This window comes from Sphingobacterium sp. JUb20 (assembly GCF_004342035.1).
Classification (GTDB): domain Bacteria; phylum Bacteroidota; class Bacteroidia; order Sphingobacteriales; family Sphingobacteriaceae; genus Sphingobacterium; species Sphingobacterium anhuiense.
The window spans coordinates 586806-686118 of record NZ_SLYV01000002.1; the positions used below are offsets into that span (position 1 = coordinate 586806).

Below are 99313 nucleotides of genomic sequence, written 5' to 3' on the forward strand. Positions count from 1 at the left end.
AAAAATGAATATAAAAAGAAGAAGTATCGTCAAAATTTCGAATTGGTCAAGCAAAAATTAAAAGATGTTGAAGAACGCGATCAGATTCGAAATTGGCAGCCTCCAATTTCTGGAGAAGATATTATGGAAGTTTTTGGAATTGGGCCAGGTCGTGAAGTTGGGAAAATAAAAAATGCAATCCGAGAAGCGATCTTAGAAGGTGAGATTCCTAATGCTAAGATGGATGCATATCATTTTATGGTCAACAAAGCCCAAGATTTAGGCTTGACTATTAGAAAGGCATGGGATTTGAATACAACAGTTAAATAAAAAAAGTAACTTTAATCGCTTCAATTCTTATTGAAGCTCATCTTGTTAACAAACAAAACGAATATTAGAAATGGCTATTTATAGATTCAGAATCACTTTTGAAGATTATGAGGATGTGTATAGAGAAATCGATATGCTTTCGAAACAAACTTTCTTAGAATTACATGAGGCTATTCATAAGACAACTGCTTATGAAGCTGACCGTTCATCTTCCTTTTATGTTAGTAACGATCAATGGAAAAAAGGAACTGAAATTGCTCTTTTACCAATTGCTCGTAAAATTTCAGATGGTGTTTTACTAATGGAAAATATTCGTTTAAGTAAGTTTATTGACGATCCTCACCAAAAGTTTTATTACATCTATAATTTTGATAGACCTTATGAATTTCATGTGGAATTGATCAAAATTTTAAAAGAAGAGGAAGGCAAAACTTATCCTACTGTTTTTAAAACGGTGGGTCAAGCTCCAAAATCTTTAGCAGCAGCGAATTTTCCTGTTGCAGATCCTTTGGATGACGATGACGAAGATGAAGTTTTGGTAGATGAAACGCAATATGGCGTTGATGATGACGAAGAATTTGATTTGTTTGACGGGGATGATGAAGAAGAAGGTGGAGAAAAGTCTGAAGAGGAAAGTAGTGGTTCGTTTGACGAATATTAATGTTAGGCTCCGCAGATCAACATAATAAAATTTTAATTGCTATAGTAGGGCCTACTGCAGTAGGGAAAACTGCTATGGCAATTGAGCTTGCTCAATATTTTGATACGGAGATTATTTCAGCCGATTCAAGACAGTTTTACCGTGAAATGAGTATTGGTACGGCCAAACCTACTGCATCTGAATTAGGTCAGGCGCCTCATCATTTTATTGATTCACATTCTATAGAAGAGGATTATTCTGCAGGTGATTTTGAAAAAGAGGCATTAGAAACAATAAGCTCGCTGTTCAAAAAAAAGGATATAGTCATTATGGTAGGCGGATCTGGTTTATTTGTGAGAGCAGTATGTGAAGGTTTGGATAATTTACCAAAGGCCCTTCCGGAAACAAGAGAACGGTTAAATAACAGGTTTGATAACGAGGGAATTGTGCCACTTCAAGCTTATTTAAAACAAGTCGATCCTGTTTATTATGATCAGGTAGATATTTCAAATGTTCAACGGGTAATTCGAGCCTTGGAAGTATTTGAAACTACTGGATTACCATTTTCTAACTTTCTTCAAAAGACAAAAGCAGTGAGACCCTTTAAGATCATGACAGTTGGACTTACAATGGACCGAACAACTTTATACGAACGTATTAATATGCGTGTCGATTTGATGGTGAAAGATGGTTTATTGGATGAAGTAAAGTCATTAATATCTTTTAAACATAAGCCTGCTTTAATGACTGTCGGTTATTCTGAGCTTTTCGATTTCTTAGATGAGAAAATATCTTGGGAAGAAGCAATAGATAAAATTAAGCAAAACTCGCGACGGTATGCTAAAAGGCAACTCACTTGGTTTAAGAAAGATATAAGTACAGTTTGGTTTGATCCTAAGGACAAAAACCAGATTATAGATTATATTCAATCATAATTTTAAACGATATCAACAGAGTTATCCACATTATGTTAATAACTCTGTTGATAACATAAAAAGGGCTTGATTACAATGGTAATCAAGCCCTTTTTTCTACGAAATGAAATATAATTATTCCACGATCAAATTCCATCCAAATTCGTCAGCAATTCTGCCATATCGAAGATCATCTAAATAGGTTAATACTTTTTTAGAGAAATCGCGACCTTCTACAGGAGGTAATTGAAACAATTCACCTTCATAACCAATAGTGGCAATTGGTGTTAATGTTGCAGCTGTACCAGCAGCAAATGCATCTTTGACAATTCCTGCTTTGATTCCATCAATAAGTTCTTTGACAGATACCCTGCGTTGCTCTGTTTTATATCCCCAGCTTGCCGCCAGTTCCATAATTGTACGTCTTGTTACACCATGTAAGATCGTGTCGCCGTGAGGAGTAATAATACTGTCACCGATACGGAATATTAGGTTGGCTGTTCCAGCTTCTTCAATATATTTATGTTCCGAAGCATCAGTCCACATCAATTGATCAAAACCTTCATCATTTGCCAAACGAGTAGGGTACAATGACAATGCATAGTTACCTGCATTTTTTGAGAAACCTACTCCGCCTTCTGCTGCACGGGTATAATGTGTTTCTACCTTTAATTTTAAAGGATTGCTATAGTAAGCACCTACAGGGCTAGTGATAATTATAAATTTGTAGGAATTAGAAGGGTGTACTCCTAAAGCCGCTTCAGTACCGAACATAAATGGACGGATATATAAAGATGTGCCTGGAGCATTTGGAATCCATTTATTATCGGTGGCTAATAGTTTTTTTAATCCACCTAAAAAGATTTCTTCAGGAACTTCTGGCATCTCCAGACGGGCTGCAGAAGTATTGAATCTTTCCCAGTTCTTGTCAGGACGGAAAATACTAATAGTTCCATCTTGAAATTTGTATGCTTTAATACCTTCAAAGATTGCTTGGCCATAATGTAAAGCCGACATAGAAGGGCTTACATTAATATCACCATAAGGCACAATACTGACATCAGTCCATGCTCCATCTTCATAGGTAGCGACCAACATATGGTCGGATAATATTTTTCCAAATTTTAGATTGTTAAAATCTACTTGCGAGAGTCTCGATTGTTGTGTGGGCTCTACGCGAATTGAATAATTTTCTGTCGCGCTCATTGTATTTTAATTACAAATGCTAAAGTATGAAAAAAACCACGAATTTGAATGATAAACCTCTTGTTTATCAAATATTATTCTGAGTGAGAAAATTTTATTATTACACAGTAAATTTGTCTATTTTTTAGGATTTTACGTTTTATTTTATGGACAGATTATCATTTGAATTACTAGAGATTATCATTTTTTAGGCTTTTTTAGCTGTTTTGTTACCTTTTCCTTTATTCTGTGTTAATTTTAGATGAATTAACACAGTAATTGTAAAGTGGCATGTTATTTGGATTAACGGAAACACTAATCTATCATCAAAAATGGTAGGTTTTAAAAAGGGCTAACACTTCTAAACAGATATTCACTAATAAAAAACAAACTAAACGATTAAAAACCATGCACCGATTAAACAGTAAAAACAATGCATTGGAAAATGATGAATTAGAGTTTGATCAAAAAACAGCTGTGGAGAAAAAAGGATTTTCACTAAATTTTATTTTAGGCTTTTTTGTTTTTCTTTATAAAACGGCTATCAAACCCTAGGGTATTTTATTATTTTTCAAATTTAGTAGGTACTAAAAATTGAAATGAGATTGCTCATAAACTGATCAATCTCATTTTTTATTAAAATCTTTCCCTATAAACTTTTAAGGTACATTACTTCTTTATTATGTCCAATATAGGCTCAAGGTAATCACGATTATTCGATAGTCGTGGTACTTTATTTTGTCCACCAAGCTTACCCTTTGATTTCATCCATTGAAAGAATGTGTATGCAGGGGCATTGTGAATAACCGGAAATTGTAATGCCATATTTTTATAACGTTTAGCATCATAATCCGAATTGATCTCTCTCAATGTTTGATCCAATATCTTACAAAACGTTTCAAAATTATCAGGTTGTTGTTCAAATTCAATAATCCATTCATGAGCTCCAGCTTCACCTTCTTTAAAGTAAATCGGTCCAGCAGTATAATCTTTCACAATTGCATGTGTACTTTCACTAGCCTTCTTTATAGCATCCTCTGCATTATCGACGATAAGTTCTTCACCAAAGGTATTGATGAATTGTTTTGTCCGTCCTGTTATTTGAATACGGTATGGGGATAGCGTGACAAATTTGATGGTATCACCGATCATGTACCGCCATAAACCAGCATTGGTCGAAATGATTAAAGCATAATTTTTATTTAATTCTACTTGGTGCAATCCTAATGTTTGCGGATTCTCATCATATAAATTTTCGATCGGTAAGAATTCGTAATAAATGCCGTAGTCAAGCATTAATAATAATTCTTCTGAGTCGGGTAGATCTTGAAGAGCAAAGTATCCTTCAGATGCATTATAATTTTCTAAATAATACATATTATCAGAAGGAATCAGTTTTTTAAACTGTTCGCGATAAGGTTTGAAACTTACGCCACCATGTGTATAAAATTCTAGATTAGGCCAGACTTCCAGCAAATTATTCTTACCAGTGATTTCCAATATCTTTTTTGCAAGAACAATATTCCATGTTGGAACACCAGCTAGATTGGTAACATTCTCATGGATGGTGATATTGGCCACCTTTTCTATTTTTTCCTCAAAATCAGGAAGTAAAGTTACTTCTAAATTTGGCGTACGCTTAAATTCAGCCCAAAAAGGGAGATTTCGCAACAGAATAGAAGATAAATCACCATAATAAGAGTCTGAACTAAAACTGTTAATCTGAGAACTCCCTCCTAATACGACCGATTTTCCACAGAAAATCTGGCTTTCGGGTTTATTGTTGAAGTAAATTGTCAACATATCTTTCCCACCCTGAAAGTGACATTCTGTTAAAGACTCTTCACTGACTGGGATAAATTTGCTACGGTCTGAGGTAGTTCCCGAAGATTTGGCGAACCACTTGATGTCAGATGGCCATAGTATATTTTGCTCGCCTTTGATCATCCGATCGATATAAGGCTTCAATGAATTGTAATCTTGAATTGGAACTCTGTTTTTAAATTCCTCAGGCGTTAAAATACTGTTGTAATCGTATTTTTTTCCCCATTCTGTTGCTTCGGCTGATGATATTAAACTTTGAAACCATTCTTCTTGTACATCATGTGGATATTTCATGAATAATTCAATCTGATGAATCCGTTTTTTCATGAACCAAGTAAGTAGGGAGTCTAATATTGCCATATAAAGGTAGAATTAACGTTAAATAATTATCTTTTTGCGACGGAGTTCAAAATGTTGGCCTAAATAGAATGTACGAGCCATTTCATTACTGGCAATTTCTTCTGGAGTTCCAGCAAGCATAATTTTACCTTCTGTCAATAAGTAAGCCCTATCTGTAATGGATAACGTTTCTTGTACGTTATGATCGGTAATTAAAATTCCGATATTACGTGTTTTTAGCTTTGCGACAATTGTTTGGATTTCCTCTACCGCGATTGGATCGACACCCGCAAAAGGTTCATCTAACAAGATAAAAGATGGGTTTGCCGCTAATGCCCGTGCGATCTCTGTACGACGTCTTTCTCCTCCGGAAAGAAGATCACCTCTATTTTTACGAACACGGTGCAAGCTAAATTCGGTTAAAAGTTCTTCCAGTTTTTCTAAGCGTTCCTTTTTATTTGGATAATGGATCTCCAGTACAGATAATATGTTGTGCTCAACCGATAGTTTTCTAAAGATGGAAGCTTCTTGGGCAAGATAACCGATTCCTTTTTGAGCGCGCTGGTACATGGCATCCTGTGTGATTTCTTGATCGTCCAAATAAACATGACCCTCATTAGGTTTTATTAATCCAACAATCATATAAAAAGAAGTCGTCTTTCCCGCTCCGTTAGGTCCTAGAAGACCAACAATTTCTCCTTGCTCTACCTGGAAAGAAACATCGTTTACAACAGTGCGTTGCTTATATTTTTTGATTAGATGTTCTGCTCTTAGTATCATTTGATTCGTGTTTTAACTCAAAAAAACAATCTGATAATTACAAATATATTTAATATCGGATTCCTTTTATATTTAATTGCAAATTCTTTTTGCCTCGCCATACATTTTCTTCTATGCTATAACAGATGTCAAATGGCTTACCACTATTAATAGCCTGTATATGTTCAGATAATCCAAAACCAATGCAATCAAAAGAAGGAGAGTTTTCTTGTTTGATGGTCATTTTTAAGTGATTCGATCCTACTAAATAGGCCGGTCCAATTAAACTAACTTTTTGACTAAGGAAAATAGGGCTTTCGTTTTGAGGCCCGAATGGTTCAAATTGACTTAGAATGCGGTGAAATTTGGCATCAATATCTTGCAGGTTCAGTTTAGTATCAATTAAGATCTCTTGTATTAACATCTGAGGAGTAATGAGTTTAGAAACAACCTCTTCGAAACGATCCTGAAATAATTTGATATTTCCGATCTGCATCGTCAAGCCTGCTGCATATTTATGCCCTCCAAATTGATCTAATAGATCGCTACATTCACTTAAGGCTTCATATAAATCAAACCCAATTACAGATCTACAGGAACCTGCGATATGACCATTGGTTTCGGTCAGAATAATCGTTGGTCTATAATATTTTTCAGTCAACCTTGATGCCACAATGCCGATAACACCTTTATGCCAATCTGATTTATAGAGCACAGTTGATTTTCGTGTTTTTAGCGAGTCATTTTGATCTATAATCGCTAGAGCTTCTTCGGTTATTCTAAGGTCAAAATCTTTACGAACATTATTTTGATCATCAATATTGATACTAAAATCTTTTGCTTCTTGCAGTGATTTTGATATTAATAATTTTACCGCATCTTTAGCATGATCAATACGACCAGAAGCATTGATCCGCGGACCTATTTGAAAAACAATATCATTTACTGTGAATGTCTTTGTTTTATTGGTGGATAAATCAACAAGTGCTTGAAGACCGCAGCAAGGATTGGTATTTAATTTAATGAGTCCGAAATGCGTCAGAATTCTATTTTCTCCAGTTATAGGTACAATATCCGATGCAATACTTACCGCAACAAGATCTAAAAATTGATAGCAAATATCCAAAGACATATCATTTTTCATGATAAAGGCTTGGATAAGTTTAAATCCTATACCGCAGCCCGATAATTCTTTGTATGGATAAGCACAGTCTTTTCTTTTTGGATCAAGTACAGCAAATGCTTTTGGAAGTTCATCTCCAGGTAAATGGTGATCACCAATAATGAAGTCGATATTCTTAGAATTGGCATAGTCAACTTTATCGTTTGCTTTTATACCACAGTCAAGTGCAATGATCAATGAGAAACCGTTTTCTGCAGCATAATCTATACCTTGTGTAGAGATACCATATCCTTCAGCATAACGATCAGGAATGTAGAATTCAATGCGCGAGTGAAACTCTCGAAAAAAACTATACACAACAGCTACAGCAGTAGTGCCATCTACATCATAATCTCCATAAATTAAGATCTTTTCATTCTGGCCGATTGCGGTCGTAATTCGCGCAATTGCTTTTTCCATATCTTGCATTAAGAATGGATTGTGCAGTTGGTCTAGAGAAGGTCTAAAAAACTGTTTTGAAGTATCAAAAGTCTCAATATTTCTACTGACTAACAATTCTGCTAATACTGGATTAATACCAAGTTCATTGCCTAATTGATTAACTTTTTTGACCTCACTTTTAGATTTTAGTACCCACCTTTTTTGCATATCTTTGCATCGTAATTATGTGTAAATATACGTTTTGTCTATTGACTAACCTAATTATACACTAGGGTAATCATAGCGTTGTGTCTAACACGCAAGTTTCCAATAAATTAAAGATGTTACAAGCATATTCCTTATTCGAAGGCTCATTTTCGGTCGATGTTTCTAAAAAATTTATTCCCTTTGACCCTGCTGTTGATAGTAAAAATGATCGTCCAGTTTCTATGTTTATTCAAGTGCATCCGTTTCTAATCGAGACCACAAATGGATTGGTTTTATGTGATACTGGACTTGGATTAACAAACAGTGAAGGGAAACTACTTCTCTATGAAAATATTGAAAAATTAGGTTATTCTCCCAAAGATGTGAAGTATGTATTGATGTCACACTTGCATAAAGATCATGCTGGTGGTATGGTGAGTTTCACTGATCAGGTCGGAAGGATTGCATTTCCCGAAGCAGAATATATAGTGCAGCGAGGTGAATGGGAAGATGCTTATTCCGGAATCAATAGCTCTTACCGTACTGAAATTTTTGATGTTGTGCAAAGGAGCGGTAATCTGAATCTTGTTGAAGGAGATGGTAAAGTTAATGAAGAAGTTGAATATTGTTTAAGTGGCGGGCATACCCAACATCATCAGACCTTCCACATTAATAATGGAAAAGATCATTATTTTTTTGGAGGAGACGTCCTGCCGGAACCAGAGATGATCTTTAAAAATCATAGCGCAAAATATGATTATGATGGACATTTGTCAAAAAAGTTACGTCAGGAGTACTGGGAAAACGGAGCTCCAAACGATTGGATTTATCTTTTTTATCATGCCACAAGTATAGCAATAGGAAAGCCTACCATGCAGTTTGATGGAAGTTTTACAGTGATTGAAGCAAAATAAAAATCAAGAAAAGATAAAAAATACCGCATCTTTTCTTAACTTAAGGAAGACCTGTGTACAAGGACTTCATTGTATCTGTATTTGAATTAATCCGATGGTCACGTCATATAAATTCTATTATGACTGGATTTTTGGTTAAGTTTGTATAAAGCTGTATAGTATGCCTTTTTACTTCAGCTATTGAAAAATTAAGTTTTATAATAAAGCAAAAAAATATGTCTATTGTAAGAGAGTCGGATCTTATTGGTATTGGAAAAAAGTATCAAATTGAAACTGAAGCTGGAGACAATATGGTCGTGGTTATTCATGACGATGGTCGAAGAGAATTATATCGTTATGATGAGGAAGAGAGTGAGTCTCGCTGTGTCATGACCTTAAGCGATGAGGAATCAAGACAGGTTGCCGGTATTATCGGAGGATTGTCCTATAAGCCTAAAGCTTTAGAAACAATTGAAGTCGCTTTAGATGATTTAAGAATTGAATGGTATAAAGTTGAAGGCAAATTTGAAGGAGCCAATAAAACGATTGGCGAATTGGAGGTTCGTCAACGTACAGGAGCATCTATTATAGCTGGAATACTAGGTGATAATACGGTTATTAATCCAGGACCTGATTATATGATTAGTCCAGGGACTACCTTAGTTATTGCCGGAAAAAAGAATAATATTAAATTATTGAAAGAGATATTATTGTAAACATTGTAAACTAAATAAATATATATGCCATCACACACACTTATTTTAGAAATTGGAATCGCAGTAGGCCTTGTCGCATTTGTTGGTTTAATCGCCAATAAGTTAAAGTTTTCAGTTATTCCATTTTTTATATTGATAGGTATGGTGTTGGGCCAGCATGCTCCCCAAATTGGTCATATAGACCTGACATTTACGGAAAGTAAACCGTTTATTGATTTTATGGGGCGCTTAGGCGTACTTTTTCTTTTGTTTTATCTCGGACTGGAATTCTCGGTTGGCCGATTAATTAAGTCCGGAAAATCAATCGTGACAGGTGGAACAGTGTATGTTTTACTCAATTTTGTGTCTGGGTTACTCATTGGATGGATGATGGATCTGCCATTTAAAGAGATGATGGTACTTTGTGGTATTATGACAAGTTCTTCCACAGCCATTGTTGCAAAGGTATTGACAGATTTGAAACGAACTGCAAATCCTGAAACAGAAGTGATTATGGGAATGATTATGTTTGATGATTTATTTATTGCCATGCATATTTCTTTCCTTTCGGGATTGATTCTAACGGGAAGTAGTTCCTTTTGGACTGTTGCCGGAACTTCATTGCTAGCATTGGGATTTATTTTAACATTTCTAATTCTGGGAAGAAAGCTAGTTCCTGCAATTGATAAGCTATTGCAGGTTAAATCTTCTGAGCTATTTGTCCTTGTTATCTTTGCACTACTATTTATAACAGCTGGATTTTCTGAAACTATTCACGTTGCGGAAGCCATTGGAGCATTAATGGCAGGATTAGTTTTGGCAGATTCGCAATATATTAAGAAGATTGAAGCGATGGTATTGCCTTATAAAGATTTTTTTGGAGCAATGTTCTTTTTTAGCTTTGGTTTATCAATAGATATACTATCCTTGGGTGGTGCGGTATTATGGGCCTCAATTGCTGCTCTGGTTACTATCCTCGGTAATTTGGCTTCAGGATACTTTGCGGCAAGGTTCTCAGGAATGAAGAATAAAACAGCTTTTGATATCGGATTTACATTATCTGCTCGAGGTGAGTTTTCCATTATCATGGCCAATATCGGTAAGGCAGGAGGGTTATTGCCTGTTATCCAGTCGTTTGTCGTTGTGTATGTGCTGATTCTGTCAATTGTATCACCACTGTTAACAAAAGAATCCCGTAATCTATGGACAAAATTATTCGGTAAGGATGAAATTAAACCAAAAACAGTTAAAAGACTAAGTGATCTGGAGTCTGGTCAAACATTATAAAAAAAGGGAATCTATTATAGATTCCCTTTTTTACCACTACAAGAAGCCTAATTCTAATTTTGCTTCTTCGCTCATCATATCCCTTGTCCACGGTGGATCGAATGTTAGCTCAACAAGAGCCTCTGTAACACCAGGTACAGCAGCAACCTTACTTTGTACCTCATCCATGATCTGACCAGCAACTGGACATCCTGGCGCAGTTAATGTCATCACTATCTTAGCGGTTCCATTTTCTTTGGTTATGATTTCATATACCAATCCTAAATCGACAATATTTGCCGGTTTTAATTCTGGATCATAAACAGTTTCTAATGCTTCCTGGATAGCTGGCGCAATATTTAACTTATCTAAAATTATAATACTCATTTTAAGATCGTTTTATGTTATCTTCAATTGCTTCATTATATATTTCAAGCAATTTCTTTTTATTCTCTTCTGGAGTAAAATTACTAAAATAGAACTCTTTTGTTGTTTGTCTAATGTTATATTTTTCTTTAATACTGTAATTTTTCCATTGCTGTACAGTTTTTAACATATTATCCACACTTTGTGGGTTAAATAGTAATCCTGTCTTATCTGGGATAATTAATTCACTTAAAGCCCCGATATCACTGCCGATCACTGGGGTTCCGACCGAGAAAGCCTCTAAGATCGTCATTGGCATCCCCTCAAACCATACTGAGGGCACGAGCAATGCTTCGGCTTTTTCAACTAATGGCAGTATTTCATCACGGGTTCTAAAACCCATATATTTTATATTGGCATGACGATTTGCAGTATCGACTACTGTTTGTTTTAAAGGTCCGTCACCTATAATGATGATCTTGCTATCTGTTTTTGAAAATACTTTCAATAGATTTACGATACCTTTTTCTTCTGTAAGTCTTCCGATATATATAAAATAGTCTTCCTGAGCATCGATTGTATCTTTAATAGGAAAGGTAAAGTTTGGTTTGATCGTAAATTTTTGTGCAGGAACATGTAAGGTTGAATCTATAAATAGTTTTTTCGCAAAACTTGATAAAGCTATATATCGATCTACCATATTCCATGTTCCAATTCGTCTATGAAACCAATAGTTCAATGCAAGCACAAAAGTCTTGACAGTAGATCCGTCTAGTACTTTCTTTTTAATGGCTGTCCATGGAAAATTTTCTTTTAAACTGGAAAGGAATAGCTGCTGATTATGATATAATATAGCAGAAGGGCAAAGAATACGAAAGTTGTGCAAGGTCATGATGAGTGGAACGCCCAATTTGTGAATTGTTCTTACAATGATAGGACCACTTGCATAATGTGTATTATGAATATGGACAACCTGAGGTTTAAAATTATTAATGCACTTTCGTACGCGATAAGCCGCTGCAATATTCCAAAAAGAAAAAAGTGTTTGCAAAGCACCTTTCCATCCTTTTTTATTTTGAAAGGTAAGCGTCTCCACATCATGATCTATAGCGAGTAATTCACTTTCTTGTTTGAAAACGGTGTCTTCACCTCCTGGCCCTTGATAAAAAGTATGGATGATTAGAATGCGCATATATGCTTGCTTTTTTACAAACTTAGATAAATTTGTTTTATGTGCAATTTTAATTCCAGTGCAGTAACAACAAATATAATCGATCCTAGGTAAGGTATCTATCTGCTCACGATTCATTAACTTTAAATATTTTATCTTTTTCTCACTAAGAAAGTAGGTGTAGGAGATATATACTATTTGAAATGAATTAAACTGTTTTCAACGGTACTTAGTAAAAGTTTGTTTTTATAATTGTTATCTTCGCGTATCATTAGGAGAAGATGACTAGATACTATGCAGCATTTACAAAAACTAATCTCTGACTCGATTCAAAACAGTCAATTTCCGAATCAACCGACTAATCTTTACGATCCAATTCGCTATTTTTTAAGTTTAGGTGGTAAACGTATTAGACCGGCCTTGACATTAGTTGCCGCTGAAATGTTTGATATTGGGGAAATCACAGATGCTTTACCCGCTGCAAAATCGATCGAATATTTTCATAACTTTTCTTTAGTTCATGATGACGTTATGGATAAAGCACCTCTACGAAGAGGGAAAGCAACCGTTCATGAGAAATGGGATTTAAATGTCGCTATCCTTTCAGGAGATGGATTATTAGTAAAAGCTTATGATGAATTGGCTAATAGCAATCCGCTTTATATAGCAGATCTCCTTAAAACTTTTAATAGAGTTGCTATGCAAGTCTGTGAAGGCCAACAACTGGATATGGATTATGAACATACTGATAAAATTAGTATGGATCAATATATTGAGATGATTAGGCTTAAAACTTCAGTACTGTTAGGAGGTGCACTACAGATGGGGGCAATATTGGCCGAAGCAAATCTTAGTGATCAAAAATTAATTTATGAATTTGGAGAATATATAGGAATAGCTTTCCAGCTTCAAGATGATGTCCTAGATGCTTATGGTAATCCTGAAACTTTTGGTAAACAGATTGGAGGAGATATTCTAATTAATAAAAAGACCTATCTGTTGGTCAAATTAATGGAAATTATAAAGGAAGAGGATCTTCCAAGGCTTCAGAATTTATTAAACGCAACAATCCAAGATAATCCAGACAAATTGCTTGATATGTTATCACTATACCAAAGCTATAACATTAAAGAATATGCAGACAAATTAAAAGATGCATATACACAACGTGCATTTGAAAGATTATCGGCGATTAATATACCAAATCACAAGAAAGAGACGTTAATAACATTATCGACTCAACTCCTCATCAGGGAACAATAGTAATAGCTATTAATTGTCTATTTAATCTTTATTTATTTAAAAAATTCTTAATTTGTAGACTTAGGTCATCATAATTTACGAAACAACTACAATGGAACCGTTAAAAGTAACAATCTTTCAAGCATATATCTTTTGGGAAAATGTCGATAAGAACTTGAGTAATCTCGCGCTTAAACTCTCGAATTTAAGAGAAAAAACGGATCTTATTATTTTGCCTGAAATGTTCAACACCGGATTTACAAATAATGTAGAGAAGTGTGCAGAACCAAGTGATGGTAAAACCATGCAGTGGCTGTTCCACATGTCCCAAAGTTTAAATTGTGTGATAGCAGGTTCATTGATTATAACAGAAGACGGGAAATACTTTAATCGTTTTGTCTGGATGTCTCCAGATGGAACTTACGTAAAATATGATAAAAGACATTTGTTTGCAATGGCAAAAGAAGACCTCTATTTTACAGCTGGACGAGAACGTATTATTGTAAACATCAGAGGTTGGAATATATGTCCTATGATTTGTTATGATATACGCTTTCCGGTATGGTCAAGAAATATTGGTGGCGCTTATGATTTATTGATATATACTGCAAACTGGCCAGATAAACGTTCTGCTCATTGGAGAACCTTAATTCCAGCCCGTGCTATAGAAAATCAAGCTTTTGTTATTGGTGTTAATCGTGTAGGTCACGATGGTAATGATATTTATTATTCAGGTGGTTCTATGTGTATTTCTCCCGTAGGAGATGTGGTTTATTATAAACCTGAAGATGAAGATCTGTATACATTTACTATTCATCCCAAAGATCTTCATGAAGCAAGAAAATCTTTTCCTTTTTTACAGGATGCAGATAGCTTCACAATAGATTAATGGCATTATTTGTAGGGTCTATCAAGAATGATAGACATTATGACTGCCTTTCTTAAATCAAAATCCTCTGTTACTGTAGGTTCTTTTTGTAAAGATTGAGTTAACTTATTTTTTTTATTCAAAGCTAAACGTTGCTCTTCTCTTTCTTTTTTAAATCGCTGAATTTCGTTTGTGTCTTTTATTTTTTCTGAGTAAAAAGGTGGTGGGGTAACCACATTCTTTTCTTTCTGAGAGGGTTGATATGCAGATGGTTCTGTTTTGCTTTTGCTAGGAATAGGGGCATTCGCCTTTCTTCTTTTTAACGCAGCCTCTTGCTCTTTCATATAGTTCTGATATGACTTAAAACCAAAGATTGCTAATGCAATTAATAGGGGTATCAACTTTTCCATAGCATGAAGATAACAAAAAAAAACAATTTAATTTTTGTTATACCATGTAAAGCATTATATTTATAATATAAACCTATTTGGCCAACGAGTTATAGTTAATTTTATCTTTTTTGAAAATAAATATCCGTTGGCTAAAAAGTACGATATAGTATAACCTAAAAAGACTTTGATTATTATGCTTAATGAAGATTTAATTGGAAAGATAGAGTTCTATGATTTTCTAACTGGAAAAGCGACTACAGCCATATCGCGTAGAATGCAGCGTAATTTAAAAGATGTGGGAATCAATATTACGGCTGAGCAATGGAGTATTTTGTACAATTTATGGCAAGAAGAGGGACTTACACAACAAGAGTTGGCCATTAGAACATTTAGAGATAAACCAAGTATTACGCGTTTAATTAATAATTTGGAGAAATTAAATTTAGTTATCCGAGTAAATGATAAAGATGATCGTAGATCAAATTTGATTTATTTAACTAAGTCTGCCCGTAAGTTAAAAGAGATGGGTATGCAACAAGCTAATAAGACTATTGCTGAAGCATTGGATGGGGTATCTCCAGATACAATTGATATGGCGCAAGTAACGCTTCAACAAGTTATCTGCAATTTGAGAAAATAATAAAGAAGGGCTTTTTTTTTATGAAAAGCCCTTCTTTATTATTAAAATATTTTTGCCTCAAAATCAGTATGACTTTCGATTAGACGACCTTCTCTTCCAAAATAGATGTCTTGAAAACTTAATGTGTTAACAGCATCAACTTTTCTGAAAAATTTATCGGCACTGACATCGGATAAAGTTTTAAATCCACAAGCTTCCATAATCTCTACAGTGGCACGTAAAGTGTTACGATGGAATTGTGCGACACGTACATATTTATCGTTAACATCTAATCCTTTATACAAGTGGGGCTGTTGTGTTGCAACTCCTACAGGACAAGTATCTTCGTTACATTTCAAAGCTTGAATGCAACCTAATGCAAACATCATTCCTCTGGCACTATAGCATGCATCTGCTCCGAGAGCAATTACTTTTAACAAATCAAAACCAGTGACGATTCTACTCGAAACTAAGAGCTTGATATGTCTTTTAAGACCAAAAGCAATTAGAGTTTTTGTAACAAAAGCTAAAGCATCATATAATGGCATTCCTAGATTATCTGTAAATTCGAGTGGCGCTGCACCTGTTCCACCCTCGGAACCATCAATAGCAATAAAATCCGGGAATATCTGTGTTGTTTGCATTGCACGACAGATTTCAATAAACTCTTGTTTATCACCGATACACATTTTGAATCCCACAGGTTTGAAGTCACTTAATTCTTTCAATCTATGAATGAATTCCATCATTTCAATTGGATTTGAGAATGCACTGTGTGCAGGAGGTGACATGACATCTGTACCTGGGATGACGTGGCGAATTGCAGCAACTTCGGGTGTGTTTTTGGCTGCAGGTAGTATACCTCCATGGCCAGGTTTAGCACCTTGTGATATTTTCAGTTCAATCATCTTGATATTAGGACGTGAAGTTTTTTCTCTAAAAAGTTCACCATCAAATTTACCGTCATGCGTACGACAACCAAAATAACCCGTACCTACCTGCCAGATCAAATCGCCACCACTGTTATGATAGTCACTGATACCACCTTCTCCAGTGTTGTGTGCAAAATTTTGTAATTGAGCACCTTTATTTAATGCTGTAATAGCTGTTTTACTCAATGCGCCATAACTCATTGCAGAAATGTTAAAAACACTTAAACTATAAGGATGTTTACAAGCTGCATTCCCTACAGTAGTACGTAAGTCATGATTATCAATGTGACAAGGAAAGACAGAGTGAGCTGCCCATTCATTACCGACTGTTTGTGGATCTGTCTGCATACCGAAAGCAACAGTTTCCCGTTGGTTTTTAGCGCGTTGATAAACGATAGAACGTTGTCTTCTATTAAAAGGACGTCCATCAGTATCAGACTCCCAAAAGTATTGACGTAATTCTGGACGAATGGATTCAAAGAAATAACGGAAATATCCAACTAAAGGATAGTTTCTTAAAATTGCATGTTTATGTTGGAAACTGTGATATATCGCCACAAATAAAAGAGGCATCGGTATGACTAACAACCAAAACCACTGTGGTGTAAAAATAAGCCCAAAAGAGATTATAATCAAATTGATTACAGTCATGGTGCCAAGAATTAATTTTCTAACGGTCATAATTTAAATAGTATTTAGACTCTTACTTTAATAAAAATTTGATCAAATATCAATCAAATGTAATCGATTGAACTGTTACAATTTTAATGTTTACTATGCTTTCAAATATTGAACCAATGTTCATTTTATACAAAGCAAAAGTACTAAGTTACTTGTTGTAAAAGAAAATTAATGGCCGTTATGAAGAAGTTTTAAAATCTTGGTAAAGAAATGATATTTAGCTTTTTCTTTTTACAATCTCTTGTGACAATAGTTGATAGATTTGTTTCCAATCATCATGTTCGCTGATAAAATTTAAATGCTTTTTTATCGTGATTTCGTCATTTCTAACAGCTGGTCCGGTCTGAACTTGACTAGGTAGCTTAGATTGTACCTTTTGTGCAGTTTCAAGAATAATTGGCCTGATTATATCAAACGGTAAATCGTGCTGCTGTAAGAGATCATAACTGATTTGAAAGAGCGCGTTTGTGAAATTATTCGCAAATACTGAGGCTATATGAATAGCTAATCTTTGACTTGAGCTACAAGCGATAGATTTTGGTGCTATAGTAGCCATAAGCTTCATCAGAATATTAAATGTTATGGAGTTATTTCCTTCGATACAAAATGGAATCAGACTGAAGTCGGATTGATCATTTTTAGAAATGGACTGCGGAGGATATATTACACCATAATGCTGAAATTTACTTAATACTTGTATATCTGTAGCTCCAGAACAGTGCACCACAACACCGGAGATAGCTGTAGGTATGGTTTCAATAAGTGATGGAATAGCATGATCAGCAATTGCGATCATATAGAGATCAGCTTCTTTATTTATTTCTGATACCTTAGAAATAGCCTCTGCATTTACAGCAAAGGCCAATGCTTGAGCATTGACCTTCTGTTGACTGAATATTTGCAAGATTTTGTGACCTTTGTTATGGAAGTTATTTGCAAAGTGTGTTGCAACATTTCCACTTCCCAAGATGACAATATTCATTAGCTTTGTTTTTTATCTAATCTTTTTGCCTCACTATTTCTTCTAAAAATAGACATGAAAAATCCGATTGTCATGACAATAGTACCACACCAGAAGAAATTAATATATGGAAATTTAATCGCTTTAAATACAATCCATTTTTTCTCTGGAAGTGGTTTTTGGTAAACCATAACTTCTAATTTATCTTTTTTAGGCAAGATATTTGAAAAACGGAAACGTAGTCCTTCTTCATTTACATCTTTATTAAAATCATATGAGGTACCATCTTTGATTAAGAACACCGGTTCAACGTTGTATTCTTTTTTATCAGAAGCGATAACTTTGATTTTTAATCCTACAATGACATCTTTCTCTCCCTTAGGGATGTTTTCTAAATGAGCATTTCTGTTAATACCTTCAATGACAAAGAAACCATTTCTATAACGAAGAGTGTCACCAACATTGACCTCATAAGTTGCCGGTTCTTCATAATCCTCAAAGCCTGTTTTCTGATCGGCAGGGATATTTGCATTTTTCGCCTGTAAGTCCGAAGCCGCCGCAGTTATTAGGGTGTAAATATCATGTGTGAAGTAGTGCTTTGTCGCAGGAGTACCGATCAAGCCTCCCATTTTCTCATTATTCTGAGCAAACGGCATAAGTACAAACGAATTTTTTACTTTTCCACTTTCCTCATCGATTGCTTCATATTTTATCTTATAAAACACATTGGGTTGTGCTACACTATCACCAATATAAGTGATGCGGTATTCACCCATCTGCACCGGTTCACCCTCTGTTAAGAACAGGTTGTCACCAGGTTTTTCAACCTTGTCAAATCCAGATACAGCAATATAACCCGTATTATTGATTGAAATCACTTCATTGGTAGATGCCGCTATCATGGCTCCGATTAATAATAATCCAAACCCAATATGCGCAATTGCTGACCCCGCTAATTTCCATTTTCCTTTTACGGCATCTGCTAATACGCGAATATTCGCGAGAATACAGAATAAAGAAGAGAAGGTAATTAAGATGAAAATTAAATTTGTGTATGTTTTCGTGATGTAAGAAACTGCAGCAGTTAATACAATAGCTACGATTAAAGAAGCGATGGTGGACGCGAAAAATTTTCTAGGATCTGTTTTTTTATACTTCAAGAACTGCGTGATTGAAGTTAAAATCATAATAATGACCGCAAATCCCGACTGCCATTTGTTATAATGTTGGATCGGATCTAAAGGTGGAGCAACCTTGGTTCCAAAAATAGCATTGAAGACTGGAATTGAAGTTGAAGAGATCATTTGAACGCAGGCAACAGTTAGAACCAAAGCGCCTATGAACAACCAAAATTCTCTTGAATAGATATCCTCTTCTTTTTGAGTCGTCGGCATTTGTTTTTTACGGACAGCCAACGCCACAACCATAATTATAAAGAAGGTCGCATTAAAGGCAATAAGTTGAACATTTAATCCCAAATCAGTAAATGAGTGCACAGATGTTTCTCCAAGAATCCCACTTCTTGTTAAATAGGAAGCATAGATAACAAGAATGAAACTGATTAATGCCAAGAATGTAGCTGTAAAGTAAGAATGCCCAGAGTTTTTATAAGCGATCATTACGTGAACCGCAGCAATTAAAGTAAACCAAGGAATAATAGATGCATTTTCTACAGGATCCCAAGCCCAAAAGCCACCAAAGTTAAGTGCCTCATATGCCCAAAATGATCCCATAATTATACCTACACCCAATATCATGACAGCAAAAAGTGCCCATGGTAATCCTGGTGTTATCCACTCTTTATAACGTTTGGTCCATAAAGCAGCCGCCGCATAAGCAAAGGGAACAACCATAGAAGCAAAACCTAAAAATAGCGTTGGGGGGTGAATAACCATCCAATAGTTTTGTAATAATGGGTTTAATCCACGACCATCAGGAATTAATGATAAATAATCACCTTGTTTTAGAATTGGCCAATCCATTGCCTCTCTTAATAAAATAAATGGAGAACTGCCGAGGTGAAACCCGAAGATTTGAACTCCAATAATCATAGAGGCTAGAAAAACTTGACATAGCATAATGAATGTCATAACTGGGCCTTCCCAATCTTTAGCTTTAAAAAGTAAAACTGATCCTAATACACTTTGCCAGAACATCCAGAGTAAAAAACTACCCTCTTGACCTTCCCAAAAACTGGAGATGATGTAATGTGTAGGCAATGATTTAGAACTATGCGCGTAAGCATAATGATATTCAAATAAATGAGTATGAATAATGAAAAAAAGCGTTGCAGCAATCGCAATGATTGAAGCGGCATTCGTCCAAAAAGCAATCCGGGCAATTTTTAACCAAGATTTCTCTTCTTTATTTGTAGTAGCAAAATAATAACTAATGAAAGATAGTAATGCTGCTCCGAATGAGAGAACAATAAAAAACTGACCTATTTTTCCAGGCAATAGATTCTCGCCTACGTAGTTTACGTCCATTTATTTGGTGATTATGAATTTTAGTTATTAAATGCTGTAGCGTTAGTTTCTGTAACCTCGAATTTATCTTGGTTATATTTCGAAGGACATTTCATCAATATTTTTGACGCATGAAATACATTGCCATCCATTTTACCTGTTAATACGATTTGTTCAGATCGTTCGATATCCTGAGGTTTAGAACCATTGAATACAATTTGACATTCTGTACTATCATTGTCATACATGTAAAATGAAAAGTGATTTGCATTAGTTTTTGGATCATAATGCAATGCTTTTTCCTTATTAAGTACGCCTACAACATAGAGTTCTGTTTTTTTCTCTTTCGCTTCAGTAAAAGTTGAATAGGTGCTTGAATCTGTGTAAATTACAAGAATCATCGCAATTGCAACAGCAATAAGGGCGATTAGAATAATGGAACTTTTTTTCATTAGAATAATTTGTTTAATAAATGAGCGTCAGCTTTCTATTTGTATTATTGAGCTCGCTAACACTCGGTTTTAAAGGCCATGAAGCTATCATGAGCAGTTATTCATTTTATTAATGAGCTGATTTAAGCTCATGATGGTTTCATTTTTAAAAAAAATTAACACTTTATCGAATACAAAATTACGAATAGATTGGCGAAGTAACTAAATTTGCAACCGGGATCGTTTATTTATAACCTTTCTAAATAAATTTATAATGCGTTGAAAATAGGTTTAAATCATTCTATGCAACATACATTTAATCTTATTAAATATCTTTAATTTAGTTTATATCTTAATTTTTACAATCATTTGGATCGAATGAAAATAATCGTATTGCGTATTGTGTGTTTGCTCGTAGGGATATTGCCTTTACAACTTGCTTTATCGCAAAGCAAAATTTTAAAAAGTGAAATTGCTCTCCAAAATGATAATGACGTTTATTTATTAACATCTCAGGACCGTTATTATACAAATGGAATCAATATAAACTATAGATTAGGTTTAAAATCAGATATTTCGAAAGTTAAAAATCGTGTGTTGGATATTGAGCTTGGACAAAAGATGTACAACGGGGTTAATTTGTATAATAATAGATCATCACAATGGGATAGACCGTTTGCAGCCTATCTATACCTATCGGGTGAATTGAATCAGTATTATAGACAGGAACAGGTATTAAGTTTAAAAGTTGAATTCGGGCAGGTTGGACCACTTGCAAAAGGAAAGGAGGTGCAAAAAATTATCCATCAGGTATTCAATATTTATGAAGTATCTGGTTGGGAAGGACAGATCCCAAATGCATTTGGTGTTGATCTAGGATTAAAGTATCAAAGGCTGTTCTATAGATCATCTGGCAGAAGTTTCGAAATTTCGGGTGTAGGTTCAGGAACATTAGGAATGAACCATGTAAATGCAAATATTGGTTTGCCTATCAGATGGGGGCGCTTACGGTCATTTTATCATTCTGCATTTACTAAGGGACATGTTCAAAGTACGGAGACCGATCGAGAATTATTTTTCTATTATATACCATCCTTATATTATCACGGCTATAATTCCACTATTCAAGGCGGGATTGGACATGATAAAACATTCAGAGATCAATATACGATTGAGAAATTCATGCCTAGCCATAAAGTTGGATTTATGCTGGCAAGTGGTCGATCAACCCTAGGATTATCCTATGTCTTTCAATCACGAGAAGCGAAAGAAATGCTTTATGGTACGCATCAATATGGATCCTTGTTTTATGGATTACGATTTTAAAACCTCCGCTGTAACAACCTGATATTTATTTCCGGTAAATTTTGTCACGAGCATACTTGCTACAGTGTCTCCGGTAGAATTTAATATGGTCGCTAATGGATCAACGAGCGTTCCGATAATCATTACGGCTGGAACGGCTTCGATTGGAAGGTCCAGCACAGAGATCATTAACATTTCTCCAATATATCCGCCATTAGGAATTCCTCCTGCTACCACACTAACTAGAACAGTAATTCCGAGGGACATAACGAGCGTCATCGGATCAAAAAAATCTTTTCCTATTAACAAAAATGCAACGTATATTTTAAAAATAGAAGATATACTGGATCCTTGTTTATGTAGCGTTGTTCCCAAAGGAATGACCACATTAGCGATAGTATCTGGAACTCCAATTTTTTTTGCAGCCAGTAAGTTAGCAGGCATTGTTGCCAAACTACTGCAAGAACCTAATGCAGTCAGCGTGGGAACAATATTATTTTTCCAATAAGAGGTAATTCCATATTTGCCATTCGCAATAAATGCAAAGACAGTGAAACCCACAAAAAAATAACAGGTTCCAAATAAATAATAAAGCCCTAAAGGTTTGGCATAGAAACCAAAAAGCTGTGGTCCTAAACTACTGACTTGATAAGCAAAATAAGCACCTAAACCGATCGGTGAAATTTTCATGATTAAGATCAATAAATTTTTCATCACTTCATTTCCAGCATTTAAGAAAGATAGGAATGGCTGTGCAACAGCAGTTGATTTTCGCGTAGCTATACCCACTAAAAATGAGAAAATCACAAGAGCAAGCATATTCTCTCGTGATAGTAGTTTACCAAACTCTGAAACGGTTAAAAAGCGAACCATCTTATCACTCCAGGTGTCATCAGGATTATTGTCTAGAAGTTCTGAACCATTTGGTACTATGGGAGCGTCAAGAGGAAAGAAATAAAGGACGGCAATCGTAGCACAGGCAGAGATGAGTACACCCATTAAAAAGACGCCGGTCATTGCCCCGATGATCTTGCCGAGTTGGTTTGTTCCTTCAATATTAGCTACAGATGATGAGATAGCAAAAAAAACTAGAGGAATGACAGCAACAAATAACAAGTTCAGGAAAATATCACCTATAGGCTTGATATATGGAACTATAGTAGGTAAATATATTCCTAAGATACTCCCTGCAAGGATACCTACAATAAGTAGGATGATGCTTCCATAATTTTGGAGAAATATGTTGGTTGTGTATGTCATTGTGGATACTAATTTAGTTTTTTTTATTTATATATCATTTAATATATAGTGAACGGATATCATTTAATATATAGTGAACGGAACTTAAAATTCAAAATTTTCAGTTTATACTAGTTTGATTTTGAATATGATTTGTCTAATTGTTGGTAGACCTCGAACAGCTTGCAATTTTATTATTGATTTAATGGTTAAAAGGTTTGTACATTTTATTGGTAGTATAATGCCTCTGCACGGTTAACGGTATGATGCCGGTATTTTAAATAATTATTAACAACTTGTTATTCTAAAAAGTCTTTTCTATTTTAGTCCAAAATAGTGACTCTAACCTATGTATCACTTTAAATAGATGCCTTTTCGTTTTTTTGAGAAAATAGTATTATTTCACACTGCCTTATGACAGATTCACAATTGATAGACAGTTTGAAAGGAGACGATCAAACGGGATTTGTTACCATCTATCATCGATTTTATAAGCAATTATTCTTTTTTATACTGAAGTATATTAAAGAAGCAGATATTGCGGAAGAGATCGTAGCTGATGTATTTGTTAAGGTGTGGGATCGTCGGATGGATTTCCCCACTATGGAAAACCTTCGGGCATTTGTTTATATTTCAGCTAAAAATGCAAGTCTTAACACGATTCGGGCAAAACGTTCCAAAGGTATTCATGAATCTTTATCAGACTATGAAGATCTTTTAGTTGATGACAAGGATGCCTTTTCGAATTTGATACATGCCGAACTTGTTCATGCTATTTTTACAGAAGTAGAAAAATTACCTGAAAAACAAAAAGAAGTTTTTAATTTAACCTTCCTAGAAGATAAGACCGTTGAGGAAATTGCAGAAGAACTGGCAATGAGTCCTTCCGCCGTATACACTAACCGTTCTCGGGCAATTAACACAATTAGACACCTGTTAAAGACAAAAAATACATTAGCACTTTTTGCTTTTTTATCTTTTGTTGGCCAAAAGTAAATATATATTTTATTTAACTCATTCTTAGATATTTAGGTGTTTTTCTCAAATATGCTGTAAGATTGTGAAGTTACTCGTGTTTCTATTATCAAAATGAATAATGGCAAACACGAAGCATCATATAGACAACACCTTAATCCTATTGCAAGAATATTTGAAAGGGAATATTCATCCAACTACAGATAGAGAGCTTCGGATGCTTTTTCAGCAATATCCAGATTTACGAATCATGGTGGAAAAGTTGGAAAATGCTGATCATTTGCGTCAAGAACTAGAATATTATAGTGTGCACGTCAAAGATATCGAAAAAAGAGAATCTCGAGTACTCTCTAATATCATGACAAAAATTGAGAAACCATCTTTAAAGAAAACGACAAGTTATAAAAAGTTACCACTATGGTATACAGTTGCTGCTTGTATCATTGGATTAGCAATATTTGGTATTTGGACCATCAAAAGTAAAGATCACAATAACAATATTGATGTTACAAAATTAGCAGAAAACCTGCACCCTGGTGGAAACAAAGCAACACTTCATTTTTCTGACGGGAGCAGTTTAGGATTAGATCAAAGCCATAATGGAATAGTTATAGGCAGTAGTATCACCTATAATGATGGTTCCGTAGCCTTAGGTAGCTCGACGGATAAAAGACAGATGATGACCTTATCAACTCCGCGGGGAGGGCAATATGAGATTCAGTTGTCGGATGGTACAAAAGTATGGCTAAATGCATCTACAAGTCTAAAATACCCCGATAAATTTACAGAACAGCAACGTTTAGTGGAATTAGATGGTGAAGCCTTCTTTGAAGTAGCGAAATCGCAAGGTAGACCATTTATTGTTATTACTGCAAAGGAAAAAATAGAAGTGTTAGGAACTCATTTCAATGTCTATTCTTATCCAAATGAGAAAGAATCCAAAGTTTCTTTAAAAGAAGGTAAAGTTAAAGTTTCTGTTCCCACTGGGGAAGAGAAAGTACTTGCACCAGGCGAACAGGCAGTGGTCAATGGAGAAAACCTTCGTGTGCAACAAGTCTCTATAGATGAAAGTATCTCTTGGACAAATGATGAGTTTATGTTTAATAATGAACCTCTAGGTACAGTGCTGACACAGGTCGCAAGATGGTATGATATAGATATCGATATAGACCCTAGTCTTTCAAAAATTACGCTATGGGGATCCGTTTCCCGACTTGATACTTTTGATAAAGTGTTAAAAATTATAAAAATGACTGACGATAAAATTAAAATTCAAATCGAAGGGAGGAGGGTAAAGCTTATGAAATAATGATTACACTCAGAATCTAATATTTCGTAATCTTAAGTAGCTGAGGAAGGTGGTACTTCCCCAGCAATTGGTTCGAAAATTAAAAAATACTTGCTAACTATTTATTAAACTAACAAAACCAACCAAATGTAATGAAAAAGTATAAATACCTCATTATTATGAAAATGATTATTATGCTTCTTTTGTTTACCGTGGGACAGCTTCATGCAGGAAGTTTTGCCCAAACGGTACGTATTAAGAAGAAGAATAGTGCTATTGTTGACGTATTCCGTGAAATAAAAAAGCAGACTGGATATACAGTTCTTTGTAAATCGGAAATTATCAACAATACGCCTTCTGTAAGTGTAGATTTTGATAATGTAACGTTAGACCGTGCCCTTTCCGAGTTGCTAACTCCACGTGGACTGACTTATATTAAAGATGGAAAGTCTATCGTCGTTAAATCGGGTAAACCTGATTTTGATAACCAACAAACTATTAAGAATTCCAAAATCACAATCTTAAGCGAACAAAAATCGGTACATGGACAAGTAACAGACCAAAGTGGACAGGTGCTTTCTGGTGTCAGTGTTTCGATTAAAGGAACAAAAAATACTGTAGGAACCGACCAAAATGGCAATTTTTCGATTGTGGCATCACGAGGATCTATCTTACAGTTTAACTTTTTAGGTTATGAAAGAAAAGAAGTAGAAGTTGTTTCTGAGACCGTAAATGTGAGCCTGCAGTTTAGTCAAGCAAATTTAGAAGAGGTTGTTGTAACGGGGTATGGTACGTTTAAGAAATCAGATTATACTGGATCTGCTTCAACAATCCGTACTGAGCGCATGTCCGACGTGCCTGCTGTCGATTTTTCGACAATGCTTCAGGGAAATGCGCCTGGGGTGCAAGTTAATTCACTTTCCGGTCAGCCAGGTGGTGCTACTGATATCCGTATTAGAGGAATGGGATCTATTAATGCTTCTAGCAAACCTTTATTTGTCATCGACGGTGTTCCGGTAATGTCTAATGATATTTCATCAAGTAGTTCAAATAATGCTGGATTGGATGTCATGTCTACTTTGAGTAATGCCGATATTGAGCAGATTACAGTAATTAAAGATGCCGCAGCAGCTTCACTTTATGGATCACGTGCTGCTGGTGGAGTAATTTTGATTACCACAAAGTCTGGAAAAGCTGGAAAGCCAGTATTCTCATTTAAGGGTGCTTATGGTCTTTCAAATCAAGCAACAGATTTCCGTGAGGTCATGGATGGTCCCCAACGACGCGAGATGCTTTTGGAAGGACTTCGAAACCGTGCTCGTTACATCGATAAGGTGGTCGATGATAACTTAATAGAAGAATATGCACAAGCGAACATCGATAAGTATGCACCTAAACCTTGGAGTGGTTGGACAGATTGGAAGAAAGAATTGTTTCGCCAAAATTCTCCTTTTAGAAATGCAGATCTTTCTGCTTCAGGAGGTGATGGTAAGCTCTCTTACTACACATCGATGGGGTATGTCAATCAAACAGGTTTGTCTTATCAATCTGGTTTTGAGCGTATAACTGGCCGTTTGAATGTTAAATATAAAATGAGCGATAAAATAGAACTTGGAGCTAATATTCTATACTCAAACATTGCTCAAGATGTGAATTCAGAGGGAGGAGCTTATACTTCACCGATCTATTCAACTCGTCATAAGATTACAGCTTCGGAGCCGGTGTACAATGAAGATGGTTCATTTTTCACAGATTTCTTTTCTAATGGACCGCGTAATCCTAAAGCAACTTCCTTGTATAATTACCGAAGAGAACAGGGTGATCGTTCTTTTAATACCGTATTTGCCAATTATAAGTTCTTTGATGGTTTAGTCTTTAATACAACTTTTAGTTTAGACCATACCAATACCAAATATAATTCTTGGTCAGATCCACGTACATCAGACGGTGAGAAAACAAATGGTTCTTTAACTACAAGTTTTACAGATTATAATCAGATCGTATGGCGGAATAGTTTAACTTATAATAAGACTTTTGCTAACAAACATCATTTGGATATATTGGGCGGATATGAGGTTAATAAATTTCGCAAAGATGGAATTGATGGTGCAAAAGATAATTTTCCTTCAGTAGATAAAGTTGTTCTTTCAAATGGTTCTGTAATTACAGATCTTTCTGGTTCCAATTCAGAATGGCGTTTGTTGTCTTACCTTTCCAGAGCAAACTATAATTATGATGATAAATATTTCTTTGGTGGTAGCGTTCGTATGGATGGTAGCTCTCGTATTCATCGTGATAGCCGTTGGGGGAAATTCTGGTCCTTATCAGGAGCATGGAAGTTTTCAAAAGAAAACTTTATGGAATCAGTAAATGACGTTGTAACTGACGGTAAGATTCGGGTGTCATATGGTACTAATGGTACTCTACCCAATACGTATTATACTTATATGGATTTGACCGGTTTTGGTTTTCCTTATCTTAATAATCCTGGTATAAGAGAAACTCAGATTGGAAACCCGGCTTTGCAATGGGAGAAACAAAATAATCTAAATATTGGATTAGATCTTCGTCTTTTTGATCGTTTAGGTGCTACCTTCGAATGGTACAGACGCCAGTCGTCAGATCTATTGAACGATATGCCTACGTCCTATACAACAGGTTTTTCTGCTTATCTAACCAATATTGGAGCACTTCGTAACTCAGGAATAGAAGTTGATTTGAATGCAGATATTTTAAGAGATTCTGAATTTAAATGGACTTCAAATCTAAATTTTGGAATGAATAGAAATAAGACCGTATCATTAGCAGATGGAAGTTCTGAGTTAAGGGACGGTACATTGATTCACCGTGTCGGCCAACCATGGTATAGCTATTATCTGATCGAATTTGCGGGGATAAGTAAGGAAACGGGTGTTCCACAATATTACATCAATGATCCAGCTAATCTAGATTCGAGAGATATCACAGAAGATTATACCAAAGCAAACAGAATTCTTTATAAAAGTGTTGATCCTAAGTTGATCGGTGGTTTTACTAATACCCTTCGTTATAAGATTTTTGATCTAAACTTTACATGGACATATTCTCTGGGTGGTTATTCATACGATAGCGGTGCGAGTAAAACAGAGCTTGCTGGAAAAACGGGTTATGATAATATTCCGCAATATTATGAACGCAGATGGCAAAAGCCAGGTGATGATACCGATATCGAGATGTTTATGGTTGGAAATACTTACGATATGAGCAGTGTAGCCAATACACGTCGTGTTCATTCAACAGATCATATCCGATTGAAAAACTTGACTTTCGGAGTATCTCTTCCGCAACACATTGCACGTCGTCTTAAAGTGAGTAATATCAGAGCATATTGTTCAGGAGTCAATCTTTTGACTTTTGCAGCTTATAATAATTATGATCCTGAGGTACCTGTAAATGGTACAGTATATTTTGAATCCCCAAAACTGAAGACGGTTACTTTTGGTTTGGATATTAAATTCTAAAAAAAGACTATGAAACTTATATTATCAACGGTTCTGATATCTTGTACTTTGTTAGTTGGATGTGGGGACCAATGGCTGGAGAAATCCCAGCCAAGTACTTCTACAGAAAGTTCTGAAGCAATTAAATCTGCCCGAGAAGCTCAATATGCTTTAAATGGCATTTACGATATTTTACGTGGTTCTGAATATTATGGAGCTCGTATGACTTATTATGGCGATGTAACTGGAGAAGATATGTTGTCGAACGGTGACACAAAACGTGCGGCAAAATATTATCTTTTTGATTTTAACAAGGACAATACTCCTTCATCACTGTGGTATCAGCCTTATCGTGTTTTAAGAAATGCGAATGGTGTTTTGGCCTTCGTTAATGGAGCTGAGAAAGAACAATTGACCGATGAACTCAATGACATAAAAGGACAGGCATTAACACTTCGCGCGTTGGCACATTTTGATTTAGTTAAAGTGTTTGGAGATCCTTATACAAAAAACAACGGGGCCTCACTAGGGGTACCGATTGAAATAGAAAAACATAATTCAACTAATAAACCTGCACGTAATTCAGTAAAAGAAGTCTATACACAGATTGTAGATGATTTGGAAAATGCTGTAACCTTATTGAGTACTGCGAAAAAAAATGGCAAATTTAATAAATTTGGTGCACAGCAATTATTAGCAAGAGCTTATCTTTATATGGGCGAAAATTCCAAAGCTTTAACTGCCGCGATGCAATTGATCAAGGAAGCGGAAACAACCCAGAGCTCGACTAAAGGTCAATATCTGTTATGGACAAATAGTGAATACGCTTCTGTTTGGTCAAAGGATTTTACAAATGAAGTTTTGTTTCAGCTATCTATTGTAAAGACTGAAAACGGTCCTGGAAAAGAAGGAATAGGGTACCTATTGTGGAGAAATGGATATAATGACATTATTTTATCGGACGATTACATGAAATTAATCAAAGATGACTCCAATGATGTCCGCCATAAGGTCATTACAAAATATACCAGTAAACAGGTTGACTATTATTATTTGAACAAATATCCAGGAAATACTGCTGATGGTGAAAATCCTGAATTTGCAGATGTTCCTGTTCTTCGTCTTTCGGAGGGATATTTAATTGCAGCTGAAGCAGCAGTTAAAATAAACGACAATGCAAATGCTTTGAAGTATCTTAATGCTATAGTTTCTCGTGCTAATCCTGCAAAATCTGTTTCTGGTGTCGTTACTCTAGAACGAGTTATGGAAGAGCGCCGTCGTGAACTTGTAGGTGAGGGGCATAGACTATTTGATGCATTACGCAACAATATGCGCATAGAACGTAAAGGTAGTGCTCATAATTCGCCATCACTAAGACTGGAAACCAAATCGTTTGATCGCACATTTTTCAAAACGTTAATGGCGATTCCACGAATTGAGATTGATGCGAATAAAAATATCGTTCAGAACGACGGTTATTAATATATATTATGATGTATAATAGCATTAAATTTTTTTTAAAAACGAGTTATACTGATCCTAGGAGGATCAGTATAACTTGTGCTTTGACAGCGGTATTTATTCTTTTTCAGATTGCCGATACACATAGTCAAACGACATTGGGAAATAACGATGGCCCCTATTTCTTTTATGAAAATGGAGGAACGAAGCTTGTGCGTGTCGAGAATGGTGATATTCGAAGTGAAGTGCCGGTCAATTCATCATTTAAAGTAATGACAGAAGATGGTGAACATCAATTTGAAATAAAGCTACACCCGCATAATACACCTAGCTGGAATTCTCCAAAAAGTAATAAGATGCTTGTTTTGTCAGACCCTCACGGCGATTTTCAATCTTTTTATGCTATTCTAAAAGCGCAGAAAGTAATAGGAAGTAATTATCAATGGACTTTTGGAAAAAATAACCTTGTCATTATCGGAGATGTATTTGATCGCGGTAAAGACGTATTACCCATCTTTTGGTTAATCTATAAATTGGAAAACGAGGCTGAAAAAGCTGGCGGTAAGGTGCACTTCCTTTTGGGCAATCATGAAGAAATGATCTTACGAGGTAATTATAAATACACCCAAGATAAGTATAAAATGCTTGCTGACGCTATTGGAAAAGATTATCGTGATTTCTGGTCATTAGATACTGAATTAGGAAAATGGCTACAAAGTAAAAATACGATGGAGAAGATAGGGGATCATCTTTTTGTACATGCAGGACTTAGTCATACCATGCTAGATCCACAATGGACAATACCTGCAGTAAATGATTCTGTTCGTTTTTATTTGTTTCAAACCAAAGAAGAGAGACATAAGTCGCGTGCAGGTACTTTTCTATTTGGTAGTGAAGGACCTTTGTGGTATCGCGGCATGGTTCGTCAAGAAGAAAAGTATCACCCTTTAAGCGAAGCAGATTTAGAAAAAATACTGCAGATTTACAGTGCAAAAAGAATATATCTTGGACATACAATTTTTCCAGAAGTTACCTCTTTTTATAAAGGTCGCGTTGTTGCTGTAAATGTGAATAATGAAGCAAATAGATTAGGAGGCAAAAGTCGTGGATTACTTATTGAAGGAAATAAGACCAGCATCATTTATGATGATGTAAAGAAGAATAAGATATTAGCACAATAAAGTACTATTGTTTTATAAATGAATGTTTAGGCTGGGACTTTCCCAGCCTATTTGTTAAAATTTATTTTTGACCTAATAACAGACGAACCTGAGAGCCCCATCCGCCGATCACCATATCAGCTATTCCATCAGCATTGACATCGCCAACTGCAATACCCCAGCTTCTACCACGTGTAATTTCAGGGATTGTTTTGTCAGTAACAAAAGAAAAGTGACCCTTTCCATCGTTTCTTAAAGCTTGCACTTGCATCTCTTCAAAAGGAGGAATCTTGATTGCACTCAGTATAATGTCTAAGTGTCCGTCATGATCAAAATCAATTGCAGTAGCCGCATACGTAGAAAATGTTTGTTCTGGCATTCTAGATTCTGTTTCATCTACAAAACGACGGTCGCCCTGATTTATAAACAATCGGGCTCTGGGATCTTTATCTTTTGCGCCCCCATTACTTGTTAGATTGGCGAAAAGTATATCGGGTTTCCCATCGCCATTTGCATCAAATACAATCACCTCGCGCGTGTGTAAGGGGACCATGAGCGGTAATCCTGCGGTATGTTCTATGAAATTTCCTTTCCCATCATTAAATAATAAGCGATTTGGCGGAGTTTCGTTACCAATAATCATATCCATGTGACCATCAGCATCCAAATCTGCAAATTTGATGGATTGAGTTTGATCTTCAACCTGTGGAAGTGAAATTGAAGTATGGTCTAAAAAATAACCAGGTCGTTTAGCATCATTTATCCATAAAAAATTTTGTGGTGATTTACCCGAATTGCCGATAACAATATCCATAAGGCCATCTCCGTTGACATCTGCTATGTCTAGGCCGTTAGCTTCGCTTTTGCCTAATATTCGATCGGATACATCGATAAATGTGCCATCACCTTTACCTAAATAATACTCATGGTTCTGATCATCCTCAGCCACAAAAATAAAGTCTATAAAACCATCTTTATTAAAATCTGCCGCCCTTACATGCTCGGTATCATGCGGTTTATTAGCAAAAACACCTTTCTTCCAAGAAAACTTACCACTTCCATCATTAAGGTATAATCTGTTGGGTTCAGATTCTAGAGCCAGTACAAGATCAAGATCTCCATCAGCATCAACATCGATAAGGATTACATCCAAAGCATGGGCTTTTGCATCTTGTGGAATATTTGTTAACGTCACATCATTAAAATATTTCTGTTGAGCCACACTGCATTGCGTAGACCCAAACAATAAGCATATGCTCATATAACTTAGTGACTGTTGGATGTAATTTTTCATAATCATTTTGTTTACAAGATGTTAATATATAAATAATTATTCATTTTTAATGAAAGGTTTTTAAATTTTCTTGATAAGAACAAACAATTTTATGAGGTATTGTTTTTTTACTTTAAATAACCTCAATGAAATATAAAGACTGATTATATGGATATCCATAGCAATTAAGTTCATTTTATTCTATTTTTGTTATATATGCGTGAAATGGAATTTGTAACAACAGGAGATGGTTCAAAAACATTGTTTAATGAACAAATAGGAGAGTGCTACCACTCCAAACATGGAGCTGTTCAAGAAAGTAAACATGTTTTTATTCAGACAGGACTTGATTATTACATTCAGAAACACTCCTTAAAGGATATCACTATTTTGGAAGTAGGTTTTGGAACAGGCTTAAACTTTACGCAAACGCTCGCTTATACATCTGGTAAAGAAATTTCGGTAGATTATGTAGGTATAGAAGGCTATCCATTGTCACTGGAGGTTATTCAGCAAATTGGTTATGATGCATTCGTTTCTGAAGAAAACTGGAATAATTATATATCAGGATATAAACAAGCTCTAAATGAAACTACGCAAATTGATTCAAATACGAATTTATATATCGATCATACCTTATTGATGGATTTTGGTTCAGATAAAACTTTTGATTTGGTATACTTTGATGCCTTTGCTGCTATTCATCAACCCGAAATGTGGTCAGATGAGGCTTTGGCCCATGTTGCAAAATTTGTAAAACCAGGAGGTGTTTTTGTTACCTATGCTATTACCGGCAATCTCAAAAGAAGCATGAAAGCACTAGGATTTACGATCGAAAAAGCACCGGGAGCACCAGGGAAGAGAGAGATGTTACGGGCGACAAAGGTTTAAGGCAATGATTCATAATAGTAGGTTGTGAATATGAAAGTTACAACAATATGATTATAAAGACAATTCTTAAAAAATAGGATTTAGCTAAAGTTTTTTAAGCTCAAAAGTTATAGGTTTGTGAGTTGGGCGATTCGGTGCAGTTAGGCCACAGATAGGAAGATGTTTTCCGTATTCTTCTTTCATTTTGTCCTTGGGGTCTCGATCATTTCAAGTCAAGAATATGGACCAAGTAACTGTCATGACCATTTTATGGTTTGGAGACAATTAAGAGTCAGACTACTTTGAAATGAATAAGAAGGATATGTAGTATTTGCGGTAGTTATACTAGAGAACACGCTATGGAGGCTATGAGTTACGCTTCATTTTAGAGTTATTGCAAAATAAGAGCGTGGTTTCGCATTATGGCGGAAGGCTTTCAACAAAGGAAAAAACGATTCCGCCACAGGGGTAAATGAAACAGACAGGTGGCGAAACGAGTTTGCCACGTAAGGAAATGGCAGGGATAGGCGACGACAGGATTTTGTCACTTGGGGAAATGATGCATGCAACCTACGACAAGATTCTATAACCTGTGAAATGATGCAGTCATAGGACAAAACGATTCTGCCACGTGGGGAAATGAAACATACAGTGGTCAATACGATTCCGCCACGTGCGGAAATGTCATATACTGGCGACGAAATGAGGCCGCCATAGTGCGAAATCGATGAAAAATTACCCTTTCTCTTCTCGCTGAAGTTATTAACCAACAGTCAGAACTGTTAGCTCCTTTCTGAAATTAGACAACACGTTATAATTACTACAAATAAAAACGGATGCTGGTTTGAACCAACATCCGTCTCTTATAAATATTTTGGTCAGAATTAGTGACCTTGAGTACCATCTACACCGTGAGAGTGACCATGAGATAACTCTTCTTCAGTTGCAGGACGTACATTTAAAATTTCGATTTCGAAATGTAATGATTTACCAGCCATTGGGTGGTTTAAGTCTGCAACTACAACTTCAGGAGTTACTTCTACAACTACTGCACGGAATTGGTTACCTTGGTTATCTTGTAAAGGGATAACTTCACCTACTGGAGGTAGACCAGTTTCTTTGAACATATCTGCTGGTAATTGGGCAACAGCACGCTCGTCTTTTTCGCCATAAGCATCTTCTGCAGATAATTCAAATGCAGTAGTGTCACCAACATTTAAGCCAGCGATGTTTTCTTCAAATTTAGGAAGCATCATGCCTACACCGTATAAGAAGTCTAAAGGATTTTCTGTTGTTGTTTCTTCTACGAATACTTTTTCGCCGTTTTCGATTGTGTGAAGTTTGTAAGTTAACGCTACTACGTCATTAGTTACTATTGCCATTTGTTTTGATTTTTGGGATATCCCCCGTTATTATTCTATTATTTTTATAAGTTCTGCAATTGTATTCTGTGGCAGACTGCATGTTTTATTTCGACAAAGGTATGCTTTTGAATTTAAACCCTGTCTATTTAATAACAATGGCAGACTGCTTTTTGTTCCACCCAATACAATTTTATTCGGAATGTAATAATGATCTAGCTCCTTACGAAATGCATGTGCATCTTCTCCAGTTAGCGCAATCTCATTGCAACCATACAATTCTTCTAACAATAATATTGCCCAATTTGAATATGCAGAACCATATGTCTTGATTTGTGGGAATACATTGGCAAATAACTGATCTGAAATTGCTGTATACTCCTCATTGTCAGTTAGTAGCCCTATTTTTTTTAATTGATGACAAATTGCTGATGTAGATGACGGAATGACATTATCCATGACTTCACTTTTTCGGGCAATTAATTTTTCTGCGCTCGATGCACTGTAGTAAAACGTTTTTTCGTTGCTATCATAAAATAATTCGATTGTTTTATCGAGTAAAGAGGTTGCTATTTGTAACCATTTTTCTTCAAAAGTAGCTTCGTAAAGTGCTGTAAATGCAGTGATCGTAAAAGCGTAATCATCTAAAAAACCGGGGATACTGCGATTTGAATCTTGTGGCTGATGTAACATACTGAAATCGCCGGCAATCAATTCACTCTTCAGAAATTCAGCATTCAGTAAAGCCAGCTCTAAGTATTCCTTTTTATCAAAGATGCGGTATGCATCAATCAGCCCCTTTAGTAGTAACGCGTTCCATGTTGCTAATTGTTTGTGGTCAAGTCCAGGATGAATACGATTTTTTCTGTAGTCAAATAGTTTCTTCTTTATTGACTGTAGATAAATTTCCCATTCTTCTGTGTTGTAGCCAGCTTCCTTAGCCATTTCATCAGCATCAATGTCACAAATCAATATATTAGTTTTTTCTTCTTCCCAGTTACCTTCAACAGTAATGTTGTAATAAGCTATAAATAAATCAGCATCTTCACCTAACACCGTTTTAATTTCGGCGATGTCAAATGTGTAGAATTTTCCCTCGACGCCTTCACTATCGGCATCTAAAGCTGCATAAAAGCCATTGTTCGGAGCTAACATTTCGCGTTGCGCCCAAGCAATTGTCTCTTCAACGACACGTTTATATAAAGGATGGGGTTGCTGTTGATAAGCTTCTGCATACAGGGAAATGAGTTGGCCATTGTCGTACAGCATTTTTTCAAAATGTGGGACATGCCATTCACTATCGACTGAATAGCGCGCAAAGCCACCTCCGATGTGGTCGTAAATACCTCCAGAAGCAATTTTTTGGAGCGTAAAATGAACATGGCTTAGTGTTTCAGTATCCTGCGCTAAAACAGCGTAACGCAATAAGAATAACCAGTTGTTAGGAAGCGAAAATTTTGGACTGCGATGGTAGCCACCGTCCCTTGGATCAAATAATTCTTTCCAGGGTTTTATAATATCTTCTAAATCTTCAAACTTATATTGCTCCGGTATTGCATTTATAGGTAATCGCTCACTCTGTTGAATGCCTTTTGTCAATTTGTCAGCATATTCCATTGCTACAGCAGGTTGTTCCTCCCACATGCGGGCAATCTGAATTAAAATATTCTGCCAATCATGAGCTTTGAAATAAGTACCACCGTATATGGGTCTACCGTCAGGTAAACAGATGCAGTTTAATGGCCATCCACCAGCATTTGTCATCAACTGTACCGCAGTCATATAGACCTGATCAATATCTGGACGCTCTTCTCTGTCTATTTTGATCGGAACATAAAACTTATTCATGGTCTGTGCGATCACATCATTTTCAAAGCTTTCGCGTTCCATCACATGACACCAGTGACAGGCAGAGTAGCCGATACTGATGATGATCAATTTATTTTCTTCCTGTGCTTTTTTTAATGCTTCTTCCCCCCATGGCATCCAGTGAACCGGATTATGCGCATGTTGTTTCAAATAAGGAGAATTTTCAAATTGCAATTGATTTGCCATAACCCGAAGGTACAAAAATGAATTATACTATGGTATTTAAAAGCGTAGCAGTATTGGATGTTAGGGTATTAAAATCAAAACCTTCATCAAGAATCAGATGTACAACTTGCGATGTTGATAAAGGGACAGATTCATTACTCACATATTCAATAAAATCTGATAAACCAGGGTTGTGGCCAAATATAAATAGTGTATGAATATGTGGTGGAACTTGGTTAATTAGTTTAAGAATATCCAAATAAGTAGCCTCATATAGCTGATCTTCTTTAATTAAAGCAATCTGAGGATATTTAATTGCTTTAATGAATATCTCTGCTGTTTCAGATGCTCTAATTGCAGAAGAGGAAATACAGAGCGTAGTAGAATCCGCTTGCATCTGTAGAGCAAGCTGATGGGAAACACGTTGTGCTCTTTCTATGCCTTTGTCTAATAATATACGGTCAAAATCTTTCTTAGAAAATGACTGTTCAGCCTTGGCATGACGGACGATATAGAGATTTTTAGACATATTCTGAAGTTATCCATATAAATATAAATAAAATCGATTTATTTATTTCAAAGATTAGGAAAGTTTAACATTAAATTAATGAAAACCACTGATTATCAGAAATAGCTTTAGGCTTTTAAAATATGATGATGTGTAAATTTTTTAGTTCTGTCCATATGAATAAATTAATGTACAATTTTACCGGTAAATCGTTCGAGATGTTGTAAAATTTAATATTAATAATATACTTTTGGACATTGAAAAAAATTGCGATAAGTAGGCTGTACTAAGTTGCTTATTATTGAATTTTTAATTAATCTTTTTGGTTTCAATTTTATGTTTAAAAGTATATTAACAGCTTTATGTCTGTTAAATTTATTGTTATCATGTAGCCGTTCTGATGAAAGTATATACGCAGAAGATGTTGATAGTATTGATTTAAAAGCTAAACCTTTAGATTCTGTCACATTTGATGATGAGAAAGGACTTATTAATATCCATACTACGGCAAATGCTAATTTTTTAGGTTTTAATGATACAAGATTTTTGCTAAATATTGCAAATGATAATCATAGTTATTGTCATCCCGATGTGCTGTATTTTCCTACCGGTTTGAATGGTTTTAAATATTGGATGGTATTTACTCCTTACTTTGGTGCGGTAGGAACAAATCAAAATTCTAAGCGTTTTGAAAACCCAAGTATTGTTGTATCTAACGACGGGATCAATTGGACAAATCCTCCCAATTTAATAAACCCTATTACTGCTGCTCCAAATCCGAATGAAAGCATCAAGGAAAATAATCAAGATCCAAAACAAGGATTTTGGTCAGATGTTGATTGGCTCTATGTAAATAATAAATTTTATTTATACTACCGAGCAAGTTTTATTTCTGCATCAGCACTAAGAAAGAAAGTCGAGAAAAATAATGAAAATTTTAAGAAGTTAGAAGCTAATGCCCAAAGAACAATAGTCCGACAAACTTCCGGAGATGGGGTGAACTGGTCTCCAATGAGCATAGCTTTTACAAGTAACCCTCCGTTTTCTCCCCGCAATAACCATGTTTTATCTCCATCTTTTATTTATGATGGAAGTAAATTTATGAGTTATGAAATTGAGTTAAATATGGGTAAAAGAAGTTTTAGAGGAAATAATCCTTCTTATGTAATCCGTAGAACCTCTAGTGACGGACTAAATTTTGATCAGTTTAAACAAAGTAAAATAGTAAATTTTCTAAATAAGCCTTGGTTAAAACTAAATGCTGCATATTCACCATGGCATATTCAGGCAACTTATGTTGATGGATATTATTTTCTATGTATAGCTATTGGAGATGTTAAAAAATACACATCCGAAGCACTCTATGTAGCCTATTCTAAAGATGGTATTAACTACCAGGTTTTTCCAAAAGCTATCCTTGAACAGAATGCCTACCGATCGGCAATTTTCCCAATGAAGACAGATGAGAAAATTATTCAGATGGGGGCCATGATCGCTACAAAATCAGGAGAATTTAGATATAGGGAATTTACACTTAGTAAAGAAAAGATTGATAACTGTTGGAAATAATTTTATCATTTGCCTATTTCTATTCGTTACCTTTACAAGCTATTTGCTAGTAAAGTAATAAAATGTTTTTATGCAGTCAGATAAATTATTGATATCCGTAATAATACCAATTTATAATCAAGAATTATTTCTTGAAGAATCAATTCAAAGTGTTTTAAAACAAAGTTATCCCTTTGTAGAATTAATATTGGTCAATGATGGTAGTACAGATAGGTCGTTAGATATCTGCATAAAGTATAGTAGTCAATATGGTAATGTACGCTATATAGAGCAGGTAAACTCAGGTGTATCTGTAGCACGGAATAGAGGACTACAAGAATCTACCGGAGCTTATGTGTTTTTTTTAGACGGAGATGATACCATTGCTACAGAATTTTTAGAAGAAGCACTTACAATAGCACTAAATAATGAAAGTGATTTTGTAGCGATAGGAGAAGATTACTGTTTTCGCTCGCGCCATATGATGGCTCTACCTACCTGTGCTATGTTTTTAAAAACAGATTTTCTAAAAAAACATCCTGATATTAACTTTCCTATTGGCATTCAACCCTGTGAAGATGGATTGTTTTCGCATCAATTATTAGCATTAACAGACAAAGTTAGTCTGTATCCAGAAGGAAAATATCATTACCGACAGCATGATTTTCAAAATCACATTATCATCAATCAAAATACATCAAAGGTATTAGCTCAGATTCCTCAATGGTTGAATCTATTAAAAGAATTTTATACAAGGAACAATTTCTATAAGTCACACGCGCTACATTTAGCATTATTTATTGAACATGAACCTTTTGAACTGCGTTATATAAGAATGCCGTTTGATGATGAGCAAAGAATGCAATTATTCGATTTAATAAAAGTTTTTATGCATGAAAAGGTTCTCCCAAACCTAAATACTGACGAGAAGGCAGAACTAAGTGTACCGTTTCTTTACTTCTTAGAATCTAAAGACTTAAAAAGCTTTGATACTTTTTATATTGACTATAAACGGAAGAAAACAAAAAAGTTTAAAACGCAGCTTTTTTTATTAAAATTTATACCATTATCTAAATTTAGAAGAAGTTTACGAAAGAAATTCAGTAGAAAGTTTCATCAGTTATGAAGATATTATTCGTTCAGCATTTATATTTTATTAACGGAACAGGTGGTACAGAAAAAATCTGTTCATTTCTTGCAAATAGTTTTGTTAAGAACGGTCATCAGGTTGAAATTGCTACGAATGAGCATGTTTCCGGAAAGGCCGTTTTTAAATTAGACGACCAAGTTACTGTAACAAATATTTATGATGCGTCTGTTCATCAAAAAGAGCTGATTCCGATTGTCAACTATATAGGAAGGAATCCATTTCTTTGGTTCGTCCATAAAATAAGGAAGAAGTATGCCAAAGCATATAATACGCTTTTAAAAAAGAGCATGAATGGTGAAGAGAATTTATTTATCTATAATCTAGCAAATCGGGCAAAAGCATGGAAGAATTATATTGATCAGGTACAACCTGATCTTATTATTACAATGTCAATAGGTTCATTGCTTGAGATCACTTATCGAAATAATTTAAATGTTCCAATTATTGATTCTGTAAATGGAAGACCAGATTATGATTTCACAAATATTTTTGGCGGAAGGAAACCATTTGAAGTAAAATTATTAGAAGAATCTTTTCAAAATTTATCAGGAATTCAAATACTTTTTGATAGCTATCGTAACTATTTACCGTCAAGCTTTAAGGGAGATGTGGTCGTAATTCCTAATCCAGTTTCAAAAAATCTATATCAAGTAGACCATTTTAAAAGTAAAGATCGTTATAAAATCATTCATATAGCAAGATTGGATACAGGTTGCAAGCAACAACATCTGGCAATAGATTGCTTCTCAAAACTATCAAATAAATATATGAATTGGGATTTTGAATTATGGGGTATAGGTCCAGATTGGAATAGACTGGAGAAGCAGATTTCAGACCTTAAGATGAAGGATAGAATTTTTTTGAAAGGTTTTACTGAAAGTCCTATTGTAAAAATGAGTGAAGCTGATGTATTTATATTTCCAAGTAAATATGAAGGTTTCGGATTAGCATTAGTTGAGGCTATGTCGGTAGGTCTTCCATGTCTAGGTTTTAAAAGTTGCTCTGGAGTAAATGAGTTGATAAAACATCAAGAAACAGGATTTCTTGCAGAAGACATGGACGAAATGACATCTCAATTAGATAAACTTATGGGAGATGCCCACCTACGAGATCACTTAGGTACAAATGCAAAAAAAGCTGTAGAAGTTTTTAGTGAAAGTAAAGTATTACATGATTGGAATGAATTTGTAACTAAAATAGAAAGCTTATTCAAGCAGAATTGAGGGTTGTTTTATGTCAAAAAAGAAAGTTTTATATTATATGCCGGATAATCCCTTAAAAGGAAAAGGAGGAAATTTAACCAGGTGCAATCAAATGTTATCCTATTTCCAAAAGAATAGTGATTTACTAGATGTGCACTTTATATCTTCTATTGATTGGGATAACGAAAGTAAAGAAGAATTTCATTTAAAATATCCTGACATACAATTGAAAATATTTCTTTTTAATCTGCCCAAATCAAATATTTTAAAATATTTAATAAAGGACAAAATTCCGAAGAAAATTTCCAGAGCTATAAGAAGAAACCCCCTGGATTCCAGCACTCCTTATTTTAGAAATAAATTTAAGAAAGACATTCAGGAGAATAACTATGATATTGTAGTGATAAGCTATTCTACTTGGGGAAATGTGATTGAAAATATTCATGGTCCTTATTTTATTATAGATACACATGATTTTATGGCACTGCAATATAAAATTAGATACGAAGGTCATAAAAAAATAAATATTGGGAAACTTTTTGGAAATGAAATGAGTATACTCAAAAAGTTCAATGAAATATGGACATATTCCATTGAAGAGCAGTATATTTTTGAACAATTTACAAATAGAAAAATTACACTGATGCCAGTTTCTTTTCCAACAGTTCATCTGAATGAAAAGAGAACGATCAAGTATGATGTTCTGTATGTTGCAAGTGCTAATCCTCATAATGTAAATAGTTTCAAGTGGTTTTTAGATAAAGTTTTCCCCCTATTAGAAAATGTAAATATTTATATCGTTGGAAAGATTTGCAATTTTATTGAAGACAGTCCTAATATCATTAAATTGGGCATTGTGGATGATCTGGATGCGATATATCAAAATACACGAATTTGTATCTGTCCTATGATTACGGGTACAGGAGTTAAAATAAAAGTACTAGAATCCTTGTCTTATGGGTTGCCTATAGTAACAACGCGGCGTGGAGTAGATGGCTTGATTAATAAATCTCAAAATGGCTGTATGGTTAGTGATGATCCACTAAGCTTTGCAAATAATATCAAACAATTATTAAACGACCAACAGCTTTATTCAAAAACGTGTGCAGAAGCATTGTCTTATTTTTCTCAAAATTATCATGAAGATAAAGAGGATAAGATACTTAATGATCTGTTTATTCCGAGTTAGTAATTTTTATTTCTTTATGTTAAGGAAAAAATAGTAGAAAAATTTTGTGATAGCACGATTGAAGTAGAAGGGTAAGCCTTTGATTATTAGTTGTTAAAAATTCTATGTAAAATAAAAGTTACTTTTATTTTACATAGAATTGACAGAATTGCTATCTTAGCTGAGAATTCTTTTGCCATAGAAGTAATGATGCGTTTTTAATAATTGATTAATATCATGAGTTTTATCTTAAGGGTGAGGCTCTATTCTAAATATAAAATAAGTATTATAAAGAGTGTTGTTAAATATGGTTTTATCACTTCATGAAAAAGATATGTAAATCTTTTAAGATATGTGTTACGTTTCGGTAACAATTACCGTTATTATGTAGTATAGTGTAATCATTTTGAGATAGAAAAAAATAAATATTCTTTTGCTCAGGGCTAGTTTTAAGTATCATAGGCTAAATGTGATAATATTTATGATTACTTATTCGTTTGTTTGCTAGAGAAAATACTATTAATTGAAAATCTGACATTTAGTCAATGAGTCATAGAATTATATTTGATACTGAAAGAATGAAACACAAGCATACAGGCTTGTATTTCTTTTGTAAACATTTGGGATCCGCATTATTGGAAAATCGTTCAACCGATGCTGATCTGTTATTTTACTCTCCAGACCCGCTTTCTCAAGAATTTGGTAGTGAGGTTACATATGTTCAGCAAAAATCCCTTCATAAATTTTGGATGCCAAATTTTGATGATATTTCTTTGTGGCATTCTACCTATCAATTAAGCTCTTATTTTCCAAGGAAAGGTAAAAAGACTAAGATCATCTCGACCATTCATGACCTTAATTTTCTTAAAGAAGGTAAAACTCCTGATAAAGAGAAGTTCTATTTAAAAAAACTGCAGGCTAATTTGGATAAAGCAGATTGCATTGTTGCTATTTCTAATTATGTTAAAAATGATTTAGAAGAATATTGTGATTTAAAAGGCAAGTCTGTACAGGTGGTATATAATGGAAATAATATTGATCATAAAATTGTTAGTAATTTTCAAGTAGAAAATCCTTTGAACAAAGGTGAAAGACAGTTTTTATTTACTATTGGTACTGTAAATAAAAAGAAAAATTTTCATGTTTTGCCATATTTGTTAGTTGGAAATGACCTACAGTTGGTGATCAGTGGTGTATTAGATGAAGTTGGATATGATCAGTATATATTAAGTATAGCCAAAGAATTAGGCGTATTGGACCGCGTTGTGATCACAGGACCTATTACAGAAGAAGTAAAATATCAATATCTAAGTAACTGTGCCATGTTTGTCTTCCCTTCAATTGCAGAAGGATTTGGTCTGCCAGTTATAGAAGCCATGTCATTTGGTAAAAAAGTCCTGTTGTCTAAATACACCTGCTTGCCTGAAATAGGAGGTTCAGAAGCTTTTTTCTTAGATTCAACGGAGAAGGATTATATGATGAATTTTGGAAAATCTCATATCATGAATTTGATTAACTCTCAAGATAGAAGTACTGAAATAAAAAATTGGTCCAGGAAATTTTCATGGGATATGGCAGCAAAAAGATATTGGAATCTTTATGAACAAGTTTTAAATAAGTAAACCAAGTTTCTTCCTGTGTTTTTTTGAAATATTTAGATCTTTAAGTAAAAGTAGACAAGGAACTAGCCTTTCAAAATATAATCTTCGAGGTTTTTGTAGATTATATTTTTATCAAAAGACTCTAGGATAAATTTCCGACCTGATATACCCATTTCTTTTCGAAGCTTAATGTCTTGAAGTTTTTTGATTTTCTCCACCATTTGTGGAATACTATTTACTTCCGTTAAAAAGCCAGAGATGTTATCCTTTACTAATTCAGGATTGCTACTACTGTTAAAAGCTATAATAGGCTTTTCTGCTAGAGAAGCCTCTGCTAGTACATATCCAAAACCTTCCCATAGTGAACTTAATATAAAAATATCAATATCAACTAAAAAGCTCCTCGGGGAATCTGTGAATCCTAGAAAATGAACATTCTTATCTGTCCCCTTTTCTATATTATAAGTTTTTAATTCGCTTTCCAGTTCACCTTTTCCTGTAATGTAAATCTGATGTTTAATCTGTAGTCGGGTTAATTCTAAAGAGAGATCGATTAAAAACTTCTGATTCTTTTGTGGAGCAAGTCTTGCTAGATTTCCTATAATTAATGCATCATCTTTGCGATCGGGAACTATTTTTTTATAAACTAATTGATCAAATTTTTGAAAATCGATAGGGTTATAAATTACTCTAATTTTTTCTTTTGGAAACAGTTGAGGATTATTTGCTAATATCGTTTCTCGAGTTGCATAGGAATTTGCTAGTACATCAGTGATATAGTTTCCAAAAATACGCTGATTTAGAAATGTATTTTTGATAGGAATAGCAGATCCCCTTCGGTATATAATACGAGGAACTCCTGCACTATGAGCAGCGTAAGCGGCAATTTTTAAATCTCTCGGATTATTGATTAATACGACTTCAATCTGTAACTTTTCAAATGTCGAAGTCAAATAGCACCTCTTTACCGGATTTAGAAAACTAAGATTAGTTAAATGGACTTCAATATATGTGATTGCAGGGAATGCAAGTAGCTTTGTTTTTAATTTACTGTTCTTTGATCCAAAAAAATAAACATCATGACCAAGCTTTGCAAAATGTACTGCAGACTCAAAATGCCATTTTTCACCTCCGCCCCACGTCTCTATCGAATTAAAAAAACCTATTCTCATTTACTAATTTTTTTGTAAAGCTTCATCCATTGAGCAGCCAAGATTTCATCATTAAACTGCTGCGCATATGCTAATCCTTCTTGACGCATTTCTTCCTGTTTTTCCTGAGAATTCAGGATGGCATCAATACTAATCGTTAATTGATCTATATCATTCGGATCAATATAGTGGGAAAATGGTCCTCCAGCTTCAGGAAAAACGCCAGAATTTGTTGTAATAACAGGGGTTCCACTATATAATGCCTCAATGATAGGTATTCCAAAACCTTCGAAAATTGAAGGGTAAACAAATATCTTAGCAATGCTATAGAGAACCGATAATTCATTCATTGTCAATCCTTGTAAAAAGATTACGCGATTTTCCATATTATGAGCCGCCACGAACGATTTTATTTCCTTTGTATAAGCTGTCTGTTTACCAACTATTACCAAAGGAATATCTTTATCTTTAATTGCTTGGACAATTGAAAATGCATTTTTTCGAGGCTCGATCGTGCCTACATTCAATATGAATTCCTGAGGAAGACCCAACTTCTTAATTAAGGTTTGCTTTTCCTGTTCCGATTTGACCGATTTAAATGAATCGTTGCATCCTTGATAAATGACTTTAACTTTCTCTTCAGGAATGTTAAAAAAATGAATAATATCTAATTTGGTCTGCTCACTAATCGCTACAATTTGATCTGCGTGTTCGCACGCATATTTAAATTTTTTATGATACAGAGTGCGATCTATTTTTTTATAAAGTTCAGGATAACGAATAAAAATCAGGTCATGTATTGTTACGACCGATGTAATTGATGTTTTGTCCAAACCGATTGGAATTTCTCCAGAAAGGCCATGATAAATATCAATTTTGTCTCTTTTCAAATCATTAACAATACGATTCGTGCGCCAATTACTCGTTAAGATTTTGTTAAGAATACCAGAAGGACGTCTAATGACACTATTGGGTACAAGATTACTATATTGGGGTATTCCGGTTTGCGGTGTATACAATAGGAATTCCTGTTCAGGATAATTCGAACGTAATATGCGGATCAAATCACGGCTATAGTTTCCTAAACCCGTATAGTTATTAAAAAAACGTTTTGCATCAAACCCTATTTTTGACATTACAATCTTTTTAATTTAAATTTTTCAATCACAGCAAGTAGTTTATCAATAATCACATCCCATTGATAATTTTCAGATACATATTTTATGCCAGCACGACCTTTTTCCTCCATTAAAGAAGGGTTTTCAATATGCTCTAATAAAATTTTGTGTAGGTTATTTTCTGATTTATAGCAAATTAAAGCGCCATTACTTTTAGCTTCATGTTCGATCATTACATTACATTTCTTGTTGGCAATGACCATTTTCCCTAAAGATAAAGCCTCAAGTGCAATTAAAGAAAGACTTTCATATATGGACGGATTGACAACAGCAAAAGAGTTCATGATTAAAGCTGTCTTTTCAGATTCAGTAACAAAACCCGTATAAATAATATCTGGATGTTCTACCTTAGGCATAAATAGATCACCCGTTAGAACTAACTTTAGATCTGTATTGTACTTATTTTTGAATGCTAGAAAATAATCAAGAAAATTATTCAATTTTCCTTCGACAATACGTCCACAGAAAAGTAGATATTGCTTAGGAAAATGATCTTTTACTTTTTCAATTTCTTCTTTGCTTGCTGAAGTAATGTCTACACCAACAGAGACAACATCGTTCGGCGCTAGTTTATGCTGAAAGATTTTCTGACACATTTTTCGTTCAGTATCGGTATTAAATGCGATATAACCCACTTTTGTGAATAAATGAGAGTTAATAGAACGAAAAAGCATGCTTTCTAAATGTGCTGTTGGTATCAGAATAGTCTTTTCTGGCGCAATAAAATCTCCCAATTGTGTAAGAGCATTTTCATAGGTGATGAATATTAGCGCATCATATTCATCTTTATGTTCTTTAAGATAGTTGAGTAAATTATCTGAATAAAAGCCATAATTTTTCATGAGCTTATATTCAACATCTTTTTGATAGTTCCAGATGGGAAAAATAGGAAATATAATATTGGATAAATTTAAACGATAAATCAATCGTCTAATTTTACTTGCCTTTTTCGATTTTTTTTGTAATTGTTCGTAGTACGTTCTGTTAAAAGGATTATTATCGAAACGTCTGATTTTGACTCCGTTCAATTCATAAGTCCCTTCTTTTACTTCAGGAATAAATGTTGTATAATCTTTTACCGTAGTTGTTAATACTTCCACATCGTATTGACCTGCAATTCTTTCAGCTAACATTCTACAATGAAATTCAGCACCACCAGTTACATCCAAGCCATAACGTACGGTAATGAAACCGATTTTTCCCATTTATATTAGCTGTTTTATTTTGTTAATAATCATTTCCGAAGAGACTAAATCAATTGCTTCCTTACCATCACAATCACAGGGCTTATTCCCATATATTGAATTTGGTCTATTCGGATGTTCTACCTGAACACAATCTTCTATGGATTGTCCATAACCAAGAAATCCCGCAAAAGGGTGGGTAGCACCCCACACGGACAAGCAACGAACACCCATCAAAGAAGCCATATGCATACCTGAAGAATCCATACTGATCATTAAGTCTAAATTAGAAATAATAGCAAGTTCTTCTTTAAGATTGAAACGACCAATTGTACTGTGGACACTGGGATATAGTGCTTGCCATTTTTCAGCTTGTGCTTGTTCCAATTTCCCTCCGCCAAATATGAATATGTCAAAGTTGTTCTGGGATAAGAAAGCAATTACTTCCTGCATTTTTGGAAGAGGAAAGACTTTATAGGAGTGTTGTGCAAATGGGGCGATTCCAATTTTTCTGCTTTCATCATCCGAAAATAAAGCATGTGCTAAGTTGGGTAATGCCAACTTAGTAGGCTCTAATTTATTCTGCAATATAAATTTAAAACCAAGATCACGAAATACATCGGCATAACGTTCAACAGTCGGTTTTAACGGTTTCAAAACCTTATTTTGAAATCGGGTAAGTGCTTTTTTTTCTTTTCGGCCTTTGTCCAATTGCTTGACCACAAGTCCCGATATCTTAAAAAGAACTGCTAAAATTCGAGATCTTAAATTAAAATGTAGATCAGCAACTGCATCGGCACCATAAGAAGTTAATTCTCTTTTTAGGTTCACAATACCTTTTAAACCCTTATGTTGTTCTTTGGGATTAAAAGGATGGAACTGTACATTCGGAATACCTTCAAAAAAAGCCTTAAAAGGTGGACGGGTTACCATAATAATCATTACAGCAGGGTACTGTTGCACAAATTCCTTCAAGACTGAAGCAACCATGGCAACATCTCCCATGGCAGAGAAGCGCGTAACAATTATTTTGGATGGTAAAGACATTATTTTGATGCTTGATACAATACAGGATTTAAACTCGGATCGTTATACATTTTCATCTGTTTATAGACTTTCATGTATTTTTTTCCAGCTTGGATATCAGAAAGCAATTCATCAATACTCTGAGAGAGATCAACACGTTGTTCTAAAAGAATATTCAATTTAATTTGACAAGCATCGATATGGCCCTGTGCTACATCATTACGTAAAGTCTCTTGCTCCATATGATAGATTTTTAAAGCTAGTATTGACAATCTGTCAATTGCCCAAGCAGGACTTTCCGTGTTGATTTTAGCATCTTCGTTTGGAGTAACATCTTGGAATTTCAATAGATAGTAGCTGTCTATATATTCCACAGTATCTGTACGATGCTGATTGGATTCATCGATCCTTCTTTTCCAGTATAAACCTACCTTAGGGTCGATTTCAGGATTTCTGACCACATCTTCCATATGCCATTGTACGGTATCAATCCAACATTTCATATACAGTAAATGTTCCAATGATGACGACTCAAAAGGATTTTGAACAACTTGATCAATTTCGTTTTCAACGTGATAATCTGCGATTGCACGTTGAAAAATAGTGTTAGCTAATGCACTTATCATAGTACAAACTTAGATAAATTTGTTTTATTTACAATCTTAATTGCGTCATATCTAAAACAAATTTATTTGCCAGAATCTGTTTTAGGAAATGCTGTTAGGGTATTAGCCGCTAGACCCGAAAAGAACTTCTTAATTGATGAAAGAATAATTAGGAAGCCTATTTTAATAAATCTAAAAGCAGACTTGGATATATTCCGAGGAGTACAACCAAAATACTGATCGAAACAGCTATAAGAACTAAAAATCTGTTGAACTTTGGTAACGCTATAGCCGTGTCATTATCTCTTAAAAATGCAAGTAGTGGAATTTTAAAATAAAAGAATAACGAGATCACAGAAGTTAAGGCTCCTACAATAAGTAGGAATAATAAAGGTATTTCATTTAACGTCTGATACTGTTCAAATACCTTAGAAAATACGAGAAGTTTTCCGATAAATCCCGCAGTAGGAGGGAGTCCGATTAGTGAGATCAACAGAATAGAGAAGCTCACAAATATCACCGGGTATTTTTTACCCAAACCTTTATAAGATTCAATAGTGGTACTTTCAAGACCTTGTTCCAGTTGATCAATAAATAAAAAGACTGCGATATTCATCAAAGCATAGATTGCCAGATAAAATAATAGAACATCAGGATCGTTGTCAATATAAACAAGAGCCACCATCAAGAGTATACCAGTATGACCAATAGAAGAATAGGCCATCATTCTTTTAATATCTTTTTGCTTTAATGCGGCTAGATTTCCAATAAGCATTGTAGCGATTGCAATGATTATGATAACGGAGATTAAGAACTCTGAGTAGAAGAAAGGGCTAGCAGTCCAGCTCGCCAGTAAACGCGATAACAGAACCAGTGCTCCAATTTTTGGTACTGTTGATAGATAGGCAGTTATCGGGGTCGGAGCACCTTGATAAACATCAGGACTCCACACATGAAAAGGGGCAAAGCTTAATTTAAAACCAATTCCGGTTAGTAAAAACAGAAATGCAATACAGGTCATGACTTTTGGAGCTTCAATAAGTCCCTGGATATGTTGCTGGCTATCAAAATTTAAGTTTCCCGTGAAACCGTAAATAAGTGATAGACCATACAGCATGACCGCCGCACAGATGGAACCAAATAAAACATATTTCATTGCCGCTTCAGCCTCAAATTTCGTTTTAGAGAAATATCCGACCATGACGTAAGAGCTGATCGATAAAGTTTCAATCGCTATAAAAATCAGCAACCAGTTGCTGCTTATCGTTAATAAGTGCAGTCCTAGTGTAGCTGTGAGCAATACTGCATAAAGATCACCAATAGGACGGATCTGATTTGAAAAACGTTGCTGGATGAATACAGCTATAAGTATAGTTGATAGCGATAAGATGATTCGGGATAAAATAGATAATTTATCAATTTTGATCATCTCAAAAAATCCAGATTCACCAGTAAGTAGGCTATTCTGATCAAAAAGGAAATATAAACTAAGTAATAAACCGATTATGGTAATAGCAAATGAACTCTGTTTCCAAATTCGGTCTATAAATAAACTGCAAAATATACTGCATACAAAAGCAATCATGAGTGCAAGTTCCGGCTTGAATAAAGGGATACTTACTATGATATGGTCTAAAATTGACGAAATTGATGAAGCAAATGCGGCCATGTTTTTAGTTATACTGTTGAATAAAGGAAACCAAATTGATGACAGAAGCATTCATTTGGTCGAATATAATAAAAGGACATATTCCTAAAAGTAAAGCAAGTGCTAAAGTGGGGAACAAGATTAGCTGTTCCCTAACGGAAAGATCGACTAGGGCCTGTTGCCAAGAATCTCCACCTTTTAATCTTGTTTCTCCAAAAAACATTCTTTGTAATGTCCATAATAGATAGGCCGCACTCATTAGAATTCCAACAGATCCAGCTATAGCCATCCATCTTGGGAGACCAGTACCTAAACTTGCCGAATTAAATGTTCCGATAATTACAAATGCCTCTGCAATAAATGCAGAGAAACCAGGTAAACCTAAAGAAGCAAAAAATGCAATAGCTATATATGCCGTATATTTAGGCATAATACTGGCCAATCCTCTAAAATGTGGAATGTAACGGTCATGTACACGGTCGTAGATAACACCGACCAAGAAAAATAAGGCTGCAGATAGAAAACCATGACTAATCATCTGAAACATTGCTCCAGAAATACCCTCTGCAGTAAAAGAAGCTAAGCCCAAGAGCACAAATCCCATATGGGATACAGAAGAATAAGCAATCATTCGTTTCAAATCTTTTTGTGCTAATGCATTAAAGGCACCATATAAGATCGAAATCACCCCGATAAGACCCAGCCACCAGTTACTAGTGGCTGCAGCATCAGGGAAGATGCTGAAACAAACGCGGATGATACCGTATCCCCCAATCTTTAATAAGATACCCGCTAGGATAATAGAAACTGGTGTCGGAGCTTCCACGTGCGCATCAGGCAGCCAGGTATGTAGCGGGACAATAGGAACTTTAATAGCAAAAGCAAAGAAAAGTACGATAAATCCAATCAGACGGGCTGATATACCAAAAATCTCCTGATAACCATCCAGTGCAAAAATAGAACCTTGTACATAATTGTCCGGATTCATCATATGGATCATACTAAAAGTATGAGCACCTGTAACAGGATTGATCACCGAGAAGTAAAGGCCTACTATGACCAAGAGCATGAAAACAGAACCGAATAATGTATAAATGAAAAACTTCATGGCAGCATATTCTCTTCGCTCGCCACCCCAGATTCCGATGAGGAAGTACAAAGGGAGTAACATCACCTCATAAAATAAATAGAATAAGAAGAAGTCTAAAGCACAGAATATACCGATGACTGCCATATTCAAAAGCATAAGTAAGGCAAAATAACCTTTCATACTTTTCTGGATATTCCAGGAAGCACCAATTGCCATCAACATCACAAATGCGCTTAAAACCAATAAAGGCATAGAAATCCCATCTACCCCGAGCAGGTAGTCAATCTCCAGTTTACCAATAGTTCCAAGATCTAAGCGGATCCACGGCAGTTGCTCTACCAATTGATATCCTTCAAGTGTATTGATACCTGTTGCCGTTGGATTAAACGAGAAGTAGGCCATTCCTGCCAGTAGAAACTGAATAGCAGTTATAGCAAGGGCAATATATTTATAAGCATCCTTGAATCGACTAGGAAGTGCTAGTATAATCGCTGTCGCTAGTAGAGGTAAAAAGATTAATAAGGATAGTGTAGGCATTTTCTAACGTAATAAAAGATAAATTAAACCAACTATAACAAGTAAGAATACAGAATATAAATAAGTCTGTAGTCTCCCATTTTGCGGTGAACGCACAAAAGTTCCTAACAGAAGAGCGAATTTTCCAATAGCATTAACTATACCGTCAACAATATGTTTGTCAAGCCAATGACTCAAATGCGCGAGCTGCTGGATCAATTTTGTTAAGCTGTGTATAAAACCATCAACAATATTTCGATCTAACCAATAGGAAAGAGCACTTAATTTCAAAATACTGTTGACAATAATTGTTTCATTAAATGAATTCATATATCCCTGATGCAAGGATAACCGGTTTGCAAGACTATTTTCATTCAGTGGATATTGACCTTTTGCATACCATTTCCATCCTAATATCCACACCGATAATGCACCGACTGTTAATAATACAGGAATAACCAGATGGGCAAGATGATTTGCTTCGTAAGGGTAATCGACCAGTAATCCATCCATTATCCACGAGTCATGATAAGAAATTGGATTGATCGAAAATAGAGGAAAGAAACAGCATATGCCCAGGAAATACATTGGCCAAAGCATAAGCTTAGGCGATTCACTCAAATGTATAGATGATCCCAATAGATTTTTGATACGCAGTTCCGAAAAGAAGGCCTTAAAAATTAGACGTCCAATATAAAATGAAGTCATAATACTGACGATAATCAATGTCACTGGCACGATCTGAAACAAAGCTCCTTTTGTTGATGCCCATTCGAATGCAGAAATAATGATACTATCTTTTGATAAATAGCCCGAAGTCAACGGAAAACCCGCAAGTGCCAAGGAAGCTACTGTCATCAGTACAAATGTTTGTGGCATATAGTGACGAAGTCCACCCATATTGCGCAGATCCTGTGGGTCGAAATCATGCTTGCTATGCGCTTTCAGATGTGCCATTTCATGGATAACAGCCCCAGCACATAAGAATAATAAACACTTAAAAAAAGCATGTGTCAATAAATGAAACATGGCCGCATCCCAGGTGCCGATACCTATTCCCACCATCATATAACCCAATTGGGAAATTGTCGAAAAAGCAAGTATTTTTTTGATGTCATATTGTCCCAAAGCAAAATATGCAGCAGTAGTAGCAGTGATGGTACCGATGATAGCAATAGTCAAAAGGACTGTTTCGTTAAATAAAGGAAATAAAGTACTCATTAAAAATACACCGGCAGCCACCATGGTCGCAGCATGTATTAAAGATGAAACAGATGTAGGCCCCTCCATAGCATCAGGCAACCAGACATGTAATGGAAATTGGGCTGATTTTGCCATCGCCCCTAAGAAAAATGCAAGGCCAGTAATCGTCAACCAGATCGCATCCATACTATTGTGTGGAGATATCCATAGGCCGTTTTCAATACTAGTATTAGCGATAAGTCCATCATTTCCAAATAGATTGACAAGATTGAGGGATCCAAATTGAGCGTAGACAATCGCTATGCCGATCAAGAAGCCCAGATCACCGATTCGGTTGACTAAAAAAGCCTTCTTATTTGCTTGCACGGCAGCATCCTTCGTATACCAGAATCCAATTAATAGATAAGATGCAAACCCGACAAGTTCCCAGAACACATACATAAGCAGTAAATTGTTCATGATGACAAGCCCGAGCATTGCGAAGCAAAATAGACTGAGATACATCCAATAACGATGTATGCCGGTATCATCGTGCATATATGATTTAGAATAAATATGCACCGGAACCGCTATTGTCGAAACTAACAGTAGCATCAAAGAGCTGAGGTTATTCAGCAATAGACCAACTGTAAAAGTGGTATTTCCTATTGTAAACCATCTGATCTCAGATGATAAAGGCATCGCGTTCCAGACATCCAGAAAGGTAATTAAACTAAAGATGAAGCTTAAAATAATCGCCGCTGTACCAACAAGGCCAGATTGATCTTTTTTACCAACAACAGCCTGATATAGAAAAGCCAGCAAAGGCATTGCCAAAGCAAACAATGCTGTATTAATGGGTGATATGTCAAATAAATAGTTCAATGCTAGTCTTTTAATTCACGAATTTGATCCGGATTAATGCTTCTGTATTGTCGGTATACATTTAAAATGATGGCCAATCCAACTGCAACAGCAGCTGCTGCAAGGACAATGGCAAACAGTGCAAATATTTGACCCCCATAATTAATTTTATCATACTTTCCGAAAGCTACAAAATTGAGAATAGCCGCATTGATCATCAATTCAATGCCAACTAAAATCATAATGGCGTTCTTTTTTGCGAGAACGGCATATAGACCAATACAAAAAATACAGGCCGAGACAACTAGAAAGTGTGTTAAGGTGATCATTTTTGTAAATCCTTTCGTGAAAGATGTGATGCTCCGATCAAAGCCATCATCAAAAAGATGGAAATAACTTCAAATGGAAGCACATACTGGGTCATAAACTTAATACCTAATTGATGAATATTATTGTCTGTACTTTTGATAACCGTATTATTTTGGATAGCTGTTGCCATCCAAGCTGGGAAAGATTTTTGCCATTCCAGAATGCCAAAAATCATGACTCCAAAAAAGGCGAGAGCAACAGGTAGCACCTTCCATGTCGGTAGGGAGAATAAAGAACCTGTTGTTTGCTGTAAATCTTGCAACAGCTCTTTGTTAGAAAGCATAAATGCAAAAAGCAGTAAGATTAATACACCGCCGACATATACCATGATTTGCGTAATAGCCACAAAGTCTGCTAAAGCAAATAAGTAAAGTCCGGCCATAGCAAATAAAACAACGAAAAATAAAAATAGCGCGCGTGCTATATTTTTTAAGCTTACTACTAATAGGGCAGAACCTACAGCTAAAAGTGCAAAAGCATAAAATAAAAAAAGCTCTAAAGTCATTATTTTGATTTTGCTGCCTCCTTTTCAGCTTGAAATTTGGTCCATTCAGATTTTCTTTGCGCAACTTGATCGTCGGTCATATCCGAAAATCCATAAATCAGATCCGTTAATTTCGTTGAACTGCGGTCATATTGATTTGTCATAGTGATACATTCTGTAGGACATACAACCGTACATAATCCACAGTACATACACTTTGCCATGTCAATATCAAACTGAGCTGGGTAAAGACGTTTAACACTACCATCTGAAGTTTTTCCGATTGCTTCCGGAGATTTGATCGCTTCAATAGCGATACAATCGACAGGACAAGCCTTAGCACATAAATCACAGACAATGCAGTCGTCGATCTCAACTTCAAGCTGGTATCGCGCAACCTCAGGAATGGGCATTTTGACTTTCGGATACTGTACTGTTGCAATACCATCCTGTTTATCAAAATAATTATCTTTTGTAATATCCAGTTCTTGACGTGCCTTTCGAGCACCAAACAGATGCTTTACTGTCAAAGATAGTCCCTTGAAAGCAGTTGTTAATGCATGAAAAGCCGTTTTGAATATCATATCGAATTAACCAAATTAAACAATTACTAAAATTCTCCAGATCGCTGATATAGCCATACATAAAAACGCGAGAGGTGTTAAAACCTTCCAGCATAAATTCATCAGTTGATCTGCACGTAAACGCGGTAAAGTCCATCTGATCCACATCTGAACCCCAACTAAAAAGAGGGATTTGGAAAAAGTCCAAAATATTCCCCAGCCAAAGGCTGTTGTCCAGTCAGCCAGTTTTAATGGGCCAATATTCGGAAGAGGTGTATTCCAAGCGCCTAAGAATAAAACTACACCCAACATGGATACCAGAAACATCATAGCATATTCAGCTAGAAATAAAAATGCAAACTGTATCCCTCCATATTCGGTATGAAAGCCTCCAACAAGTTCTGATTCTGCTTCCGGAATATCAAAAGGAGCACGGTTACACTCTGCTAAAGTCGCTATAAAAAATATAATATAGGTGACGATCATATGGGGTGCTTGAAAAATATTCCAAGCAAATATACCACCGACATTTTTAACAGACCAAATACCTAAAAACTTGATTTCTTCTGTTGATAATACACCTTGATTCGTCGCAATATCATTCAGATTTAGCGTCTGCGTAAGCATCACGGCTGCGATTAAGGATAATCCTACAGGAATTTCATAAGAAACCATTTGTGCAATTGCACGCATAGAACCAAGCAATGAAAATTTATTGTTAGAACCCCAACCGGCCATTAAGATACCAATAGCATCTATGGAGACTATAGCCATAATTAGGAATAAGCCAGTGTGTGTATTAACTGGAATAAAATCCTTAGACCATGGCATAACAGAAAACCCCGTGAAAACAGCTACGAAAATAACAATAGGAGCCATGCGGAATAAAATTTTATCCGCTAGTAGCGGAGTAATCAATTCCTTTTGTAGGAGCTTTAAAATATCTGCTATGGTCTGGAGAGATCCATATTTTCCCGTTTCCATAGGACCAAGTCTATCTTGAACAAAGCCTGCAATTTTACGTTCCGCATATACCGCAAACAACGTAAAAACTGCTATAAACATGAATATAGCAACAGGAACAAGGATATGGATGAATAAATCTAACAATTCTTATTTGTAATGATTATTAATAAGTGAAATTCTAGTAGGCAAATTTAATGAAAAGGTATGAATTAAGAGAAGGAAAAACAAATTATATACTGGTTTAATAGACATTTGTTTGTGGAAATAAAAAAAGCATCTCGAAAGATGCTTTTTTATTAAAATATTTTAAGAATTAACGTTGTGTTATTTCAACATAATCACGTTCCGTCGGACCAGTATATACTTGTCTTGGACGACCGATAGGTTCTTTGTTTTCACGCATTTCTTTCCATTGTGCAATCCATCCCGGAAGACGACCTAAAGCAAATAATACGGTAAACATTTCCGAGTTGAATCCTAATGCACGGTAAATAATACCTGAGTAGAAATCAACATTTGGATATAATTTTCTATCGATGAAGTATTGATCATTTAATGCCGCTTCTTCTAATTTTTTAGCGATATCTAAAACAGGATCATTAACACCTAATTTTTCTAAGATATCATCACATGCTTTTTTAATGATTTTAGCACGAGGATCGAAGTTTTTATAGACACGGTGACCGAATCCCATCAAACGGAAAGGATCATTTTTATCTTTTGCTTTCGCTAAATATTTTTCAGCATCTCCGCCATCATTTTTGATCGCTTCAAGCATTTCAATTACAGCTTGGTTTGCTCCACCATGTAACGGTCCCCAAAGGGCATTGATACCAGCAGAAATAGAAGCATATAAATTTGCGTTTGATGAACCTACAATACGTACTGTAGAAGTCGAACAGTTCTGTTCGTGGTCAGCATGCAAAATCAATAATTTATGCATTGCATCAATCACAACAGGATCAAAAGTTTTATCCTGATTGACTTCACCAAAGATCATATTTAAGAAGTTGTCGATATAACCTAAATTAGTTTTAGGATATACAACTGGATGACCTAAAGATTTCTTTTGAATCCAAGAAACAATCGTAGGCATTTTAGCCAATAAATTGATAATTGTTTTGTCTTCTTCTTCAGGTGTTGGATTTGGATCTAAAGATTCAGGGTAAAATGCTGATAAAGCTCCAACTAGACACGATAATTGTCCCATTGGATGGGATTTTGAAGGAAAGCCTGCAAAGAAGTTTTTCATGTCTTCATGAATCATCATCTGTGATTTGATGTCCGTTCTGAATTGTTCTAAAACTGCTTTTGTTGGAAGGTCTCCGTATATCAATAAATAAGCAACTTCCAAGAAAGTTGATTTTTCAGCTAATTGTTCGATAGGGTAGCCACGGTATCTTAAAATACCTGTCTCACCATCAAGGAAAGTGACAGCACTTTTTGCTGCACCAGTGTTTTTAAAACCTGGATCTAATGTAATATATCCAGATTGATCTCTCAATTTAGAGATGTCAACTGCTTTTTCGTTTTCTGTACCAGTAATAACTGGAAATTCGTATGACGAACCATTTAAAATAATAGATGCTGTTTCAGACATAAGCTTCTTATGTTATCATGTGTTTATGCAAATGTAATAAAATTGAGGGCTAATATACTAGGTTTTCGTAATAATAATGCCATAATCTAAGCATTTTTGACATTATTTTTAATTTAAAATGTGAGTTATTACTGATACGCGCCATTTGTTTATCCAAAAGTTTTTAATTGGCTCATAAGATAAAAATCTAATTTTTTAAGCATAATGTTGCTTATGCACATAATACAAAAAAAGCCCTTCCAATTTGACTCTTCAATGAGTATAAAAGGAAAGACTTTTTTGATTTTTCCACACAGAAACCTGAAACAAAATTTAGGCAATGCTAAAGCTTAATCTACCTGAAAACCATATTTTTTATAAATATTTTTTGCAGAATCTGATTGGAGGTAAGCCATAAAATCACTAGCAGCTTGTTTATTTTTAGATTTTTTCAATTTACCAGCCATATATTTCGCCGTAATGTTTTCATTATCCGGAATGGTAATACTTTCTACCGGATGATTGATCATTTTTTGAAAAAATGCCTCTGAGTACCATACTGGAGCAACATCGGCTTGACCTTCTAATATTCGAAGTGGACTCTCTCGATGATGTATTTTAGTGAGATAAGTAGATTTATCTGCAACCTTGTCTTCCATAATGGTATGTACGAGTTCTTCTCCACCAACTTTGCGATAAGCGGTTTTTATCTGCTCGCCAACACCTTCCCAAGCTGGATTCGGCATGCTGATACGAACATCCTTACGTTTTAAATCCTTCAAGGATTTGATGTTTTTCGGATTACCCTTTGGAACCATTAAGGTAAGTTTGTTGGTTGCATAAGCAATAGTCTGATCAAAATAGTCAGCCATCTCTGTGATCCGTCTTTGACCCGCAGTGTAAATATCTGGCGTGTGCGTAATCTTCAAATTGCCGATTGTTAGTGATCCACCTTGAATTTGTTTTGCCAGTATTCCCGGAGGTAATGTTTCGACAAATATGCGCTCGTACTGTGGATGTTCTTTCTTGAAAGTTTTGATCAGATCATCGATAACCATAAACTGGTTTCCGGCAAAGAAAATAACCAATTGTGGCTTTTCAATTTCACCATAAAGATCAGGGATGTTGTCAATCCCAGGGATCGTAAAATTAACAGCAGATTCAGGAGGGGTATTCCAAGGAGGATGAAATTGATGATCTTGTGCATAGGAACATGAAGTTCCAAGTAACAAAGCAAGTATAGTTTTAGTGAGTTTTTGCATGTCTTGTTTTCAAATTATGGTTTAACAATTGTCCAGCCTTGATGAGCTCTGATCACCAATTCACCATTACCGCTGGGAACATAACCGATGAAATCAAACAGTTGTTCCTTGGTCAGATTACGTTCTTTTAACGAGTTGGTACATTGTGCTACTTGGACCCCTCTTGCGATTAGTTTTTTGAACTGTTCTTCATATTTAGAAGTACTTTTTAAAAATGCCTCAGTACCACCAGAAAAAGCAATCAGCTCAAGCGTTAATTTTCCTTTTAATCGTGGATCGTCCAACACATTGTTGATGTTGCGAATTGCTTTCTCAATTGTTTTTGGATCATTGCTATCCAATTGGTAGATCGCATGATACGATTTTTTTTCAGCAACAGCTCCTTGAAATGACGCATTTTTCACCAATGCTTCCTCTTGCGTTTGTGCCGCTAATTTACCCATGCTACAGATAGCAAGGATCATAATCATAATTGTTTTATTCATTTTTTAAAAATTAAAAGGACCGAATTTATGTTGTATTGCACTTATCTCGTCGTTATAAGGTGGATAAGGTGAGTCTTTTGGTTTTTTTGCTAAGTTAGGATAGTCATTTTCCTTATTTGCTTTGATTGGTCTAGAAAAAGAATTGATATAAGCAGCCACATCAAATGCCTGTTCATCTGTTAAAATTGGACTGTCGTGAGTAGCACCTAAAGGCATATTTGCTTTGATAAATTTCATTGCAGTTAACATACGTGCCATTCCTGCACCATCATTGTAGGAATCATTTCCCCATAGAGGTGGATATTGATATCCTTTAGTTCCAGCAAGTTTTTGGCCTTCTCCATTTGTACCATGGCAACTTTGGCAATGCTGTTGAAAGACAGTAGCTCCATTCTTTTGATCGGCAGCTCTTTCCGGAATGGTCACTTTGACAAATCCCTGCCCAGTAATTCGCTTTCCAATTGGCGTATCTTTACTGATATGTTTAATATAGGTAACAATTGCCCTCATTTCGGTACTGTTCACATCAATAGCTTTTCCGTTCATGCTACGTTCAAAACAACCGTTGATACGCTCTTCTAGTGATTCCACTTTATCTTCTCTGCCAATGTAAATCGGGAAAACACCTGTAAGCCCTACATAGGGAGCCGCAAATGATTTTGTTCCGCCATTGAGGTGGCAATTGGTACAGGCTAGATGATTACCAATTTTACTTCCATCTTTTTCATAAAAATAGTTGTAAGTCTCCCTTATCAGTTTTTCACCATAGCTTGCCATTTTATCTTCGGCATTGTCAGCATAAGGTGTCAGTTTTAATTGATCAACATGGTTAATTATTTCGCTCTGTTCAGACTCTTTATCAGGAGATTTATGCGCTAAAGCATTTGTCATATAAGCAGATAAAACAATGAAGCATAATAATATGCTCGTCACGATAATAATGGTATTGCTACTCCTCCTAATTTTTTTAATATCCTCTTCCATTCATACTAGGTTTTAAGCAAATGTACCCTATTACAGAATGCTGTTATAATTCATAATTATTATCTGTTATAACGAAATGTTATGAGTAGATTTTACCCTTATGCTGTTGAATAAAGTTCATGAATTTTAATGGAAGGCCCGCAAGTCCTCCAACCAAATGGGTGATGTAGAAATAACGCTCTATGCTAAAATCTTCTAACTCAATGATTTTTAAATCACCGTTTTTAAGCTCTTCTTGTATCGCATGGATCGAAAGAAATGCCGCTGTATTGCTGTATTTAAGATACCTTTTAATACTTTCGGAGGATGATAAAATAATTTCTGTATGGAGATGCTGTAACGAAATTCCAGCTTCTTTCAATTTGCAATCGATGATATCACGAGTTCCAGATCCAGGTTCCCGGAATACGAATGCTAATTTATAGATGTCATTTAAGACAAATCTCTCTTCTTTACATAAAGGATTAGTATTGCGGGTGACCAAAACAATTTCATCTTTGATATAGGGTGTGAATTTTAATGATCTATTATCTGGCAATCCCTCTGTAATCCCCAGATGAATTTCGTTCTTGATGAGAAGTTGCTCAACCCGTTTTGAATTAGCCTGCGTGACTTTTATTTCATTTTGTGGAAAATGGAGATTAAACTCCACTAACATTTTAGGAATTACATATTGAGAAATCGTTGTGCTGATTCCCAGGAAGAGATTTCCATTTTGCTTTCCTGTTATTTCGTTGATTTCATAAGTCGCCTGATTGTATTGTTCCAAAATGACCTGCGCATGTTTATAAAGAATCTTTCCAGCAGGAGTAAGGGCAAGCCGGTTGCCTAATCGTTCAAATAACGGTGTACCAATGGAGTTTTCAATCTCCTGTATATTTTTACTTACAGCTGGCTGTGAGATAAAAAGCTCTGATGCCGCTTTTGTGAAGTTGAGCGTATTGGCTGCAACGTAAAAAACTTTTAACCTAAAATCGAAATCCATAAATGAAATACCCTTATCGTAATGAAATGTATAGAACCAAATCTAAAAAAAATTGAATGCGTTTTTAGCTATTAACAAAATTGTCACAATTATAAATGTAAGTTGTTTTCAAATTTATTGAAGATTTGAATAGCATGATAGAATATGGTTTGGATTTAGAATATTAATTCAGGCCCAGTCAAAGCATGTTTATCAGCCATAGATCTATTGACAGTTTACTTTTATCGGGAATTACTACACAAGGTGGATATCTTGAACTTGATCACAATATTGAATTCTGATAATAATGCTCTTAAACTATAAGCAAGGACAGCTTTGGCATTTCGTGTTTCATTTTTTTCAATGGAGAAATAGTATTTGAAAATCCAGAGAATAAAAAAAAAGAATTATTAATTTGAATTATTACGATTATTTCGTAGACTTGTGTATAATTAGTAGTTTAATAATCAGGTATGGAAAAGTTAACAGCACAAGAAGAACAGGCGATGCAGGCCATTTGGAATCTTAAGGCATGTTTTGTGAAAGAGATTTTGGACAATATCAAAGGCGAGAAGATGCCTTATACGACATTGGCCTCTACAGTTAAAAATCTAGAAAAAAAGGGATTCGTAAAGTCAGTTAAGTATGCAAATGCAAATCGATACGAACCGTTGATTTCTGAAGAAGATTATAAAGAGACATTTATGCACTCTTTCGTAGGAGACTATTTTAAGAATTCATATAAGGAGATGGTTACATTTTTTGTGAAAGAAGAAAAGCTATCTGCATCCGAATTGGAAGAAATCATGCAAATGATCAAGGAAAATAAAAGCTAGTAACCATGGAAAATATCCTAAATTATGCGATCCAGATTAATGTATTACTAAGTGTTGTATACTTAGGATATGTATTGTTATTAAAGAACCTGACATTTTACCTGCTTAACCGCATGTATTTTATTACAGGTATTTTATTTTCATTTACCTATCCGTTCTTAGATATTCAATCTTGGTTTAGAAAACCAATTCCATCCGTAGGGGAGATCGCGATGGATTGGTCAATGGATCTCGGACAAGAGGTGGACAAATCGGTCTTTACCTTAAATAATGTATTGATCCTTTTACTTTTCATAGGGGTAACGATTTTATCAATTCGCTTCTTAATTCAGATGATTAGCCTATTGCGAATTCATATTTATTCTGAACCTGCACAGTGGCAATCTTATCTTTTTAGAAATGTTTTTATACCCATTGTACCCTTTTCGTTTTTAAATAAAATATACGTTAACAGAGATCATCATCCAGAACCGGAGCTCATGGATATTTTTAAACATGAAGATATTCATGTAAAGGGTTTGCATTCTATTGATATCCTGATCAGTGAGTTTACTTTAATCAGCAGCTGGTTCAATCCTTTTGTATGGCTCATGCGAAAGGCAATCCGTGAAAATTTGGAATTTCTAACAGATCAGCAAGTACTCAATAATGGCGTAGATAGACAGACCTACCAGTATAGCTTGCTACGTGTCAATGCTAGCGGCGGGTCGGCGACATTAGGAAATCAGTTTAGTTTTAAGACACTAAAGCGAAGGATAATGATGATGAATAAAAAAAGATCTGCAAAAATACAGCTCGGAAAGTACGCATTTATGTTGCCTATTTTTGTATTGACAGCTGGGGCATTTACTCTAAATAAGGCCGAGGCTAAGATCACTGCAGCAGTAGACGCAGCTAAGGAGATGAATTTAGAAATTCAATTACCGAATGAAAAGGAACTAAAGGGACTGATCGATAACTCAATTAAAATTGATAGTTTGGCAATCGGCGAAATTTCATTGAAAGATATTGATTTTAAGAAAAATTATCTTTTTAAAATAGATGCTAGGACTGTACCTGCAAAAGAGGTTAAAGCATTGAAACAAGATGAAATTGTTAGTGTAAAATATTACAAGCAGGGAGATTTTAGCGTTTCACATGTTGATGACCTGGATAAAGATGGTTTAATCATCGTATACACGAAAAAGGCATTAGCCGAAAAGGAAAGATTAAAAGAAGAAGCAAGAAAAAGAGCCAAATTGTTTTTATTAGATGGTAAGGAGATAACTCTTGATGAATTAAAAAAAATCGATACGAAGACAATAGCATCTTTTATGATTTTAAAAAAAGAAGATGGATTTGCTAAATATGGAGAAAAGGGAAAAAATGGTGTTCTTGAAATGTCAACTAATTCGAATGATCTGTCTGAAACAAAAAATATTGATCTTACAGATGCATCCAATAAAAGAACTATGTCTTTAAGAGGCGAGGTGATCGGTTTAAATGTAAACGATAATTCTCTATCAATTACAGGTGTACCATCTGGCTCTTCATTTAAGACAAGTGATGGGATTGTTACAAAGTCTGTTGTGAGAATTGGAAATCCAATTGCAGGAAAAGAAGTCATATTAATTCTGGATGGAAAGGAAATTGATAATGATGATCTTAATAAGGTTAATCCTGATGATATAAAAGAAATACAGGTTCTTAAGGATAATGCTGCAATTGTAAAATATGGAGAAAAGGCAAAGAATGGCGTAGTTTTGATAACGACAAAATCTAAGGGCGGAGAACCTTCGGAAACAATAATTCCCGAATCCCGTATTAAGGACAATTCAAATAAAATTGAATCAACATATACCCCATTACTGACTAATGTCGTTACTGGTAAGCGAGACCCATTACAGTCCCAGCCATTGTATGTACTTGATGGTAAAATTTATGAAGGTAATATCAATAAGATTAATCAAAGTATGATAGCGAGTATTGAAGTTTTAAAAGGTCCTTCTGCTCATGCTCTTTATGGTAGTAAAGGTGAAAATGGGGTGATAATAGTCACAACTAAAACATCTGCAGAGAAAATTCCAGATACCTTGAAAACTGATATAAAAAAAATTATTAATCGTGAGATTTCAAAAGAAAGAATCCGTCAGGATTCTGTTAAGACGCTAAAGGGTGGTCAAGTTAATCAAATAAAGGTTACGGGATACAAAAAGTCAGCGGATGATTTTTATGCGACAACTTTGCAACAGGAAAAACTAAAAAAGTTTTTAAATGATAACAAAGGAAATATCAATCCAAAAGACGGTTATGTTTTAGTAATAAATGGTAAAGTTGCCCGAGAATCGGATCTTAAGGAAGTCGACGCCAAAACAGTTACGAAAGTAATGGCTACAGATTTAACAGCAAAAAATAGTGAGTTGTCGAAAAATATAATAGGACTATTGGCATTAGAATCATCCACTAATAAAAAAGCAGTTCGGGGTGCAAGTGCCTCTGTAATTAAGAATGGTAAGGAAATTAAGTTGCTGGTCAGTGAAGGTGATCAAAATCCGCGTATTGTGATCAAATGACCCTGATGTTAATGGTTTATGAAAAAGCCTCAAAATCCATAAATTTTGAGGCTTTTTTGTGAAAGAACTTTTATCTCGGTTCAGCTACCGTGAAGGGTTGATAAGGACTTAGGTTAAAAGTAAAGTTTCCATTAGAATCTGTACCACCAACACTTCTTACTTTAGCGCTGACGGTGTATTTCGCTTTGGGATTGTACTGTTTCACTTCAAAATTGAAGAAGAATGGTTTGATCTTATTTGTCCCTCTAAATTTATCTGCTAATGCGTGATGTTTGTCTGCACTGATCACCTGACCATTTTCCAAAAGTTCGACACCATCTATTTCCAAAAAGTTTTTACCTGCTGTAAAGAGGAAGCCCGCCTGCACGCGGCCAGTAGTATACACTTTCTTAGTCACGTCAATTGTCATTTCTTTAAACTCTTCAGTAACTGTTGCAGGACTCCACTTAGCTACTGTATAACCACCGTTTTTATAGTAGTCGACTTTCAGTTCGTCCAATCGATCATAATGTTTTTCCAATCGGGCTGTAAAATCTGCAAAATCTTTTTTATTCTTCACTGTCCATCCCGTCTCAGCTAGTGCCAGTAAGCGCGGGAAGTTATGGATATTCATATCCTTTAGCTCTTGTGTTAATGCAGTCCATTGATTAGCCTGTACACCTAACACCAGTTTTTCCTCATCTTTAGTTAATCCTTTACTCGGATCATACTCGTATACTTTTTCAAGCGTATTGATATTACCGTAGGCTAGATCACTCATAGTACCGTCATTTCGATCTGCTTGTGTAATATCAAAATACAAAGGATCAGTTGGCGTTGCTACACTTTCAAATCCATTTTCTACAGCCTTTTTGATCGCATCAGCTCCGAGCCAGCTCATAATAGCTGTTTCTTTAGGTAGATTTTTAACATCTGTCAAGATATCATTCCATCCCAATGGTTTTCTCCCTTTACTCGTGATAATTTTAGAAACGCGGGTCACAAAGTAACTCTGTAATTCAGTAACCGTTTTAATATTATTCTTTTTCATGAAGTCGATCACGTGTTGTTCCTTTTCCCATAGGTCGTGTCGTACCTCATCACCACCGAAATGTATGTATTGGCCTGGAAATAATGCGGTAACTTCCGTAAATACATCATCAAGAAATTTATAAACAGCTTCTTTTGTTGGGTCTAAAGTATTCGGTGTAAATTGATTTCCCCAGTATCCCCAAGAAGAGACAAAAGGAAATACATGATTGGGGTAGCTATTATTATTAACGCCGAGTTCCGGATATACCAAAATCGTTGGCCAGGAGTGTCCCGGAACATCAATCTCAGGAACAATCGTGATATGTCTTGCTTTGGCATAAGCCACAACATCCTTAATTTGCTCCTGCGTGTAGAAACCACTCCTTTCAGCAGGTTGGTGAGTTGTATGGTGGAAAATTGTTGCTTTTTCAGATGTTAGTTTAGGATATTTTTTGATCTCTATGCGCCAACCCTGATCGTCAGTTAGATGCCAGTGAAAAGTATTCAGTTTATAGAGTGCCATTACATCCAGATATTTTTTGATCACATCCACGCTATAAAATGTCCGGCTTACATCTTGCATATAGCCACGCCAGTTGTACCTTGGAGCATCACTTACCGACACGTTGCGAATAGACCACTGAATCGTATTTATAGTAGATTGACTTTCAATAGCACTTGGTAACAGCTGTCTGAGCGTTTGGGCACCATAATACAAACCTGTGGCAGTTCTAGCTTTCACAACAATATTATCCGATTTAACATCCAGCGTATAGCCCTCTGCTGAACTGTTTTTTAAGCCCTTGTCCAAAACAAAGTGTATCCCTTTTTTACCGGTATTTTCCTGTTCTATTTTAAGAGTAAAACCTGTAGCGATTTTTATTAAACCTGCAAGTTCCTGTATTTCAGATCGATTTTCCTTATTGATGAATATTGTGGTGCCGGAGTTTATAGAGAATGCTCCATTTTGAGCAGTTAGCTCACTTGGTTTCGGTATAATAGAATAACGCGAATCCTGGGCCTCTACGTGATGAGAAAGCAATAAAATGGCTAATATAGTAAGACATTTCTGCTTTGTTTTTTGGAAATAAAACATGCTTTAGTCGGTTTTATATTGATTTAAGTCTGCTTAAAGGTAGAAAATCATTTTAAATTAAAACCAGGCTTTTGAATATCAAACGTTTGCGCTTTTTTGAGCATCGCTTTATAAAAGAAACAAAGCCGTTAACAGGTTAACGGCTTTGTTTTATTTTGTATTCAGATTGGTCATGGTCAGTTCAATACCGATATTGACAAAGCTATTGATCATCTTTACAGCATGATCGATAAGCTGTGGCAGTTCTTTTTGCTCTTCAGGATCAAATGGCCCAAGCACATAATCCACCTGTCTGCCTTTGGGATAATTATCACCAATTCCAAAACGTAGACGCGGGTATGCCTGCCCGCCACATAGTGCTTCAATAGACTTTAAACCATTATGTCCTGCAGCAGAGCCCTTAGGCTTGATACGTAAGGATCCAAAAGGAATAGCAAGATCATCCACAATAACCAGCGTATTTTCGATAGGAACTTTCAGCAGTTGCATGTAATAATTCATTGCCTTACCGCTTAAGTTCATAAAAGTAGTAGGTTTGATTACATATACATTATGGCCCCGTTGCTTATACTCCGCATATGCCGCAAGTTTTAACGTTGAAAAAGAAGCATTAGCTTCCTTAACAAGTTGATCTGCGACCATAAAACCGATATTATGACGTGTGTCGGCATATTCCCTTCCGATATTGCCCAATCCTACGATAAGATAATTCATTGTTTAATACTTAGCCTGCAAAAGTAAGGAAACCTTTTCATATACAATAGTTCTTCCATGCTTTAACAAACAAAATAGCACACTCAGTTCTTATCCAAAGTGTCCGCTAATATAGTTTTTCGTAATTTCATGTTGCGGATTGTTAAAGATATCATAAGTAGCACCCTCTTCCTTCACTTCACCCAGATACATGAAGATCGTTTTATCAGCCACACGTTGTGCCTGCTGCATATTATGTGTCACAATAACAATTGTATACTGTTCTTTTAACTGATGGATCAGCTCCTCTATTTTTAGGGTACTCACCGGATCCAAAGCCGAACAAGGTTCGTCCATTAAAATAACATCAGGACGAAGTGCAACTGCACGGGCAATACACAGACGTTGTTGCTGTCCACCAGATAAACGGGTTGCCGGTTTTTTAAGATCATCTTTCACCTCATCCCACAGATACACCTCTTCAAGAGCTTTTTGAATAACAGCAGGATTTGCATCTAGATTGTTCAGCTTCAGACCGTAAGCGATATTTTCCTGGATACTTTTTGGAAATGGGTTCGCTTTTTGGAAAACCATGCCGATTCTCTTGCGTATATCCGTAACCGAGATACCTTTTTCATAAATATTTTGACCGTCGATACTGACAGTTCCTTCAATTCTAGCATCAGGAACGAGGTCATGCATGCGGTTAAAGGAGCGAAGTAAAGTACTTTTCCCACATCCGGAAGGACCGATCAATGCCGTTACTTTTTTCTCAGGAAACTCAATATCAATTCCCTTTAAAACATGTTTAGAGCCAAACCAGATATTCAGATCTTTGGTATATAAATTATTGGTCATTTTTTCTGTATTTATAACGAATGTAAAATGCGGTTAAATTCATTAAGAAAACCACGATAATAAGTACGAGTGCAGTTCCATAAGCCAATGGACGCACTTCTTCTATAGATTGATGCTGTGTCGACAGCATGTAAAGGTGATAAGGCAAAGCCATAAATTCCTGACTAGTGTTAACAGACACATCTGTAATGTAAAATGCAACACCGGTAAACAAAATTGGCGCTGTTTCACCTGCCGCCCGCGATAATGTCAAAACAACACCCGTGAGGATACCGGGCAATGAAGCCGGAAGCACAACATCTTTAATCGATTCAAATTTTGTAGCCCCAACAGCAAGTGCCGCTTCACGCATACTCGCAGGAATACGTAGTAACGCCTCTTCCGTTGTCGTTATGATATAGGGCAAGGATAAAAGCCCCAATGTCAAACCAGCAGATAAAAGTGAAGTTCCAAAATGTAGGCCCTGCACAAATAATGCTAATCCGAATAAACCATAGATGATCGATGGTACACCTGATAAGTTACGTATAGAAGCTCTGATGGTACGTGTCAGCCATGTGTTTTTGGCATATTCATTTAAGTAGATAGCACAGCAGACACCAAAAGGAATTGCAAATAGCGCCGTTATCAATGTCAAGATAACTGTTCCGATTATTGGCGAAAGCACGCCACCTTTAGTCATACCATCGGTTGGTAATTCAGTGATGAAAGACCACGAGATCGCAGACCAGCCTTTTGAAAAAATTTCGTAAAGGATGACAATAAGGAAAAAACAGACTAATCCAGTAGAAAGTAATAATGAACCCCATTCAATAATGGGAGTTATTTTTTTAAAATTAAGCCGCATGATATTTTCTAAAACGATTAATAAAATATTCACCAACCAGATTGGCTATTAAAGTCATGAAGAACAATACAATTGCGATGGCAAATAAAGCAAAGTAATGTGTTGTCTGAAAAGGCACTTCGCCCATTTCTATAGCAATTGTTGCTGTAATGGTTTTGACCGAGTCAAAAAAGTCCTTAGGAAAAAGTGCGGCATTACCAGTTGCCATCAATACCGTCATGGTCTCACCGATAGCTCTTCCAAGTCCGAGCATAACGGCTGCAATGATTCCCGGAGCTGCTGCTGGAATAGTAATTTTGATCAACGTCTGCCATTTACTTGCGCCAAGTGCATAGCTACCTTCACGATAAGTTTTTGGAATAGCATGGATGGCATCTTCAGAAATGGTGATGATGGTCGGTAATGCCATAATAGCAAGTAAAAGAGAACCGTTTAAAGCATTTAGTCCATTTGGAAGATCTGTAAGCGATGCTATTTTGGGTCCTACCAATACAATTCCTAAGAAACCGATGACAACAGAAGGAATAGCAGCAAGCATTTCGATTAAGGGTTTCAATATATTTTTAACTTTAGGACTTGCATATTCCGAAATGTAAGCTGCTGTACCAATTCCCAAAGGGATCGCAATTACCATAGCGCCAAATGCAACAATTGTTGTACTCACGATCAATGGTAAAATACCATAGGTAGGAGTTGCAGCTGTAGGGTTCCATTCACGTCCCGTTAGGAAATCCAATGGTTTTACTTCTAAAAAGAAAGAAATAGCATTGTAGAGTAACATTCCGAAGATACCACCTAAAAGTGCCAACACAAGATATCCTGTCAATTTGAAAGTGTGCTGGGCGACACGATCAATTAAAATTCTATTTTTATACTTCATAACCTTTATTAATGAATAACGTAATACCCCGACGATTCGATTAAAGCTTTTCCTTTCGCATTTTTTTCAAATGAAATGAACGGTTCTACTTTTTCCCATGATGATTCCGGAATAAATTGGAATAACGGACGCTGGAAGTAGTATCGATTTTGACGGATGGCCTCTTGGTCTAATGGCGATACAGCTGTATTCGTTTTATCAATGATTTTTAAAACTTTGATTCCTTGCTGAACATTGGTGTTTTGAGAGATATAACCTGCGCCAACATACCCAATACCAGATTTATCCAGTTTTACACTTTCTAAAATCTGCGAATTACCAGTCATCTCCTTCGCTGCTTGACTGAATTTGATTTTTAATTTTTTCTTGACAAAAGAATAAGTTCCAGAACTACTCTGTCTACCGTAAATGGTGATCGGTAAATTGCTGTTTGACAATTTAGACCAGAAATCCTGTTTCCCATCTAAAATTTCTGCTAGATCTTTTAGGTTGATGGAGTCAATAGGATTGTCTTTATTCACCACAAATGCCGTAGCATCTTCCGCAAACACAACCGTTCTTAAAGGAATATTTTTTTCTTTGAAGAGATCAATCTCGTCCTCTGTAAGTGGACGTGAAGAATTTGCAATATCAGCCTGCCCATTGAGGAGAGCAGTGATACCTAGACCTGAACCTCCGCCGGAGATAGCTATACTAAAATCAGCGTTTTCTTTAGAGAACTCTTCTGCAAGATTTACAGCTAAGTTCACTTCGGTGTCTGAACCTTTCATTTTGATCGCATGATCGGAATCAGCACAACTTTGAATCAAAATAAGGATGGAGAAAAGAAATATCTGAGGATATCCAAAAATGTGTTTTTTCATTACTTTTATAAAACAAGTCGAGACCTGAAGATGATCTCAAAAGTAATGATACACTGTTAATTCGTGATAAATTCAATGTTAAGATGGTGTTAAGAATTAATTCCCTAAACTTTTCTTAACAAAAAAAGGCATCGATAATTCGATGCCTTTTAATAAGCTGTTTAATAAATCCCGAAAGATTATTTTTTACCACCTTTAGTTGCTTTCGCAGCTTCTGTTTCTGCTTGACGTAAAGCACGTGACATGATAACAGATACGATCGTATCGTCAGAGTTGTTTAAAACTTTAGCGTTTTCTAAAACTACTTGAGCTACGCGGAATGATTTACCAACTTCTAAAGATTCCATAGGAACTGCAATTTCTTGAGGTAAGTTTCCAGGTAAAGCTTTAACACGTAATTTACGTAATTTTTGAACTAATTTACCTCCTAATTTAACACCTGGAGAAGTACCAGTTAATGTTACAGGGATATTTAACGTAACTTCTTTCTCATCATTCAACTCTAAAAAGTCAACGTGAGTAACTAAGTCAGTTAATGGGTGGAATTGAGCGTCTTGAACGATAGCCTTTACAGTTTTTCCATCAAGGTTTAATTCAATGAAGATAACCTCTGGAGTGTAAAGTACTGCTTTCAAATCAGCTGCGGATACAGAAAGGTGAGTTTGTGTAGAACCACCATAAAGAACTGCAGGAATATTACCTTCGTAACGCAATTCTTTCGCATCTCTTTTCCCTACGCTCTGTCTTACAGAACCGCTAATAGCAATTGATTTCATCTTTAATTTGATTAAAATTTAAGGTGCAAAGATATGTTTTTTTTGTTATAATGTTACTGTAATTGCTAATATTATAACAAAAAAAACCTTCCTCCATAAAGAGAAAGGTTTTTTATATGTTTTGAATTCTAAGTGGTTAACTTATTCAACTTCGAATAAATCAGAGATAGAACCGTGTTGGTTAACATTCTTAATTGCTTTTCCAAATAATTCTGCAGTAGATAACACTCTAATTTTAGTCGACTGTTTCATTTTTTCTGGATCCAATTGAATGGTATCGGTAACAATCATTTCAGATAATACAGAGTTTTCAATTGTTTCGTAAGCTTTACCTGATAATACAGCATGTGTACATACTGCTCTTACAGATTTAGCGCCACTTTCCATGATCAAAGCTGCTGCTTTTGATAAAGTACCTGCAGTATCACAGATATCGTCAATCAAAACAACGTCTTGACCAGTAACATCACCAATGATAGACATTGATTCAATTTCGTTGGCACGTTTACGACGTTTGTCACAGATGATTACTTCTGCATTGAAGAATTTTGCAAATGTACGTGCGCGGTAAGAACCACCCATGTCTGGAGATGCAATCGTTAAGTTAGGAAGGTTTAATGATTTGATGTAAGGAACAAAGATAATCGAACCGTCTAAGTGATCAACAGGAATATCGAAGAAACCTTGGATTTGCGCCGCATGTAGATCCATTGTCATGATGCGGTGTGCACCTGCTGCGGTAATTAAATTAGCAATCATTTTAGCACCAATGGCTACGCGTGGTTTGTCTTTACGATCCTGACGTGCAAAACCGAAATAAGGAACTACAGCAGTAATGTAATGGGCTGAAGCACGCTTTGCTGCATCAATCATCAACAATAATTCAAATAAATTGTCTGTTGGTTGATTTGTTGATTGAACAATAAATACATCGCTTCCACGAACTGATTCATTGTAAAAAGGTTGGATTTCTCCATCGCTAAAACGAGATAACGTTTTATCTCCAAGAGGTTTCCCGTAGGAGGTAGCGATTTTTTCTGCTAATTCTGTAGTGCCAGAACCGGCGAATAACTTAACCGTGTTGAATTGCAAAGGCATGGTTTTTTATTTTTGATATAGTGGATTAGAATAGAATTTTCTGTTTGTATGTTGCCAATTACTTTCTAATGACTTAAAAAAAAAGGATTGTTTTTATAACAATCCATTTTTTTCTTTTTAAAGTTGCTCGACCTGGATTCGAACCAAGACAAACAGTACCAAAAACTGTCGTACTACCCTTATACTATCGAGCAATCTATCTTATAGATTCGATTGACATGTCAACCTTTATCCTTTCGATGGTGCAAAGTTAGATAAATGTTTTTAATTTCAAAATTTCAATCGAAAAAAAAATGTAAAAATTTAAATAATGCCTCATTATGAGCAGGAAAAAGTAAAAGTCAAGCAGATTGCATAATTTTGTTATTATAATAGTTCGACTGTTACCCACGATATTTTTAGTGTTAAAAAAGTGTAGAATTTCAAAATCCTATCTCAAGCTGTATATTGTATGATAAACTCTTTTGAATAGTATCTACTAACAGGTGTCATATTTACTACTGGTGGAAATAATATTGAGAACTATCTTTTAGGGGTAGTATTCATTATGGACATACTCCCTTTAGACAGGATTGGATTAATACATCATGAAAGTATTTTTGAAAATGTATTAAAACAAAAAAGGCTTACCGAAGTAAGCCTTTTTTAATGTTGCCCGACCTGGATTCGAACCAAGACAAACAGTACCAAAAACTGTCGTACTACCCTTATACTATCGGGCAAACATTCTCAAAAGTGTAACACTATGGAAGCGTGTTGGTCACTTTTGATGATGCAAATATACGGCGCTTTTTCATTTCTGCAAATAAAAAATGAACGGTAAATGCCTTTTAATTGATTCTCAGGCTAATAATTTTTTAATTTATTCTGAAAGACCAGTTCTTTGCCTAGTATAGAGCCTATCTGGCAGTAACAAATTTGAGTTTAAGCGTATAAAAAAATATAATTTATTCGTTTCTTATTAAATATCCTTATTTTCGGAACGTATTATAATCTTTATACAGTATAATTATATGAACTATACTAAAATTAACAATGTTTTAGGGTGGGCCTGCGCAATTATTGCTACCGTCACTTATATGTTAACCGCAGAAAGGTCAACGAGTTGGTGGGACTGCGGTGAGTTTATCGCCTCAGCATATAAAATGCAGGTGGTTCACCAACCAGGTGCTCCGTTATTTTTGATGATTCAAAATATATTCTCGAACCTTGCAGGGGGAGATGTTACAAGAATTGCTTTTTGGATGAATGTGGGATCTGGAGTATGCAGTGGTATTACCATTTTGTTTTTATTCTGGACTATTACAGCATTAGCTCGAAAAGTGGTCACAAAATCTGTAGATGGAACATATTCAAGTGCAGATTTGATCAAGATCTTCGGATCAGGATTGGTAGGAGCTTTAGCATATGCATTCTCAGATACATTCTGGTTCTCAGCAGTAGAATCCGAAGTATATGCCATGTCTTCTTTATGTACAGCTGTCGTATTTTGGGGTATTCTAAAATGGGAAAACCATGCAGATGAACCTGGTGCTGACCGTTGGTTGATTTTTATCGCATACGTAATGGGACTTTCCATAGGCGTTCACTTATTAAACTTACTTGTTATCCCTGCTATTGCAGTTGTTATTTACTTTAAGAGAGCAAAGACAATTACAAGCAAAGGAGCTATTCAGTCATTCTTATTAGGAGTAGTGGTTTTAGCGGTGATCTTATGGGGTATCATTCAGTACTCGGTTAAATTCGCGGCTTATTTCGATTTATTCTTCGTCAATACATTAGGATTGGGATTTGGATCAGGATTCACATTTTTTGTTGTGTTATTGGTTGCATTATTAGCTTATGGTATTTGGTATTCGATCAAAAAAGTAAAACCGATCTTAAATATCGTAATGATCAGTGCTTCTTTTATTATTTTCGGATACAGCTCATTTGCCATGATTATGATCCGTGCAAAAGCAAATCCAACGTTAAATAATAGTGATCCAGAAAATGCCTTTACTTTCTTAAGTTATTTAGGACGTGAGCAATATGCAAGTGAGCCTTTATTTAAAGGTCCTAACTTTGATTCTAAAGTTACAGGAGTAGAACCTACCTATTCTTACAGAAAAGATAAAGATAAGTATACAAAAATCCAGACAGGATCTACTTACCAATACGATAAAGAAGTTTTATTCCCTCGTGTGTATAGTAATAGAGATGGTCATCCTGGCTATTATCAGGACTATTTAAGATTGGGTGAAGGACAGTCTCCAACATTTGGTGATAACTTAAAATTCTTCTTTAATTACCAGATCGGTCATATGTACGGTCGTTATTTCCTTTGGAATTTTGCAGGTCGTCAAAATGATCAGCAAGGACACGGTACTTTTACAGAAGGAAACTGGATCTCTGGAATTAAACCGATCGATCAAATGTTGGTCGGTGGACAGGATGCCCTTCCTGATTCTTTAAATACCGATCCATCAAATAATAAGTATTTCTTCTTACCGCTAATTATAGGATTGATAGGTGCTTTCTGGCACTTCGGTAAAAGACAAAAAGATGCTGGTGTTGTTGGATTGTTATTTTTCTTTACAGGCTTAGCTATTGTTCTTTATTTAAATCAAAGTCCTTTACAACCACGTGAACGTGATTATGCCTATGCTGGATCGTTCTATGCATTTGCCATATGGATTGGACTAGGAGTCTTTGCGATAGCAGATTTCTTAGGTAAGAAAATGAATCCTAAAACAGCGGCAGGACTTACGACAGTGGTTTGTTTACTTGCAGCACCCGTTTTATTAGCAAAAGAAAACTGGGATGATCACGATCGTTCACATAAATTAACGGCACGTGATCTAGCTAAAGATTACTTAGAATCCTGTGCTCCTAATGCTATTTTATTCACCTACGGGGATAACGACACTTATCCATTGTGGTATGCACAGGAAGTGGAAGGTATACGAACAGATGTACGTGTCGTAAACTTAAGTTTATTAAGTGCCGATTGGTATATGGCTCAAATGCAGAAAAAGGCAAATGATGCTGATGCGTTACCGATCAATATTGATAAAGAGAAATTTAAAAAAGGAGTGCGTGATGTGATGTACTTTCAAGATGTTCAAATTCCAGGACATGCTGATTTAAATTTAGTTTTACAGTTTATGCTTTCGGATGATGCTAAAAATAAGGCACAGTTGAACTCTGGTGAATTTGAGAACTTCTTACCAACTAAAAATCTTGCTTTAGCGGTAGATAGAAATGCGGTTATCCAAAATAAAACAGTACCAAAGGAATGGGAAAATACGATTCCAGATACTTTAGCATGGACTTATAATAAGAATTATGTAACCAGAGCCGAACTGTCGATCTTATCTATTTTAGCAGATAACAATTGGAAAAGACCTATTTACTTTGCAGCTACAGTTCCAAATGATAATTACTTAGGTCTAGACAAGTACCTAGTGCAGGAAGGTTTTGCATATCGTTTGATGCCTATTCAGGTTGCAAAAGAAAATGCAGGAGCGCTTGTAAATACTGAAGCCGCTTATACTGATATTACCAAGAAGTATGCTTGGGGAAATATGGCAACATCACCTTACTTGGATCCAGAATCATACCGTATGATTGGTTTAATTGTCAACTCAATAACCGGAAGTACTGCAACACAGCTCTTGGAACAAGGAAAAGAGAAAGAAGCGAAAGAAATAGCTTTGTTAGTGTACGACAAAATGCCGAAACGTGTTTTCTTGATGCGAGATGTTTTAAACTATACACCGATCATTAATGTTTTATACAGTGTCGGTGAAACTCAAAAAGCAAACGACATTGTTAAGCGTAATTTGCAGTTCTTAACTCAAAATATGTCTTATTATAATGCTATTGCGCAGACAAAACCAGAATTGGAATATTCAAATATTGAAACTGCCTTAAGAACACTGGGTGTTTATAAGAGTATTTTATCTCAGACAAAAGAGACGAAATTACTACAAGAAATACAACAGCTTGAAGAAAATTATAAAAAGCAGTTTGGAATATAATGGATTAGTAGAAAAAAAGAGGGGCTTGCAGTTTTGCAAGCCCCTCTTTTTTTCTCTATTATTTTTGTTAGCAGACAACTACTAGAACAAGTGATCGACCATGGAGGTATTTTTTTACAAGATTAAAAATATTTGAATGAACAAGCATTAATACTGACATTTTAAAAAGTCATTTTCTTAACTGCACCTTTATACTAACTTTATTTTAGTCTTGATATGGTTTATGGTCATAAAAAGGGGATGATGGGAGGGTAATTGTAAAGGCTTGTTTACAAAGCGCTAAAACGATAAAACGGTTTTGTGATTTTGAGTAATTTTACCTAATTTGTCCTTTCATCTATACAATTAATTATAACCAAACAGATTTGAAGTGCATGTTGTTTTATTTTTTTCAATCGTAAGATAAACGGCTTCTAAGAAAATTAAAAATTGATTATGGTAAATTATCAAATAAAGGAAAGTACAGAAGTCTATGATGCTATTGTCGTCGGTTCGGGAGCCGGTGGTGGTATGGCGGGTTATATACTTGCCAATGCAGGCCTTAAAGTGCTGATGTTGGAAGCCGGTCCTTTTTATGACCCAGCAAAAGATTCTCAACAGCTACGCTGGCCTTGGGAATCTCCCCGACGCGGTGCCTCGACGACCCGTCCTTTTGGCGACTTTGATGCCGCATACGGAGGATGGCAACTTGAAGGAGAGCCTTATAGTAAAGTAGCAGGTACTGAATTTGAATGGTTTCGTGCCCGTATGTTAGGCGGTCGTACCAACCACTGGGGCAGAATATCATTGCGCATGGGGCCTGATGATTTCAAACCTAAAGATGGTGTTACTGATGCATGGCCAATTACCTATGACGAAGTTAAACCTTTTTATGATCGTGTAGATCGTATGATCGGTGTATATGGTACAGTCGAAGGCATACATAACGAACCTGATGGTATCTTTATGAAACCACCAAAACCACGATTGAATGAGCTGTATATAGCCAAGGGCGCAAAGAAAGCAGGGGTACCTGTTATTCCGGGGCGTGGAGCAGTATTAACGGAAGTATCCAAAGAAATCAAAGGTAGAGGTACATGTTTTTATTGCGGGCAGTGTGGACGTGCCTGTAAAGTATATGGCGATTTTTCTTCATCTTCCTGTTTGGTGATACCAGCAATAAAGACCGGAAATCTAAAAGTAATCGATAATGCCATGGTTCGTGAAGTACTGACCAATGATGAAGGGATTGCTATCGGGGTTTCATATGTTGATACCAAAGATTTGCAGGAATATGCGGTGAAAGGAAAGACAGTCATATTAGGAGCTAGTGCATGTGAGAGTGCACGCATTATGCTTAACTCGAAATCTAAAGCACATCCAGGAGGTGTAGGGAACAGCAGTGGTGTTGTGGGAAAATATCTTCATGATTCAACGGGAGCAAGTCTCTCCGGTTTTTTACCACAATTGTTAGACCGTAAACGTTATAATGAAGATGGAGTTGGTAGCGTACATATCTACTCACCATGGTGGGAAGATAATAAGAAGCTTAATTTTCCTCGTGGCTATCATATTGAGTATGGAGGAGGTTTACACATGCCTTCTTATGGTTTTTTAAACTGGGTGCCCAATGTAAATAACAATGCAAAAGGTCCTGATGGTAAGCAAAAGCCATTAGGTGGATATGGAGAATCTTTAAAACAGGATTATAACAGTTTTTACGGTGCTAATGTAGGTATGGCAGGAAGAGGAACGGCATTAGCCAGAATAGATAATTATTGTGAAATAGACCCCAATAAAGTCGATAAATTTGGAATACCCGTCTTGCGCTTCCATTATAAATGGGCAAACGAGGAGATTGCACAGGCAAAGCATATGCAAGAAACATTTCAGTCTGTTATGCACGAAATGGGAGCTGTGATAACCTCAAAGATTCCGGGAGCAGATACATTGTATGGTTTAGAAGCACCAGGAAAAATTATCCACGAAGGTGGCACCACACGTATGGGAAATGATCCTAAAACTTCAGCTCTGAACAAATGGGGGCAAGCACATGATTGTAAAAATCTGTTTGTTGTAGATGCCGGGCCATTTGTACAACAGGGTGATAAAAATTTGACTTGGACTATCCTGGCCCTGTCAATGCGTACAGCAGAATATATTTTACAGGAAAAGAAAAATTTAAATAGCTAGAACTCATGAATAGAAGAGAATCACTAAAAGCATTAGGGCTGATCGCTGCTGGGACTGGTCTATTGGCAGGCTCCTGTAAAACCGATAATAGTAAAACTGCTGTTGCAGATGCAGCAGACAGAATCCCCGGAATTCAGGATTTTGAATACGAACGTACTAAAGCATTACAAGAAGAAAAATTCTTTAATGAACATGAGTTTGCAACAATAACTGTTTTAGCAGATATCATCATACCGAAGGATGCATCTTCTGGAAGTGCTACGGATGCCGGAGTACCAGATTTTATCGAGTTTATCGTTAAAGATTTACCGGATAATAAAATCCCGATGCGTGGCGGACTGAAATGGCTGGATGTACACAGTCAAAAAAGATATGGTCAAGCATTTGTAAACTGTAAGCAACAGGAGCAATTGGCAATTGTAGATGATATTGCATATCCCGAATTAGCAAGACCTGAAATGCAACAAGGAGTTGCTTTTTTCTCGCTGATGCGTAACCTAACGTCTTCTGGATTTTATACCAGTGAAATCGGTGTAAAGGCTATCGGTTTTAAAGGAAACACACCAGGAGTGTGGACAGGTGTGCCCGACGATGTTTTGAAAGAGCATGGTTTTGATCCATCTAAGTTTTTTGGATAGGACTAAAATTCACTTCAATAAAGCATTTAAATATACGCAAAACTGTTATGCCTTCATTTCTATTTTAGTTAGAAATGAAGGCATTTTTTATTTTTCGACAACCTGTTGTTTTTCAGGAATATTTGTAAGTTTGTTGTCAGGTAACCAACCTAAAATATATGAATCGACAACTCAAACTTTGGGATGCCATTATGATTGTAATGGGATCAATGATTGGAAGCGGTATTTTTATTGTTTCATCGGACATGATGCGGCAATTGGGTTCCGGATGGTGGGTGATTATTGTTTGGATTATTACTGCAATAATGACTGTATCGGCAGCAATCTGTTACGGTGAGTTATCGGCTTTATTTCCTAAAGCAGGAGGTCAATATACCTATTTAACAGAAGTTTTTGGAAAAATGACGGGCTTCCTATATGGTTGGAGTCTCTTTACCGTCATTCAGACAGGAACTATTGCAGCGGTTGCTGTGGCATTCGGTAAATTTACAGCCTATCTCATTCCTGAACTTAATAATGCCCCGCCCTTATATGAAAATGGATCATTTAAGATCACCTGGATTCAGATATTAGCCATGTTCATTATTTTAGCCCTCACCTTTATTAATACGAAGGGAGTGCGAAGTGGTAAAATGATTCAGTCTTTTTTTACATCATCAAAAATAATTGCATTAATTCTGTTGATCATAGGTGGTATATTTATGATTAAGGAGAATCATTTTTCAGAAAACCTGAGTTATGGTTTAAGTTCCTATCAAAATTTAAAGGGCCTCGGTTGGACAGATATCAGTGGTGGTATTCTGTTAGGAGGTATAGCTGCGGCAATGGTCGGATCGGTTTTTAGCAGTGTAGCCTGGGAAAATGTCACATTTATAGCTGGGGAAATTGAAAATCCAAAACGAAACGTCGTTCGTGCGATGGTTATTGGAACTTCTTTAGTTATGGTATTGTATCTGCTATGTAACTATGTTTATCTTGCCGCTTTAAGCAGAGATGAAATTGCATTTGCAGTCAATGATCGGGTAGCAGTAGCCACTGCACATAAAATTTTAGGTGAAACAGGTACGATCATTATGGCCATTTTAGTCATGATATCCACATTTGGTTGTGTCAACGGTATTGTGTTATCCGGCGCAAGAGTATTTCAGCGTATGGCAAAAGATGGGCTGTTCTTAAAACAAGCGATACCCAATAATAAATATCAAGTTCCCGAAAGATCTTTATGGTTGCAAGGTATATGGGCATCGTTACTTTGTTTAAGTGGTCAGTATGGCGATTTGCTCGATATGATATCCTTTGTTATTGTGCTTTTCTACATGATCACGGTGTTTGCCGTTATTTGGTTAAGATTTAAAGCACCAACATTGGATCGCCCTTATAAAACTGCGGGTTATCCCATTGTTCCGGTTATTTATCTTGTTATTGGCGCCACTTTCTGTATTTTGCTCATCCTGTATAAACCACAGTATACCTGGCCAGGATTTATTCTTATTATTTTAGGACTTCCTGTATATTGGTTGATCAATAAAAAGAAAGCATCTCCGATTGAATAAAGATTAGGGACGTTGGATATATTAAATTCATCTTTTATTCGGATTTTTTCAAAAAAAGTGGTACGTTTGCTTAAACATTCCCTTAATGAAACAGTCGATTTTATTAGATGGACCAAAATTTCAGATTACCATTCAAAGACTTTGTCGTCAATTGATTGAGAATCATGGAGATTTTTCAAATACAGTTATAATTGGTATACAGCCTCGCGGAACTTTCTTAGCCAAATGCATTGTCAAGGAATTAGAGAAGATGTTAGGTACTTCAATTTTAAGTGGTGATTTGGATATTACATTTTATCGTGATGATTTTCGTAGAAAAGGAAACGATGGTCCCATTTTAGCTAACAGCACAAACATTAATTTTATTGTAGAAGGTAAGAAAGTCATTTTAATGGATGACGTCCTTTGGACTGGTCGAACCATTCGTTCTGCAATGGATGCAATCCAAGCATTTGGTCGCGCTGAACGTATCGAACTATTGGTTCTGGTTGATCGCCGTTTTTCGAGACAGATTCCGATCCAGCCCGATTACATTGGAATCCAAGTGGATTCTATTGATTCTCAGAAAGTGATCGTGAACTGGCAAGAGTTGGATAATCAAGATAGTATTATCTTGGTAACAGAAAAGAAATAGAATAAAGAAAATCTGAATACATTAAAAATGTCATCAACAGCTGAACAATTAAGTACACGTCATTTGTTAGGAATAAAAGATTTGAATGAGTCTGATATTCAATTAATTCTAAATACAGCGAGCAACTTTAAAGAAGTTTTAAACAGGCCCATCAAAAAAGTTCCTTCACTTCGTGATATTACAATCGCAAATGTCTTCTTTGAAAATTCTACCCGTACACGTTTATCATTTGAGCTAGCTGAAAAAAGACTCTCTGCAGATATCGTTAATTTTGCAGCCTCCTCTTCTTCTGTAAGTAAAGGTGAGACATTGATCGATACCGTCAATAATATCTTAGCGATGAAGGTTGATATGATTGTTATGCGTCATCCTTATGCCGGAGCAGGTGTGTTTTTAAGTAAGCATGTTAACGCACAAATTGTTAATGCTGGCGACGGAGCACATGAACACCCGACTCAAGCTTTGTTAGATTCTTTCTCCATTCGTGAACGCTTTGGAGATGTCGCAGGACGTAAAGTTGCCATAATAGGTGATATCACCCATTCACGTGTAGCACTATCCAATATTCTATGTTTACAAAAACAGGGAGCTGAAGTGATGGTGTGCGGACCAACAACATTGATTCCTAAATACATTACTTCATTAGGAGTAAAAGTGGAGCATGACTTAATGAAAGCTTTGAACTGGTGTGACGTAGCCAATATGTTACGCATCCAGCTGGAAAGACAAGATATCGCTTACTTTCCATCCCTAAGAGAATATACCATGTTGTATGGATTGAATAAAACACTGTTGGATTCATTGGATAAAGAAATAACAATTATGCATCCAGGACCTATTAATAGAGGGGTAGAGATTACTTCGGACGTTGCAGATAGCGCGCACTCTATTATTTTAGATCAAGTAGAAAATGGCGTAGCAGTACGTATGGCTGTACTTTACCTATTGGCAGGACAGCGCGGATAGCATTAATTGTCAATATAGATCAATATGCCTGATTTTTTATTTTTAAATCAGGCATATTTTTTTTGTATTAAATACGTTATACTTTGGATAATGTTAACAATTGTGAATAACTTTTGAGGAAAACTCCTTATTTTAGGCTTAATTTAGTACTTTGAATATTACTATGAATTTTACTTCGCTTTTTTGAGCTAAGTACTTGCAATACAAAATAAAAACATATAAAATATTTCACATATTATGTATAAAAAGATTTACCAGGTAGGGTTTGCGCTAAGTTTGATGGCGACACCAGCTTTAGCACAGCAAACAGAATGGCAACAAATCAACAAAGCATACAAGTCCGGGATGGAGTTGTTTGAAAGAGGCAAATTTACATCTGCTTCAGAACAATTTAATCGTGTAGAAGCGTTACGGACAAAATCCTCGTTGCAATTGGATGAAACCGAAGAACTAACGCTATTGAAAGAAAATGTGCGCTACTATCAAGCAGTGTGTGCTTTAGAGTTGGGTGAAACAGATGCCGAAGCACAGTTTTTGAAATATATTAAAGACTATCCAAGTAGTGCTAACGCAAAAGCAGCATACTTTCAAATTGGAAAATCTTACTATGCTAAGAAAGATTATGTAAAAGCTATTGAGTGGTTTACCAAAATCGATAGTAAAAATCTTGCAGGTAATGAAAGTCTGGAATACCGTTTTAAATTAGGATATTCTTACTTTACAACAAAGAATTATACTACTGCCAAACCACTTTTTGAAACATTAAAAGATCAAAAGTCTGAGTATCAGGAAGCATCAATTTATTACTATGCTTATTTATGTTATTTAGATGCTGAGTATAAAACGGCATTAAATGAGTTTGAACGTTTGAATGGTTCAAAAACATTTGAAACAAGTTATCCTTATTACATTACAGCTTTGTATTTCTTGGATAAACGTTATGATGACGTTTTGGATTATGCATTGCCTATCATGCAACGCACGAAACAGGAGAATGAAACTGAATTATTCCGTATCCTAGCGGCGACATATTTTATTAAAGGAGATTTAAAATCATCCAAAAGTTACTACGATAAGTTCCAGGCGCAAGATCAAGGAAAAACACAGAATAATCAAGACAGCTACCAAATCGGTTATATCGCTTACAAATTAAAAGACTATGATAAAGCGATTACTGAATTGGAAAAAATGACAGAACCTGATGCATATTATCAAAGTGCGATGATTACATTGGGAGATTCATTCTTGAAAAAAGGAAATAAGCAAGCAGCACGTAACGCATTCTTCAAAGCCTCAAAATTAGATTTTGATAAAGATCTACAAGAAGAAGGATTATTTAACTATGCTAAGCTTTCTTACGAATTGGAATTCCATCAAGTAGCATTAGCTTCCACTCAGGAATATCTGAAAACTTATCCAAAATCAAAACGTCAGGAAGAAGCGAAAACTTTATTAGCTGAAGTTTTATTGAGTACAAAGAACTACCGCGAAGCTGTTGATATCTTAGAGACCATTCAGAAAAGAGGTAGAGAAGCAAATGTCGCTTATCAAAAAGTAACTTACTATAGAGGTTTAGAATATTATAACGAACGTGCATTTGAAAATGCAATTTCATTATTCATGCGTTCTGAAGCAAATCGTTATGATGAAGAAATCTATGCGTTAGCTACCTACTGGAAAGCAGAGGCAATGTATGAAGTTCGTAAATATGGAGAAGCCGTAACGAATTTTAATAAGTTTTTACGTTTACCAGCAGCTGCTAAAACTGATGTTTACAATTATGCCAATTATGCTTTAGCATATGCTGCATTTAGAAATGGAAACTACAATACATCTGCAAATTATTTTGAACGCTTTTTAGCGACAGGTGGTTCAAAAGGAATCGAGTTGAATACCCGTAACGATGCTATTGCTCGTTTAGGAGACTCCTATTTCTCAGCAAAGAACTACGGTAAAGCAATGGAACAGTATGATCGATTGATTAATGGGAAAGCAGCAAGTCAAGATTACGCATTATTCCAACGTGGTATCATTCAGGGACTACAGGGAAATAATGAAGGTAAAATTGCCACGCTGAAGTCTGTAATTGCTAAATATCCGACATCAAATTATGCCGATGACGTTTCTTTTGAGATCCCATACACTTATTTCTTAATGGGACAGTCCGACCAAGCTATTTCAGGTCTGCAAACGATGGTGGAGAAATATCCACGTAGCAGTTATGTACCTCGTGCTTTGGTAACAATCGGTTTAGTACAATATAATCAAGATAATAACGAAGCTGCTTTAAAGACTTTCCAACGCGTAGTGGATCAATATGCAACAACGGATGAAGCTAAACAAGCAATGCGTTCTATTGAAAATATCTATTTAGACAATAGTGATGCTACTGGTTATATCAAATATGCTACTGGTACCAATATTGGAAATTTAACAACATCTGAGCAGGATAGCCGTACATTTTCGACAGCAACAACGCTATTCTCAAGATCAAACTTCCAAGGTGCAGTTGAAGCCGTGAATGCTTATTTTGATAAATTCCCTAAGCCTATTCAAGAGAAATATGCACGTTTTATCCGCGCTGAAAGTAATGCTGCTTTAGGTCATACCGATGAGGCCTTACATGACTATAACATTATCTTGAATGACTGGACAAGCGCTTATACAGAACGTACTTTGGTGAGTGTATCACGCTTATATTTGAAACAGAAGAAATATAATGAAGCAACACAACTGTTGAAAAAATTAGAATTGACTTCTGAGTATAAATCTAATTACAGCTATGCGATCAACAATTTAATGGTCAGCTATTTCGAGATCGGTGACTATAAAGAAGCATTGAATTATTCCAATGCAGTAAGAAATTACGAAAAATCATCTGAGGAAGAGATCGCAAATGCATCACTTTATGCAGGTAAAGCATATTTGAAACAAAGTAAGCGTGCAGAAGCGCTGAAGGAATTTAATTTAGCGGCATTGAAGAGCCGTACAGTTATTGGTGCCGAAGCACGCTATAATGTTGCTTTGATGCAGTATGAAAATAAAGAATACGAAGCCGCTATTAAATCTGCTTTTGATGTTTCAGATTCGTTTTCATCTTATGATTACTGGGTTGCAAAAAGTTTTATACTAATGGCAGATGCTTACGTAGGAAAAGGAGATAACTTCCAGGCGAAATCTACTTTAGAAAGTGTGATTGAGAATTATGACGGTAAGGATGATATTTTGCCAACAGCAAAAGCTCGTCTAGAAAAATTGAACAAAAAGAAATAGGAAATAATGAAGAAGTTGCACAATACAACAGTGAAGAAATATACATTAGCAACCTTGTTATTGGGAGCTGGAATGCACTCCTTTGCACAAGAAACACCAAAAAAAGTTGATCCTGCTACACCAGTGACAATTGATTCTTTTGATGTCGTACGTGATTATAAACCTATTCTTGCAGATGCGGTAAAAATCCGTCGTAGTCCTGATATGACCAATAAAAGGGAGTATCAGCCTAAGTTGAGCTATAATAATATTTCAGATAAGAAACTCGATATCAATACTGGATTGCGTGAGTTAAATGTGAAAGAATTGCCTTTCTCACAACTTGCTGATCAAACAAGTAACTATGTTAAATTTGGTGTAGGAAACTACAATACCATCTTAGGAGAAGCATATTTGGCCGTCGATAAATTTGAAAATACACGATTCGGATTATTTGCCAAGCACTTAAACCAAAAAGGCAGTATTGAAGGTCAGAAGTTCGCTACACAGGATGTCGGTATTTTTGGCCGTCGTGTTTACGAACCTTTTACAGTAAATGGAACTTTAGGATATAATCGTTATTCGACAAACTTCTACGGACAGGTGTTTGATAACAGTTCTAATTTAATCAATACCACGCCAGAGGCACAAGCTTTTAATGATATCTATTTCAACGGTGAACTGACAAGTAATGCAGATGTGGATAAGGCCGGGGCGGTAAGCTATTCTGCGAAAGCAGATGCTTATCTTTTTAAAGATAAATATGATGCTAAAGAAAATTCATTCGCCATATCCGGTTATGTGAATAAAAAAGTCAATACATTTAATGTGGGGGCTAATCTAAGTGCTAGCTTTAACTCAGTTGAAGATGTTAAGGTGGCAACAAAAAATCATGTAGCATCGATCAATCCATACATTAAATTTAAAGGTGATAATTATAATGTTACTTTGGGTGCCAATCTCGTTTCTGAGTTTGGAGATACCAGCCGTTTTAATGTTTTTCCAACAGTGGAAGCTGATTTTGCAGTTGTACCGCAGTATGTATACTTATTTGCAGGTGCAAATGGAGGTGTTAAACAAGGATCATTACGTGGTTTTGCAAAAGAAAATCCTTACTTAAATAGCAATATTGATGTACGCAATACTCTTGAAAAACTAAATGTATATGCAGGATTAAAGGGTAATGCAGGAGCAAATTTTGGCTATAAAGTAAAAGCATTTTACAAGCAGATCGAAGGACTTCCTTTGTATGTGAATAGTAGAGAAGAATTAGGAGGCGGTTTTGTTCCCTACAAATTTGATGTCATTTATGATGGATATTCAAGTAAAGCAACTCATTTTGGTATAGAGGGTGAGATGAATGTCCGTGTTTCACAATTGGTTAATTTAAGCGGTAAACTTAATATCGATGATTACCAAGTGAAAGATAATGAAGAGGCATGGTCATTGCCGAAATTCCGTTTCTTAGCCAATGCAAGATTCAATATTTCGGATAAATTCTTTGTAGATGCTGAATTATCTACACAAGGGCAGACTTCCGCTTTAGCTTATACATATACAAGTGCAACAGTAAGATCTGAAAATCCAAGTAAAGTAACCATCCCTTCTTTTGCAGATTTTAATGCAGGAGCAGAGTACCGGATTAAAAAGCAATTGGGTGTTTTTGTAAAGGCTAATAATATCTTTGGAAAAGAGTACGAGCGCTATCAATACTACCCACGTTTAGGTTTTAATATAATTGGTGGTATAAACTTTTCTTTTTAATACAAGAAGATTATAACTTTGCGTTAGCAAATAAGGAACAAGAATGAATTTAGGTAAAAACATCAATAATCTATTAAAGCGTTACGCTGAAGTTTACGTTATGGGCTTGGGGGTGTTCAAAAGAAAGCATTCCGCAGCTCAGTTCGATAAGCAGCGCGACCTGTTTTTACCACCTATTTCTTATGTGGAATTTGATTCTACAGCTGAAAGTGGTTTTAATTTTATTCATTACATACAACAACAGCAAAACCTGAATCTTGATGCCGCAACTCAGGTGTTGCAGGATGCTGTTGCTGATTTAAAGGATCAATTGATCCAAAATGGACAGGCTAAACTTGAAGACTTAGGACACATTGTGAGCTATGGTTCAAGTTTAGTTTTTAAACCATTAGATCTCTCAGGTTTTAATTTTGAACCGATCAGACATGTTATTGCTCCAGAAATAGAGACTGTTATTCCCGATCGTGAATTGGAAGAAAATATTCCATTTTCTCCGACTGAACTAGAGGAACCCGTGGAAGATATTATCGAGGATGAACCGGCAGATACAGAGCAAGTAGAAGAGGAAATCGTACCTGAAACGGTAGTGGTAACACCTTCACCAGTTGAAATACCTGTAGCGCCGATAATACATGAACCTGTATCGGAAACGATTGACGAAAGAGTAGAAACTGATCCAGCGGTATTTTATCAGGAAAGAAGTACTAAATCAAATACAGTTTGGTATTATATTTCAGCAGCGATCATTATTGTGGTATCTGTTATTGTTGCTTTCTTGCTTAATCCTTCATTGAAAGATCAATTGTTTGGAAAGAAACAAGCAACAGCACCGGTCGTCGTTCCCGCACCAGTGGATACACTACCTAAAATCGATAGTATACAATTGAAGCAAGATTCAACTGCAATAGTTGATTCTTTAAAAGTGGATACAGCAGCACTTCAAACAACACTAAAGGAAACGGTAGTCGTAAAAGAATCAGTACCTGTAGCACAGCCAAATTATCAATTGGTTATTGCCACGCCAAAAACAATGGAATTGGCAGAAGAGGAAGTGCAGAGGTTGCGTAAAAAAGGTTATCAAACTGTGCGGGCAGTTGATAGCAAATTTAAAAGAAATAAAAAACGTGTGATTTGGGATACCTACATGACAAAAGAAGAAGCAGATCGGGACCAGGCAACTGTCGCGAAGACTTTTTCAGGAGCATGGGTAGAGAAAATAGCGAAATAGTCTAATATAAACAATTTTAAAATTATAAATTATTATGTCATTGATTCAAAGCGACAGCAATCTTTTGGACACCGTTAATCAAGCTGCACAGCAAGCAGTACCTGTAGTAAGAGACGAAAATTTGAGCTTAATTCAAATGATGATGAAGGGGGGATGGATTATGGTTCCCATTTTATTATTGTTGTTTATTGGTTTGATCATCTTTTTTGAGCGTTTTCTGACTATTCGTAAAGCTGCAAAGTATGATGTTTCACTAATGTCACAAGTAAAAGCAAGTGTGCTTTCTGGTAAATTGGACGCTGCTTTAGCAGTTTGCCGTTCAAGTCACTCAGCATTGGGACGTATGTTGCAAAAGGGATTACTACGTGTAGGACGTCCAATCAAAGATATTGAAGGTGCTATTGAGAATGTAGGTAAACTTGAGGTTGCTAAATTGGAAAAGAATATTAATATTCTAGGTATTATTGCAGGTATTGCGCCGATGCTTGGTTTCGTAGGAACAATTTTTGGAGTAATTACAATTTTCCATGAAGTAGAGATGGCTGGTGGTATTGATATTGGTTCAGTATCCGGAGGTCTTTATGTGAAGATGGTAGCTTCGGCATCTGGCTTAACAGTTGGTATCTTAGCATATATTGGTTACCATATCCTAAATATGATGGTTGAGCGTTTGATCTTACGTATGGAGACAGATGCAGTTGAATTTATTGATTTATTAGATGAACCTGGCGCATAATCGCAGGGTCGTATAGCTAATTAATCAATTAAAATTTAGAATAATGAATCTAAGAAGTAGAAAAAATAAACCAGCAGCTGAAGTACATACTTCAGCATTGAACGACATCATGTTCTTTCTGATGTTATTCTTTTTGTTGGCATCTGCTGTTTCCAATCCGCAGGTTGTGAAGTTATTACTTCCAAAATCCAGTGCTGGAGAGCAGTCTGTATCCAAAAAAACATTGACGGTTTCGATTACCTCGGATTTAGCTTACCATGTTGAAAAGGCAGTTGTACCTTATGATGCATTAGAAGCAGCAATCCAATCGCAAATGAGAACAGGAGAAGAATTGACGATCATGATGTATGTTGATAATTCAGTCCCTATTCAGAATGTGATTTCAGTAATGGATATTGCCAACCGCTTGAAAATAAAAGTTGTTTTGGCGACAGAACCAAAGAAAGATTAAAGAGTTTTAAACCTTTTTTAAGGTTTAAGTTCTAATTTTAAAGAATAGGAGATAAATACATGGCTTACCATCTTCAACATGAGGAAAATAACTTCCCCAAAGCATTAGGGATTTCTACTGCTATAATGGGGATTTTGGTATTGATAAGTTTCTTTGTCATTTTTGGAACTAAAATGCCCGATGAATACGGTATGGGCGGTATGGTTGTGAATTATGGTACAGCAGAAGAAGGCATGGGCGATGATTACATGAGTGTTGAAGAACCTTCTGTAGATCCCAATGCTAATAATGTAAAACCAGATCGCGTCGTTCCAGAAGAAATACCGACACCTACACCTGCACAGCAGGTCGCTGACAAAGCAGTCGTGACACAAGATGTTGAAGATGCTCCCGTTGTTACGAAGGCTTCAAAGCCCGTAAAAACAGTTGCACCTGAAACAACAAAAGAAGTGAAGGACAGTAAACCTGCAGTAAATTCGAATGCCCTTTATAAAGGCAAAAAGAATAACGGCACAGGTTCTGGTGATGGTACAGGAACGGTACCTGGCAATCAAGGTAGTAAATTAGGTGATCCTTTAGCCAGTAATTATGGTGAAGGTGGTTCTGGAAACGGTAATATGATGCTTTCAATTGAAAACAGAAGTTTTACGCAGAGACCTCAGATTGATGATAATGGACAGCAGGCTGGTAAAGTAGCTGTTGAGTTCCGCGTAAACCAATCGGGAGTGATCATTTATGCACGTGCCGGAGTGAAAGGTACAACCATCACGGATCCAAGCTTATTGGAAAAATGTGAAAGAGCTGTTCGTGGAGCTCGATTGAATCAATTGCCAAATGCGCCTGACTCTCAGACAGGCAGAATTGTATTCAATTTTAAACTAAGATAAAATTTATTGTCAATGCATAATTATAATGAGGTAATCGAGTATTTATATGCTCGATTACCTATGTTTACCCGTGACGGGGCATCCGCCTATAAAAAGGATTTAGATAATACCTTAGCATTACTTCATGCGTTAGGAAATCCACAAGATAAATTCAAATCTATTCATATTGCCGGTACGAATGGGAAAGGTTCATCCTCTCACATGTTGGCTTCTATCTTTGCACAGGCAGGATATAAAACAGCCCTGTATACTTCACCACATTTATTAGATTTTAGGGAACGTATTCGTATCAATGGACAGATGGTCGATGAGCAATTTGTTATTGATTTTGTGAATAATCTGCATGCACTGATTGAAGAGATTCAACCCTCATTTTTTGAGGTTACGGTGGCTATGGCATTTGATTACTTTGCAAAACAGCACGTTGATATTGCCATCATTGAAGTTGGTTTAGGTGGTCGTCTTGATTCTACAAATGTCATCATGCCACTGGCATCCTTAATCACTAACATCGGTTTTGACCATATGAATATGTTGGGTGATACGCTTCCAGCTATAGCATCTGAAAAAGCAGGTATTATAAAAAAAGATACTCCTGTTGTCGTATCGGAATATCATAAAGATACTGCGCCTGTATTTCTAGAAAAAGCTAAGGTTGAAAATGCAGCGCTTGAGTTTGCATCCGACAAATTGCAATCAGAAATTAAAGCCATTAATGAAGATCACTTACTTATTGAAGTGAGGGATAAGGAAGGTCATATCGAGCAATACGAATTAGATCTAAAAGGAACGTATCAATCAAAAAATATATTAGGTGTCTTGCGGATTGTTGATCATATGCGGACACGAGGTTATGATCTGTCACAGGACGATGTAAAAAATGGTTTGCGAAAAGTACAGTCTTTTACCGGCCTTCAAGGTCGATGGCAGACACTTTCCAAAAAACCTTTTATCATTTGCGATACTGGTCATAATGAGGATGGAATTAGGGAAGTTCTGAAAAATTTAGCCCATACAAACTATCGGCAATTGCATTTTGTAATAGGAGCAATGAAGGATAAAGATTTAGGACATATGCTCCCATTGTTACCTACAGACGCGATCTATTATTTTAGTAACCCTGATATGCCTAGAGCGATGCCGTCAGAAGAACTTGCAGCTGAAGCACATCTATTGGGACTAAAAGGAAATGCATATGGCCCTGTCGTAAAAGCTTTTGAAGCAGCAAAAAAACAGTATCAGGACGGAGATTTAATTTTTATAGGAGGAAGTAACTTTGTGGTATCAGAAGTGCTTGCCGCTATAAACTAATGTGCTGCCTGATAAGACAGCTATTGTAAAGTAAAGCAAAAAAAAAGAGCGAGCAGATCTTTAGATCTACTCGCTCTTTTTTATGCCACAAGATTGTAGTTAAGTAATTACCCAATTTTCGAATTTTCTTCAAGTGCTGGGAATTTTATTCTATGTAAAATTTATCCAAATTCAATTCAGTTTATGAAGAAATTAATCGTTGATAGTCAATTCACCTCTGATATCCTTTTCGATCCAATAGGCAACATCTTTTTGATCTTCGCATTCACCCTGTAGGTACATGAGCTTTGTTACAGCAGCTTCAAAAGTCATATCGTAACCATTGAGTACTCCAATCGCTTTTAGTCCAGTGCTCGTCTCATAACGCCCCAGTTCAACAGAACCAACCTTACATTGTGATATATTTAAAATATTCTTACCGTTATCAATGGCTTCTTTCAGCAAATCTAAAAACCATTGATCGGTAGTGGTATTTCCGGAGCCAAATGTTTCCATAACAATAGAACGGACATCCGAATTTAATACTGCTCTGATTGTACTAGGACTTATACCTGGAAACAATTTCAGAACACCCACGCGATCGTCAAGTTTGGTATGCAAAATAAACTCTTTACCACTGTTGTTTAATAAAGCATCTTGATTGTATTGGAGATGAATACCTGCCTCTACAAGAACCGGATAATTGGGGGAACGGAAAGCTTCAAATTTTGCCGAATTATATTTGAAAGATCGGTTACCTCTAAATAATTTATTGTCAAATAGAATACATACTTCTTGAATCATGGAGACCCCAAAATGCTTTGTAGACGCAATTTCTAAGGCAGTCATCATATTTTCTCTTGCATCGGTGCGAATTTCTCCGATCGGTAATTGAGAACCTGATAAAATGACGGGTTTTTGTAACCCTTCCAGCATAAAGCTTAAAACCGAAGCCGAAAATGACATGGTATCCGATCCATGTAAGATGACAAAACCATCATATTCATCGTAATTATCCTTAATGATCTGTGCCATTTCAATCCATATTTCAGGCTTCATATTGGAAGAATCAATAATGGGATTAAAGGAATGTACGGTTAATTTATAATTTAATCGACTTAGATCTGGAAGATTGCGCTTGATTAATTCAAAGTCAAAGGGAACGAAAGTTCCCGTTTCGTCTTTGACCATTCCTATGGTGCCACCTGTGTATATGATAAATATGTTATGCATGATGTGAGTTAGATTCCAAATATTCTTGTTGAGTTTTCAGTTGTTATTGCCGCTACTTGTTCTATTGGTAATTCTTTAATGTCAGCTATTTTCTGTGCTATATAATACAGATAACTACTTTCATTTTGTTTGCCTCGAAACGGCATAGGAGCTAGATAAGGCGCATCTGTTTCCAGTACAATATGTTGTAGGTCTATCTGTTTAACCACTTCGTCAAGCCCCGCTTTTTTAAAAGTGACAACTCCACCAATACCCAGTGCGAAACCCAGATCGATAGCATGTTGCGCTTGTTCAATGTTTCCTGTAAAGCAATGTAGTACCCCAAAAAGTTTTTCATCTTTTAGTTCTTCTAATAATTCAAATAATTCGTCAAAAGCCTCACGACAATGAATATCTATTGGTAAATTAAGATCTTTAGCCCATTGTACCTGCTGACGAAAAGCATCTTTTTGAATCTCCAAAGTAGATTTGTCCCAATACAGGTCTAGGCCAATTTCTCCGATAGCATACACTTTGTGTTGCTGCAGTGCCGCATAGATTTTTGTTAGTTCTTCTTGATAGTTTTCTTTTACATCACAGGGGTGTAAACCGAGCATCGGAAAACAGTTGTTTGGGTATGCATCAACAGTTTTCATGACTGCAGCTATAGATGCACTATTGACATTTGGAAGAAAAAGGCGATGAATATCTTTATCAAAGCAACGTTGCATTTGGTCTGCTAATGAATCGTTTTCGGTGTGGTAGTATATATGGGTATGGGTATCTGTTAGTAACATGGATTATAGTTATAGCGACGGTAAAAATAAATGTTTAGGATGAAACGACCTAATTTGATGAAACTTAGTCATTATCACGGTGATGGATATAGCACCAATGCTTTGAAAATTAGAAACTCATATAGCTGTTTTATTACGAATATAAAACTGTACAGCTTTTTTTTTGATTTTTTGTTAAAAATGAGAAATATTTGATCAAAATTTTAACTGTTTTAGTTATTTAGAACGGGGTAAAATTCCTGTATTTAAGAATTTTACAACTAAACCACTTAAATAATAAATATTTCCGCCCTTTTTATGAGATTTATAGCTCAGTGATTACCTTTAATAAGCATGTTGATGTACAGCGGATTAAATATATTTTTGTTACCTGGTTCACTCCATATTCGCTCTCTTTTTCGATATGGATTCAGAAAAATTTATTCCCAAAGCGTACTGATTGTCTATTGTTGGCCTACATAATCGGTATGCTTTTGCCGAAGCTGGAGTGAGACAGACTCGAATAAAGACTGAATAATACCTGAAGCGAAATTTAAACTGTATCGTCCTATTATAGCTATAGTATTAAAGATCGTTCAGGATTACAAAATAAAATGCTGTTAATTATTAAAAATTAACAGCATTTTATAATTATTAAATTAGCTATTATCTTTCTTTATCTTCACCCTCAAAGTATTTGTCGGCATAGATAGTTCTGCTATTCCTGCTGATTTATAGTTAATTTTTAATTGACCTTTTCGATTGAAAAGTCTTACTTAAGTATTATCAATGATAATATCCAAGTAGAATTATCTTTTATTGCTTTCGTCTTTAATAATATTAGTATCAATAAGACCTTTATCTAATAAAAGTTGAATGACTATTTTGTAAAAGCCATCATTACTATGATTATTATAAGTGGAAATAGGACCAGAATGGCTATTTGTACCACTATTTATGTTATGAACGTTATATTTATTAAAGAAGCTCGCTGGCACTTTAAAGAAGTTGCTTAAAAGCAAGGCATCATCCGGTGCAATTACTTCTTTTCCTTCTCGATAATTGTTATATTTTTCTGAACTTATTCCTGTTCCTTTTAAAATTTGTGCGATACTTACTTGTTGAATTTCCTCAAGGTCTAAAAGTTCTTTATTTGCCATAATTCATTTTTATATGTTTTTCAAATTTAATAAAAATAACTAAGTCAGGGGTGATTTAACGTTGGCTATTAAAATCTTCAATAGCTCTTCTTTTTCACGTTTTAAATTTTCAATTTCTTTCTTAAAATATTGAATTTAAATTTCCTTGTCTTGAATGATATTATTTTTTTTATTCAATATCTTTTCAATTAATTGATAATCAGCTGTGTGATTATTGTATGTTTCAATTATTCCGCTATGACTATTGTCACCAATATTATAGTTTATTACAGGTAGATCTTTTGATAAAAAAATATCAGGATTTACATTATAAAGCTCTGCGAGTTTTCTTATTCTCTCTGTCGTGAGCTTCATTTGACCATTCTCTAATTTGGAGTACGTGTTTTGATTAATTCCTAGTTTTTGGGATATATAATCTTGGCTATAGTTTTTGGCCTCACGCAAGATTTTCATGATTTTAAACTCATTCATAATTAGTCTATTTTTTGATTATCACTATTAGTGATAAATTATCCCGAATTTCAATATTTTACTTCTTTAATAAGTTGTAATTCAATTGGTTGTTTCTTAATATTGTATTGTGAAATTATATAAAATTATTGACAAAAGCAAGTTGATTGTTTTTCGATTTATAATAAATTTTCATTAATATTGTGGTGCGAAAGCACTATTACACGATATTTCTCGACTCTCCCTGGCAAAAGTTGATTTCGAGAAATAGGGTGCGCCCCGTTATGCTTATATTTTCATCTAGATATATAAGGTACGGGTGCTCGCTCGTTAAAAATCGAACATGCCAGGGAGAGGATAACGAGTAGAGGCCCGTATTTTTTATACCAGCCCTGCTCTATTAAAGAATATTTTAATAGAGAACTATGTATAAAACAACAATAAATATAATTCCCCCCTAACTAAGCGGAGTAAAGTCACTACAATGACTAATATCGATGAAAGCGTTAACGCAGACCAATATATAACCTTTATGAAGACCATATAAGCGCTTTTCGATTCCATTCATTTTATTAATGCCCGAGCGCAAGCTTAAATACAGTTGATTAACTTCTTTTTGAAGCTATCCTGAACGTTTATTGCTCTCAGGTAAATGCCAAAATTATAAACCTTAAAAATGAATAATTTTTATAAGGGTGGGAGAGTACATGCCTATTTGAAGGATGTTTTCCAATCCATTTATACGATAATAAACAAGTGCATTAAGTACGGGGTATTTCTTAAATATACCATTGTTAAAAATACACTAGCAAATAATATTGCAGAAGCAACTAATGTTGATTTTATTAGCCAGTATTCCTTCGATGAAAATTCGGCAATCCTTCGGGATAACCTTGGGACTGGTTCGGGATTGATTCGGAAATCATTCGGCAGTTCTTCGACTGCTGTTCGGCAAGTTCCCGAAGGCCAGTCGAAGCGCAGTCGAACAGCACCCGAACAAGACTCGAAGGAGTGTCGAACACGTCTCGAAGCGGAGTCGAACAACACTCGAACAGGTGTCAAACAAAAGGAACTCAAGCTAGAAACTTCTGATTTTTTCTTAACCAAATTCACACCAACTTCTAAGTTTCTGCGACTAGGCTTCGGGTCGGCTTCGGGATTTCATCGGCGACAGTGCATGAAAAGTCGAAGGATTGTCGAGCAAAACCCGAGTGGAAGTAGAAAAAGGAGTCAAGACAGGGAAAAGAAAGTTAGTAGCAATTTACTGGATGTGGCAAGCAGTAAATTGAGGCATTTTCTGAGAGGTACCCGCTATTTACCTGCTTTTAACCCGATTCGGACCTTGTTTTACCTCCGACCGTCGTTGCACCGTATATGCACCGTACCTCTCCCGTCCCTGCGCCAGGAAAAGGACGGAGCAACTACGGTGCAAGTGTTGTGCAGTTACTGGGAAACTTACTACAAGGGTAAAAGAATGTTAAAAGAAAGTCCGAATAAGATCCGAACTAGTGGCTTTGCTTTTTTTATGATTTTCATGAAAAATGTACTTGCTAAAATCGTGCTTGATTTACGGTCAGTGTACGGTTTATTCACGAATGCCCTACTGAAAAGGTACCAAAAAGGTACTGGGAATGTACTGGAGAGCTACCAAAGAGCTAGTGAGGTTAGTAGCTTGGCAGTGCTTGGAATGGCTTGTGCTAGGCAAGTATGGGAATTTAGTTTTCCATGTGTTGCCCAAGCGTCCGTAATGCGTATGCTAAGTACTGGTAATGTATGGATAGTGCGTAAAACGGTACCCATTTACGCACTACTGACGCACTATCAACGCTTTATCTATGCTTCATCCATACTTTATCCCTACACTGAAAGCGCTTTATCTAAAATAAGAGGTTTTAAGCGATCCAATTTCTTTTGTCAGGCATCTGAGTGGTTTTGCATTAATAATCTGTCTAATCGTTTAAAATGCTTTTCAAATCAAGTGCAAGGAGGTGCTAGAGATGTTATTAATGAGGGTTTTGTAAAGCTATCACTAAAATCAACGTTTTCAGCAGTATTAATCTTTGTTTTGATGATGACTTTCGGGGCTCTATCCTCACAAGCTCAGAATAAACAAAATTATGTGTTGCAGGGAACGGTTATTTCTTCTGTAGATAAGAAGCCATTACAAGCTGTATCAGTGCGTGTTGAA

At 35.7% G+C, this 99313-nt stretch carries 83 protein-coding genes and 1 tRNA gene (1 of these 84 running past the window's edge); 38 read left to right on the forward strand and 46 right to left on the reverse strand.

Going from position 1 to position 99313, the window contains the following annotated elements; genetic code table 11:
* From EDF66_RS05615 to miaA, 3 genes are all read left to right on the forward strand, one after another.
* Nucleotides 1-309: the 3' portion of a CCA tRNA nucleotidyltransferase gene (locus tag EDF66_RS05615; RefSeq protein WP_132841165.1), read on the forward strand. 1125 nt of this gene lie to the left of the window's left edge; the window shows 309 of its 1434 coding nt (coding positions 1126-1434); its start codon lies off the left edge, out of view; it ends in the stop codon at nt 307-309.
* A gap of 70 nt (nt 310-379) precedes the next feature.
* On the forward strand, nt 380-970 hold the full coding sequence (locus EDF66_RS05620; RefSeq protein WP_132841166.1) for an IS1096 element passenger TnpR family protein: 591 nt from the start codon (nt 380-382) through the stop codon (nt 968-970).
* On the forward strand, nt 970-1884 hold the full coding sequence (gene miaA / locus EDF66_RS05625; protein WP_132841168.1) for a tRNA (adenosine(37)-N6)-dimethylallyltransferase MiaA: 915 nt from the start codon (nt 970-972) through the stop codon (nt 1882-1884). Before EDF66_RS05620 ends, miaA begins: the two co-directional genes overlap by 1 nt.
* Nucleotides 1885-1998: 114 nt before the next feature.
* On the opposite strand, the gene EDF66_RS05630 is transcribed toward miaA, so the two are convergent.
* Nucleotides 1999-3069 (reverse strand): branched-chain amino acid aminotransferase, encoded by a 1071-nt coding sequence (locus EDF66_RS05630; RefSeq protein WP_132841169.1) that lies wholly within the window; start codon nt 3067-3069, stop codon nt 1999-2001.
* 387 nt (nt 3070-3456) lie between these two features.
* Here EDF66_RS05630 and EDF66_RS26040 point away from each other — a divergent pair, with 387 nt between their 5' ends.
* The gene (locus EDF66_RS26040; protein ID WP_165902374.1) at nt 3457-3603 is read left to right on the forward strand and encodes a hypothetical protein; all 147 of its coding nucleotides are present in this window, start codon (nt 3457-3459) and stop codon (nt 3601-3603) included.
* Between the two features lie 114 nt (nt 3604-3717).
* Here EDF66_RS26040 and EDF66_RS05635 read toward each other — a convergent pair whose 3' ends face one another.
* Genes EDF66_RS05635 through recJ form a run of 3 tightly spaced genes read right to left on the reverse strand, consistent with a single transcriptional unit; the run spans nt 3718 to nt 7741 of the window.
* Nucleotides 3718-5232, reverse strand: a complete 1515-nt coding sequence (locus tag EDF66_RS05635; RefSeq protein ID WP_132841170.1) for a GH3 auxin-responsive promoter family protein — start codon at nt 5230-5232, stop codon at nt 3718-3720.
* 18 nt (nt 5233-5250) lie between these two features.
* Nucleotides 5251-5991, reverse strand: a complete 741-nt coding sequence (lptB, locus tag EDF66_RS05640; RefSeq protein WP_021190449.1) for an LPS export ABC transporter ATP-binding protein — start codon at nt 5989-5991, stop codon at nt 5251-5253.
* 49 nt (nt 5992-6040) lie between these two features.
* The gene (recJ, locus tag EDF66_RS05645; protein ID WP_021190450.1) at nt 6041-7741 is read right to left on the reverse strand and encodes a single-stranded-DNA-specific exonuclease RecJ; all 1701 of its coding nucleotides are present in this window, start codon (nt 7739-7741) and stop codon (nt 6041-6043) included.
* Nucleotides 7742-7854: 113 nt separating this feature from the next.
* On the opposite strand from recJ, the gene EDF66_RS05650 reads away from it, so the two are divergent.
* The 3 genes from EDF66_RS05650 (at nt 7855) to EDF66_RS05660 (ending at nt 10595) form a co-directional block, all read left to right on the forward strand.
* On the forward strand, nt 7855-8634 hold the full coding sequence (locus EDF66_RS05650) for an MBL fold metallo-hydrolase (RefSeq protein WP_132841172.1): 780 nt from the start codon (nt 7855-7857) through the stop codon (nt 8632-8634).
* Between the two features lie 215 nt (nt 8635-8849).
* Nucleotides 8850-9329: a cation:proton antiporter regulatory subunit gene (locus tag EDF66_RS05655; protein ID WP_021190452.1), complete on the forward strand. Its 480-nt coding sequence runs from the start codon at nt 8850-8852 to the stop codon at nt 9327-9329.
* Between the two features lie 24 nt (nt 9330-9353).
* Nucleotides 9354-10595 carry a cation:proton antiporter gene (locus EDF66_RS05660; RefSeq protein ID WP_021190453.1) on the forward strand — a complete coding sequence of 414 codons (1242 nt, stop codon included), beginning with the start codon at nt 9354-9356 and terminating at the stop codon, nt 10593-10595.
* A gap of 36 nt (nt 10596-10631) precedes the next feature.
* Here the strand turns inward: EDF66_RS05660 and EDF66_RS05665 are convergent, their stop codons facing one another.
* Nucleotides 10632-10961 (reverse strand): metal-sulfur cluster assembly factor, encoded by a 330-nt coding sequence (locus EDF66_RS05665; RefSeq protein ID WP_021190454.1) that lies wholly within the window; start codon nt 10959-10961, stop codon nt 10632-10634.
* A gap of 1 nt (nt 10962) precedes the next feature.
* Entirely contained in the window at nt 10963-12132 is a 1170-nt protein-coding gene (locus EDF66_RS05670; protein WP_165902375.1) for a glycosyltransferase family 4 protein, read from the reverse strand.
* A 273-nt stretch (nt 12133-12405) separates the two neighbouring features.
* On the opposite strand from EDF66_RS05670, the gene EDF66_RS05675 reads away from it, so the two are divergent.
* On the forward strand, nt 12406-13374 hold the full coding sequence (locus EDF66_RS05675; protein WP_132841175.1) for a polyprenyl synthetase family protein: 969 nt from the start codon (nt 12406-12408) through the stop codon (nt 13372-13374).
* Between the two features lie 91 nt (nt 13375-13465).
* Complete coding sequence (locus tag EDF66_RS05680) at nt 13466-14242, forward strand: amidohydrolase (protein ID WP_021190460.1); 777 nt, start codon at nt 13466-13468, stop codon at nt 14240-14242.
* Nucleotides 14243-14247: 5 nt separating this feature from the next.
* On the opposite strand, the gene EDF66_RS05685 is transcribed toward EDF66_RS05680, so the two are convergent.
* Nucleotides 14248-14565, reverse strand: coding sequence for a hypothetical protein (locus EDF66_RS05685; protein ID WP_132841177.1), 318 nt, complete (start codon nt 14563-14565; stop codon nt 14248-14250).
* A 241-nt stretch (nt 14566-14806) separates the two neighbouring features.
* On the opposite strand from EDF66_RS05685, the gene EDF66_RS05690 reads away from it, so the two are divergent.
* Entirely contained in the window at nt 14807-15253 is a 447-nt protein-coding gene (locus tag EDF66_RS05690; RefSeq protein WP_021190462.1) for a MarR family winged helix-turn-helix transcriptional regulator, read from the forward strand.
* Nucleotides 15254-15294: 41 nt separating this feature from the next.
* Here the strand turns inward: EDF66_RS05690 and EDF66_RS05695 are convergent, their stop codons facing one another.
* The 4 genes from EDF66_RS05695 to EDF66_RS05710 form a co-directional block, all read right to left on the reverse strand.
* Nucleotides 15295-16845, reverse strand: a complete 1551-nt coding sequence (locus tag EDF66_RS05695; protein WP_021190463.1) for an FMN-binding glutamate synthase family protein — start codon at nt 16843-16845, stop codon at nt 15295-15297.
* A 217-nt stretch (nt 16846-17062) separates the two neighbouring features.
* Complete coding sequence (locus EDF66_RS05700; protein WP_132841179.1) at nt 17063-17827, reverse strand: Rossmann-like and DUF2520 domain-containing protein; 765 nt, start codon at nt 17825-17827, stop codon at nt 17063-17065.
* Nucleotides 17827-20292 carry a heme lyase CcmF/NrfE family subunit gene (locus EDF66_RS05705; RefSeq protein ID WP_132841180.1) on the reverse strand — a complete coding sequence of 822 codons (2466 nt, stop codon included), beginning with the start codon at nt 20290-20292 and terminating at the stop codon, nt 17827-17829. The genes EDF66_RS05700 and EDF66_RS05705 overlap by 1 nt, the downstream gene beginning before the upstream one ends.
* A 20-nt stretch (nt 20293-20312) precedes the next feature.
* Nucleotides 20313-20723 (reverse strand): cytochrome c maturation protein CcmE, encoded by a 411-nt coding sequence (locus EDF66_RS05710; RefSeq protein WP_132769103.1) that lies wholly within the window; start codon nt 20721-20723, stop codon nt 20313-20315.
* Between the two features lie 357 nt (nt 20724-21080).
* Here EDF66_RS05710 and EDF66_RS05715 point away from each other — a divergent pair, with 357 nt between their 5' ends.
* Nucleotides 21081-22028 carry a lipid A deacylase LpxR family protein gene (locus EDF66_RS05715; RefSeq protein WP_132841182.1) on the forward strand — a complete coding sequence of 316 codons (948 nt, stop codon included), beginning with the start codon at nt 21081-21083 and terminating at the stop codon, nt 22026-22028.
* Here EDF66_RS05715 and EDF66_RS05720 read toward each other — a convergent pair.
* A complete protein-coding gene (locus EDF66_RS05720; RefSeq protein WP_132841184.1) occupies nt 22017-23267 on the reverse strand; it encodes a dicarboxylate/amino acid:cation symporter in 1251 nt (416 codons plus the stop codon). The genes EDF66_RS05715 and EDF66_RS05720 overlap by 12 nt on opposite strands.
* A 393-nt stretch (nt 23268-23660) precedes the next feature.
* On the opposite strand from EDF66_RS05720, the gene EDF66_RS05725 reads away from it, so the two are divergent.
* From EDF66_RS05725 to EDF66_RS05745, 5 genes are all read left to right on the forward strand, one after another.
* Nucleotides 23661-24242: an RNA polymerase sigma factor gene (locus EDF66_RS05725; RefSeq protein WP_132841186.1), complete on the forward strand. Its 582-nt coding sequence runs from the start codon at nt 23661-23663 to the stop codon at nt 24240-24242.
* Between the two features lie 100 nt (nt 24243-24342).
* A complete protein-coding gene (locus tag EDF66_RS05730) occupies nt 24343-25530 on the forward strand; it encodes a FecR family protein (RefSeq protein ID WP_132841187.1) in 1188 nt (395 codons plus the stop codon).
* 158 nt (nt 25531-25688) lie between these two features.
* The gene (locus EDF66_RS05735; RefSeq protein ID WP_207898477.1) at nt 25689-29009 is read left to right on the forward strand and encodes a TonB-dependent receptor; all 3321 of its coding nucleotides are present in this window, start codon (nt 25689-25691) and stop codon (nt 29007-29009) included.
* A 9-nt stretch (nt 29010-29018) separates the two neighbouring features.
* On the forward strand, nt 29019-30470 hold the full coding sequence (locus EDF66_RS05740) for a RagB/SusD family nutrient uptake outer membrane protein (RefSeq protein ID WP_132841191.1): 1452 nt from the start codon (nt 29019-29021) through the stop codon (nt 30468-30470).
* 8 nt (nt 30471-30478) lie between these two features.
* Nucleotides 30479-31630 carry a metallophosphoesterase gene (locus EDF66_RS05745; protein ID WP_132841193.1) on the forward strand — a complete coding sequence of 384 codons (1152 nt, stop codon included), beginning with the start codon at nt 30479-30481 and terminating at the stop codon, nt 31628-31630.
* 61 nt (nt 31631-31691) lie between these two features.
* On the opposite strand, the gene EDF66_RS05750 is transcribed toward EDF66_RS05745, so the two are convergent.
* Entirely contained in the window at nt 31692-32903 is a 1212-nt protein-coding gene (locus tag EDF66_RS05750; RefSeq protein WP_165902376.1) for an FG-GAP repeat domain-containing protein, read from the reverse strand.
* Nucleotides 32904-33107: 204 nt separating this feature from the next.
* Between EDF66_RS05750 and mnmD the strand changes: the two genes are divergently transcribed.
* Nucleotides 33108-33773 carry a tRNA (5-methylaminomethyl-2-thiouridine)(34)-methyltransferase MnmD gene (mnmD, locus tag EDF66_RS05755; RefSeq protein WP_132769087.1) on the forward strand — a complete coding sequence of 222 codons (666 nt, stop codon included), beginning with the start codon at nt 33108-33110 and terminating at the stop codon, nt 33771-33773.
* Nucleotides 33774-34636: 863 nt separating this feature from the next.
* On the opposite strand, the gene EDF66_RS05760 is transcribed toward mnmD, so the two are convergent.
* From EDF66_RS05760 to EDF66_RS05770, 3 genes are read right to left on the reverse strand one after another with little or no spacing between them, the layout of a single operon-like run.
* Nucleotides 34637-35134, reverse strand: coding sequence for a peptidylprolyl isomerase (locus tag EDF66_RS05760; protein ID WP_021190473.1), 498 nt, complete (start codon nt 35132-35134; stop codon nt 34637-34639).
* 30 nt (nt 35135-35164) lie between these two features.
* Nucleotides 35165-37168: a thioredoxin domain-containing protein gene (locus EDF66_RS05765; protein ID WP_132841197.1), complete on the reverse strand. Its 2004-nt coding sequence runs from the start codon at nt 37166-37168 to the stop codon at nt 35165-35167.
* 22 nt (nt 37169-37190) lie between these two features.
* Nucleotides 37191-37676 (reverse strand): SixA phosphatase family protein, encoded by a 486-nt coding sequence (locus tag EDF66_RS05770; RefSeq protein WP_021192343.1) that lies wholly within the window; start codon nt 37674-37676, stop codon nt 37191-37193.
* A gap of 315 nt (nt 37677-37991) precedes the next feature.
* On the opposite strand from EDF66_RS05770, the gene EDF66_RS05775 reads away from it, so the two are divergent.
* The 5 genes from EDF66_RS05775 (at nt 37992) to EDF66_RS05795 (ending at nt 44345) form a co-directional block, all read left to right on the forward strand.
* Nucleotides 37992-39224, forward strand: coding sequence for a hypothetical protein (locus tag EDF66_RS05775; protein ID WP_132841199.1), 1233 nt, complete (start codon nt 37992-37994; stop codon nt 39222-39224).
* A 70-nt stretch (nt 39225-39294) separates the two neighbouring features.
* Nucleotides 39295-40329: a glycosyltransferase gene (locus tag EDF66_RS05780; protein WP_132841201.1), complete on the forward strand. Its 1035-nt coding sequence runs from the start codon at nt 39295-39297 to the stop codon at nt 40327-40329.
* The gene (locus EDF66_RS05785; protein WP_132841203.1) at nt 40326-41576 is read left to right on the forward strand and encodes a glycosyltransferase; all 1251 of its coding nucleotides are present in this window, start codon (nt 40326-40328) and stop codon (nt 41574-41576) included. Before EDF66_RS05780 ends, EDF66_RS05785 begins: the two co-directional genes overlap by 4 nt.
* 10 nt (nt 41577-41586) lie before the next feature.
* A complete protein-coding gene (locus EDF66_RS05790; RefSeq protein WP_132841205.1) occupies nt 41587-42744 on the forward strand; it encodes a glycosyltransferase in 1158 nt (385 codons plus the stop codon).
* Nucleotides 42745-43301: 557 nt separating this feature from the next.
* Nucleotides 43302-44345 (forward strand): glycosyltransferase family 4 protein, encoded by a 1044-nt coding sequence (locus EDF66_RS05795; RefSeq protein WP_207898480.1) that lies wholly within the window; start codon nt 43302-43304, stop codon nt 44343-44345.
* 62 nt (nt 44346-44407) lie between these two features.
* On the opposite strand, the gene EDF66_RS05800 is transcribed toward EDF66_RS05795, so the two are convergent.
* The 17 genes from EDF66_RS05800 to EDF66_RS05880 all read right to left on the reverse strand — a co-directional run bounded on the left by EDF66_RS05800 (nt 44408) and on the right by EDF66_RS05880 (nt 62445).
* Nucleotides 44408-45496 carry a glycosyltransferase gene (locus EDF66_RS05800; RefSeq protein ID WP_132841208.1) on the reverse strand — a complete coding sequence of 363 codons (1089 nt, stop codon included), beginning with the start codon at nt 45494-45496 and terminating at the stop codon, nt 44408-44410.
* Entirely contained in the window at nt 45493-46611 is a 1119-nt protein-coding gene (locus EDF66_RS05805; protein WP_132841210.1) for a glycosyltransferase family 4 protein, read from the reverse strand. Before EDF66_RS05805 ends, EDF66_RS05800 begins: the two co-directional genes overlap by 4 nt.
* Nucleotides 46611-47858: a glycosyltransferase family 4 protein gene (locus EDF66_RS05810; protein ID WP_132841212.1), complete on the reverse strand. Its 1248-nt coding sequence runs from the start codon at nt 47856-47858 to the stop codon at nt 46611-46613. Before EDF66_RS05810 ends, EDF66_RS05805 begins: the two co-directional genes overlap by 1 nt.
* Nucleotides 47859-48884 carry a glycosyltransferase family 9 protein gene (locus tag EDF66_RS05815; RefSeq protein ID WP_165902377.1) on the reverse strand — a complete coding sequence of 342 codons (1026 nt, stop codon included), beginning with the start codon at nt 48882-48884 and terminating at the stop codon, nt 47859-47861. It abuts the gene before it with no gap.
* A complete protein-coding gene (locus EDF66_RS05820; RefSeq protein WP_132841216.1) occupies nt 48884-49489 on the reverse strand; it encodes a DUF4254 domain-containing protein in 606 nt (201 codons plus the stop codon). Before EDF66_RS05820 ends, EDF66_RS05815 begins: the two co-directional genes overlap by 1 nt.
* A 157-nt stretch (nt 49490-49646) precedes the next feature.
* A complete protein-coding gene (locus EDF66_RS05825; protein ID WP_132841218.1) occupies nt 49647-51137 on the reverse strand; it encodes an NADH-quinone oxidoreductase subunit N in 1491 nt (496 codons plus the stop codon).
* A gap of 4 nt (nt 51138-51141) precedes the next feature.
* The gene (locus EDF66_RS05830) at nt 51142-52743 is read right to left on the reverse strand and encodes a NuoM family protein (protein WP_132841220.1); all 1602 of its coding nucleotides are present in this window, start codon (nt 52741-52743) and stop codon (nt 51142-51144) included.
* Nucleotides 52744-52746: 3 nt separating this feature from the next.
* Nucleotides 52747-54789, reverse strand: a complete 2043-nt coding sequence (locus EDF66_RS05835; RefSeq protein WP_132841222.1) for an NADH-quinone oxidoreductase subunit L — start codon at nt 54787-54789, stop codon at nt 52747-52749.
* Nucleotides 54790-54791: 2 nt separating this feature from the next.
* On the reverse strand, nt 54792-55097 hold the full coding sequence (gene nuoK, locus EDF66_RS05840; RefSeq protein WP_132769058.1) for an NADH-quinone oxidoreductase subunit NuoK: 306 nt from the start codon (nt 55095-55097) through the stop codon (nt 54792-54794).
* Entirely contained in the window at nt 55094-55642 is a 549-nt protein-coding gene (locus EDF66_RS05845) for an NADH-quinone oxidoreductase subunit J (RefSeq protein WP_132841224.1), read from the reverse strand. The genes nuoK and EDF66_RS05845 overlap by 4 nt, the downstream gene beginning before the upstream one ends.
* On the reverse strand, nt 55642-56205 hold the full coding sequence (locus EDF66_RS05850) for a 4Fe-4S binding protein (RefSeq protein WP_132769054.1): 564 nt from the start codon (nt 56203-56205) through the stop codon (nt 55642-55644). The genes EDF66_RS05845 and EDF66_RS05850 overlap by 1 nt, the downstream gene beginning before the upstream one ends.
* Before the next feature lie 15 nt (nt 56206-56220).
* On the reverse strand, nt 56221-57294 hold the full coding sequence (locus EDF66_RS05855) for a complex I subunit 1/NuoH family protein (RefSeq protein WP_132841225.1): 1074 nt from the start codon (nt 57292-57294) through the stop codon (nt 56221-56223).
* 169 nt (nt 57295-57463) lie between these two features.
* Nucleotides 57464-58750, reverse strand: a complete 1287-nt coding sequence (locus tag EDF66_RS05860) for a citrate synthase (protein WP_132769051.1) — start codon at nt 58748-58750, stop codon at nt 57464-57466.
* A 329-nt stretch (nt 58751-59079) separates the two neighbouring features.
* Nucleotides 59080-59991 carry a molybdate ABC transporter substrate-binding protein gene (locus tag EDF66_RS05865; protein WP_021188703.1) on the reverse strand — a complete coding sequence of 304 codons (912 nt, stop codon included), beginning with the start codon at nt 59989-59991 and terminating at the stop codon, nt 59080-59082.
* Between the two features lie 14 nt (nt 59992-60005).
* The gene (locus tag EDF66_RS05870) at nt 60006-60476 is read right to left on the reverse strand and encodes a DsrE family protein (protein ID WP_021188704.1); all 471 of its coding nucleotides are present in this window, start codon (nt 60474-60476) and stop codon (nt 60006-60008) included.
* 3 nt (nt 60477-60479) lie between these two features.
* Nucleotides 60480-61460, reverse strand: coding sequence for a c-type cytochrome (locus EDF66_RS05875; protein ID WP_132841227.1), 981 nt, complete (start codon nt 61458-61460; stop codon nt 60480-60482).
* Nucleotides 61461-61539: 79 nt separating this feature from the next.
* On the reverse strand, nt 61540-62445 hold the full coding sequence (locus EDF66_RS05880) for a LysR family transcriptional regulator (protein ID WP_132841228.1): 906 nt from the start codon (nt 62443-62445) through the stop codon (nt 61540-61542).
* A gap of 452 nt (nt 62446-62897) precedes the next feature.
* Between EDF66_RS05880 and EDF66_RS05885 the strand changes: the two genes are divergently transcribed.
* On the forward strand, nt 62898-63260 hold the full coding sequence (locus tag EDF66_RS05885) for a BlaI/MecI/CopY family transcriptional regulator (protein WP_021188707.1): 363 nt from the start codon (nt 62898-62900) through the stop codon (nt 63258-63260).
* A gap of 5 nt (nt 63261-63265) precedes the next feature.
* The gene (locus EDF66_RS05890; protein WP_132841230.1) at nt 63266-65812 is read left to right on the forward strand and encodes a M56 family metallopeptidase; all 2547 of its coding nucleotides are present in this window, start codon (nt 63266-63268) and stop codon (nt 65810-65812) included.
* A gap of 70 nt (nt 65813-65882) precedes the next feature.
* Here EDF66_RS05890 and EDF66_RS05895 read toward each other — a convergent pair whose 3' ends face one another.
* The 9 genes from EDF66_RS05895 to EDF66_RS05940 form a co-directional block, all read right to left on the reverse strand.
* Nucleotides 65883-67919, reverse strand: a complete 2037-nt coding sequence (locus EDF66_RS05895; protein ID WP_132841232.1) for a beta-N-acetylhexosaminidase — start codon at nt 67917-67919, stop codon at nt 65883-65885.
* A 150-nt stretch (nt 67920-68069) separates the two neighbouring features.
* Entirely contained in the window at nt 68070-68633 is a 564-nt protein-coding gene (pth, locus tag EDF66_RS05900) for an aminoacyl-tRNA hydrolase (RefSeq protein WP_132841233.1), read from the reverse strand.
* Nucleotides 68634-68723: 90 nt separating this feature from the next.
* Nucleotides 68724-69470, reverse strand: a complete 747-nt coding sequence (gene pstB / locus EDF66_RS05905) for a phosphate ABC transporter ATP-binding protein PstB (RefSeq protein ID WP_132841235.1) — start codon at nt 69468-69470, stop codon at nt 68724-68726.
* A complete protein-coding gene (gene pstA / locus EDF66_RS05910; RefSeq protein WP_132769038.1) occupies nt 69460-70317 on the reverse strand; it encodes a phosphate ABC transporter permease PstA in 858 nt (285 codons plus the stop codon). Before pstA ends, pstB begins: the two co-directional genes overlap by 11 nt.
* Nucleotides 70307-71197, reverse strand: a complete 891-nt coding sequence (pstC, locus tag EDF66_RS05915) for a phosphate ABC transporter permease subunit PstC (protein WP_132841237.1) — start codon at nt 71195-71197, stop codon at nt 70307-70309. Before pstC ends, pstA begins: the two co-directional genes overlap by 11 nt.
* An 8-nt stretch (nt 71198-71205) precedes the next feature.
* The gene (locus tag EDF66_RS05920) at nt 71206-72060 is read right to left on the reverse strand and encodes a substrate-binding domain-containing protein (RefSeq protein ID WP_132841238.1); all 855 of its coding nucleotides are present in this window, start codon (nt 72058-72060) and stop codon (nt 71206-71208) included.
* Between the two features lie 179 nt (nt 72061-72239).
* Entirely contained in the window at nt 72240-72836 is a 597-nt protein-coding gene (locus EDF66_RS05925; RefSeq protein WP_021188716.1) for a 50S ribosomal protein L25/general stress protein Ctc, read from the reverse strand.
* Between the two features lie 141 nt (nt 72837-72977).
* A complete protein-coding gene (locus EDF66_RS05930) occupies nt 72978-73934 on the reverse strand; it encodes a ribose-phosphate pyrophosphokinase (protein WP_021188717.1) in 957 nt (318 codons plus the stop codon).
* Between the two features lie 651 nt (nt 73935-74585).
* Nucleotides 74586-74656 (reverse strand) — tRNA-Gln (locus EDF66_RS05940).
* A gap of 291 nt (nt 74657-74947) precedes the next feature.
* Here EDF66_RS05940 and EDF66_RS05945 point away from each other — a divergent pair.
* The 13 genes from EDF66_RS05945 to EDF66_RS06005 all read left to right on the forward strand — a co-directional run bounded on the left by EDF66_RS05945 (nt 74948) and on the right by EDF66_RS06005 (nt 93548).
* Nucleotides 74948-77956: a DUF2723 domain-containing protein gene (locus tag EDF66_RS05945; protein ID WP_132841240.1), complete on the forward strand. Its 3009-nt coding sequence runs from the start codon at nt 74948-74950 to the stop codon at nt 77954-77956.
* 435 nt (nt 77957-78391) lie between these two features.
* A complete protein-coding gene (locus tag EDF66_RS05950; protein ID WP_132769032.1) occupies nt 78392-80128 on the forward strand; it encodes a GMC oxidoreductase in 1737 nt (578 codons plus the stop codon).
* Between the two features lie 5 nt (nt 80129-80133).
* A complete protein-coding gene (locus EDF66_RS05955; RefSeq protein WP_132769030.1) occupies nt 80134-80766 on the forward strand; it encodes a gluconate 2-dehydrogenase subunit 3 family protein in 633 nt (210 codons plus the stop codon).
* Between the two features lie 158 nt (nt 80767-80924).
* Nucleotides 80925-82319: an APC family permease gene (locus EDF66_RS05960; protein WP_132841241.1), complete on the forward strand. Its 1395-nt coding sequence runs from the start codon at nt 80925-80927 to the stop codon at nt 82317-82319.
* 85 nt (nt 82320-82404) lie between these two features.
* Complete coding sequence (pyrR, locus tag EDF66_RS05965) at nt 82405-82953, forward strand: bifunctional pyr operon transcriptional regulator/uracil phosphoribosyltransferase PyrR (RefSeq protein WP_132841242.1); 549 nt, start codon at nt 82405-82407, stop codon at nt 82951-82953.
* 27 nt (nt 82954-82980) lie between these two features.
* On the forward strand, nt 82981-83919 hold the full coding sequence (locus EDF66_RS05970; protein WP_021188731.1) for an aspartate carbamoyltransferase catalytic subunit: 939 nt from the start codon (nt 82981-82983) through the stop codon (nt 83917-83919).
* Nucleotides 83920-84156: 237 nt separating this feature from the next.
* Complete coding sequence (locus EDF66_RS05975; RefSeq protein ID WP_132841244.1) at nt 84157-87192, forward strand: tetratricopeptide repeat protein; 3036 nt, start codon at nt 84157-84159, stop codon at nt 87190-87192.
* A 6-nt stretch (nt 87193-87198) separates the two neighbouring features.
* Complete coding sequence (locus EDF66_RS05980) at nt 87199-88935, forward strand: TonB-dependent receptor (protein WP_132841245.1); 1737 nt, start codon at nt 87199-87201, stop codon at nt 88933-88935.
* Nucleotides 88936-88978: 43 nt separating this feature from the next.
* Nucleotides 88979-90163 (forward strand): SPOR domain-containing protein, encoded by a 1185-nt coding sequence (locus EDF66_RS05985; RefSeq protein ID WP_132841247.1) that lies wholly within the window; start codon nt 88979-88981, stop codon nt 90161-90163.
* Nucleotides 90164-90197: 34 nt separating this feature from the next.
* The gene (locus EDF66_RS05990; RefSeq protein WP_132769018.1) at nt 90198-90899 is read left to right on the forward strand and encodes a MotA/TolQ/ExbB proton channel family protein; all 702 of its coding nucleotides are present in this window, start codon (nt 90198-90200) and stop codon (nt 90897-90899) included.
* 43 nt (nt 90900-90942) lie between these two features.
* The gene (locus tag EDF66_RS05995; RefSeq protein ID WP_132769016.1) at nt 90943-91350 is read left to right on the forward strand and encodes an ExbD/TolR family protein; all 408 of its coding nucleotides are present in this window, start codon (nt 90943-90945) and stop codon (nt 91348-91350) included.
* A gap of 59 nt (nt 91351-91409) precedes the next feature.
* Nucleotides 91410-92237: an energy transducer TonB gene (locus EDF66_RS06000; protein ID WP_132841248.1), complete on the forward strand. Its 828-nt coding sequence runs from the start codon at nt 91410-91412 to the stop codon at nt 92235-92237.
* Between the two features lie 12 nt (nt 92238-92249).
* Nucleotides 92250-93548, forward strand: coding sequence for a bifunctional folylpolyglutamate synthase/dihydrofolate synthase (locus EDF66_RS06005; RefSeq protein ID WP_132841250.1), 1299 nt, complete (start codon nt 92250-92252; stop codon nt 93546-93548).
* A gap of 192 nt (nt 93549-93740) precedes the next feature.
* On the opposite strand, the gene EDF66_RS06010 is transcribed toward EDF66_RS06005, so the two are convergent.
* The 4 genes from EDF66_RS06010 to EDF66_RS06025 all read right to left on the reverse strand — a co-directional run bounded on the left by EDF66_RS06010 (nt 93741) and on the right by EDF66_RS06025 (nt 97146).
* Nucleotides 93741-94760: an asparaginase gene (locus EDF66_RS06010; RefSeq protein ID WP_021188735.1), complete on the reverse strand. Its 1020-nt coding sequence runs from the start codon at nt 94758-94760 to the stop codon at nt 93741-93743.
* Between the two features lie 8 nt (nt 94761-94768).
* Nucleotides 94769-95536, reverse strand: coding sequence for a TatD family hydrolase (locus EDF66_RS06015; RefSeq protein ID WP_132841252.1), 768 nt, complete (start codon nt 95534-95536; stop codon nt 94769-94771).
* A gap of 788 nt (nt 95537-96324) precedes the next feature.
* Entirely contained in the window at nt 96325-96675 is a 351-nt protein-coding gene (locus EDF66_RS06020; RefSeq protein WP_132841254.1) for a hypothetical protein, read from the reverse strand.
* 135 nt (nt 96676-96810) lie between these two features.
* Entirely contained in the window at nt 96811-97146 is a 336-nt protein-coding gene (locus EDF66_RS06025; RefSeq protein ID WP_132841256.1) for a helix-turn-helix domain-containing protein, read from the reverse strand.
* Between the two features lie 655 nt (nt 97147-97801).
* Here EDF66_RS06025 and EDF66_RS06030 point away from each other — a divergent pair.
* Nucleotides 97802-99313 (forward strand): hypothetical protein (locus EDF66_RS06030; RefSeq protein ID WP_132841257.1); only part of this gene is annotated, 1512 nt, incomplete at its 3' end.

Excerpts from the sequence above, each read along its gene's own strand:
- EDF66_RS05670 (WP_165902375.1), bottom strand. The coding sequence starts at position 12,132 with ATGCGCATTCTAATCATCCATACTTTTTATCAAGGGCCAGGAGGTGAA.
- pstA (WP_132769038.1), bottom strand. The coding sequence starts at position 70,317 with ATGCGGCTTAATTTTAAAAAAATAACTCCCATTATTGAATGGGGTTCA.
- EDF66_RS05740 (WP_132841191.1), top strand. The coding sequence starts at position 29,019 with ATGAAACTTATATTATCAACGGTTCTGATATCTTGTACTTTGTTAGTT.
- EDF66_RS05730 (WP_132841187.1), top strand. The coding sequence starts at position 24,343 with ATGGCAAACACGAAGCATCATATAGACAACACCTTAATCCTATTGCAA.
- pth (WP_132841233.1), bottom strand. The coding sequence starts at position 68,633 with ATGAATTATCTTATCGTAGGATTGGGCAATATCGGAAGGGAATATGCC.
- miaA (WP_132841168.1), top strand. The coding sequence starts at position 970 with ATGTTAGGCTCCGCAGATCAACATAATAAAATTTTAATTGCTATAGTA.
- EDF66_RS05720 (WP_132841184.1), bottom strand. The coding sequence starts at position 23,267 with ATGACATACACAACCAACATATTTCTCCAAAATTATGGAAGCATCATC.
- EDF66_RS05770 (WP_021192343.1), bottom strand. The coding sequence starts at position 37,676 with ATGTCTAAAAATCTCTATATCGTCCGTCATGCCAAGGCTGAACAGTCA.
- EDF66_RS05885 (WP_021188707.1), top strand. The coding sequence starts at position 62,898 with ATGGAAAAGTTAACAGCACAAGAAGAACAGGCGATGCAGGCCATTTGG.
- nuoK (WP_132769058.1), bottom strand. The coding sequence starts at position 55,097 with ATGATCACCTTAACACACTTTCTAGTTGTCTCGGCCTGTATTTTTTGT.
- EDF66_RS05980 (WP_132841245.1), top strand. The coding sequence starts at position 87,199 with ATGAAGAAGTTGCACAATACAACAGTGAAGAAATATACATTAGCAACC.
- EDF66_RS05920 (WP_132841238.1), bottom strand. The coding sequence starts at position 72,060 with ATGAAAAAACACATTTTTGGATATCCTCAGATATTTCTTTTCTCCATC.
- EDF66_RS06015 (WP_132841252.1), bottom strand. The coding sequence starts at position 95,536 with ATGTTACTAACAGATACCCATACCCATATATACTACCACACCGAAAAC.
- EDF66_RS05690 (WP_021190462.1), top strand. The coding sequence starts at position 14,807 with ATGCTTAATGAAGATTTAATTGGAAAGATAGAGTTCTATGATTTTCTA.
- EDF66_RS06010 (WP_021188735.1), bottom strand. The coding sequence starts at position 94,760 with ATGCATAACATATTTATCATATACACAGGTGGCACCATAGGAATGGTC.
- EDF66_RS06020 (WP_132841254.1), bottom strand. The coding sequence starts at position 96,675 with ATGGCAAATAAAGAACTTTTAGACCTTGAGGAAATTCAACAAGTAAGT.
- lptB (WP_021190449.1), bottom strand. The coding sequence starts at position 5,991 with ATGATACTAAGAGCAGAACATCTAATCAAAAAATATAAGCAACGCACT.
- EDF66_RS05675 (WP_132841175.1), top strand. The coding sequence starts at position 12,406 with ATGCAGCATTTACAAAAACTAATCTCTGACTCGATTCAAAACAGTCAA.
- EDF66_RS05880 (WP_132841228.1), bottom strand. The coding sequence starts at position 62,445 with ATGGATTTCGATTTTAGGTTAAAAGTTTTTTACGTTGCAGCCAATACG.
- EDF66_RS05800 (WP_132841208.1), bottom strand. The coding sequence starts at position 45,496 with ATGAGAATAGGTTTTTTTAATTCGATAGAGACGTGGGGCGGAGGTGAA.
- pstC (WP_132841237.1), bottom strand. The coding sequence starts at position 71,197 with ATGAAGTATAAAAATAGAATTTTAATTGATCGTGTCGCCCAGCACACT.
- EDF66_RS05815 (WP_165902377.1), bottom strand. The coding sequence starts at position 48,884 with ATGTCTTTACCATCCAAAATAATTGTTACGCGCTTCTCTGCCATGGGA.
- EDF66_RS05660 (WP_021190453.1), top strand. The coding sequence starts at position 9,354 with ATGCCATCACACACACTTATTTTAGAAATTGGAATCGCAGTAGGCCTT.
- EDF66_RS06000 (WP_132841248.1), top strand. The coding sequence starts at position 91,410 with ATGGCTTACCATCTTCAACATGAGGAAAATAACTTCCCCAAAGCATTA.
- pyrR (WP_132841242.1), top strand. The coding sequence starts at position 82,405 with ATGAAACAGTCGATTTTATTAGATGGACCAAAATTTCAGATTACCATT.
- EDF66_RS05895 (WP_132841232.1), bottom strand. The coding sequence starts at position 67,919 with ATGTTTTATTTCCAAAAAACAAAGCAGAAATGTCTTACTATATTAGCC.
- EDF66_RS05930 (WP_021188717.1), bottom strand. The coding sequence starts at position 73,934 with ATGCCTTTGCAATTCAACACGGTTAAGTTATTCGCCGGTTCTGGCACT.
- EDF66_RS05775 (WP_132841199.1), top strand. The coding sequence starts at position 37,992 with ATGTTTAAAAGTATATTAACAGCTTTATGTCTGTTAAATTTATTGTTA.
- EDF66_RS05630 (WP_132841169.1), bottom strand. The coding sequence starts at position 3,069 with ATGAGCGCGACAGAAAATTATTCAATTCGCGTAGAGCCCACACAACAA.
- EDF66_RS05795 (WP_207898480.1), top strand. The coding sequence starts at position 43,302 with ATGAAACACAAGCATACAGGCTTGTATTTCTTTTGTAAACATTTGGGA.
- EDF66_RS05650 (WP_132841172.1), top strand. The coding sequence starts at position 7,855 with ATGTTACAAGCATATTCCTTATTCGAAGGCTCATTTTCGGTCGATGTT.
- EDF66_RS05830 (WP_132841220.1), bottom strand. The coding sequence starts at position 52,743 with ATGCCTACACTATCCTTATTAATCTTTTTACCTCTACTAGCGACAGCG.
- EDF66_RS06005 (WP_132841250.1), top strand. The coding sequence starts at position 92,250 with ATGCATAATTATAATGAGGTAATCGAGTATTTATATGCTCGATTACCT.
- EDF66_RS05715 (WP_132841182.1), top strand. The coding sequence starts at position 21,081 with ATGAAAATAATCGTATTGCGTATTGTGTGTTTGCTCGTAGGGATATTG.
- EDF66_RS05890 (WP_132841230.1), top strand. The coding sequence starts at position 63,266 with ATGGAAAATATCCTAAATTATGCGATCCAGATTAATGTATTACTAAGT.
- EDF66_RS05785 (WP_132841203.1), top strand. The coding sequence starts at position 40,326 with ATGAAGATATTATTCGTTCAGCATTTATATTTTATTAACGGAACAGGT.
- EDF66_RS05925 (WP_021188716.1), bottom strand. The coding sequence starts at position 72,836 with ATGAAATCAATTGCTATTAGCGGTTCTGTAAGACAGAGCGTAGGGAAA.
- EDF66_RS05870 (WP_021188704.1), bottom strand. The coding sequence starts at position 60,476 with ATGAATAAAACAATTATGATTATGATCCTTGCTATCTGTAGCATGGGT.
- EDF66_RS05705 (WP_132841180.1), bottom strand. The coding sequence starts at position 20,292 with ATGGACGTAAACTACGTAGGCGAGAATCTATTGCCTGGAAAAATAGGT.
- EDF66_RS05960 (WP_132841241.1), top strand. The coding sequence starts at position 80,925 with ATGAATCGACAACTCAAACTTTGGGATGCCATTATGATTGTAATGGGA.
- EDF66_RS05825 (WP_132841218.1), bottom strand. The coding sequence starts at position 51,137 with ATGGCCGCATTTGCTTCATCAATTTCGTCAATTTTAGACCATATCATA.
- EDF66_RS05950 (WP_132769032.1), top strand. The coding sequence starts at position 78,392 with ATGGTAAATTATCAAATAAAGGAAAGTACAGAAGTCTATGATGCTATT.
- EDF66_RS05805 (WP_132841210.1), bottom strand. The coding sequence starts at position 46,611 with ATGTCAAAAATAGGGTTTGATGCAAAACGTTTTTTTAATAACTATACG.
- mnmD (WP_132769087.1), top strand. The coding sequence starts at position 33,108 with ATGGAATTTGTAACAACAGGAGATGGTTCAAAAACATTGTTTAATGAA.
- EDF66_RS05750 (WP_165902376.1), bottom strand. The coding sequence starts at position 32,903 with ATGAAAAATTACATCCAACAGTCACTAAGTTATATGAGCATATGCTTA.
- EDF66_RS05995 (WP_132769016.1), top strand. The coding sequence starts at position 90,943 with ATGAATCTAAGAAGTAGAAAAAATAAACCAGCAGCTGAAGTACATACT.
- EDF66_RS05635 (WP_132841170.1), bottom strand. The coding sequence starts at position 5,232 with ATGGCAATATTAGACTCCCTACTTACTTGGTTCATGAAAAAACGGATT.
- EDF66_RS05945 (WP_132841240.1), top strand. The coding sequence starts at position 74,948 with ATGAACTATACTAAAATTAACAATGTTTTAGGGTGGGCCTGCGCAATT.
- EDF66_RS05735 (WP_207898477.1), top strand. The coding sequence starts at position 25,689 with ATGAAAATGATTATTATGCTTCTTTTGTTTACCGTGGGACAGCTTCAT.
- EDF66_RS05865 (WP_021188703.1), bottom strand. The coding sequence starts at position 59,991 with ATGCAAAAACTCACTAAAACTATACTTGCTTTGTTACTTGGAACTTCA.
- EDF66_RS05695 (WP_021190463.1), bottom strand. The coding sequence starts at position 16,845 with ATGACCGTTAGAAAATTAATTCTTGGCACCATGACTGTAATCAATTTG.
- EDF66_RS05850 (WP_132769054.1), bottom strand. The coding sequence starts at position 56,205 with ATGATATTCAAAACGGCTTTTCATGCATTAACAACTGCTTTCAAGGGA.
- EDF66_RS05680 (WP_021190460.1), top strand. The coding sequence starts at position 13,466 with ATGGAACCGTTAAAAGTAACAATCTTTCAAGCATATATCTTTTGGGAA.
- EDF66_RS05665 (WP_021190454.1), bottom strand. The coding sequence starts at position 10,961 with ATGAGTATTATAATTTTAGATAAGTTAAATATTGCGCCAGCTATCCAG.
- EDF66_RS05970 (WP_021188731.1), top strand. The coding sequence starts at position 82,981 with ATGTCATCAACAGCTGAACAATTAAGTACACGTCATTTGTTAGGAATA.
- EDF66_RS05810 (WP_132841212.1), bottom strand. The coding sequence starts at position 47,858 with ATGGGAAAAATCGGTTTCATTACCGTACGTTATGGCTTGGATGTAACT.
- EDF66_RS05745 (WP_132841193.1), top strand. The coding sequence starts at position 30,479 with ATGATGTATAATAGCATTAAATTTTTTTTAAAAACGAGTTATACTGAT.
- EDF66_RS05685 (WP_132841177.1), bottom strand. The coding sequence starts at position 14,565 with ATGAAAGAGCAAGAGGCTGCGTTAAAAAGAAGAAAGGCGAATGCCCCT.
- EDF66_RS05985 (WP_132841247.1), top strand. The coding sequence starts at position 88,979 with ATGAATTTAGGTAAAAACATCAATAATCTATTAAAGCGTTACGCTGAA.
- EDF66_RS06025 (WP_132841256.1), bottom strand. The coding sequence starts at position 97,146 with ATGAATGAGTTTAAAATCATGAAAATCTTGCGTGAGGCCAAAAACTAT.
- EDF66_RS05760 (WP_021190473.1), bottom strand. The coding sequence starts at position 35,134 with ATGGCAATAGTAACTAATGACGTAGTAGCGTTAACTTACAAACTTCAC.
- EDF66_RS05955 (WP_132769030.1), top strand. The coding sequence starts at position 80,134 with ATGAATAGAAGAGAATCACTAAAAGCATTAGGGCTGATCGCTGCTGGG.
- EDF66_RS05710 (WP_132769103.1), bottom strand. The coding sequence starts at position 20,723 with ATGAAAAAAAGTTCCATTATTCTAATCGCCCTTATTGCTGTTGCAATT.
- EDF66_RS05725 (WP_132841186.1), top strand. The coding sequence starts at position 23,661 with ATGACAGATTCACAATTGATAGACAGTTTGAAAGGAGACGATCAAACG.
- EDF66_RS05655 (WP_021190452.1), top strand. The coding sequence starts at position 8,850 with ATGTCTATTGTAAGAGAGTCGGATCTTATTGGTATTGGAAAAAAGTAT.
- pstB (WP_132841235.1), bottom strand. The coding sequence starts at position 69,470 with ATGACCAATAATTTATATACCAAAGATCTGAATATCTGGTTTGGCTCT.
- EDF66_RS05875 (WP_132841227.1), bottom strand. The coding sequence starts at position 61,460 with ATGGAAGAGGATATTAAAAAAATTAGGAGGAGTAGCAATACCATTATT.
- EDF66_RS05790 (WP_132841205.1), top strand. The coding sequence starts at position 41,587 with ATGTCAAAAAAGAAAGTTTTATATTATATGCCGGATAATCCCTTAAAA.
- EDF66_RS05975 (WP_132841244.1), top strand. The coding sequence starts at position 84,157 with ATGTATAAAAAGATTTACCAGGTAGGGTTTGCGCTAAGTTTGATGGCG.
- EDF66_RS05990 (WP_132769018.1), top strand. The coding sequence starts at position 90,198 with ATGTCATTGATTCAAAGCGACAGCAATCTTTTGGACACCGTTAATCAA.
- EDF66_RS05620 (WP_132841166.1), top strand. The coding sequence starts at position 380 with ATGGCTATTTATAGATTCAGAATCACTTTTGAAGATTATGAGGATGTG.
- EDF66_RS05860 (WP_132769051.1), bottom strand. The coding sequence starts at position 58,750 with ATGTCTGAAACAGCATCTATTATTTTAAATGGTTCGTCATACGAATTT.
- recJ (WP_021190450.1), bottom strand. The coding sequence starts at position 7,741 with ATGCAAAAAAGGTGGGTACTAAAATCTAAAAGTGAGGTCAAAAAAGTT.
- EDF66_RS05845 (WP_132841224.1), bottom strand. The coding sequence starts at position 55,642 with ATGACTTTAGAGCTTTTTTTATTTTATGCTTTTGCACTTTTAGCTGTA.
- EDF66_RS05780 (WP_132841201.1), top strand. The coding sequence starts at position 39,295 with ATGCAGTCAGATAAATTATTGATATCCGTAATAATACCAATTTATAAT.
- EDF66_RS05820 (WP_132841216.1), bottom strand. The coding sequence starts at position 49,489 with ATGATAAGTGCATTAGCTAACACTATTTTTCAACGTGCAATCGCAGAT.
- EDF66_RS05700 (WP_132841179.1), bottom strand. The coding sequence starts at position 17,827 with ATGAATATTGTCATCTTGGGAAGTGGAAATGTTGCAACACACTTTGCA.
- EDF66_RS05765 (WP_132841197.1), bottom strand. The coding sequence starts at position 37,168 with ATGGCAAATCAATTGCAATTTGAAAATTCTCCTTATTTGAAACAACAT.
- EDF66_RS26040 (WP_165902374.1), top strand. The coding sequence starts at position 3,457 with ATGCACCGATTAAACAGTAAAAACAATGCATTGGAAAATGATGAATTA.